Source organism: Treponema sp. J25 (assembly GCF_004343725.1).
GTDB lineage: Bacteria > Spirochaetota > Spirochaetia > Treponematales > Breznakiellaceae > J25.
The window spans coordinates 1-115343 of sequence record NZ_PTQW01000029.1 but is presented as its reverse complement, the minus strand read 5'-3'; the positions used below and the strand labels follow the sequence as shown (position 1 = coordinate 115343).

Genomic DNA, 115343 nt, shown 5'->3' with positions numbered 1-115343 from the left:
AGTGAAATGAGCGCCTCTGCGGTACTCACCAATACCGCTATCGGCCAAAAGCGGGGCCTATCTTCAGAACTGAATCGACCGGTTTTTGCCATCCTGAATCCGGAACTGAGTTTTACCCTTCCTCCCTATCAAATAGCCTGTGGTATTACGGACATCATGATGCATACCATGGAACGCTATTTTGTTCCCGAAGAAGATAACGAGACCAGCGAAGCACTGGCGGAAGCCCTGCTGCGAACGGTTATACGAAACGGAAGGATTGCCATGAAAGATCCCCGGAATTACCAGGCCATGAGCGAACTCATGTGGTGTGGCAGCCTTTCCCATAATTCGATTACGGGGCTGGGAAGTCGGGGGGATTGGGCGGTTCATCAACTGGGACATGAGTTGAGCGCCAGATACGATGTGGCCCATGGGGCAAGCCTTTCCACCATGTGGAAAGCCTGGGCCCTCTATGTGTATAAAAGCAATCCCCGGCGTTTTGCCCGTTATGCTCAGCATGTGTGGGGCCTGGGGGATGGGGGCGACGAGGAGCGCCTTGCCCTGGCGGGTATCGATGCGACGGTGGCCTATTTTAAGTCCCTGGGAATGCCCACCAATTTTAAAGAACTGGGGGTTCCTTCCTGGGATGAGGCGCTCTTTGAAGAACTCGCCTACCGATGTAGCTACGGGAAAACCCGGACCATAGGGCACTTTATGGTCCTCGATGTGGAAAAGATGCGGGATATTTACCGCCTGGCAAGCGAAGTGTAAAGACCAAAATCACGTATTACCTATTCTTTTGATTGTTCCCTAGAGAAGAGGGCGGACCATGTTGGGGGCCAGCAATACCATTGTGGGGGCCGGCGAGAAAGGCAAACTGCCCCCTTTAGAAGTAAAAGGATACATGAGGGGCCTTTTTCTAAAAGCCCTTACTCAGGAACCTTGATACACCGGGCTACATACATGGGTCCCAGGCCACCGCTGGTATCAGGGAGAATGTGTCGCCCAAATTCGGTTTCTTCCCCTTCGGGAAAATCGGGCTTTGCCAGATACAGACGGCTCCCATATTTCTGTATAAGCCGTCGGAACACCTCGTCATTTTCCTGGGGAGTAAGGGCGCAGGTGGCATACACCAGGCATCCCCCTGGTTTGAGCAGGAGAAAGGCCGATGACAGGAGCGCCCACTGACGCTGGCTCAGCATTCTCGGCCGGGCCGGCGACCATTGGGCAAGGGCCGCCGGATCTTTTATCACATGCCGTTCGCTGGAACAGGGGACATCTAAAAGAATCGCCCCAAAGCGTTCCCATTCGGTGCGACGGGCTCCAAGGGCGGCCGCATCAAAACCGGAGACGGTCACCTGTTCGCGAATGGCCGCGGGGAGATGGGTGTCCAGGACTTCCACAAGGCGGCGCCGCCGTTCCCGGGACAGCTCGTTAGAAAGCAGTCGTACCCCCTTTCCCATCCGGCTTGCGATCACCAGGCTCTTACCACCAGGGGCCGCACAGGCATCGAGGATTTCTCCCTCCGCAGGGAGCACGAGCGATTCGGCGGCAAGCACCGATGCCCGGTCCATCCAGTACGGCCGGGTAAGGTTGGTGGTATAGGCCCATCCAGGGCCTTCTGTCAAAAGGCTTTCCCGCAACGAGGGCCAGCGGTGCTGAAAAATATGCTGGTAGTAAGTTTCGAAGGCTTCGTTCATAGCTACGTGGTCAGTAAAAAGAAGATGATGCCCAGGTGAAAAAGCTCGGTGAGCTCTATGGCGGCCCCCAGGGCGTCCCCCGTGTATCCGCCGAGGTTCTTTTGGTAGAGATGGCCGACCCACCCGGCAACCGCAAAAGGAAGCGCCATAAAAAGTCCTCCATCCAGAAGCATTGGTATGGATGGCGCCGGTATTCCCCAGAGGATGCCCGCCACCAACAGGATGAGTCCCTCCGCACCCAGGTATCCTCCCAGGGCTCTCCAGAGAGAACCCCCTTGCACGAGCGCTCCCAGCCCTTCTTTCCGAGCGGGGCGAAAGAGGGCAGGCAGTACCGCCGCCGCGGTTCTGCTACTTATCGGAAAACTGAGAAAGAAAAAGTATCCCCAGGCACCCTTGGCGGAGAAGCCCTGTCCCCCTATCTTCTGAAAGAAGTATAGCTTTGTCACCAGATACAACACCCCCACCCATAACCCGTACACCCCTACCCGGGGGTCCTTGAGTATGGCCTCTCGTTTTTCTTTAGGAATAACCCCCAGAAAGGCGTCGGCCGTATCCAATAACCCATCAAAATGAAAAAGATTGAACAAGAGATAGTAGGGAATTAAAAAAACGAGGGCAAACAACATCGGATCGGGATTCCCCAATCGGGATAGCTGGAGGATCCCCGCCAGGGCCAGCGAAGGAATAAGTCCTACCAGGGGAAGGTAGACATCTACCCGTGACGCATCAAACTGGTACCATCGGGAAGGAATCGGAATGCGGGAAACCAGCGCAAGGGTGGACAGCATCTGATTCCAGGGGCGGATCTTACACTTCATGAATGTGCTCCTTGGCACAGAAATCGGTGCACCATTTTTTCCATACCCCGAGGCTCTGGGCTACCTCGGGCCACGAAAAAACTTCAAAATTGATAAGGGGCCGTTTCCCCGCGTGGGAAAATGATGGGTAACCACCAGGACCGTTTTCGATAGGAGAACTAAACCCCCTGTTCTGTGCTGGACTTGGGGGAAGGGGATCCTTCCTGGGAAAAAGAAAGGGCAGGAGGGGTGTAAACCAGGGGTCCCCTTCGTGTAAAGGATGGTGATCCGCTAATCGGTCGGGAGGAACAAGCCCCGGAGGAAGCGCCCGATGGAGATGTATTTCCTGAATTTGGTTCCCATAGATTGAAAGAAACATAGCCAGGTCTTCCCCGGCAAGTTGCAGGTGCCCCGTATCAAGACAGAGCCCCCAGCCGGGGAGTTTTTCTACCATCCCCTCAAGGCGACCAGGCTGGGTGTTTTCGATAATAAAGCGGTAGCCCCGCCGGCTCGTATACCGCTCTTCCCAGGTAAGGAGGCGCTGGGCCAGGGTTTCCTGTTCCTTTTCGCCCGCCGGGGGATGCACCACAAAATGTTCAACCAGGGGCGCCAGCTGTTCTATGAGCTTTTCATGATGGTCCTCAAGCCTCTCAGGGAGATGGGCGGTATACAGGAAGCGCTCCCGATACTGGAGAATTCTTTCCCAGTCGGCCTTGAGTTCTGCGGCCACCGTTTCATCGTATATGAAAAAGAGGAGCTCCACCGCCGCAATATCTGTTTTATCCGCTAGAAAGTCCAGGTTTTCGGCGTAGGTTCCCGGCATAACCCAGGATGGGGTGGCAAGGGGGTAGGGGGAACGCTGGCCTACCCGACGGTGAAAAGCGGCGGAGACAGAGGAAGGATGCTTCATTTTATCCTTACGGGAATCCCCGCTACCATGAGTTCCACCTGATCTACCTTCTGGGCAAGGAGGATATTGGTCTCCCCGAGAAGAAGGTTGTAGTGCCGGCTAAGGGTATCGGCGGGGATATTTCCCCAGCCGGTTTCATTGGTAACAATGATGCAATCGGGGGGTAAATGGGTAAGGAAGTCATCTCGAATCGAAAAAAAGTCCCCTTCCTTTTGGTAGTACAGGATATTGTTAATCCACAGGGGAATACAATCAATTATCACCGGTCCCGAACAGTGCTGGATGGCCCGGTTAATCCACAGGGGCTCTTCAATGGTAATGAACTCGTCCTTCCTCTGGGAATCTTTTCGTTCTTTTTTATGGCGGTCTATTCGGGTCCGCATTTCTTCGTCAAAGGCTTCAGCGGTGGCAAGAAAATACCGGGGAAAGGACCATAGGCTTTGCGCCACTTCCAGGGCCCGCCGACTCTTTCCCGATTTTACCCCGCCGGTGATAAGGAGTCGCATTTATTCCACGCTTTTACAGGAAACGATGTGCCGCATTTTGGTGATGGTCTCTTCAGACAGAACATGCTCCATCTTGCAAGCATCCCGTTCTGCAATATCCTCCGAGACCCCCACAATATCCTTTAGGAAGGACGTAAGAAAATAATGGCGTTCCCGAATTTCTTTTGCCCGCCGTTCCCCTTCCGGAGTAAGGATTACCCCTTTGTACCGCTTATGCTCCAGGTAGCCCTGCTCTTCCAGGTTTCTGAGGGCCGTAATCACCGAAGGTTTACTTACCCCAAGCCGCTGGGCAATATCGGTAACCCGCACGGCCCCTTCGTCGGAGAGGAAACTCACCATTTCAAGATAATCTTCCAAAGCCTGGGTCATGTCACGCCGTATTGTGAAAGATTCCCCCTTCTCTGTCAACTCCTTGGGGGTGTAAAGGGGCCGGTTTGTTCAATTCAGTTTTTGGTTCCAATCGTTTTTCCTGGCGGCCCTTCGGGGGGGCTTGGCGGAACGCCGCCTTTTCTGTATTTCCCCCTGGTCCTGTATCCATTCCTGAAGAATATACCAGAGCACCAGGATGCTGCCGGTGAAGGGAAACCAATCACCCAAAATACTGTAGAGGGTTGGGGCCTGAGGCTGATGAACGGGAACCACCGTGGCTAGATAGGCTTCCGTGAAAAGGGGGAGCTGACTCAGGATTCTTCCCTCCGCATCGATGACGGCGGTGACGCCACCATTGGTGGAACGCACCAGGGTACGTCGGTTTTCCACTGTTCGGAAACGGGCTGCCACCAGGTGTTGAATTTCGGCGGATACCGTTCTGGACCAGGAATCGTTGGTTATGTTGATGAGAAGGTCCGCCCCTTTTTTAAAAAAGTCCCGACACACATCGGCAAAGGCGTCTTCAAAACAGATGGGGACCCCAAAGCGAAGCGGCTGACCATGAAGGGTGGACACTTCCATTACCACCGTTTTGGTACCCATCACCCAGCCCCCTTCGAGGCCCACTACCTTTTGCATGAAATTGCGCATCCACTGATATTCCCAGAGAGGAATGGCTTCGGCGAAGGGAACAGGATGCTGCTTGGCATAGGAAAAACGGAGGTTCCCCATACGATCAATAAGGATAGCCGAGTTGGTCGCATCGTAGGTTTCCCAGTTCAGTACCTCTGGAGCGCCCGTCAGCAGGGGACGATCTACCTCTGCCAGAAGGGTAAGGAGGGGGCGTTCTGTTGGCTGTTGTTTATAAAAGGTACGGTATTCCCGGTAGGGCCGTCGGAGAACCGTTTCGGACCAGACGATGAGGTCCGGTTTTTCGTAGCCCGTGGGTTCTTTAAAAGCGGCCAGGCCCCCATCGGTTAACTCGATGGCTTTCCGGAGGGAGGGAAGTTCCCCATCGTTCCAGCTATCGGCGTTATGCTGGATTAACAGCATGGGAACCCGCTGTACGATAGGCGTTGGATGGACCAGGCGATAACTTCCGTACAGGGCATACCAACAAAATAGGATGCCCCAGAAGGCAAGGATGCGCCCCTGGTAAGAACGGAGGAAATTCCCCAGATACTTCCATACAGCGCCAAAATTGCCGGGAAAAGGTCTCGGGAGAGGAAGCTCCACAAAAAGGGCCGAAGCAAGGGCGTTGAGGAACGAAAGGCCGTATACCCCGAGGGTATCGGCAATCTGAATCATCCACAGAACGTCGTTCCAGCCATAGGCCACGAGTCCCCAGGGGTAACCTAAGAACCCGATGGATTTTCCCCATTCCCAGGTGGTCCAGAGGAAGGCCACAAGGAAAGGGCGGTAGGGAGAAGGTCGGATGAGCACAAAGCGGAGAAAACCCGCCACCAGCATATGGAGAAGGCCATAGGCCACGGTGGTGGAACCGATGGTCCACAGGGCAAAGTCCTTGAAAAAATACAACCAATAGCTTGAGGTCGCGTGGGATATACTCCCAAAAAGAAAGCCTAAAAAGGCGGCCTCCCGGTAGCTTTTGCTTTTTCTCAGGGCCATAAAATATGGCGCCAGGGCAATGAGAGAAAAGAGGGGCTGGCCAAAATGAAAGTATTCATTGGGAATCGAAAGGGTAAGGAGCAGGGCCGCACAAATAGTTAAGAGGATACGCATGTTTTGTATTGTATCAAAATATTTTTGATTGAATAATAGGCATTTTTCATTTATTATAAGAAAAAGTGGTATGTCCTGCACGGTAGGGGGTACCAAGTGTTATTCCGGGGGCAGAGGCTATGAAGGACATCGGTACCGTTCACATGACTGAATATGAAGGGGATATCGATTATAATGAGGGAATCGCTATTGCCCAGGCGCCAGGACGGATCCATCTCATGGGTGAACATGGGGAACGGGGGGCGGCGTTGTTGCTTTCTCTCTGCATTAATCGCTATGTTCGGGTCGCCATAAGCCTCAGAAAGGATACTTCCCTCCGTTTTTTCGCCGCCGATCTGGGGGAACGAAAACGGACTACCATGGTAAACCTGAAGTACAAACGGGAAGATCGGTGGGCAAATTTCATAAAGGTCGTTATTTTCGCATTCCACGAAGCGGGCTATCCCATTAAGGGCTTAAGCTGTACCTTAAGCGGGGACATTCCCCAACAGGTAGGGCTTGCCTCTTCCTCTGCCATAGAAATCGCTGCCGCCCTAGCGCTCCGCAGTCTCCTTGCCCCCGATATGGACGATGAGCGGCTTATCCAACTCCTGGAAGAAGCTCAGGCCGCCTTTTTTGGCAGAAACGATCACGCCATTGACTATCATATTTTGTTAAAAGCGAAGAAAGGCAATTTTGTGGTGGCCGATGAACTGCGGCGGACCATTCAGTATATTGCCTTTCCCGAAGATGGGTACCAACTGGTGTTGACCGACTCCCGGGTTCCTCGCTTTGGGGTGGAAGCGGAATTAAAGGATCGCCGCCATGACCTAAAGGTAGCCCTGGAACTCCTGTCTAAGAAAAAATCCGGTGCCAGCTTTCGGGATTTTGTAAAGGAAGATTTCATGGAGTTCATGGGGAACCTGCCGGAAGAACTGCGGCGGCGGTCCCTCCATGTGGTGCGGGAGGTGCGGCGGATTACCGAGATAGAAGAGGCCCTCAAGAAGTCCGATATGGTTGCCTTTGGGCGGGCCATTACCCATTCCCATGAAAGCCTGCGGGATCTCTACGAAGTGTCCTGCCCGGAGGTGGATTGGCTCGTAAAACGCTCCATTGAAATCGAAGGCGTGTTAGGGTCCCGGATGACCGGTCAAGGTTTTGGGGGCTGTATTTACACCTTTCTTAAGCCCCAGGCCCTGGAAGAATACGAGCGGCGTCTTGAGGATTATGAGCGGATTTTCGGTTTTAAACCGGTGATATATGTGGTAAAGGATAGTGAAGGGGCCCGCTTAGTGCATCGGGGGCCCCTGGAAATGGTAGGTGCGTAGAATGGGGGGGAGCTTACAAAACGCTATCCGATTGTATCGGGCCCGTCGTTTTGATGTGGCCCTGGAAGAATTGTTGCAACTCGATAGTCGCTCCTTTTCTGAGGAAGAAAAGGCGGAGCTTGCCTATTATTTGGGGCTCTGTTATACCAAGCTTGAGCAATTTGATGACGCCCTTCTGTACCTTGAGCAGGTAGTGACCAATGGGAAGGATCCCTTACGGATGTACCAGTGTCGTCTTGCCCTGGCATACGTATATGCCGTGACCGGGCGTTCTAAACTTGCGGAATTTGAACTCCAGCGTCTTATTTCCCAGGGATTTGAGTCGGTGCAGCTCTATGCCGCCCTGGCGTACACCTTCTATATGCAGAAACAGTACGAAGAGGCGATCGATTATTATTCCCGGGCCCTTGAACTGGATCGGGAAAATCCCACCGCCCTTAATGGGCTGGGCTATGTGTTAGCCGATACGGAAAAGGATGTTCGGCGAGCCCTGATACTCTGTAAGCGGGCGGTGGATAAAAAACCCCACAATCCTGCCTATCTCGATTCCCTCGGGTGGGCCCACTTTAAAAATGGGAATATCCCCGAAAGTAAAATCTGGATTCGGCGGGCCCTGGATCTGCTCCCGGACCATCCGGAGATTCAAGAACATATGCGTCGTATACTGAGGGCTGAATCGTGAAAAAAAAAGATCTCCGTTGCTGGTGGCTGTCTCTTATGGTGTGGCTCTGGACCCCCCTCCTGGGGGCCCAGGTTGACCGTAACGCCCTTATGGCCCGCCAGGAATTTCGTATAGGGATAGAAGCATTCTATCGTTATGGCTATAACGAGGCGATCCTTTCTTTTGAAAAGGCCCTTTCGTATAGGAATCAAGAACCCCTCATCCTGGAATGGTTAGGCCGGGCCTACTACCAGTCGGGCCTTGAAGACATTGCCCTCCAGCAGTGGCAGGAAGCCCGACGGCTGTATCCGGCGGGTTCCCCCCAGGCCCTCCTCTTAACTAGCCGTATCGAGACCGTCCGCAATCGCCGCATCCCCTTCTTTGCTCAGCAGGAGCAACCCCAGTATGTGGAAGCAGGTCGGTATCCCAACAAAAACAAGGATCTCCTGCTCTATCGCCAGCCCTCTTCGGTGCTTTCCACAGAGGATGGATCGGTGTGGGTGGTAGCCTATGGTTCGAATGAACTGGTGCGCATCGACGTGAATGGGGTCATTCGCTCCCGCATTCGGGGCCCCCTGAATGGGTTTGATCGGCCCTATGATATGGCCCGGGCCTCTGATGGAACCCTCTACGTTTCCGAGGCTCGGGGCGGACGAATATCGGTGCTGGATCCGCAGGGAAACTGGAAACGATACCTGGGATCTAAAGGGCGAGGGTCGGATCAATTTATTGGTCCCCAGGGACTGGCGTTGGATAGGAGCGACTATCTCTATGTGGTGGACTTTGGGAGTCAGCGTATTTCAAAGTGGGCCCCGGATGGTTCCTTTCTTTTTTCGTTTGGGGCCCGCCAGGGGGCGTTTCAGGGGCTTAAGGGGCCCACGGGTATTGCCGTCATCGGCGATCGGGTCTTTGTAAGTGATGGGCCTGGCCGCTGTATCCATGAGTTTGATCGGAATGGCAATTACCATGGCATTTTGATTGGGGAAGGTCTCGTGGCCCCCGAATCCCTTCGGGCTACCGCTGAGGGGCAGTTGCTCCTGGTGGATGCCCAGAAGGTGTACCTCATAGATCCCACCATGGGGGCGGTGCGGGAAATCGCATCCCTGGGCCGGGGGGCCGGAAAGGTTACCTGTGCCGATTATTCGGTAAATGGGAACCTCTTTGTCAGCCTTTTCGACAAAGAAGAAATAGCCCTGCTGGTGCCTATGGTGGATGTGGCCTCAGGGCTCTTTGTAGAAATCCAGCGGGTGGTTGCCGATAGCTTTCCCCGGGTTACGGTGGACATAAAGGTGCAGAACCGGAATCGCCGGCCCATAGTGGGGCTCAACGAACAGAACTTTTACCTTTATGAAGAGGGGAAGCCCGTGGCGCAGCAGGAGTTTCGGGGGGCTTCGTACCTGAACCAGGATACGGCCGTATCGGTCATTCTTGAGCGGTCACCAGCCATGAACCGCTTTACTTCCGATGTGGAGACGGCCCTCCGGGACATCAGAAAATCGGTGGATCGCCTCGTGTCGGTAATTTCCGCCGAAGAACAGCCCATCAAGGAATCCCTGAGTGGAGCCTGGAATCCCGAAGGCATTGCCCGGGGAAATAGGGCCCGCTATTCTCCCGCCTGGCGCTTTGATCGGGCCCTGCGACTCGCCGCAACGGACCTTTTGGGAGCAAGCCCCAAACGGGCGGTGCTCTTTGTAGGATCCGGTTCGGTGGGGGAGCGGGCCTTTGAGCAGTATAGTCTTTCGGCCCTGGCGGCCTATCTGGCTAACAATGGGGTGGCCTTCTATGCGATCCTGCCGGTACTGGGAAACGTGAACCCCGCACTGGAATATCTAGCCCAGGAAACGGGTGGGGCGGTCCTCTACCTGTATCGACCAGAGGGAATTGGCCCCATATTGCAGGACCTTCGAAGGCGACCAAGCGGTATCTATCAACTCCAGTACACATCCCGACTTCCTACTAATTTTGGGAACGCCTACCTGCCCCTGGAAGTAGAGGTGTACCTTCTCCAGCGATCGGGTCGGGATATACTTGGCTATTTTGCGCCCCTGGAGTAAGAGAAACCGGCAAGGCACTTCTTCTTCCCTCCCAGTACGCCGGTACGGGGCCCGCCGGTGGGTAAAATCAGAGGCCCCCGCAGAACCTGCCGGGATTCTCCAGGGGGACCCGTACTGGTAGGTGGCTCTTACGGTGAGGGACCCTCAGGTTTTTCCCTGTCTATGGCTGAATAAATCTATATAGTTGACGTTATATAATAATATTCATATATTTAAGATGAAACGAGTGGTCCCGAAGGATTACTCTTTCCTGCACCGAAGATGGTGGTGCCGCATCCCAGGGACGGAGGAAACAGAAATGTCTCTAAAACTTACAACAGCAGAATTTAAGGAAAAGGTATTTGATTATGAAAAAAATACCGAATGGGCCTATGCGGGGGATCTCCCGGCAATCGTGGACTTTTACGCCGATTGGTGTGGTCCCTGTAAGATGGTAAGCCCCATTCTTGATCAACTTTCCAAAGAATATGAAGGGAAAATTCACGTATACAAGGTGAATACCGACGAAGAGCAGGAACTGGCCAGTGTGTTCGGCATTCAGAGTATCCCCACCATTCTCTTTATCCCCAAGGAAGGCCAGCCTCAGGCGGCCATGGGAGCCCTGCCCAAGGCAACTCTGGAACGGGCAATCCAGGAAGTGCTCGGCGTCACAAAGGAAGCATAAAGGGCTTTCTTACCGATATCCCCCGGGGCTACAGGAAGGGCCGATAGAATGGCCTTCCCTGCCCGTGAGGTACCAAAACCAAAAGGTGCCTTTTCTAGGATGGATAGCCTAGTTTTTCTACTTTTTTGTTTCTTACCGCTTCTTCGATAAGCCCCTGCAGTTCACAGGCGGCGTACAGGTCCCGGGCCTCGTCGTAGGGGGCATGGATGATAGGATGCACAGGGCTAAAAAGCACACAGCAATCTTCATAGGGCAGAATAGAAACGTCGTAGGTCCCGATTTCGCGGGCTAAGCGGATCGTTTCTTCCTTATCGAGACCAATGAGGGGGCGTAACACCGGAAGGACCGTGGTACTTTCGGTGCAGCGGATGTTTTCGATGGTCTGACTTGCCACCTGGCTCAGGCTTTCACCCGTGACGAGGGCCCGGGCATCGATGGTACTGGCGAGCCGATCGGCGGCCTCCATCATGGCCATCCGGAGCAGTACCGTGGTCCACGCATCGGGGGCCCGTTCTTTTATGCGCAACTGTACCGCCGTGAAGGGTATCGTGAAAAGCCGCATCCCCAGGGTATAGCTTCCGAGAATTTCTGCCAGCCGAGCCACCTTTCGCTGGGCCTCTTCTGAGGTATAGGGATAGGCATGAAAATAGATGCTATCCAGTTTCATTCCCCGGCATGCCATGAGGTAGCCTGCCACCGGCGAATCGATGCCCCCGGAAAGGAGGAGCAATCCCCGCCCCGCCGAACCCACCGGGAGGCCCCGCCTTCCCTGATGGGTAAGGCTGTATACGTAGACCCGCTCCCGCACTTCAATATGGATAACTATCGGGGGGTTCTGTACCTGGACAGTAAGTTCAGGGAGAGCCTTCCTGATTTCTTCCCCCACGGCACAGACAATGCCATAGGAATCGAGGGGAAAACTCTTGTCGGAACGGCGGGCTTCGAGTTTGTAGGTCCGGTAGCCCTGGGATGCAAGGTCGCGGGCTTCTTCGACGGCCGTGGCAATGAGGGCTTCCATGTTTTTTTCGCAGAACCTGGCCCGGGCCCATCCCGCGATGCCAATGATGCGGTTCAGTACCCCTTCTACCGCCTTTTCTTGTTCTTCCGAACAGCGCACAAAGTAGCGACCTTCCGTAAGGTTGAGTGAAGCGCCGGTTCCCCGAAGCATGGTTACCATGTTTCGCTTGAGGATCCCTTCAAATTCTTTTCTATTGTTGCCTTTCAGGGTGAGTTCCCCTGGTTTGATAAGATACAGACCCATGATGTGATTTATCCTTTCTGAACGATAGTGGCAATGGCCGCCACGAGGGCCCGGATGTCCTCTTCGGTGGTGGTCCATCCCTGGGAAATTCTGATGCCCCGCCGGGCAAGCTCCTCCGGGACACCCATGGCCTTAAGGATGGGCCGGTCCTGGTGGGATGCAGAACAGGCTGAACCGGTGGAAACCGCAAAACCCCGGTCATTCAGGGCGCGCACCATGACCTCCCCTGGCAGGTTGGGAAAGGCCACCTGCAAAATGTAGGGAGAAAAACGGGGATCCTCAGGGGCTCGATCGGCGGGAATCAGGGTGGTTCCTGGAATACGGCTCAGTTCTTGTATGAGCAGGGCCATCCGGTGGACCGCCGCCTGGTATTCCTGGCCTACCACAGCGGGGGAAATCCTTTGTTCAAGACAGTGGGCCAGGGCCAGGGCTCCCCACACATTTTCGGTCCCCGGTCGTAGTCCCCCTTCCTGCTCTCCCCCCCGCAGCAGGCCTTCGATCTTTTTTCGGCAATACAAAAGACCGATGCCCCGGGGGCCGCCAAGTTTATGGGCGCTCATGGCCGCTGAATCGATGTCCGCTTCCTGCAGTGAAAAGGGGATCTTCCCCAGGGTTTGTACCAGGTCGCAGTGGATGTGGAGCGGCGGCCCCCCCCGCTGGGCCTGGTAGGCCCGCAGTTCCTTCACCAGGCGGGGAATATCATGGATGGCGCCGGTTTCGTTATTTACCCCCATGAGGCACACCAGGCGGGTGCGGGGAAACTTTTCCAGGCTTGCAAAAAGAGCCTCGGCGACAACCCGTCCATCCGATGCGACGGGGATGGTTCCCACCGGATGCTCTAGCCGCCGGAGGATTTCCGCGTTTTCCCGCACCGAGGGGTGCTCTGTGGCTCCGTAGAGAATCCCCGGTTTCCCCGGCCGGAGCAGCAGGGAATGAATTACCAGGGCGTTTGATTCGGTGCCGCCGGAGGTAAAAAAGAGGGTATGCTCGGGAACGCCCAGGATACGGGCACAGGTTTTGCGGGCCCCTTCGAGGGCTTCCCTGGCCTTCTTGCCCTCCTCGTGTAAAGAAGAAGGGTTTCCCCAGGGATATGCTCCTGGCCCATCAAACTGAATCGGTATGGCTGTGGCGGCCCAATCAAAATATATACGACGGGAAATGGTTTCATTCATCGGTGAACTCTCATGCACGCCTAATAGTACTCAGGCTGCCCCCCTTTGCCAAGGCCGAGGTTCGGGCATCGGCGGTCTCTTTGGGGGTATGCGGTATGCTTCTCTCGGGAAAGCCCAGGAAGGAGGGTGATGGTTACCCGCTGTCATTCGAGACTTTTTAGATTTTTTATATATATGAAAACTATATTGACGAAAAAAAGGGAACGTGAGATTATAGAATCATGAATCCCGAACAAGTGTGTCCTGAAAAGCTCATTCAAGAACTTTCCCGTAAACTAAAGGTATGCGGCCATCCGGTGCGGCTTAAACTGTTGTGCCTTATTTACCATCAGGGGGAACCCTGTGTCACTAACCTATGGACCTGTCTTGGGGAAAGCCAGCCGGTTATTAGCCAGCACCTGGCGGTTTTAAAAGAGCAGGGAATCGTAGATTCTACGGTTCAAGGGAACAAGCGAATTTACACGATAAAAGACGATTTCATCCGTGCTATCGTAGAACGGATTGTAGAGGTTCGAGAGGAAAAATCCGTCGAAGCCTCGGTATAAGGGTGGTCCCTTTGTTTTTTCTTGTTCAAGGATGTGTTCCCCTTCTGTTTTCAGGTAGAAGGGCCGGTGCTGTTTCTGTTTTCAGGTAAAAGAAGCGAATTGTTTCTGTGTGTATGCACAAGAAGGCCAGACTGCTTCTGTTTTGTCATTCCATGTAAATAGCTAACACCCTCCAAAAGGCAACATTTCGCTCTCCCTTGCAAATCTTTTCAAAAAATGGCATATATACTGTATATTTATACAATATGAGGGCCCCATCGTTTTCGTTAAGAAAAAAGAAGGGCCTTATACAGGAACATCCCATGATAGTGTGTAAATTTGGTGGAACCTCCGTTGGTTCGGTAGAGGCGATTCGTCAACTGGTGTCTATTTTGCAGGATCCCGACCATAAGGGCCGGGTTCGGGTGGTGGTGGTTTCGGCCTTTTCAAAGGTGACCGATACACTGATTGCTATTGCCCGTAAGGCTGAACAGGGGAATGGAACCTTTAAGGATGATGTGTCCCAGTTGTTCGAACGGCACCGGGAGGTTATCTATCGCTTATTGCCCGCAGAAACGCAGGGACCCACTGAAGGGGTCGTTCGCTCTTTAATTGAGGACCTTGAACGAATCCTTGAAGGGGTAGCCCGATTGGGGGAACTTTCGAACCGAACCCTGGATATGGTGATGAGCTTTGGGGAGCGGCTCAGTGCTTCTATTATTGCTCCCATTTGTACCGCCGCGGGAATGCCCGCGGATTATCTGGACGCCCGCCTTGTGATTCGTACCGATGACCGTTTTGGCAATGCCCGTTTTATTCCCGAGGAAACCTATCCGGCGATTCGGTCCCTCTTGCAGAACCGGCCCCATCTGCAAATCGCCACGGGTTTTATTGGGGCAACTCTGGATGGGAAGACCACTACCCTGGGACGAGGGGGATCGGATCTCTCGGCGGCTATTTTTGGGGCCGCCATTGGGGCCGAGGAAATAGAAATATGGACCGATGTGGATGGGATCCTTACCTCCGATCCCCGGTTGGTGCCCACGGCCTTCCGGATGGACTCCATCTCCTATGAGGAAGCCCTGGAACTTTCCCATTTTGGGGCCAAGGTTCTGCATCCCCCTACGGTACTGCCGGCCATGGAAAAGGGGATTCCGATTCGGATCCGGAACACCTTTAACCCTTCCTGTCCCGGAACCCTTATTGCCCGGGAGGTTCCCCCGAGCCCCTATCCGGTGCGGGGAATCAGTTCCTTGCGGGAGGTAGCCCTTATTCGGCTCGAAGGTACCGGTATGGTAGGGGTGGCGGGCTTTTCTGCCCGGCTCTTTAGCGCCCTTGCCCGGCGCCATATCAACGTGATTCTTATTACCCAGGCATCCAGTGAGTACTCCATTTGTTGTGCGGTGCTCCCTAAGGATGCCCCCGAAGCGGCGGCGGCCATTAAAGAAGAATTTGAAAGCGAGATTGCCCGCTCTGCCATTGAGCCTCCGGTCATCGAGCGGGACCTTTCTATCATAGCGGTGGTGGGGAGCCGCATGAAGAGCACCCCCGGCATTGCCGGAAAGGTCTTCCACGCCCTGGGACGCAACGGTGTAAACGTGGTGGCCATCGCCCAGGGATCGTCGGAGCTCAATATTTCGGCGGTTATTAGCCGGCAGGACGAAGCCAAGGCCCTTAACGCTATTCACGATGCCTTCTTCCTGGCGGGCCTTCGATCGGTAAACCTTTTCCTGGTGGGAACCGGTCTTATCGGGGGGACCCTCTTAGACCAACTGGCCCAGCAACAGGAAATTCTTGCGGATCGCTACAAGATCCGGATCAACCTGATTGGGGTGGCAAACTCGAAACACATGCTCTTTGATGCGGCGGGGATCGAACCCGCCCGTGCCCGGGAGGCACTCCTTTCTCAAGGGGAGCCGATGGACCTGGATGGGTTTATAAGTCGCATGCGGGCCTTTAATCTCCCCAATTCATGTTTCTGTGATTGTACCGCCGCTGATACGGTACCTTCCCGGTATCTGGATATCCTTAAATCCTCTATACCCATTGTGACGCCCAACAAACGGGCCAATTCTGGGCTCCTTTCCTATTATACGGCCCTTACCGAATACTCCCGGGAACGGGGTATCCCCTATCTGTACGAGACCACCGTCTGCGCGGGGCTCCCCGTTATTTCTACCCTTCACGACCTTTTCCTTTCGGGGGACCGCATTCGGCGCATCGAAGCGGTGGTGTCCGGGACCCTGAGTTATATTTTTAACAACTTTGATGGGTCAAAGCCCTTCTCTGGCCTTGTGTGGGAGGCAAAGCAGAAGGGGTATACCGAGCCGGATCCCCGGGATGACCTTAACGCCATGGATGCGGCCCGGAAGGTGCTCATCCTGGCCCGGGAATGTGGCATGCCCCTGGAGTTCGAGGCAATCCGGGTGGAACCGATTCTTCCGCCCTCATGTTTTACCGCCCCCACGGTAGAAGCCTTTTTTGAGGAACTCAAAAACCATGATCAGAGCTTTGAAGAACGGCGGCGCCGGGCGGCTCAGCAAGGAAAAGTACTTCGCTATGTGGCGGTTATCGAAGAGGGGAAGGCGGAGCTTCGGCTTCGGGAAGAAGGGGAGGGAAGCCCCTTCCGGTCCCTGGTGGATGCGGACAACATGGTGGTAATCACCACCGACCGGTATTCGGTGCTTCCGATGGTGATTAAGGGCCCCGGGGCCGGCGCCCAGGTGACGGCGGCGGGGGTCTTTGCGGACATCGTCCGGATTGCCCGAACCCTGGTATAGCCTTTTCCGAAAAAAGTGAAAAAGGGAACGCCGGGACTATGCATTGCTGGATTTCCCGGGGATACATCGATGTCGAGAGGGGGTGTCGCCTATGTTGAAAGAGGGCGTCGCCCCCGGCGCCATAGCTGATAAAAGGAGGGATACCTATCATGGCAATCGCAGAGCACATCAAAAAAGCCCAGGAGTCGGGATCCTGGATCCGCAAGATGTTCGAAGAAGGGGCGGCCCTTAAAAAACTATATGGCGCCGATAGGGTCTTTGATTTTTCCATTGGGAATCCTGATATTGAGCCCCCGCCGGCATTTCACGAGGCCCTGGTTGCGCTGGCCACGGAGGATGCCCCCGGGTCCCACGGCTACATGCCGAATGCGGGCTTCCCCGATGTGCGGGAAGCCATTGCCCGAAAGGTACAACGGGAACAGAAGGTGCCTGCCACGTCTTCCCATGTGGTGATGAGCGTGGGCGCCGCCGGGGGCCTGAACGTGGTATTCAAGGCGATTTTGAATCCCGGGGACGAGGTGATTGTGAGCCGCCCCTATTTTGTGGAGTACGGTTCCTATATTGCCAACCATGGGGGAAAGATGGTGCTGGTTCCCAGCACCACCGATTTCGATCTGGATGTGGAGGCCATTAGGCAGGCCCTGACGGAAAAAACCGCGGCGGTTCTTATCAATTCGCCCCATAATCCCACCGGGCGGGTGTATCCGGAGTCGACGATCCGTTCCCTGGCGGCCGTGCTGGAGGCCCACGGAAAATCCTGCGGTCGCTGGCCCTACCTGGTGGCCGATGAGCCCTATCGGGATATTGTCTATGGGGCTATCGAAGTGCCCCCGATCCTTTCGGCCTATCGGGAATCTATCGTGGTTACCAGTTACTCTAAGAGCCTTTCTCTCCCGGGAGAGCGGATTGGCTACATCGCGGTGAATCCCGCCATGGCCCAGGTGGAGGAGGTGGTGGGAGCCTTTGCCTATGCGACGCGGGTGCTGGGCTTTGTCAATGCACCGGCGTTGATGCAGCGGGTGGTGGCCCGCCTTACCGAAAGCCGGGTCGATGTGGGAATTTACGCCCGGCGCCGGGATGCCTTTACCGCTGTCCTTGAAAAGGCCCACATCCCCTATGTGCCGCCGGAAGGGGCTTTTTATCTGTTCTGTCAGGTGCCGCCCCGCACAAAGGAGACCCTGCCCGATGGAGCCGCGGCGGAACTCCCGCTGGATGTGCAGTTTGTCCAGCACCTGAAACAATACCGGATCCTCGCCGTGCCAGGGTCGGGCTTTGGCGCGCCAGGTTATATTCGCCTTGCCTACTGTGTGGATGAAAGTATCATTCGGCGTTCCGAAGAGGCCTTCCTCGTGGCAATGAAGGAGTGGTAAAACGCCGCCCCTGGTGTAAGCGGTCTGGTTGCCTCCTTTCTAAAAGAACATTTCTTCCTTTTATCCCTCCCTGTTCCCCTTGCAAGGACGTGGGAACCTTCTATACTAAACAGTAAGAGGGTTTGGTATGAAACTGCGTTCAAAATTTTCTCTGAGTATTCTGGCGGTACTGGTGGTTGGCTTTGGTATTTCTTTGTTAGTGAACGAGATAAATATTTCTGCCACCATGAGAAAGCAGATTACCGAAAAGATGAAGCTCATGGTGCAAAAATACATAGGGGACTTTAATTCTTACACGGAGCGGCAGATTGCCACGGCGCGGACCCTTGCCCGGATAGGGGGGATTGCCGCTGATGCGTTACGGGATAAAAAGGGGATAACTCCCCAAATGGTTATCGATATGCTCCTATCCCAGCTTGCCTTTCAGCCCCTGGCTGGCGGAGGTCTCTTTTATGATAAGGGGGTTATCCCGGGCTATGAGTTTTTTGCTCCCTATGGGGTATACAGGGATGGAAAATTTCAATTTGATGCTACCTACATGAACTATAACTATGTGATAGAAGATTGGTATACCGCCGCCTTACCGCTGAACCATGACCGCCAGAAGCCCCTTCCAAAGGAGTATATTGTTACCGAGCCCTATTTGTACCTATTACAGGGGCAAAAACTGGAGGATATACCGCCGGATAAGCGAACCAGCACCATCTATATCACCGTGGATTGTCCTATCATGGATAACACTAATCGTATTCTTGGGCTTGCCACGGCAGATTTAACCCTGGGATTTTTGGAAGAACTGCTAAAGGATGTAAAGATAACAGAAAACTCCGAGCTTTTTGTGCTGGACCCGGTGACTTCCCGGTACCTGTATGCTCAGAATCGGGATAGCATTTTTAAGCCCTATCGAAAGCTGGGGCCCCAGAATTCAGAAGAAGTGGTGGTGCTCCCCTGGATAGACCAGCTTCAGAAGGTATCGCCCGATGGAAGCGTTCTCATAGCAGAACATATCCGGGTAAATGGCAATGCTTCTACCATCTACTATGGGGCTACGAACCTGGGGTATCTTTTTACGTTTGTCGTACCTGACCGGGAAGCCTTCCGGGAGATGCATGGGGCCCTGATGCAGTTCCGCCTGGCCACCATTATGGTTTCGATGGTTATTCTTCTTGTATTGTTGGTTTTAATGAATAGCATTACGGTTCCCATTATTTCCATCATGGGACAGGCCCACACGGTGGCGGAGGGGAAACTCTGGAACCGGATCGATGAGAAAAACGCAAAAAGGACCGACGAAATAGGAGACCTGGCCCGATCGCTTCAGGGTATGACGGAGCAGCTTTCTCAGATGGTGGCTAAGGTCCGGGATGCATCCTATCAGATTGTTACCGCCAGCCAGGAGATGAGCCTGTCTGCCCAAAATCTTTCTGCGGGGGCCTCGGAGCAGGCGTCGGTGGGAGAAGAGGTGGCCTCTTCGGTGGAAGAGATGACCTCCAGCATTACCATGACCGCCGAAAATGCGCGACAAACGGAAAAAATTGCCCGGACGGCCGCCGAAGGGGCCCTCCAGAGCAAAGAGACCGTGCAGAATGCCATCGAGGTGATGCATCAGATTGCGGAAAAGATAGTGGTAATAGAAGAAATTGCCCGCCAAACCGACCTTTTGGCCCTGAATGCGGCAATTGAGGCGGCCCGGGCAGGGGAGCATGGGAAGGGCTTTGCGGTGGTGTCCCAGGAGGTGCGGAAGCTCGCTGAACGGAGTAAGAATGCGGCCAAGGAGATCATCGCCCTTTCCCAAAAGACCGTTTCTGTTTCGAGCGAAACAGGGAAGATCCTGGAAACCCTCGTGCCGGATATTCAAAAGACGGCGGCCCTGGTCCAGGAGATCAGCACCGCCGCGGCCGAACAAAGCGCGGGGATTGGGCAGATTAACCTTGCCATGTCCCAACTGGATCAGGTGATACAACAGAACGCGGCCCTGTCGGAAGAAATTGCCTCCACCGCAGAGGGTTTGGCTGATATGGCCCGGGAACTCCAGAGGATGATGGACTTTTTTCAGCTTAAAGCCTCATCATAGGGCCCCGGTAGTTTGTTAGAGGGCTGATACGGCGATGCCGGAGCCCTTCCGGCGGCGCCGCTGGGGCCCCTTGCCCATTTGGGGGGTAGCCAGTTTTTTCAAAAAGAAAAGTAGCCAGCCCTTCTCTCTTTGTGTTCTTTATTAAAGGGGAGCTACCCTTTCTCTCTTTCGAAAAGAAAAACGGGGGGCCTATCAGAGGCGGCGGCCCTTCGTTTTGAAAAAAATCCTTTTCCATAGTACAATTGGGAAGAAGAGGGAACGTCTACACAGGTGGCATGATGGGCAAACAAAGAAAAAAGAGGTCTTTCTGTATTCGATGGGGTATTCTGTTTTTTCTCATAACCGCAGGGGGGGCAGGGAGCCTCTGGGGGCAGTCTCCAACCCCTACCAAGACATGGGTTGCCGGCTCCAGTGGGACCTGGGGGACTGCAGCATACTGGAGCGGGGGGACCCTTCCTACCACTAGTGACGTGGTAGCCATAGATGGGACTTCGTCGGTTACCCTCGATGCGGACTATACGGTGAATAGTGTTGTCTTTAATCAAACTAACGCCAATACGGTAACCCTCTACTTAAACAACCATACTTTGAGCGTATCGGGGGGGAGTCTCAATTTTGGACAGAGTGCCGGAGCAACTACTCCGAGTAATGTGAATATTGTGGGGCCCGGTTCCATTGTGGTTACGGGCTATCTGGATGCGAATGAAAAGGCTATCAATACCATAAACTTATATAACGGGGCAACTATTTCTGTTTCGGGAACCTTCTGGGGTAACCAGAACGCAGGCACCTCGACCACCTTTAACGGCGATGGGAGTTGCTCCCTTTCGGTGGGAAGCATGTCGGGTTCGGGGTACAACATCATCTTTAATAACATGACTATTATAACGGGGGGCATTACGTACTATTCTCCCACTACCTCGGCACCCCCCGCCGCGGGAACTACTATTACCGTCACCGTAACGGGTACTTTCCCTAGCGGAACCCAGTTTCGGTACACCACTACCTATCGTAACACAAACGCTACCACCACCGAACAGTATGATGTCGCAGGGGTCTTAATTACAAGTTCCGTGGTGGCCACGAATTTCCCTACTACTTCAGGGGCAGGGACATTTTCGTTTACGATTCAATATCCTGGCACGGTAGATCCGGGAGATGGTCTTAATGTATCCCTTCTTGCTCCTTCGGGTGTGGTGCTGGGAACCATATCCTTTACCCAACCTGCAGCCACAACCTGGACTTGGGATGGGGATACGAGCACCGACTGGAGTGACAGCAATAACTGGGATGTGGGGACCGTTCCTACGTCTACCTCTGTAGTGGTTATTCCCGCAGGAACCACCTATAGCCCCGTGTTAACGGGGAATAGTGTAGCAGCCTCAGTAACAGTTAACGCTGGGGCAACCCTTGATCTTAACGGTTACAATCTCACGGGCCTTTCGAGCTTTACCAATAATGGAACGGTTCGTCTTAAAGGTACTGAAGGCGTAAGTGGAACCAAAGTAAATGTCAGCGGCAGTACGGTAGAGTACTATGGATCTGCTGCTAATCCGGTGTGGGGAGCGAGCTATCAGAACCTTGCGGTTTCTGGTGGCGGCTCTCTATCTCTTGCTAATGTAACTGCGACGGTGGCAGGGGACTGTACCATCGGTTCTGGTGCAAGCCTTACCATAGGTGCTTATAACCTTACCATAAACGGCACCTTCAGCAATGCGGGAACGATAATCCTGAGCGGTGCCGGCCGGCCGAACAAGAACGACACTACCCAGGGCACCGTGCGGTACACCGTTGCGGGCGGTACGATCACCGACTTTGGGGCGACCGACTACTATAACCTGGAATTGAATGGTGCGGGGGCGTTTACAGCGACGGATCCTCTCAGTGTTGTAAATAGCCTTACGGTGACCAACTCGAATGGGGTTACGTTTGACGATACGGTGAGCGCCGGATCGGTGGTGCTGACTGCGACGACGGGGACAATAGCATTTAACGGCAGTTTGACGGCGACGAGCTTAACGACGGCGGCTGCGGGGTACAACGTTGCGCTGAATGGCGGCGGGAGTATAACAAACGGGGTAACGTTTAATAATACGGGGACGCTGACGATAGGGAGTGGATTTACGTTTACCGGCGGGGTGACGGCGACGGCGCCGAGCCAGGTTAATCTTGCGGAGACCATAGCAACTGGTGGCGGGGCAGGGCAGAACATAAGCCTGGGGGACGCAGGTACGCCAGTGGTTCTGGTGGCGAACACGACCCTGAGCGCGGGATCGGGGAATATTACACTGGGCGGGGCTTTAAGCGGAGCCTATACGCTTGGTCTATCCGCTCCTGGGGGGGCTGTAACGATGGCCTCCACGGACGGAACCCCCACAGGTCTTACCAGTACCTCGGCTGCCTTCACAACCACCGGTTCGGTAACGGTAGTATCGGGGTCAGCCATATCCATCACAACGGACCAGATCGCCCTTGGGGGCACTCTGGGAAATGGCGGCGCAGGGGCGATTACCCTGCAGCCCGCCTCTGACACAACCACCATCGGGCTATACGATTCCGGGGGTACCTTCAACCTTACGGCGACGGAGTTGGGCTACCTTACCACAACCGGGACCGTCACCATCGGGCGAACTACCGGGACGGGGGCCATCATCATTGGCGGGTCGGGAGCTATCGATTTGAGTGCAAAGTCTTTCAATTTGGTGATAGAAGGAACCTCAAGTTCGGTCACCTTTGCGGCGTATACCCTTACCCTTGGTAGTGGCCAGACCCTTACGTTTTCCAACGGCGGGAATATTTCGGCTGCCGCAGGTGCCACCCACGTCAGTATCGGCGGTGCGGCGGGCACGGTGGCTTTCTCCCAGGTAGGAAACGTGGGGGCGAGCGGCGCAGCCCTGGCCACCAATGTGGGGGTTATCCGTGCCAGTGCGGCTGGTGATATTTATATAAGCGAAGCGAATGCGGTACAGCTCGGGGACGGTACTGGCGGAGTAACGACGAGCGGCGGGCTCATCGATATTGTTGCCGGCGGGGCCATCACCTTTGGAAATACGGTGACCACCACAGGGACAGGAACCTCGATAAGTTTGAATGCGACCGCAGGGGGGATCGCCGTCTCCCAGAACATTTTCGCGGCAAACAATTCCCAGATTACCCTTACGGCGGGCGGAGGCGGGAGCATTACCCGAACTGCCGGGACTGTGGGGGCGAGCGGAAGCACGAGTCTATTGGTGCTGAGTGCAGGGGGAGCGATCGGGGCTTCTGGGGCTGCCCTGGTGACCAATGTGGGAACGATCCGGGCCAGCGCGGGGGGGGACATTTATATAAGCGAAGCGAATGCGGTACAGCTCGGGGATACCAGCGGGCCGGTAACAACTTCGGGTGGGGTCATCAACATCACCGCGGCGGGGAACATTACCACCGGTATCTGGGCGAGCGGGGATATCATCTCCACGACCGGCGGAACTGGAAGCATCACGATTACCACCACCGCCGGCGGTACCATGAGCCTTTCTGATACGGTGGCAAGCGCCGAGGGGGGCCTCGTGACCCTGACCAACGCAGGGGCCCTTACTATCTCCGCTCCCATCACCGCCCGGGGCGGCTTTACCCAGAATGGAGCGGGGGCGGTAAGCTTGGCTGCCAACATTACTACCACGGGGGACGGGGTGAGTTTCCTTCGGGCCGTGACCCTCGGGGCTGGTGTCGCCATCGACACAACCAATGCCGGGGCTAATCCCGCCGGGGGGAACATCAATTTCCAGAACACTTTGAGTGGAGCTTATAATATAACCCTGGCCAGCGGTACAAGCGGTGCGATTACCGTCAGCGGGAATGTGGGCGCCACGCCTCTCACGCCTCTTGGGGTTCTTAGTATTACAAACTGTAACGGCGCAAGCTTTAACGGGAGTGTTAGTGCGGCCAGTTTTTCGATAAACGGGGTGAGTGCGGGGCAAACCGTGACGGTTGTGGGAGCCCTGAACCTGACAACTGGCCTTACCACGGCAGGTGGAAACTATAACATAGCCTTGAATGCTGGAGCGGTGGGGCAAACCTCCGTAATTGCCGGAACGACGACCTTTAACAACACGGGGACGCTGACCCTGGGGAACGACGCGGGTGACAGCATCACCTTTACCGGCGGGGTAACGGCGACGGCGCCGAGCCAGGTTAATCTTGCGGGGACCATTGCGACCGGCGGCGGAACGGGAGAGAACATAAGTCTTGGGGATACTGATACGTCGGTAGTTCTGGTGGCCAACACGACCCTCAATACCGAAACTTCCGGCACCGTAACTATAGGTACCACCGTAAGCATTCCTACAAATACCACCCTAGATCTCACTTCTTCTAATTTCAATGTTACTGAAATTGACTTTACAGATAATACGAGTATTTTCAGGCTTACCGGAAATCAAACAACCCACACGATTACAACGCTGGATACCAGCCAGGGTATTGTCGAATATTACGGTGCTGCGGGCACAATCTTTGCGACAGATTTCGGCTCTGCGCCGGGCAATAACTATCCCAGTCTCCGTATTGCTGCAGGATCGGGCACCAAAACCCTGGCGGGCGATATTGTTGTACACGGTAACTGGACGAATGCGGCAGGTTTTGCGGGTTTTAATAGCCAAGCAGGAACCGTTATCTTTACCGGCAGTGCCGAGATCGACAATACAATAGAAATCCGCGGATCCAACGAATGGTACATCTTTGAGTGTACTACGGCGGGGCTTAAAATATTGTTTGAAAACACCGCGAGCCCCACCATTCAGCGGATAAAGGCCGGAGGTGTTTTCCGGGTAAAGGGAGCTGCTGGCAGTGGCAATTCTATTACCCTCGAGCGGCTAAACAACACGGGCACTCCCGCCAATCCCCCTACAGGGACAGATGACCAGCATTTCTGGTTCTTTGAGCTTATTCCCGGTGCAACGCTGGATATGGAGTATGTAAAGGTCTATTACTCCAATGCCCGGAAGTATCCGGTTTCGATCCCTTCAACAGTAGACGCATATCCCTACAGTACCTACTATTGCTATAAATGGCTAAAGAATTGGTTTGCCATTTATAGTTATACCGAAGACTCGGACTATAACGGTAAGATCGACCGGCTCAGAGTAGAATGTGAAGGTTTTGTGGGCGATGATTTTTCGGGTTTCCAGGTGGAAGTAAAGAACAGAGATACCGGCGAAGCCTACCAGGTAACCGGGTACAGCAGGCCCGAAGTTGGCCCCAATTTCTATATATACCTCCAGGAAAAGCCCTACCTGGACGGAGGGGCGGTGCTGCTGTGGCGGGTAGTGCAGAACACAACCCTGGTGGACGGTAGTATGGGTGATAAATTTGTGGGCAACCTGGAAAGCAACAACTCAACCCTAAAAGATACTTCTGATGGGGATTTTGGAGACTGGATGATCACCATCGATACGGTCTGGCCGGTGGTGGGCTACACCCTGGCCCTGCCGGGTCAAAATCAGGTCTTTATCCACTTCTCTGAACCGGTGGTTACGAGTACGGGTGATATGCCCGGCGAATCAAATTTGGGATTGAATAGCGGTCTTACGGTTGTTTCAGGGAGCGGCAATGGCATCCGGGAAGCCCTGGGAGACGTGGCCACACCCCCAACTGCGTCAGACATTGCTGCGGGATCGATAAACCTCACTTTCACGGGAACTTTAAAAGATATGGGGCAGGAGCCTTATTGGGAAGCGCTATATTATAATCAGGTCATCGGTGCCCCTGACCCATCTTACCCGCCTTCTTCTGGCTATACCGCAACGCCTTCAACGTATAACCGTTCTGCAACCCGGCCGGCCTTTGACCTGCAGGGCGGTGCGGGAAAGACATCCCACCGGATCTCCGACGTCCTTATTTCGGTGCCCCCGGCCAGTGCGGCGGACGATCGTTACTTTGTCTGGCCCCTTTGGGCCCGGGACAGCGTGACCATCGAGGTTGCCGAGTCCCAGTACGAGACTGCCTTCCCCACGGGGAGCGACGCCGCAGGCCAGACCATTGGCCTCGTGCGGGACTTTACGGGAACCCAGTGGCTGCGGGACCAGGACATTACCATGCAGGTCCGGGTAAATCCTGACCTGTCGCCGACGAACCTCTCCCTCCATTTTGATGCAAGCGCGGCCTCCAGTTTCCGGGCCACCGCGGCCAATGGGCCGGTGGGCCTCTGGCTCCCGGTCTTTAACAACGGCGGACTTTCGGGGGCGGCCTTCTCCGGCATCGTTCCCTGGCCCAACGATAGCAGCCACGGGGGCGGCACAAGCCTTTATGCTGGCACTAAACAGGGGGCGGTTCTGCCAGCCAGTGCTCTCTGGAACTTTAATATTCCCGCTAGCGATCCCCGGGTGCGGAGCGTCTCTACCCTGGACTTCTTCTTTACCCTGGATAACGGCAGCATCACCGCCGATCCCCTCTATGTGGCCCGTCTCGATGTAGCGCCTGGGGCGGTGATCCCCGCCGACTGGTACCGCAGGGTGCGGCCATTCAGCTTTGATATCCACGATGTCACCAAGCAGCGGAGCAGCGCCACCATATTGAACAACGTCATCGATCCAACTAAGGGCGAGCGGGTGCGGCTTTCTTACCAGCTTACCAAGGCAGGACAGGTTACCATCCAGGTCTTTACCCTGGACGGGGACCTCGTGCAGGTCCTGTACCGGGGCTACCGCGAAGCTGGAGACTATACCGTAAGCTGGGACGGAAAGAACCGGGGCGGCCGGGTTGTTGCCCGGGGCATGTACTTTATCCGCATCGTAGGCCCCGACATCGACGAAATCCGCAAGGTCATGGTGGTAAAGGAATAGGTGCTCCCCCTGCGTTTTTCTTGCGTTCCCGCCTACTTTAGGGTACACTGGAGGAACCACCCCTGGCCCCGGAAAAGGGGCCGGGGGGATACCGCCGGGCCGCTCCGACAAAGGCGCCCCGCGGAGTCCTGTATTCGATTAAACCAACGAAAGGGGAACCCAATGAAAGGCATAGCTATCAATCTGAAAAGCCTGATGGGATGGAACCTGTCTATGCTGGCAGTTGCTGCGGCCCTGGGGCTTTCTCTTGTCTCCTGCGGCGCCTCTTCAGTTCCCGACCCCCAGGGGGCCTGGGTACCGCCGGGTTATCGGCTTGTGTGGCAGGACGAATTTAACTACAGCGGTGCCCCGGATAGCGAAAAGTGGGGCTATTCCACCGGAGGAAACGGATGGGGTAACGCGGAGGTGCAATTTTACACCGATAAGCGGACCAATTCCTATGTCGATAAGGGCCGCCTGGTCATTCGGGCCGTGAATGAGGGGGGCATGTGGACCAGCGCCCGCTTAAAAACCCAGTACAAGGCCGACTGGACCTACGGCTATATTGAGGTGCGGGCCAAACTTCCCCAGGGGGTGGGTACCTGGCCAGCCATCTGGATGCTCCCCTCCTTCGATACCTACGGAGGATGGCCCCGGTCCGGCGAGATCGATATCATGGAACACGTGGGATTTGATCCCGAGGTGGTCCATACCACGGTGCACACCCTGGCGTATAACCACAAGAACGGCACCCAGAAGAATCATCACGAAAAAATCCCCGGCGTTACCACGGGCTTCCATATCTATGCTATCGAGTGGACCCCCCAATTCATCCAGTGGTACATCGATGGGAAACCCTTCTTCCGCTTTGACAACGAAGGGAAAACCTTTGCCGAATGGCCCTTTGATATCCCCTTTTACCTTATCATGAATGTGGCCATCGGCGGTACCTGGGGTGGCCAGAAGGGCATCGATCCTAAGCTCAAAGAGGCTCGTATGGAAGTTGACTATGTGCGGGTCTATCAAAAATGAGTATCTTTTCTCTAAGGAGAGATACCTATGCTTGTACCTGCCATAGAAAACCGTCGGGCCTATCGGGCCATTAGTAGCGAGGCCCTTCCCGAAGGGGCCCTGGACGAAATTCTGCGGGCCGGGACCCTGGCCCCTTCCTGTTATAACAACCAGCCCTGGCACCTGGTGGTGGCCCAGGGGCAAACCCTACAGGCGGTGCACGAAGCCCTTTCAGAGGGAAACGCCTGGGCCCGGAAGGCTCCGGTTATCGTTGCCCTGGTTACCCGTCCCTGCGACGATTGTCGCCTGGACGATGGCCGGGACTATGCCCATTTCGATCTGGGCCTCTGCGCCATGAACATGATGATCCAGGCAACCCATCTGGGGCTGGTGGCCCATCCTATTGCGGGGTTTAATCCCAAAAAGGTCCGCAGCGCCCTGGGGATCCCTAAGGACTATGATGTGGTAAGCCTCCTGGTGATAGGGCAACGCGGAGACCCCGCACACCTCGAGGAATGGCAAAAAAAGGCCGAAACGGGCCCCCGGGACCGCAAAAGTCTTGACCAGGTGGTGCACTGGAATAAGTGGTAGGAAGGTGAGAGAGGAAGGGCGCCACATTCCCTCTGTGAATAGGGGAAGAAGGGGATCCTCCCTTTCTGTGGTGCCTTAAAAAGGGAAGGGCGCCGACATTCGGTTTATGTGCTTAGCCCCGGTTCGCAGGCGGGGCCCTCTCCAAGGGAGCGACAGAGGTTTACCATTTCGATAAGGGCGCAGGCCCCTTCAAAGCCCTTGTTGCCTGCCTTGGTTCCTGCCCGTTCCACCGCTTGTTCAATACTGTCGGTGGTAAGGACCGAAAAAATCACGGGTTTCCCCGTGGCAAGACCCACCTGGGCAATGCCTTTACTCACTTCGGCGGCCACGTAGTCAAAGTGGGGCGTACTGCCCCGGATAAGAGCCCCGAGGCACAGGATCCCGTCGATGGTAGGATCCCGGGCCAGAATCTGGGCAGCCAGGGGAATTTCAAAGGCCCCCGGAACCCGCACAAGTCGGATCTTTTCTTTTTCTGCCCCATGTCGAAGAAGACCGTCCAGGGCGCCCTCAATCAGGCGGGAAACGATAAAATCGTTAAACCGGGATGCCACGATAGCAAGCCGCATCTGGCGGGCGATAAGTGATCCTTCAATAATGGTGATGTCCATCCTGTTCTCCTTGCACGTTCCTATGGTTTGTTCCTCTTAGAGAGGAATCCGGTGTCCCATCTTGTGAATTTTTGTCTGAATATATCGATCGTTTAAGGCTGTTCGGGTTCCCAGAAGGGGAACCTGACCAACCACCTCGATGCCCCCTGCTTCGAGGGCCCCTACCTTGTGGGGATTATTGGTGAGGAGATCCACCCGGTGAATCCCGAAGTAACGAAGCATATGCACCGCCGCCCCATAATCCCGTTCGTCTCCCCTGAAGCCGAGGGCCACATTTGCCTCTACCGTGTCCAGTCCTCGATCCTGAAGTGCATAGGCCCGGATCTTGTTAATGAGCCCAATACCCCGGCCTTCCTGATCCAGGTACAGGATGATGCCCGAGCCTTTCTCCGTAATCCGGGCCATGGCCTGCTGCAATTGGGAGCCACAATCGCATCGAAGAGAACCAAGGGCATCGCCGGTGCAACAGGCTGAGTGAATTCGACAGAGAACCGGTTCCTGAAAGGGTCCGGTGCCGTACAAAAGGGCGAGGTGTTCCCTGTTTCCCGGCTGTTCCAGAAAACCAAAGAGTCGAAAGTCCCCGTATTTTGTGGGAAGCACCGTTTCTGCCAGAGGAATAAGATGCCGTTCTTGTTCTTGACGGTACTGGATGAGTTCTTCGATAGAAAGGATGCAAAGGCCATGACGGATGGCAAAGTCGGTAAGAGCATCACCTTTCAGCATGGTCCCATCGGGAGCAAGGATTTCACAGATGGCGGCCCCCAACGGGATTTCCCTCTCAATTGAAGTAGCCCCTGCGGGCCTATCTTTCTGTTCCCGGGCAAGGCGTACCATATCCAGGGCGGCCTCGGTGTGTCCTGGGCGTTCAAGCACACCCCCTGGCCGTCCTATCAGGGGAAACACATGGCCGGGACGCCGAAAGGCGTCTCCCCTGGCCTCTTTATCTACAAGACGCCGAATCGTTGTGGCCCGTTCAAAGGCACTAATGCCGGTTTTTGTTTCTTGGGCGTCCACGGAAACGGTAAAGGCCGTCCTGTGGGGATCCTCATTCCAGGCGACCATGGGGGCTAGCGAAAGCTCCCGGGCCCGTTCTGGAGTAAGGGGAACACAGATGAGTCCTCCCCCCTGGCGAATCATAAAATTAATGTGGGTTGGTGAAGCATATCGGGCATCGATGCACAGATCTGCCTCGTTTTCTCGATGTTCATCATCCACAATGATGAGCATCTCTCCCTTCCGGATGGCCGCCAGGGCCTTTTCAATATTCTTCATACAAAGCCTCCTCGTTCTGAACGGAATCTAAAAAGCCTCCCTTTCGAAGAAGTTCTGCAAAAGGGGATTTCGGGGTAAAAGGACGGCGGTTCTCCTTGCCTCCCCCGGCGGGCGGGCGAAGGAGTTGTTCCACATAGCGGGCCAGGATATCGCATTCCACATTGATTGGATCTCCCACGTTTCGGTGCTGGAATGTGGTGTTTTGCCACGTGTGGGGCACAAGGGAAATTTCTATCCTGAGGTTTTCTATGGCGGCCACCGTAAGACTGACCCCATCCAGAGCCACGGAACCCCGGGGCGCGAGATAGGGAGCAAGCTCTGGGGGTATTCGGATTGTTACAATATGGGCGATATCGTCGGTGTGGATTGCTTCGATCCAGCCCACACCATCAACATGGCCTGTGACAAAGTGTCCCCCGAGAAAAGAGCTCAGGCTAAGGGCTGGTTCGAGGTTTACCGCTGTCCCTGAAGAAAGGTTCGTAAGGGTCGTACGTTCCAGGGTTTTTCTCATTACCTGGGCTTCAAAAAAGCTCTTTTCCCGGCGGATAACGGTAAGGCATACACCGTTTACGGCTACGCTTTCCCCAACCGTAAGGGAGGAAAGTGTTTTTTGGCACCGAATCTGTAGTTGCAGAGAATGGGTGCCCCGATATACGTTCTGGATATATCCTATTTCCTTGATGATACCGGTGAACATGGGTCCCCCTCAATAATAATGTCTTCCCCACAGGGGGAAAGGGTGATGTTTGTTAGTCGGGAAAGCAGGGCTGAAAGAGGGCTTTTTGCGTAAAAGGGAACCGCTTTATTGGTAAGGCAAGGGATAGGAAACGGAGGGTTCCCTTCTGGTGGTACACCCCTTTCTGGATGGGGTAAGGAAGGGGCCGCTGGATCGGCTATACAAAAGGGCGCCACATACAGGCGGACCCTATCCACAATCCCTGCGGCAAGGGCGCTTGCGGCGATACGACTTCCCCCTTCAATGAGCAGGCTGGTGATACCCTCTTTTCCAAGGTGTAGTGCCAATTCCCTGAGATCAACCCGCTCAGGGCTGGTCCTGGGGTTTTTTGATTGCTTTGGAAAGCCATGGCTGTTCCCTGGCGTAGCTGGATGCGGTTCTGGAACATATTCCGGATCAGGTTGAGGTTTTGCCATTGGTGGCAGGGAAAGAACGCGGATACCCCGTTCCTGTAAGGCTTTTGCCTTAGGATCTTCAGGGGAAGCGCAGGTGGCCACGATGGTGGGAACCTGGGTGGCGCTTTGGACAATTCGGGAAGTCAGGGGGATCCGAAGCTGGCTATCTACAATCACCCGCAGGGGATTTTTCCCCGGATACAGCCGGGTGGTCAGCAGGGGGTCATCGGCGAGAACCGTTCCGATGCCGCAGAGAATCGCCTGGTAGTGGGCCCGAAGCCGGTGCACGTCGTGATGGGAGGTTTCGCCGCTGATCCAACGGGACCCGGTTTGTCGGGACGGTACAATGACTGAAAAAGATTGGGGCTCGCCCTTATCGTGGTGGGTACCATTCTGGTTGTTGGGAGGGATGGCTCTGGGGGGATCTCTATCCTCCGAAGGCCAGCCGATTTTCCCATCCAGCGAACAGGCCATCTTAAGGAGCCCGTAGGGACGCCCCTTTTCGTGGTAGGTAAAAAAGAAGGGGTTAAGGCGTCGGCATTGGTCTTTCATGACGCCCACCTGAAGGGGAATGTGAGCCTCCCTCAGGGCCTTGATCCCTTTGCCACAGACAAGAGGACAGGGATCTTCTGTTCCGATGACTACCTGTCCGATTCTTTCCTTGATGATCCGTTCGGTACATGGGGGTGTTTTCCCGTAGTGACAACAGGGTTCCAAGGTGACATAGAGGGTGGCCTGCGAAAGATCCCGGTAACCCCGCTGGTGGGCATCTTCGATGGCGGCAATCTCCGCGTGGGGGCCCCCATACCGGGCATGATACCCCGTGCCGATAACCTCACCCTGAAGGACAAGGACAGCCCCCACCAGGGGATTCGGATATGCGTCGGGGGCTCCCTTGCGGGCAAGCTCCAACGCCAGAGACATGTACCTGTGGTGCATAAAAAAACCCCGGAACCAAGCGGTCTCCAGGGCTTTATGTTGAATCGATGAATGGCGCTCGTGGGTTAAATAACAGCGGAGCGGCCACCGGTGTGGTGTTCCATACATCCAGATTCTTCTTCCATCCAGACTATTACTGTCGGCCTCGGAGTTTCACCGAATCCTGCGCAGAAAGGGACCACCGGTCCTGCTTTCCTTGCTCGCGGGCTATACCGCCGGTGGGGACTTGCACCCCGCCCTGAAGACTCTGTATGTTTTGAGAGTATCAGTATCCACCAGATCTGTCAATGCCGGGGCACAGATTTAAGAGAATTTCCATTCCTTCATTATTAACGATGATTTTCTACCGTTCCTCTACTAAATAACTTTTAATCTAAGATGATACTTCCAACCAATTTTCTATGTCTAAACCGGGGATATGAGCAAAATGGCGTGTATTGCCTGTTACCAAAATTCTGCCGGTAGCAACGGCAATAGCGGCTATTTGGAGATCCGCCGGAGCTATGGGTGTACCCTTTTGTTCAAGTTCGACCCGTAACCTCCCTGCGATACGGGCCGCAGTTTCATCAAAGGGAATAACCTGAATAGCAGGAAGCACGAGCTGTTCAAAGAGCATGATGAAATGTTGAGGAGCAGAACTACGATGGGCTCCATAATATACTTCGTATACAGTAATAGAGGAGATAGCCTGACTTTCAGGAGAAATTTTTTGTAGTCGCAGAAGAATATGTTGGGGTACTTTCCGTTTCATCAAAGCCGATATAAAATCGGTATCAAAAAGGTACTTCACGATGTATTTCCCCGTGGCGTTCCTTATAAACGGCTTCTACCAATTCTCCCAGTTCCTGAAAATTTTCCCAGGGAACAGTCGCAAGACCACCTTCCTGTTTCTCGGCGTTTTCCTGAAGAGGTACAATCATGGCTATTGGTTTTTCTCTTCGTTTAATGATGATCCGTTCTTTTTGTTGGGAACTTCGGGTCAGGTATTCTGAAAGACGGGCCTTTAATTCATGGACCGATACAAAAAAGTCTGCCATACGGATCCTCCCCATCATTAATATACTATCCTCGTTTTTATATTTTCCTTCGTTCTGTCCCTACTAGAATGGAAAGTTCAACACTACTTTTCTTTATTTCTTTATTTTGAGGCTGAAAATGAAAGGGACCACCGGTCCTGCTTTCCTTGCTCGCGGGCTATACCGCCGGTGGGGACTTGCACCCCGCCCTGAAGACTCTGTATGGTGTTAGCCTAACGGGGACTAGTTGTTTTGTCAATTCCTTGGGAGGCACAAAAGGTGATTCGGCAGATATCTATCCGCTTACCCCCCTTCAGACGGGGTTACCATCTTATCACCCATCTTATTGAACAGGGCCTCGAGCCCCTGATGCCCTTGCCTGAGGCGGGGCTCTTGCACCTCTTTATCCAGCACACCTCGGCGGCTCTGACCGTCAACGAAAATGCGGACCCCACCGTGCGGGGAGATTTTGAGACGATGATGAACCATCTTGTTCCCGATGGGTTTAGGGGGTTCCGCCATACCCTGGAGGGGGACGATGACATGAGTGCCCACATAAAGGCCTCTCTGTTGGGGCAGAGCCTTACCATCCCTATTCAAAATGGACGGCTTGCTCTAGGCACCTGGCAGGGGATTTACCTCTGCGAATTCCGTAACCATGGAGGGGCCCGCACTATTGTGGTCACCCTCTATGCCTAGGAGAAAGAGGTGGGAGAAGCGCGCCGGCGGAGGGGGCTGACTTTTCTGTGAGGGAAGGGAAGGGGTAAACATCTCCGTGCCCTTTTCAGAAATAGCTGACCGTGCTAGTATAAAACCATGACGATTCCATCAACGACCCTTGAACAGGAAGGCATCCGTGATGTCCTTCAGCGAATGGCCCTGGCGGCCCGGACTGCTCCCAAAGCCCGGGGAGTGGACGAAATCGTAACCCTTGCCCTCATGGGGGAAGAAAAGGATCGCCTGGCGGATGAGATGCAGCGGATCGGAGAAGAAAAGAACCTCGCCTTCTTTGTGCGGGATGCTAAAAACGTGCGGGCCGCCCAGGCGGTTCTGGTAATAGGTTTCCGGAATAAGACCCGGGGGGTTGCTAACTGTGGCAACTGCGGCTACCGGGATTGTGCGGAGAACCTCCAGCACCGGGGAGTCTGCGCCCTGGGGGTGGTTGATCTCGGCATTGCCCTAGGATCGGCTGTGTCGGTGGCTGCCAGTGCCCATGTAGATAACCGGATCATGTTTACGGTTGGAAAGGCCGTGCTTTCCCTTGGGCTTTTGCCAGAGGTGCACACCGCCTATGGGATTCCCCTCTCGGCCACGGGGAAAAGCCCCTTCTTCGATCGGGGATAAATAAAACATCGTGCCTATTGTTTCTCTTATGAAAAAAAAATCGATGGGGTGGAGCTACCGTCTCAACCGGGTCGCACGATACCTCCTGGGGCTCGCCCTGGTGGGGGGCCTTTCCCTGGTTCCTCTTCCCGCCCAGTCCTTCTGGATGATCGAAGTAGGGGATCCCCTCCTCGAAGAGTACCAGGGCCTTTTTCAAGAAGCGGGGGAGACGCTCCTTTCCCTGACCCCTCCTTTCAGCACCGAGGAACTTCGGCAGGCCCTGCAAGGGCTATCCACGGAAGGACGATCCGACGCCTGGCTTCGTCGCTATGACCGACTCATGGCGGCCCTCGAAAAGCCACTTCTGTACCAGGAAGGGTCCTTTGGTTTTTCGATGCGCCCCGAGGTGGCGGTGGAACTCCAGGGGCGGAGTAACGGGAATCTCCCCTGGATAAAGAAAGAAGCCGAAAGTCCCGCGGCCCTCACGGTGCCCCTGGATTTTTTCTTTGCCCAGCGACTGTATGCCCGGGGAGACCTTATCCTGCGCAACGATCCTTCTTTTTATGAGAACGGCGGGGCTCCCTGGTATACCAATCTTCCTCTGGACATTCAAAAATGGGATATGAACATGCCCCTGCGGGCCTATGTGGCCGCCGGTGATAGCTGGTGGAACCTCCAGCTGGGGCGGGACCGGCTTTCCTGGGGAAATGGCCAGACAGGGAACCTGGCCCTTTCGGATAGTCCCGATTACTATGATTTTGTTCGGTTTTCCCTTGTTAGCACCAATTTTAAATATTCATTTTTAATTACCCAGCTACCCCTGTCCTTACAGGGTACCCTGTACCCTGGGGCGGTGCCGTCGGGGGCGCTCGAGGAAACAACCCAGCGTTATTTATACCTGCACCGCTGGGATTTTCGGCTCTGGAAGCGCCTTTCAATCGGAATAACCGAGGGGGTCCTGGTGGGGAATAGCGCCCTTGAGCTTCGGTTCCTCAATCCCCTTTCGATTTTTCACTCCCTTTTTTCCTGGCGGGATTACGAAAAATGGAATGGCACGGGGGACCTGAACGGTTCCATTGTGTCCCTTGATTTTGAATGGAATTTGGGCAGAGGCCTTGTCCTGTATGGCCAGGGGGTGATGAACCAGTACACCACTCCCTATGAGGCGGAACACTGGCCAGATGAGGTAAGCCCCAACGGTTTTGGGTGGCTTGGGGGCCTTTCCTATGTCCGGAATATCCAGAGTTGGCAGGGCCGTTTCTTTATAGAAGGGGTCTACACGGACCCCTACCTCTATATGCTTTCCAGTCCCTTTGCCAGCTTTGTGTGGATGCGCCGCCTTTCGGAACTTACCACCAAGGAACTGCGGTATCGCTGGATTGGCTATGAGCGGGGGCGAGATGTGGTGGTGGGAGCCATCGGGGGCCACTTTAAAAAGGATCCCCTTTCGGTGGCGCTTCAGGCCCTTGTTGAAAGCCGGGGAGAACACGGCCTTACCTGGGATTGGCAGGAGGGAAGAGCCGCATACAAGGAGCAAAGCCCCTCGGGGGTGGCTCAGAACAGCCTTGTCTTCTCTGGACAGGTGGAATGGCAGGCAGCTCCTCGTCTTTCGATCGGTTTGTTTGGGGCGGTGCAACAGATTTTTTCCTTTAACCACGAAGAAGGAAACAACCAGTGGGGTATTGAAGGGGCCCTTACCCTTCGGTATGGCTGGTGAACAAGACAGGGAATGTTGGCGGGGCTTGTGTCCCTGCGGTCATACCTATAAAAACAAAGGAGTACTACAGGATGTACAAAAAATTGAGTCTTTCGATAGCCCTGGCGCTGTTCGCGGTAGGAATGCTAATGGCCCAGGTACCCCACGATCCAAACGATCAATTGTATCGGGATATGGATCGCTGGTTTACCCAGGGGTATATCACCACCTCACTTCCGCAAATTCGGCCCTATCCGGCCCAGTTCATCCTTGTTCTTCTTGATGAGGTAATAAGTCGCGGTGATGCGGAGGCCCAGAAAAGGGCCCTGCGGTATCGGTCTGCCCTTTCTGGGAAGGATCGACCCCTTCATGTGGGGCTTACTGGCACTCTGGTAGGCGAAAACGGTGATACCACAGTATATGGGGCCCCCACGGTGGATGGGGTGCTTGCCCTTGAATCCTGGCTTACCGCGTCCTATGACCTTAGGGTGTATGGGTCCCTTCGTAAGCCGGGGGAAGAACTCCGGGTTCCCGGTACCTATTCGCCCTATTCGGATTTTATCGAAGACTGGGCCAGCGTGGGTCCCTTTTTAATACTCCAGAACTGGACCAGTAGTCTCGCCCTTGGGACCGCTTCCGTATATATGCAGGCCGGGCTCAATCGGACCAGCTTTGGCCCCTTTTATGATACAAGCCCCGTGATAGGAAGTCAGGCCGGGCGGGCAGGCCACTTTAGCGTGGAATATCGAAAAGACACCTGGAACTTTGGAGCCCTCTTCATGGTTCTTACCGCCACCGATGACTTTGGAAATGGCCAGTTTTCAGATAAGTACCTCATGCTCCACACCTTTGACTTTAGACCTTTCTCCAATTTTGAGTGGGGTTTCTTTGAATCCGTCGTCTGGGGAGCGCGGCTAGAGCCCTTATACTTTATTCCCTTTAACCAGCTCTTTGCCTCCCAGTCTATGACAGGGTTTTCGGATAATTCTTTCTTTGGTTTCCATGTTCGCTGGCGCCCCCTCTCGGGGCTTCTGGTCCGTTCCCAGGTGTATGTCGATGATCTTAATTTCAATGACCTTGTGTCCTTTAAATTTGATACCAAGTATAAGCTCGCTGCCCAGGGGGGCCTGGACTATGTTCCTCAAAAGGGCTGGTTCCCCGAAGTACGCCTGGAATACACCGCGGTGATGCCCTACATGTACACCCATGAAAACAGTATTGCCCGCTATACCGATAATACACCCAACTACACTAACTATACCCACCGGGGCCGCAGTTTAGGCTCTGACCTGGAGCCCAACTCGGACAGGGTACGACTGGTCCTCAGTAAGCCCCTCTTGCCTGAACTCTCCGTAGCCCTTACCTCCTATTTTACTCGCCATGGGAATGCCTCCGAAGGAATCGCCGGCATGACGCAGGCCTACCATGATGGGACGATTTTTGATGATGGCCGCCTTGACGATGGGACCGCCACCTTCCACTATGAAACCCGCTTCCTTACCCAATCGGTGATCGATTACCGCCTTGCGGGGGGCCTCGGCCTTTCCTGGAGTCTTCCCACCGACTGGGGGGATCTGGCACTCCAGGCTGATTGCGTGGCCGAATATGGCTGGAACCGCAATCTGGAAAAGGGAAACAACGGATGGTCCCTCTATTGGAGTGTCACCGGGAGCTGGCGCTGGTAAGACTGGTACCAATGGTACGAAGAGGCGGTTCCCTTTTTTACCGGTATGTCCGCGGGGCCCTCTTCATCCAGTCTGGTCTGAACGCTTTCCCAGGGCTTCCACGGTGGGAAGGAAATAGTCGGTAGCCGTAAAAAGCCCCTGGAGGCTCACTTTCTGGGCGCCCTCGATATATATCGAGGCCCAGGAAGCTGGGCCTTTTCCCTGTTTTTCTGTAAAAGATAACGGCCCTGCTCCGTAAAGAGGCCCCTCTTCCTCGCCATACAGGGGAGATGGGAAGGGCCTTTCCTTTGGACCTTCCGTATCGGTATAAAAGAAAAATCGCAGTTCCCGGAGGATCCGCTTTTTTCTATCCTTTGGGGCAACCTCGAAAATCCGTTCCCCCCCCGGGCCTTTTCGTTCGGTGGTGGCGATCTTAAGGGAGGCAAGCCAGCGACGAAGGCGCTGAAGTTCCTTCTCCATGCTGGAAGCGGGCCAGCTAATCGTAAGTCGTTCTGGATAGTAGGCCTCGGGAGAAGGGTCTTCGCAAAGGGTCACGGGGTGATGTAAAAAGGCCGCGAGGGCCCTCTGAACGAGGGCCAGATCTTCATCGGAAATCCAGGGAGCTCCCTGGGGATTAGCACCGCTAATCCCGTATACGCCGATGACGGTCCATCCCGCACAGAGGGTTCCCAGGCGGTCCTCCCAGGGGCCCCGGCTCCAGAGGGCCTCTTCGATTCTAAAAAGCCGGCCTATCAGACCCGGCTCCCGTTGAAATACCGAAGACAGGAGGTGGGCCGACAGGTATTCCCGGTGGGTCCCCGCAAAAGAAGGGGGAAGCCGAACCATAAGATAGCGGGGGCGGCTTTTTCGTTTCTTTTTGATAAGCTGTTCCAGGAGGCTCCCATACTCACCGAGGGAGCCGTGGAACCGGTGTTCTATAAGAAGGTGTCGTTCTTCGTTATTACGGCAGGCGCCGCAGCCACCACAGGATGCGGATTCTCCCGGTAAGCGAAAACAGGCAAAAGGATAGAACGACGAAAGGGATTGGGGCGCTTCCCTCGCTCTTTGGGCAGGAAAACGGTGAAGCGCCCGCTGACTTGCCTCATAGGCCCGCCGGCGGGCCTCCGACGATACAGAAAGCTTGAGGTTTCTGTAAGGAGAAACGAGAGAGGGCCGAATGTGGGTTTCAAAACCACCCGGTTGTTCCAATGCCTCCCGATAGGTAAGGTACTGCTGTGCCAGGTCTTCCCAGGAGCCCCGGATACCCTTATCGTACAGGAGACCCCGTCGGGAACCTTCTTCCAGAAAATGGGCCACCTGGTGATTGCCTGCCACGATGAGTTGATCCAGCACATATTCATCCCATTCCATGGCGGTGCGGAATTCAAAACCCGTGGCACTTGTGATGGTTCCCATCCGGCGGGCAAGGGCTTCCATGTGGTCCCGGTCAAACAGGCAGGGTTCAAGGGCAAGGGGTGTCCAGGGCATGCGGACCAGAAAACCCGCAGAAAAAATCACCCGCGGTCGCCCACCGCTTTCTGGCCCGGGGCTTTCTTCTGAGATTTTTCGAATATATTCACAGAGGGCCTGGAATTCTGTGAAATCATCCTCCTCTTCGTGGCCTGACAAAATAAAAAATAATTTGATTTCCCGAACGCCCCTCTTCCACAATTCCCTGAAAAGACGTTTTAGTTGTTCCTCTGAGAGACCCTTGGCATAGTAATCCCGCATCCTTTGGGAGATTCCCTCGATTCCTAGCGTAAAAGATCGCTTTTCCCCGATAAGTTCATAGTCCAGCATCCCCGGTAGTTCTGCCAGAATATCTGCCCGCTGGCTCATCATGTTTACCCGGTCAAACACCTGGTGGAGTTCGTATAAAAGAGGAAACAGGTCTCCATGGGCGTTAAAATTGAAGGAATAGAGCTCTACGGTGGAGGCCCCCGTGTTGGTAGCCACCTGCCGGGCCTGCTCGCGCAGGATCGGCATGGGCACTTCCCGGTAGGGTTTTCGTTCCCAGCCTTCAAAGCAGAAGGTACAGAAGGAAGGACAGCCCCAGGAAATCTGGAGCCGCGCCGTATCGGCCCCCGGGTGGTTAAAAAGGGGATAGGCGGTTGGAAGGAAGGGGTTATCTTGTACTTTCACCCGGGCATACTGCACAGGCCGGGGTGAGGATTCTGCCTGAACAATAGGTTGATGGGGTGGTTCTGCTTGATCAGTGGTGTGGCCGGCGGCAACAACCTGGCTTTGTTCTTTTCTGTTCCCCGGAATATCTACCCCTACGACGGGGTCTTTTTGTCCCTCCGTTTTCCAAGGGGTGGCCACCCATAGGGCCGGAATAGCCTTTTCCAAAGCCTGGAGGGCCTCTGATGGAGGGCCTCCCGTTTGCCCGGCGAGGATACTAAAAAACTCTCGACCATAGGCTTCCGCCTCCCCGAAATACAGGGCATCTACAAAGGAATCGCCATCGGGATATATCAGCCCCTGGCTTGCCAGAATATTGGACCCCCCTACGATAATGAGAGGATAGGGATGAAGGGAAGAAGGGGGCTTTCCTTCCTTCTTTCTTATTGATGCCCGGAGGGGTATCCCCGATTTTCTGAGCATAAGCGGAAGGTTAAGGAGTTCCAATGCGTAGGAACAGGAACAGAGGAGATAATCAAAGGCTTCCCAGCCTTTCCCTGAAGCAAGCCCTTGTACCCAGGACTCACCCCTCTTTTCCATGGTTTGTCGTTCTTTATACGAGGGAAAGAAACAAAAATCCCCATAGGCCGTTTCGCCCAGCACCGATCGCATGAGGGAAAACAAAAACAGGTGGGTATTCGATTCTTCGAGATCCTCTAAGGGGGAGAGGCGTACAAAAAGAATGCGCACCGTGGCGCTTTCCCAGGAAGGATTGTTCCATCCCGGAAAGGCGGGGGAAATTCGTTGAGCCCTGACCCATGAAAAGGTGGTTCCGGTGGTTTCTATAGCGGCGTGATTTCCTGTCATGGCGTTAAGATTGCTGAGGGGATGGTGACTGAGGAGGTGCGATAAGGCGTCCCTGATACAGGACTTTGGGATATACCGTAAGGTGCAGTTTTTTCTCGAGCCGGGCAAGCTGTTCTAGTTCCCGCTCATCACCGATGGTGATCATGATGCCCCGCTTCCCCATCCGGCCTGTCCTTCCTGCCCGGTGGAGGTAGCCTTCGGTTGTGGGGGGCACATCGAGTTCGATTACAAACTTTATATTCGGAAAATCGAGTCCCCGGCTTGCTATGTCGGTACTTACCAGTACGAGGAGAGCGCCCTTTTTAAAATCATTGATGGCTTTTTTTCGATTCTGCTTAGGCATATCCGAAAAGAGCCCCCCCGCCGCAATATGATGATACTGTAACTGGGATACTACTCTCCCTATCTGATCAGGCCGCTCTACAAACACCAGGGCCTGCCGCTTTCCCCGGTGGGCGGGGTCGGTCACCCCCAGGGCATACAGCACCGAACGGAGGGTGCTGATTTTTTTTCGTTGTTCGCTGAACACCGCCCAATGATCGATAGAAGCGGGAAGCGTCCGGCCATCGTCAGGAAGCCGTTCCGGGGTATCGGATAGAGGGCGTGGGCTCTCTGATGATAGTCCCTCAATGGTAAGGTACTGCCAGCCTTCTCGCAGATAAGGTTTGAGGGCTTCTTGTACCCTGGGGGGAATGGTGGCCGAACAGGCTACGAGTTGCCGGGGAGAAGAACATCGGGCGAGTAGGGCCGTCGTATGATCCTTTTGATCCTTTGCAAAGAGCCGATCCACCTCATCAAGCACCACATATCGAATAGCAAGGGGCCTAATTTTCCCTAACTGCATGAGGTACAGGACCCGCTCAGGGGTACCCACTACGATACGGGGTCTCTCTTTTTTAAGGGTACTGATCTGGCGAATAATGTTGGCCCCACCGATACACAGAAGCGCCCTTAGGGGGCTGCCTTCGAGGAGCCAGGAAATTTCCTGCTTTATCTGGCTTGCAAGCTCCGCTGTTGGGGCCAGAATAAGCAACTGTACTCCCTCACTGGAGGAACTGCCAGGGGAGGAGTCTCCAGGGGATCCTTTCTCTAACTGAGAAAAATCATTCAGTCCATCTTCGAACAGGTTGCGAAGGAGGGGCAAAAGATAGGCGAGGGTCTTACCGCTTCCAGTAGGAGCCTGGAAGACCAGGTCGCTCCGCTGTCCTAAAAGCGGAATTACCCTTTCTTGCACCACCGTGGGGGTTGCTACGTGACGTTCCCCCAGACGTTCAAGGAAAAGCGGAGGAACCCCCAGATCATAAAAACCTGCCATATCTGTGCCGGGCCTATTAGTGTTTCCGATAGGTTTCGTATACTTCTATCATAGAGGTCACAAAGCGGTCTACCGAATAGTTACGGGAAATTTCCTCAGACCGCATACCCAGTTGCTTTTGGAGTCCCGGATTCTCCAGGATTACTACTGCCTTTTCCCAGAGCTCTTTGTCGTTTTCTACGGCAAAGCCGTTTTCTCCATTAAGCACCATGTCGATAATGCTGGGATCCGCCGCGGCTACCACGGGAAGCCCCGATGCCATGGCCTCGATAAAGGTGATGGGATGGACCTCGCTGTGGGATGCGCTCATGAAAAGCTGGGCTCCCTGATATACGAGCTTAATCTCATCGGGCCAGCGAAGATACCCGGTAAACACTACCCGGGGGCCAATTCCCAGTTCGTGGGTATAGGCTTCCAGATCTCGGCGGTCAGGACCATCCCCTACGATCATGAGTCGAGCCCTGGGGCGGCGGGCGGCAATTTCTTTAAAGTTAAGCAGCAGCGTATTAATGTTCTTTTCAGTGCCCAGTCGTCCTACAAAGACAATCACCTCTTCATCGTCTTCGATGCGGAACCGATGCCGCATATCCCGGGCAGCCTGTTCTGTTTCACCGGAGCGATCGTAGAATTTACTTAAATCGATCCCATTGGGGACGATACGAATGGGACGGTCAAACCCATGGCCTACCAGATAATCGTAGATCTTTCGAGAAGGGGCGATAACGCAATCCTGCGATCGGAGGACAAAGTTGATAAAATCGGGGAGCTTTTTTTTAAGAATCTGTTCGAGCATGGGCACGTAGTACAGATAATCTTCATAGTAGGTATGAAGGGTGTGAACCGAGGGGATCTTCAATTTTCGTCGCACCGCCCGGGCTGCCAGATACAAACTAAACTCCGAATGGCTATGGATGATATCCAGCTTACATTCCCGGGCCTTTTTTACCACCCGGGGATCGGTAAAAAAACCAATACGGTGCTGAGGTTCTGCGGGAAACTTAATAGAAGGGATGCGAAACACCCCTTCTTCTGGTTTTGCATCGGGATGTTGAACGGTAAACACAAAAACCTGGTGTCCCCGTTTTTCCAATTCTGTTTTTAAGGTTCGAACTACCGTGACTACCCCGTTCACCTGGGGGGGATAGGTGTCGGTGAATAAGCCAATTCGCATAGATACTCCTTTGTTTAGTATGCCATACTTTGTTTTTTTGGAGAAGGGGGAATTTCCTTCGGTCTAAAAGTTTAAACTTGTAAAAAATTTGTGGCAGGAAGACTAAAATTATGCTAAAATCTCTTCACTCTCTATTAAACTGAAAAGGCCGGAAACTGCAGTACGAGAGGGAGGCCCCCTGAAAATAACTTAGAAGTACTGAATAGGACCGGAGGAGGAACGGGGTATGTGGAGTGTGGTGTTATTAGTGGTGTTTTTTGTGATTATGACAGGGATAGGTCTGTGGGGCATGTTCAGAACCAAAACCCTGGGGGATTTTTTCCTTGGGGGGAGAACTCTTGGCCCCTGGTTATCGGCGATTGCCTATGGGACCAGTTACTTTTCGGCGGTATTGTTTATTGGCTTTGCAGGAAAACAGGGCTGGCTTTTTGGTCTGAATGCCCTCTGGATTGCCCTGGGAAACTGCCTTGTCGGCGCCTTAGGAGCCTGGCTTGTTCTGGGCCGCCGTACCCGTATCATGACCCAGAACCTGGATACCATGACCATGCCCGAATTCCTCCAGGAACGCTACGGGGCCCGGCACCTAAAGCCCCTTGCGGCGGCGATTATTTTCTTTTTTCTTTTGCCCTATTCGGCATCGGTGTTTAAAGGTTTAGGACACCTATTTGAAGCGGTCTTCCAAATTCCCTATGAAACGGCGTTGCTCTTGATGATTGGCTTTACTGGCGTATATCTCGTATTAGGCGGCTACTTTGCCATTGCCATGACCGATCTTATTCAAGGTATATTGATGTTTGGAGGCGCCCTTGCCATGGTATGGGTGGTGTATCAAAGGGCAGGGGGCTTTGTTGCGGGGATCGAGAAGGTAGGAAGACTGTATCAAGAACATGTTCCTGCTTCGCAACAACCCTCGGTAATTACGGTCCTTTCCCTGGTCTTTATGACTAGTTTTGGTCCCTGGGCGCTTCCCCAGATGGTGCAAAAATTCTATGCCATTAAAGATGGGAGCCAAATCCGGCGTGCCGCTACGGTAAGTACGGTTTTTTCGGCGGTTATTGGTTTTTCGGCGTACCTTGTGGGAATTGCGGCCCACCTCTACTTTAATCCCGAAACTCTTCCCCGGCTTGCCAAGGGAGGCATCAATTTCGATTCCATTGTCCCCACCCTCCTAGTACAAGTGTTGCCCGAGCTTTTACTGGCTATCATTCTCTTGCTTGTTCTTTCTGCGTCCATGTCCACCCTATCATCGCTAGTGCTGGTTTCTTCCTCATCGGTGGCTATCGACTTGTATCCCGGTCGGCTCGATGCTACCACTGGAAAGGATCGGTCCGTGGCCATGATGCGTTTCCTTTCCGCGATCTTTATCATTATTTCGTATTTTATTTCCCGTTATCAATTTGAATTCATTGTAACCCTCATGTCCCTTTCCTGGGGAGCCGTGGCAGGTTCGTTTATAGCTCCCTATATTTATGGTCTTTTCTGGAAAGGGGGAACCAAAGTAGCCGCCTACAGTGCCATGCTCAGTGGGCTTCTCACAGAAATAGGGCTCTTTTTTATGCTGGGACCAGCTCAGTCTCCTCTGGCAGCCAGTGGTGCCATGCTTGTCCCCCTCATCGTGTTTCCGATAGTTTCTTTAGTAAGTAAAAAGCCTGAAAATACGATTATAGAAGAGGCTTTTAAAGGTGTATAAAGGGTACGTATGACAGAGATGACACTCCTTGGTGATGAAGCGGTGGCCCTGGGGGCAATCCATGCGGGGCTTACCGCGGCGTACGGATATCCAGGAACTCCTTCCACGGAGATCATGGAATTTTTGCAAGAACGATATGCGGCGGGCCTGGGACCCCTGGCCCAGTGGTGTACCAACGAAAAGACGGCCCTGGAGGCGGCGTTAGGGGTCTCCTTCGCGGGACGGCGGAGCCTGGTGACCATGAAACACGTGGGACTCAATGTGGCATCCGATCCCTTTGTAAATGGGGCCCTTGTGGGAATCAAAGGGGGCCTTGTGATTGCAGTGGCCGATGACCCCGGGATGCACAGTTCCCAGAACGAACAGGATTCTCGCTTTTATGCCTCTTTTGCCCTGGTTCCCTGTATGGAACCCCGGAATCAGCAGGAAGCCTATGAGATGACCCGGGAAGCCTTTGAGGTATCCGAACGTTTTCATGTGCCGGTGTTACTTCGTCTGGTAACTCGGCTTTCCCATTCCCGGGCCCCTGTTTCCCCGCGGCAAGAACAGGCAGAAAATCCCCTGGAAAAAACCAATGACCGGTCTGAATGGTTGCTGCTTCCTGCCTTTGCCCGGAGGCGCTATCAGTCCTTGCTTGACCGGCAAGGGGCCCTGATCCAGTGGTCTGAAAGCCACCTGGTAAACCGGCTTATCACCGAAGGTCGGGATGTACGGCGGGTAGTGATCACCACAGGCCTCGGGGGAAACTATTTTGAAGAAAACCTCGAGGACTATCGAACCGTGTCCCAACTGCCGGTGCACCTTCACATTGGGGTATACCCATTACCGGTAGACCTTATTCGGCGGGCCTGCGAAAAGGCCGCGGACGTTCTGGTAATAGAAGAAGGCCAGCCCTTCCTTGAGCGGTATCTGCGGGGCTTGTTACCCCTTCCACTTCGTATTCGGGGTAAGCTGGATAACACATTACCCCCCACGGGAGAACTGGACCCCGATGTGGTCCGGGCTGCCCTTGGGCTTGCTCCCCGACCGGTGCTGCAGGTTTCAATTCCGCCGGTGCCAGGGCGGCCACCCCAGCTCTGTACTGGTTGTCCCCATGGGGATAGTTATGCCACCCTTCAAAAGGCCGTGGAAGGCCTCGAATCGGTGGCAATCACCGCCGATATTGGCTGTTATGCCCTGGGGGCCACACCTCCCTACAATGTGCCGGAAACGGTGGTTTGTATGGGGGCATCGGTGAACATGGCTAAAGGGGCGAGCGATGCGGGAATCAAGCACTGTATCGGGGTGATTGGGGATTCCACCTTCTTGCATTCCGGAATTACCCCCCTCATCGATGTGGTGGCCCATCAAACTCCTATGACCCTGGTGATATTGGATAATTCCATTGTTGCGATGACCGGCTGCCAGGATACCATGCTTCCTTCGGAACAACTGGTCTCCCTTATCCGAGGTATTGGTATAGATCCGGAACATCTCATTGTTCTGGAGACAAAACGGGCCCTGATTGAAGAAAATGCCCGCCGACTCCGAAAGGAAATCGAATATCCGGGACCTTCGGTAGTTATCTTTAAACGGGAGTGCCTTGAGGCACTTAAGAAACGGAAAAAACAGGAGGAGGCCCGGGCCCGGGGAATTCCTGCCTGTGATGAGCGAGCCCCAGGGCAATGAGACGAAATGTGATGGAGAAGGGTTCTATGAAACGAGATATTATTCTTGCAGGTGTAGGGGGGCAGGGGGTTCTTTCTATTGCGGCTATCATCGCCCGGGCCGCGGCAGCAGAGGGCCTTTCGGTCCGTCAATCGGAGGTGCATGGAATGGCCCAGCGAGGCGGGGCAGTCTTGGCCCACTTACGGTTTTCCGATGGGCCCATCTATTCAGACCTGGTTCCCCGGGGTGGGGCGGATCTTATCATCGCCACAGAACCGGTAGAAAGCCTGCGATACCTGGCCTATCTTTCTCCAGAGGGCGTCGTGGTAACCGCCGCAGAACCGCTGGTGAACATACCGAATTACCCCGAGATCGATGGTATTCTGTCGGCTATTCGTTCTTTACCCCACAGCCATGTGGTAGAAGCCCAGTCCCTTGCAAAGGAGGCAGGGCTTACCAAGGCCATAAATATGGTAATGGTTGGAGCGGCAAGCCCCTATCTCAATATCCCTATAGAAAACATCGAACACACTATCTGTGAGCTCTTTGCCACAAAAGAGCCTACCGTTATCGATGCAAACATTCGGGCCCTGCACCTGGGCAGAAAGGTGGTCATGCCATGAACTATCAGTACTGGGATAAGGAAATAGAAACACTCCCCCGGGAAGAACTGGAAAATCTACAGCTTACCCGATTGCGTAAGGTAATAGACCGAGCACGGACAACCCCCTTTTATAAGAAAATCCTGGACGAGGCGGGAATCAAGGGTGGTGCAGATATCAGGACCCTAGCGGATCTCCGCCATGTCCCCTTTACCACGAAGCAGGATCTCCGGGATGCCTTCCCCTATGGGATGCTTGCGGTTCCCCTGGAAGAGGTGGTCCGGCTCCACGCTTCAAGTGGTACTACCGGTACGCCCACGACCATCTACTTTACCCGGAAAGATATAGAGGTATGGGCCCATTACATGGCCCGCTGTATTTATGGAACGGGGTGTACGAGGCAGGATGTGTTTCAGAACATGATTACCTACGGCCTGTTTACCGGAGGACTCGGGTTCCACTATGGGGCAGAAGAGGTGGGAATGCTGGTAATCCCCGCAGGCCCAGGAAACACAAGCCGCCAATTCAAGATGATGAAGGATTTTAAGACCACCGTGGTTCATGCGACCCCCAGTTTTCTCCTGCACCTTCAATCAAAGATGCAGGAAGAGGGCCTTCGGTCAGAGGACCTCTTTTTACGCAAGGCCTTTGCGGGGGCCGAACCCTATTCGGAGGATACCCGACGACGGATCGAAGCAATGCTCCATGTCGATGTGTATAACTCCTATGGGCTTTCTGAGATGAATGGCCCCGGGGTAGCCTTTGAGTGTCAGCACAAGGATGGGATGCACCTCTGGGAGGATGGGTATATTGCCGAAATTGTCGATCCCGATACGCTTAAGCCGGTCCCCGATGGAGAGCAGGGGGAACTGGTCCTCACGATCCTGTGCCGGGAGGCGATGCCCATTCTTCGATACCGGACCCGGGATTTAACGGCCTTTTATACTGAACCCTGTCCCTGCGGCAGGACCCACCGGCGAATCCGTCGTATCACCGGGAGAACCGATGACATGCTCATCATCAACGGGGTTAACGTGTTCCCCAGTCAGATAGAAGAGGTGCTCATGGCAATCCCCGAGGTGGGCAACAATTATGTGATTGTGGTAGAAAAAGAAGGCGCCCTTGACCGGCTTACGGTGCAGACCGAGGTGGGTCCCCAGATCTTCATGGATGATGCCCGCCCCCTTAATGCCCTTAAGGAGCGGATTCAGCACCTTTTGCAAAACACCATCTTCATCAAACCCCGGGTGGAACTCCATGAGCCGGGAACCTTGCCCGTTTCTGAAGGAAAGGCAAAACGGGTTATTGATAAACGGCCGAAGGACGTATAAGTCGGAGGAGGAAGTATGATTTTTAATCCCGAATATGAAGCAATGGATCCGGAGGTTCGCCGGCAACTCCAGTTTGCCCGGCTTAAGAACCTGGTGGAAAAACTCTACCGGCAGGTTCCTTTTTATCGTAAAAAGATGGATGAAGCGGGAATCCAACCTCGTCATATTACCTGTCTTGAGGATATCAAAAAACTTCCCTTTACCACCAAGGATGACCTGCGGGAAACCTATCCCTATGGGCTCCTTGCCTGCCCTGAGGCGGAAATTGAGGAGATCCACATGTCCAGTGGTACCACGGGGTTACCGGTGGTGGATGCCTATACCCGGCGGGATGTGGAAAACTGGGAAGAGGCCATGGCCCGCACCCTGGCAGGGGCGGGGGCTACCCGAAACGATGTTATCCAGAATTGCTACGGCTATGGGCTTTTTACCGGGGGACTGGGCGTCCACTATGGAGCGAAACGGCTTGGTGCAAACATCATTCCCATGTCATCGGGGAATACCCAGAAACAACTCATGGTGATGCGGGATTTTGGCTCCACCATCCTTACCTGTACGCCCTCCTATGCGCTGTACATGGCCGAGGAGGCCGCTGAAACGGGCTATGACTTAAAGAAAATGAAGCTTCGGGCCGGTTGTTTTGGGGCAGAGCCCTGGAGCGAGAACATGCGTCGAGAAATCGAGGCAAAGTATGGCATCGATGCCTATGATATCTATGGCCTTACGGAAATTACCGGTCCTGGGGTTGCCTTCGAGTGCGAAGCAAAGGATGGGCTCCACATCAACGAGGATCTCTTTTATCCTGAAATCATCGATCCCGATACGGGAGAAGTCCTACCTGAAGGGGAAAAGGGAGAACTGGTGTTTACCACCCTGGTCAAGGAAGGAACCCCCTTGCTGCGTTATCGTACCCGGGATGTGACCTTTCTGCGCCGGGATCGTTGTGTGTGTGGTAGAACCACCATCAAGATGAACCGCCTCTTTGGTCGCACCGACGACATGCTTATCATCCGGGGGGTGAACGTCTTCCCGAGCCAGATAGAACATGCCCTTATCGAAATCGAGGGGACGGATCCCCACTACCTTATTATCGTTGATCGGGGCCCCTCTCACCTCGATGAGGTAGAACTGCAGGTGGAGGTAAAGAAGGAACTCTTTGGGGATGAAACTCGACAACTGGAAAACTTGCGTACTAAAATAGAAAATGTGATGAAATCCAAATTAGGTATCAGTCTTAAGGTAAAACTGGTGGAGCCAAAAACGATTGAGCGCTCTATTGGTAAGGCAAAACGGGTTATTGATAAACGGAAAATCTAAGGAGGCACTATGAAGATTAAACAAATTTCAGTTTTTTTGGAAAACACCGCGGGGCGCCTTGCGGAGGTGACGCGGGTACTCGCCCAGGCGAATATCAATATTCGGGCTATTTCCATTGCCGATACGGCCGATTTTGGAATTCTCAGGCTCATTGTGGATAAAAGCGAAGAGGCGGCGCAGCTGTTAAGCAAAGCGGGTTTTACGGCCCGACTGACCGATGTTCTGGCGGTGGAAATCCCCGATGTCCCCGGGAGTCTTGCCCGGGTTATGGAGATTTTCCGGGAAAACAAGGTAAACATCGAGTACCTCTATGCTTCCCTCGAAGGAGAAACGGGGAAGGCGGTAGTTATTTTCAAAGTAGAGGATATTGAACACGGCCTGGCCATCGTACAGCAACACGGGCTGGCGGTAGTGGAAAAGTTTTAAAATTATTTCTACAATAGGTTCCCATGAAAATCCTCATGATTTCAAGTGAGGCGGTCCCCTTTGCAAAAACGGGGGGACTCGCCGATGCGGTGTCTTCTTTGTCCTTAGCCCTGGCAGAGCGGGGGCACGATGTGCGAATCCTCTTACCCCGCTACTACTCGATTCCTCGGGAAAAACTGAAAATGATTCCCGGACCTTTGGGGGTTCCCATGGGGGGCCGGGAGGAGTGGTGTGCGGTTTACGAGGGAGAACTGACTACTCTGGGCGGGAAGGCACGGGTCCCGGTGTATTGTATCGACCACGAAGGATTTTTTGGAAGGGACGGCATTTATGGTACCTACAGCGAGCCTGATTTTCGGGATAATCCCTATCGGTTTGCCTTTTTCTCCCGCGCTGCCTTTCAGGTGTGCCGCAAACTCCACTGGATTCCCGACATCCTCCATGCCCACGATTGGCCAGCAGCCCTGGTGCCGGTCTATTTAAAATACCTTGAACGATTCCGGGATTTTGAGAAAACCTATTCGGTTTTTACTATCCATAATCTTGGTTATCAGGGAATTTATGGAAAAGATGCTTATCATTACTTTGGTCTTGATTGGTCATTGTTTTCGGCGGCGGGTTTTGAGGACTGGGACCGACTTAATCTTTTAAAAGCGGCCCTTACTTCGGCGGATAAGCTTACCACCGTCTCTCCTACCTATGCGGAAGAAACGAAGACCCCTGCCTATGGGTTTAGAATGGATGGGGTGTTGCGCGCCCGAGCGGCTGATTATGTAGGTATTCTTAATGGTATCGATACGACTATCTGGAATCCTCGAACCGATCCCTATATACCCCGTCCCTATTCGGCGGAGGATCTTTCAGGGAAGGCCCTTGCAAAGGAAACTCTTCAGAAAAACTTTGGGCTTCCCCAGGATCCTTCAGTACCCATTGTAGGAATGGTGGGTCGTCTTACGGACCAGAAGGGGATCGGAGAACTCTTTGGTCCCAATTACGGAGCCGCCTGGTCTATCTGTACTGAATTGCGGCTCCAGATGGTGGTGTTGGGCTCAGGAGAAAGGTGGTGCGAACAGGAACTGCGGTCCCTGGCAAGTCGGCTTCCAAATCTCAAGGTGATGATCGGCTATGATGAAAAGACAAGCCACCTTATCGAGGCGGGAAGCGACTTTTTCCTCATGCCCAGTCGCTATGAACCCTGTGGACTCAATCAGATGTATTCCCTGGTGTACGGAACCCCCCCGATTGTGCGGCGGACGGGGGGCCTTGCCGATTCGGTGGAAAACTACAACCAACAAACCGGCGAGGGGACCGGTTTTATGTTTGATGACCTTACCCCTCGGGCTATTTACGATACGGTTGGCTGGGCCATATGGGCATATTATAACCGGCCTGACCATATCACGGCCATGCGAAAACGGGGAATGCAGCAGGACTTTTCCTGGAACCGTTCTGCAAGTCGCTACGAAGCCCTGTACCAGGCCTTTTTTTCGTAAGGGTCTAAAATGTCGCGGAGCAGTTGAGCCGCCTTTGTTCCCCCCGTTTACCCCACCTCTTTATTGGCGGAGAGGAACCCCCTTATGGTTACAGGGTGCTGTTGCTGCTCCCTTTCTCCACATCCGGGGTCTCTGGGAAAGCCCCCTGTGGGGGACTGAAGCGCTTTTGATGCCCCAAGGAAAGGGATACCCCCTCTCCTTGAAGGGGAGCCCCCCTGAGGAGGAAAAGAATAGTGCTTTGGCTCCTGTAAAATGCATCTCCCCATTCAAGCGGAGGCCCCATGAAAGGAAGAGACCCCCTGAGGGGGAAAATGGCGGCGTTTTTGATGCCCCGAGAAGGTAAGGGGGCCCCCCACTAAAACGAAAGGCCCCGATGCTTATCGTTTTTCTGTTAAATCGGTGGGAACCAGGAGGAGGGGTGCTCCATCTTTTTGTTGGGTAAGCAGCGTACCGTTTCGGATTTCCACCGTCGCGTAGGGGTGTACCTCTGTCCGGGAACGGGCCTGCAGGGCCAGGTTCGTGTCAAACCTACCGAGGTAGGTCTTCCCTTCTGCTACTACCAGGGCATAGAGGTCCTTCCCGAATTTCCACAGCAAACTGGTGGCGCTGATGTCGTCTTTGCCCTGATCGATCATTTCCAGGGTGGTGGCATTGATGCGAACCAACCGGATTGCCCCGGTGCCCTGGGCCATCCCTGCAATGGCGTAGATTACGTTCTCTTCATAGAGGATGGTCCGGCCATTGATGGTGTTCAACGTAGAGGACCCCAGGATGGTGCGGGGATCATCCTGTTGCAGAAGAAGGAACCGGCCCAGGGGACTGTTTTGTTGTAACAGTTGGAACCCCAGGATACCCGTAGGACTTGGTTTTTTAGCTTCTTCTTGCTGAATCAGAACTTGTTGATCCCGGGCAATTTCTCGTCGATCCTCTTTAACTTCTTCCTTTTTTTGTTCCACTTCCTTTTCTAGGGCCGCAAGGGTTTCTTTCTGACGGGCCAGTTCCTGTTCCCGTTGGGCAAGGCTCGCTTCCTTTTCCTGCACTGCCTGTTTCTGTTCTGCCAGGGTCTGCTCTGAAGGAGAGGCTCCTGCCTGTCCCGCGGCAGCAGTACTTGCCGGGGCACCTTCCGGGGGTGTTTGGGGAGCGGCACTTCCTGCCGTAGCAGCTTGAGTCCCCTGAGGACCAGTCTGCCCTGCTTGTTGTTGCCCCATGGCCTGTTCTTGCTGGGCGATCCGGGCCTTCTCTGCCTCCAGTGCGGCCCGTTCTGCCGCAAGGCGTTGTTCTTCCTGTACGATGGCCTCCCGCTGCAGCGTTGCCTGTTGTTGGGCCTCCTGAATCTGCCGTTCCTTGAGATCCACCATGTCTTTCCGAGGCTCTACCCCCCGATCGCTTTCTTTGCGAAGCTGTTCGGTAACCCCCTTATCGGTGAGGGACGTGGTATCGATGGCCCTGAGGGACCCCGCCTCGCCTGTGGCAAGGGGAATGAGCATCTGGGTTTTCCCTGGCCAGTCATCGAAGCGGAGGGCAAGACCGGCCTTTCCTGGTTGCAAGCGGGAAGCAACCTCTGGCACGTAGCGGGATTGGAGATAGGCAATATCGCCCCGATACACCGCATTATAGAGGGTAATAAACGTAGCAAGCAGGGCCGCATCATTTTTATTGTATTCATAGGCTCCCTCAAGGTATCCTTGAAGGATAAGTCGTAAATTCCGTATGTGATCTACCCCTACATCGATCCCTAAAGAAAAAACATCCGCATTCAGCGTCCCGGGACTTGGCTGAGCCTTGAGTATATGGACCACATGGTATCGATTCATCGAACCTGCCTCTGTGGCTCCCGCTCGAATTGCCCGTCCAAGGGCGTAGCCGATAGCCCAGATATCGTCCCGGGTATCTATCCGTCCATGGGGGCCTTCGTAATTGATAAATATGATCTGGGCCGAACGGGCCTTTTCCAGCTCTTGTCGATCCACCGCTTCCTGAGCAAAAGCTGAGGGAATGAGATAAAAAAAGATTCCCCACCACAGAAGCCCTATGCAGCACGCCTTCTTCTGGAATCCAGAAGTATCTCCCATCGTTTTCTCCTTTACTTTTAGAGGGAAGGCCCTTCAAAGATTGCCGCTTTTTATATGCGGAATCCCTCTACTGGTTCTTCCCTGGTATCAGATGCTGTTCTTTCACTCCCAAAGGGTTCATCCCTTTTGTTTTTGCTCTTTTTTATTCCCTCTATTTTTTCATTTTATCATGTTTTTCTGGAGAACGCCATGGCTACTAAGATTTTATGATTCTTTTCGGAGATCCGCAAGATAGGTTTTTATGGTGTTTTGGAGTCCTGCCGAAAAAATCTGGTTAGAAAGTTGAACGAGGAGGTGCACCCCTTCCACACTGAGCGGGGGACCCGAAAACATGCAGAGTCGATAAATGGCGTTGGCGAGACTGGCCGCAAGTTGTTCGTTCCGATACAGGAATGGTCGGCTCAGAAGATAACGAAATGCACCCATGGCATATCCAAAAGGATCGGACCCAATAGAGCCAAGGGCGGTAAGGGCCTGGGCAATGACCAGATGTTCCGATTCTTTTTGGACTAACTGGGCAAGAAAGGGAATAAGTTCCCGGGAAGCGAAGGCCCCCAAAAGAGAAAGGGCCTGAATCCGAGAAGAAAGAAGAATTGGTTGCCATCCGGGAGGAACCTTCCCTTCTGCAATAAAACAAAGAATCTCATAATAGTCCCTTTCTTTTTCTCCTATGGATTGATTCTGCAGGGCATCCTGAATTTCCCTGAGTTGTGTTTGGATAGCCGCTTCTTCTGTGTCAAAGGGGTACATAAAGGGGCCTCCTCCACCGGAAACGACGGCAAATCCGTAGGAACCCTCTGGAAATGACCCATACAAAGAGGTTGTTCGTGATCGGACCCGTTCCTCTATTTTATAGGCATAGAGGATCCAATCGGTACCGCCGGCGTACAGAATCCCTTCGTCGCTAAAGGCGGGGAGAGAACTGGCTCCCTTCAGGGTAAGCTGCCATAGTCGCTGCCCGGTCGGGGTAAAGCCTACCGCCCCGACCCGACTCAGGTAGTAAACGCCCCGTTCATCAAAAAGAAGCCGGCTTTCCACCATTGTAGTTCGGGAGGGGGAGTCCTTTACGGCCGTTCCCCGCTGGTAAAAAGGAACAGCCCCTTCCCACAGAGTGGTATGGGACTTCAGGCTAAGGAGTACCAGTTTCCCGTTTTCAAGGAAAAGGGCAAGCTTCCCCTGCTGTTCCTTGGCATGGAGGGGTGGGGCGGGAAGGGCTGGCAAGGGGCCTTCCCGCTTTCCTCCCCTGATAATCTCCCCTGTTCCATTGTTGTAGTAGATACCCCCTCGCCAGGAGTCCTGTTCCACCGGAGGAAGGGAAAAAACAAGGCATGGGGAAGAATCACAGGTATATTGTTCAAGCCTCCCCAGCGCAGAAAGACGGATCAGGATAGCCCCTTCGGTCATCCCCAGAACACCCCCCTGGGAATCGGGGACCAACGCTTCCCGAAGGGGAAAAGGGAGTTTCCGTTCCCAGAGCTGAAAGCCCCCGGGTGTAAAACACAGGACCCTGTCCGGAAGGGGAATAAAAAGCCGGCCATCCCAGCCGAACTGGATGGGCCCCTGTAAAGGGGCGGCTAAACGGATGCTCCAGAGTTTTCTTCCCGCCCGATTAAGGGCTATTAAAAACCGTTCTTGGCTCATCACGTAGGTGCTCCCATCGGGGGCCCGGCTTACAAAGGGAAGGAGCTTCGAACGGGTATCAAAGGTCCACAGGGCTTTGCCGGTATAGCTAAAACAGCGGACGGTTCCGTCATCGCAGAGGATTACCACCGAGGAGGCCTGGCTGGTGGGTTCACCGATGATCTTTGCGCCCAGGGCCTCCCTCCAGGTGGGAGAAGTGGTAAACTCCTGGGCGTAGGAAGAAGGCAAAAATTCGAAAAAGACAAAAAGGGGAAGCAGAAAAAAACAGGCCCCCTGTAGTCCTCCATGTCGCCGTATATGCCCTCTCATTGATATTCCCTTAAAAAAACTGCAGAGCCCGCTCAATACACGGGGCCGTTCGCTGAAAGATATTCCTTCTCATCATTTTTTCCTTAAAAAGGCAAGACATTCCATATGGGCCGTTTGGGGATAAAAATCATAGAGGCTCAGTTGTTCAAGAGTATAGCCCCCTTCGGTAAGCTCTTTGCAGTCCCGGGCAAGGGTTGATCCTTCGCAGGATACGTAGACCAGAAAAGGAGACCCCTGGTAAGCAAGGTAGTTTCGCATGGCAGGAGATAAGCCCTGCCGGGGAGGATCTACCACCACAAGATCGTATCCCTGGGGTTCCCTTTTTTGAGAACTGGCCCAGGCTTCGTCCCGCATCATGAAGTACCGAATCCCCGAACCCTGGATATTCTTTTTTGCTAAAAAAAGGGATGCTTCGGTAGCTTCAAGGAGATCGAGTTCAGAAAAATATTCCCGGAGGAAGGCCCCAAAGGTGCCAACCCCACAATAGAGATCCGCCGCCCTATGTCGATGGGGAATATTCCTGGTTATTTCCATCAGTTCTTCAATTAAAAGTTCCAGGGTTGAAAGATTACTCTGAAAGAATACCCCCGCATCTACGTATAGGGGTTTCCCTTTCAAAATGATCTTTCCCTGGGGCTGTTTTCCTTCCTGAAAAAGGGCCGTATCCCAGGAAAAAACCGTGAATCGATTCTTGCCCTGCGGTGGGCGGAGTTCTTTTTTTTGCAGAGCCCTGCGGATAGGACTATGACAGATGGGGCAATCCGTCACAGGCACCACCCGTTCTTGATGAAAGGCCTTGAATCCAACGGGGCTTTGTTTTTCTCTTGGATCTGTGGCATGCAGTTGAATCCGATGGCGATATTCATAGGGTTCACTTGGAATAACCTTGATGGGGGGGATGGTTATGCCCTTCCCAATCCGTTGGAAGAGCTCAGTGAGGATCCCTTCCTTTATGGTAAGTTGGGCCTCATACTGAATATGTTGCAGAGAACAGCCCCCGCACTGGCCATACAGCGGGCAGGAGGGGGATATCCTCAGGGGTGATGGCTCAATAATTTCTTCAATCGTAGCCCGTCCAAAAGAGCTATGATGCTCCGTGATGCGGAGCGCCAGTTTATCCTGGGGTGCAGAAAAGGGAACAAAATAGGGTTTCCCCTCGTGTACCACAAGACCATCGCCGCCTGCCACAAGTCGTTCTACGGTTCCTTGAAAATAGTTATCCCTTGTTGACATACCTATCCAGTGGCACTATAGCATGATTGCCAGAATCGTGGTATAGGGATACAATAGAATACCATGCAGGAATCGAATTGTTATATCTCCATGGACGATGGATGTACGATTTTTGTTCGTCGATGGAAACCCGATGGAACTCCTAAGGCGGTTCTCCAGGTGGTGCATGGCATGGCGGAACATTCGGAGCGATATCGGGAATTTGCGGAGTTCCTTTGCAATCAAGGAATAGAAGTATGGGCCGATGATCACCGGGGGCATGGTGCTACGGCTCGTGCCATATCGGATCCTTCCCGCGGAGGACAACTCGGCCATTGTGCGGATCGAAATGGCTTTGCCCGGGTGGGGCAGGACCTGATCGCCATAAGTACACAGATAAAACAGGAATATCCCCAGCTTCCTCTTATCCTTTTTGGACATTCCTGGGGCTCCTTCCTTGCCCAGGCGTATATTGAAAAAGAGGGGGCACTTCTTTCGGGGTGTATTCTATCGGGAACCCGGGGCCCTGGAGGGCCGGTGATTTTTCTGGGGGCCTGTCTTGCTTCACTGGTGGCCTTTTTTAAGGGAGGGCGCAAATTTTCTCCCCTCTTATACTCCCTCTCTGATGGGGCTTATAATCTCCCCTTTCAGCCGGCCCGTACCAAATTTGATTGGCTTTCTCGGGATCCAGAACGGGTAGACGCCTATATCCAGGATCCCCTCTGCGGCTTCCCCTGTTCGGCCGCCTTTTATCGGGACCTTCTGTGGGGTCTCAGGACTATTCATACACCGAAGGCGATACAGAACATACCTTCAACATTGCCGATTTTAATCTTTGCCGGCGCTTCTGATCCGGTAGGAGAAATGGGGAAAAGCCCAACCCGGCTGGTTGATGCGTACAAACAGGCGGGAATTCAGGACCTGGAGTTTATCCTGTATCCGGAGGGACGACATGAAATGATCAATGAGCTCAATCGTACCGAAGTGTTTCATCATCTTCTTTCCTGGATTAATCGACATTTAGAAACGCGATAATATGTTTCGTTGAAACATCTTTATACCAACAACAACGGCTGAGGTTTCCTTGCGAATTCGCTATGCTACCACTCCCAGGGGAACACTGGAAAAACAAGCCCTGGTGTATACGAGGGAAGAACATCGGATCACCCTGAATTTGGTAGATCCCGATGCGGTAATGATTGTGACACGACTGAAATCCTTTCACTACGAGACCTATATTGTGGGAGGTGCCGTTCGGGACCTTCTCATCGGTAAAAAACCCAAGGACTTTGACATTGTTACCAATGCGACCCCTCATCAGATAAAACGGATTTTTAGAAACTCCCGCATTATTGGTAAACGGTTTCGGCTGGTCCACGTCTACGTAGGAAATAAAATTTTTGAAGTGGCCACCTTTCGTTCCATTAAGGATGGCCATACGGGAAACACCTACGGCACTATCGAAGAGGATGTTTTACGGCGGGATTTTACCCTGAATGCCCTTTTTTACGATCCTGTGGAAGAGGTGGTGCTTGATTTTGTCGGCGGGGTAGAGGACATTCGAAATCGCCGGCTGAAGGCAATTATCCCTCGGGAGGTTATTTTTAAGGATGATCCGGTCCGCATGATTCGGGCCGTAAAATACGCGGTCATGACAGGTTTTTCTATCCCCTGGTACCTGGCCTGGCAGATCCGTCGAGAAGCTCCCTTGCTCGATACGGTATCGCCTTCTCGGCGGACAGAAGAAATGTCCAAAATCGTAAGTTCCGGGTATGCCTATCCCATTGTAGAGGAGCTTTTTAAGTACGGATTGTATCGTTATTTACAACCCCGGGCGGCAGGGCTTTGTAAAAAAGATCGGCTTTTTAAGAAAGCCTATTTTGCTTCGTTACAAGCCCTGGATAAAAAGGTGCAGGAGGCCGGTACCGTTTCTATGGGGGACGCCCTGGTTTTTTTGATTCGTTCCTATGTGGAAATAACATCGCCCTGGGATAAAGAAAAAGAAAATCTGGAAGTGTACCGGGATACGTTCCGGGAGGTTCGCCAGTTTATCATGCCCCTTAATCCTCCCCGCCTTGCGCTGGAACAGGCCCTGCGACTGTTATTCCGGGAACGGGGCATCGTTGTTAAAAAACATCGCCTTCCGAAAAATAAAAAGGGGGCCCCCTCTTTCCCTGAGCTTTTTAAAGAGGAACAAGAAGGGGACCACCGGAGTACCCCTTCGCTCTCTGAACGCCCGAGAAGGAAAAAACGACGAAGAAAAGGAAAAAAGACCCCCCTCGCAGAGCATGCTCCTATTTAAGACGGGAAAGGATTTCGTCCACCTTTGTCTTATACCGCTGGGGTGCAGCCTCGGCGGCCTGAATAAGATAGGTCCGGGCCGCATCTTTTTTGTTCGCCGCCAGGGCATTAAGTCCCAGGGCGTAGTTTAGCAGGGCCTTGTCAGCGCCGTAATTCAATGCCGCCAGGTACTGCTGTTCTGCGAGATCATACAGTTTTTGTTCATACGCTAAGAGCCCCAGATAGTAATATGGGGCATAATGGTCCTGTTTAATTCGCAGACTTTCGTTGAAGGCCCGTTCGGCCTGGGCATAGTTCTTTTCATTGTAGGCCCGCCGCCCCTCTTCTATCAGCTCGGTAAAGGTTTTCCGGGAACCGAGGTAGGCAAGGAAATCCTGACTAAAGAGTTCCTTGTCAAACCAGGGACCCAGCCGCTTTTCAAGAAGAAGGCTGTTTGCTTTTCGATCCAGGGTGGGCGAAAGGAGAATAAAGGTTTCATACAATAGGCGGCGATACTCTTCGTTATCCGTATTCAGTAAAAAGGATACCAGCGCCCAGGCGGCTCCCTGCACCTTTGTTTGAGGAATGGTCGGCGTCACATCATGGAACAAGATGTCTGTGGGTACTGGAACTTCCTTTCCCCAACTCTTTATCGTGGGAAGCCAGGAGAGATTTTCTTCATAGGTAAACTCCCCCTTTTCCTGGTTGTACAAAAGACCGCTAAAATAGATGGCCATACCTTCCTGGAGCCATGTGGGGGGATTGGGGATGAAGGCCCGGAGGAATTGAATACAACTTTGATGGGCCATGATTTTCCCATAGGGAGTGGTTGGATAGCGCAGAACCAGTTCATTCAGTGCCGGGTCCCCATAGTGTAAGTAAACTGCCCCTTCTCGAATCTGACCAATCTTACTGGTCACATATTCGTTATATTCTTTTTCCGAAGTAAAAACTCGAAGGTTCAGCTTTTGAGAAAGACTCTCCGGTGAAAAATGAAAGAGCCGATTGTATAAGGTAAATCGCCCATCCATTTCCTGAAGGAGCGTTTTTACTTCTTCGGCAGATAGCCGGCTGCTGATGCGATAGTAGGTTCCTTCGGTGACAGGAATTGTTTCCTGAGCCCAGAGGTACGGGATTCCACCGAGCGCCATACAGTAAAAGAAAAGAAGCCACCCTTTCTTTAGACCGATACCCTTTTTCATATGTACCCCCTATTCTTTATTGGATTATTTTGTCTATTATAATATTGACTTCTTCAATAAGTATACCCGTATATCGTTCAATGTTATCAATAAGATATTGCTGGAGTTCGTGAATATTCCCTGCTAGCTGGGTCCCAAAGGGAACATCAATGGTGATGACAAGCCGGTATCCCTGGCCATCTTCTTTAACAAGAATTTTTTTTAGTCGTATCTGAGGATTGTATTCATCCACGCAATGGATAACCATCTGACTTAAGGCTGCTTCTGAGATTAATACCCGCCCTCGCCGGGAGTATTCTGGACGAACCACCGATTTTTCATGAATCCTGGTAGGACTGGTAATCGGAGGGATACGGGGGCGTTTCAAAAAAACCCGGATAGCATCGTAAAAAATGGCAGGATAATTCTTCTTTACCTCGATGGAAGGAACGGGGATGACGTGCTTACCTTCAATCTGACGGGAACGGATGGCCTTTTCTATTTCTTCTTTTGTAGCGATATCTTCAATCTTTATTATTTTCTGCGGTTGGGGCAGTTGCAGTCGGGCGGCAATTTTGTTTACCATTTTGATAGAGGTCCCAAGAATAAGGATCTTTTTGAATTTCTCTGTCTGAAGTTTCCGGGCTACCTCGTCTCTATGGGCCTTATCATCAAAGAGGGCTACCTTTACGGCTGCCAAAAAGGTTTTTTCCTTTTTTGCGGAATGGCCGGCGATAATACGATTGTCGCGAATAAGGAGTCCGTCATCAATAATGAAATCGATTCCGTATTTTTGAGCAACTAGTTTTGCCCTAAAGCTTTTGCCGGTCCCGCTTTCTCCTACCAGGGCGTATACCTTAATGCCCTTGAAGAACCAGAAAAACTCTCGTAAGAATTTCCACATCATGTTTACTATACTATCTCATAATGGGTTAAGAAAAGGATTTCTATCAAGCTGAAGGAGTACTTTTTCGCCAAATAAGCGGTGTATCTGGGTTTTAAAAAGGGGTGGAATGGGCGCCCGAAGGAATGGGGGATGGGGAATGGGAAGGTTATCGGGGAACTGAATTTCATAGGCATGCAGGAAAAATCCTCCTTTAAAGGGAGCGGCGCCATACTTTGCATCCCCCATGAGGGGGCGCCCATGAACGGCCGCTTGAGCGCGAATCTGATGGGTGCGGCCCGTTTCAATGGTAAGAGCCGCCAGGGTATAGCCCTGGGTTGTACTCAGGGGTACACACAAGGTCCGGGCCTCCTGGGCTTTACGCTGAGGCTGGTCTTCTCTAGCCCGCTGGGTGCGCCGTTCCTGTCGATTCCGAAGGAGTACGTCACACCAGGTTTCTGTTGTGGGGAGCACTCCCTCTAAAATTGCCAGGTACCACTTGGTAAGTCGCCGCTGTCGAAACGCCTCGGTAATAACCTGGGCTCCCCGGAGACTTTTAGAAAAAAGGAGAATCCCGCTGGTTCCCTGGTCAAGCCGATGGAGGGGGCCTGGCCGGAAGGAGAGGGATGGGGGAATGGTTTTGAGAATGAGGGGAACCATCCTGGTCTCGACGCTGCCTGGTCCATGCACGGGTATCCCCGCTGGTTTATAAATCGCCATAAAATCAGGGCATTCCCAGAGAATTTCTAGCGGGATAGACCCGGAGGGAACATTTGACTTTTGCCGGCCCCCCCCTGGTACAACCACCAGGGGAGGGCGTGCCAGGTCTATCTCGAGCTTCATCCCCGCTTGAACCCGGTCGCCTGCGAGGACCGCTTTTCCGTTAAGAAACACCTTTTTAGACCGTAACAGTCGGTGGATCGCTGAAAGGGGAAGATCCGGAAGGACCTTGCGGAGGATCCGGTCAATCCGGCGACCTTCGTCGTTGGGTTGAATAATAAACTCTTGTATCATCGTGAATGCCTCTTTTGGCTATGAGATCCTTGTATATACGCCACTGTCCTGGTAATCTATCATTTCTTTATTGCATCGCCCTTTGATGTAGCTCTGGAGGTATTCCCTATTTTACCCTATCCGTTGGATCGGGGTGGCTCAGGGAGTATCATCTCTGTTGATACAACACATTCTATACTAGAGAGACTTCTTGACAAAAGAGCCTATCTGGGCAATTGTTACCCAATGTCACGAATGGAAATGATGTATGTGCGGCAGTTCAGGCAGTTAGTGGTGCATCCGGTGTTTTTGGCTGCTATTACGAGCCTTATTCTTGCCCAGGTCCTGAAGGCTATTATCATTTTAATTACCCGTCCGCGGCGCTCTTTTAAAGAAGTGATGTATGCCCTCCTGTGGAAAACCGGTGGGATGCCATCGAGTCATTCGGCCTTAGTAAGTGCCCTGGCTACGTCGGTAGGATTTACCGAAGGTTTTGATAGTTCAATCTTTATCGTAAGTTTGTGCCTGGCCTTGATTGTGATTCGGGATGCCATGGGGGTTCGTCGTTCTGCGGGACTCCAGGCCCGCTCTCTTAATATGCTGGGTAAACACATAAATGATAGGTTTGGCATTGAGTACTACCCCGTGAAGGAAATCCAGGGCCATGCGCCGCTGGAGGTTCTGGTAGGGGCCCTTCTTGGCCTGTTAATTGCATCGGCGATTGTCTTATTGTAAGGGTTTTCTGTGAAAACTGACCCGCGTATGGTGGATCGGCCTATTTTCCCCTGGATACCCCTTGCTGTTTTTGTTGTGGGGCTGGGATGCATGGTGTTGCTTGGTCTTCTTACGTACCACAATGTTCCTGCAGGGGGCGTATATAAGCTGATTATAGCGGGAGACTATTCCGAAGAGACCCTTCGGGCACAATTCCCGATACTCCAAAAAGAAGAACTCATAGGTCTTTCTCGAGAGTGGGTCTATATCAATGCCATGGGGAGTGTCGAAGCGCTCCCTCTTGAACACTATCATGAACGGATTAGCCCCGAAGATCCCCGCTATGATAGGTATGTCGAACATCTGTGGTCCCTTTTTGTGATCCCGCAGACGGAAACCGGTGGTCCCTCGCGAGTATTTTATCTAAGAACCGATAGGATAGAGCATATTAAGAGAGAACTCCTTAAAGAGCAAAAGCAGATCCAGATTGTTCGTCTTGGGGGGAGTGCTGTACCGTCCTGGCTGTGGTGGATTTCCCCGCTTATCGGATTAGGGGCGGCCCTCTGGTTTATCATGAAATTACGGCTTCCCCCTCCCTTTTTTCTTGTGCTTCCGGTGTGTGTTTTTCTTTCCAGACGAGGGGTAGAGGGCCTTGCGGGAAGTATGGCTCTTTTAAGTCTCCTTGCCTCTGGTTATACTCCCCTGGAAGAGCTCTTTTTTCGACGTACCCCCTATCGTCGGGTATTTCAGTGGTTTCGGACCGAGTTCTGGCAGGCGGCCTATGCATTCCTGCTCTATGGGGGGGTAATGGTTTTTGCTTTTTCCTCCTGGCACTGGTTTGTTCTTGCCCTTCTGAGTTCTCTTTTACTTGTAATAAGTCTTTTCATGCTTCGTTCTTACTTCCAAAAACGTCCCGGGGCATTTTTTTCTCCTATTCCTATTCTTTCTGATAGTAAGAGGGTAGGGCAATGGAAAAGGGCCCTTATAGTGTATGGTATGGGGATCCCCCTCTTGGTGCTGGGCGAAGTGGGGCTAACCCCTCAGGCCCGTTTTGAGGATGTTGGAGAAGACCTTCGGCAATTGAAAGAGCAATACCAGGCGTATATAGAAAAACAGGCTAATTTTATGTATACCTCTCTTGCGGATCCAGATCGGGACTATCAGGTATTTGAAAAGAATCGGGATGGTTTTGCCGTGGCCCGGGGAAAACTTGCTCCGGATATCTCAGAATGGCAGCATCTGGAACTACCGCCTCTTGAGTCGTTTTTCTCTCAAGTACCGAGGATGAACGGCAAAGACCTGTCTTCTTCCTTTAAAATCCCTGTTTTGTTATTGTCTCTTTTCTGGTATTCTGTCATTATACAGGGGGGAACCCGTTGGGTAGTAAAAAAGAGAAAAAAAATAGCCTTGTATGAAAGACGGATTGCAGCATGAAGATATATTCGTTTAAAAAGGGAGGCCTCGTTCTTGAGGATCCCTCCACACCTCCGGCCACGGAGAGTATTGCCGCCTTTTTGCCTTCGATTGCGGTGGTCCCGCTTATTCAACATCCGGGAGAAGCGGCTGTGCCCCTGGTGTCGGTGGGAGATCGGGTAAGCGAAGGAATGCTCATAGGTCGAGGAAAGGGTCCTGGGTCTGCCCATATTCATGCCCCTATCCCGGGAAGGGTTATTCGTAAAGTTACCTGGACGTTGGCGGATGGGCGGCCGACGGAGGGGCTGGTTATTCGTCTCGAGGGGGCCTTTACTACCCTGGGGCACCGGAAGGAAAGGTATCAGTGGGAGACTATCTCCCCTGCGGACTTGCTGCGAACCTTTGCTGACAAGGGCCTTGTGGAAATGGAGGAACCGGGTAAACCCCTGTACGATATGGTTCGGGAAGCTACCGCCAGTCAGCAGCCGGTTATTGTGGTAGTGCGGATGGTCTTTGATGATCCCTGGCTTGTGGCTGATTATGTTCTTTGTAAGGAACATGTGGAAGAAATCATCGAAGGAGCCCGAATTCTCCGGAAAGCCACAAAGGGAAGTCACATTATTTTCACCATCTCTGAAGAAGAAACTGCCCTTGGCACTTTATTTGAACAGGCCGCCGCTCCCTATAAAGAATCGATTTCTGTGGTGTATGTAGGGGCCAGATATCCCCAGCGGAATAGGCGGGAACTTGAAATCGTTTTGAAACAGTATGAAAAAGTAAACAACGCCCCTTCCTCCTATCATTGTATTATTAATCCTGCTACGGCCTATGCGATTTACACGGGGGTTGTCCATAACATTCCCATTCTAGAACGGTATGTGGCGGTAGGGGGAGGAGCGGTAAAGAGCCCTCGCGTACTGAGACTTCGTCTGGGCACTACCATTGGGGATGCTATTGCCCAGTGCGGTGGTTTTGTTTCTCGCCCTGCCAGGATTGCCACTGGCTCTACCATGAAGGGTAAGTACGTGCAGGACCTGGATGAGCCCATTACCAAAACAACGGTCAGCGTGATTGCCCTTACGGAGGAACAAATCGGGGGAGAACAAACCTACGCCTGTATCAACTGCGGGGAATGTCGTCGTATTTGTCCGGTTGGACTCGACCCGGAGCGGTTATATAAATACGCTCTTCTCGAAAAGGATGAGGAGGCCCGGCGATATAATGTGGTAGACTGCCACGGTTGTGGCTGTTGTGAAGTAGTATGCCCTTCCCGGCTTCCTTTAAGCACGGTGATTCGAATTTCCATTAAGCGAGGCGCCGCAAAATGAACGTTTCCCATATCCACGTGGCTCGAAAACCCTTAATCCATATTACCCTGCCCACCTATAGTCGGATGTGGCTCGTTTCTATCGCGGCTTTGGGGGGGATTGTCCAGTCGGCGTTCACCGATGGTGGGTATTCCTTCTTGCTCGCCCTGGTTGCGGTGGCAACGGCGCTGGTGGTAGAGCTCTTAGTGGGAACCGTCCACGCAAAATATACCAGTATGGGAGATGGGAGTAGTATCGCTACAGCCCTCATACTAACCCTTATGATGCCCCATACGATACATCCTGCGGTACTCGTACTGGGAGTTCTTTTTGCCCTTCTGGTGGTTAAACAAAGCTTTGGGGGGTTAGGAGCAAATTGGTTCAATCCTGCCCTGGGGGGCTGGCTTTTTTCGTACCTTTCCTGGCCCCATCTGTTTCGGGATGCCCTTATACAATCTCATCTTGTAAAGATTCAGGAAGGAATAGGGAAAGGCATCCTGGATCCAGGCGGGTCGCCCCTGGCGGTGCTAAAGTATATGGGCTTTACGACGAGTTCTCTTGATGAGGGGATTGTTTCTTTCTTGAATCAAACTCTTTTTTCTCGTTTTGATGCAGAACTACCGCGGGGCTATATTGATCTACTCTTCTATACTGGTCCGGGGATTATTGCTGATCGGGGGGCTCTGGGACTTTTGTTAGGCACGATGCTCCTTCTGGCTTTTTCCGTAGTACGCTTCCTTGTTCCATTGGTGTATCTTGCTGTCTATCTTGTCCTGGTTCGTTTGTATGGGGCCCTTCCCTTTGGAGGAATTTTTGGAGGAGGGGATATGCTGTTTGCCCTTCTTTCCGGAGGTACTATCCTTGCTGCGTTTATCATTCTTTCTGAACCGGTGACCGGAACAAAATCTCTTATGGGGGCCCTCTCTGTGGCCTTTATATTAGGGATATTGAGTTTTGTGTTTACCTATCCGGGGGGCATTCTTTTTGGACCCCTGTATGCAATGGTAGTGGGAGTTGTTTTCATCCCCTGGGTACGGGAGATGGAAACTATTCTGTTGTATAAAAAAGCACGAAGGATTCCATAATGGATCATCACACACTGCGCCGTGACGTGGTTTTGCCTTTAGTAATAGGAGTGGTTTTTCTTATCCTCGGGGGACTTAGTTGGTACCTGCTCGCGCCTCTGAAAAATGCTTCTTTCAAGGAAGCGCTCCAGTATCTCTTGAAAGAAAGAGGGTACACCTATACGCTGGAAAAAGAAATACCCGGGCCGGGGATCTTTAAAACTTACCAGTTGAGTAAAAGTTCCCATATCCTTGTGGTATTTCCGGTGCTCTACCAGGGGCGGATTTATCTTTATGGAAAGGTGATAAACGGAGAAGGAACGTTTGTGGATACCTGTCTTCTTTTTTATCATGATACTGCTATGGCCCTTCCGCCAACGCGGCTTCTCTATGTCTACGAGAACAGAATACTGCATCATTTACGAAGATTGGGGGCTATACAATGAGCAGCCAGAATCGCCATTTAGATATGCATCCTTTTTGGGGATATGCCTCTCCCCTGTATTCCTTATGGGCTGTGGGTTTCCTTGTTTTTTCGAGTAGTTCCCTGGCGTATGGCATTATAGCTTTTCTTGATATTTTGGGAGTTTTTTTGGCCTCTTCGGTGGGCATACTCTCTTTTCTTTATTTATTTAACATAAAAGAGCGCGCTGCCTGGCAGATTCTTATGATACTTGTTCCTGCTTTTGTTCAGTATGTGTTTTTACTGGCCCTGTCGTTTATTTCTCCGATCTTGTATCTGGAAACCTTTTTCTTTTTGTTGATCGTACCCTTTCTCTTTTTATCTTCCGGTATTCCGATGTTGGACTTTTCCTTTCCCCAACGGGTTGTGGGACAGAGTATCATCAAGGCCCTCATCGTTGGTTTGTTGGGACTTGCCCTATCATGTATTCGCGAGCCCTTTGGGCATGGATCTCTTACGATCCCTACTCGATATGGGGCGGTGAATTTCCTTTCTTCTGAACAATCTGCGTCGATAGCTATCCAGCTTCTTGCCAGTACTGCGGGGCTTTTGATTTTGTTTGGTTATGTGGTAGCCCTCTATCGTTTCTTTAGAAGGGTATACCGTCATTACCTGGAACAAAAGGAAGGGGAGTGATGGAATATCTCATATATGGTCTTGTGAGCGCCCTCTTTTTTAATGGAATATTGTCCTGGGGAATGGGCTTTAGACTCTTCCGAGAGGCTACTGTGGCATCCTCTTTCCCTCGACCTTTTATACCGCTTCTCCTTGCCGGAGAATCCCTTGTTCTCTGGATCTTGTATACCTATCTTTTTGGATTTATAGACAGGGAATTTTTAATACTCTTTACTACGGTACCCCTCCTTGCGGGGATCCATGGGCTTTTCATCTTTATACATCGTAAAATTCTACCACCAACACAACTTCAGGAAGAAGAAAAAAATTCCTCCCTTTACAATGGATTTGATGGTCTCAGTCTTTTTTCGGCCCTCATCGTATTTTTGTTGGCCCCTACCTTTCTCCATGCGCTGGCTATGGTGGGGGGAATCGCCGGTGGTATCTATTGCCTCTTCATAGTTGTCAATGGTATAGTACGGCGCTTAGCGGTAGAGCGTTCTGTAGGAGCCCTACGGGGGGGCGCCCTGGTACTTCTCATTGGGGGCATCCTTTCTATGATTATGGGAGCTATAGGTTATTTTATTTTCCGGTAAAAAATACCTGGCAATACTATTTCCTATAGAAAAGGTAGAGCATCGCCTCTGGGGAGAGAAAGTTTTTACAGTGTTAACAAATGGTAGGCGCTTCTCTTAATAGAGTTTTTACAAAAACGCAAAAAAAACTTTTCAGACTGCGGAATATACGGTATTATGATAGAATACGAGGAACCAGGTGATCAAACCAGTATGAAAGAAGCTATAAAAGTTTTTGTCTGTTCCCATAATCATGTCCCTTATGGTGCTTCTCATGATATATATGAGAATAACTATATACAAAACATAAAACCCTTTATTACTGCCCTATATCGGTATCCTCGGGTTCCTGCCCTTTTGCATTACTCTGGACCTGTGTATGAATATCTTCTGCAGGAGCATGGGGAATTTTTTATGCTCCTCGAGGAACTGGTAAATCGAAAGCAGGTTGAAATTTTAGGGGGTGGGTACTATGAACCCATGTTTCCCCTTCTTTCCCTTACCGATAGGATTGGGCAGATAGAAAAACTGACCACCTTTATCCGTCAACACTTTGGAAAACGGCCCCGGGGCTGTTGGATTCCCCGTTCTATGTGGGAAGAAGACTTCCCGGCTTTTCTTAATACCTGTGGGATGGATTATACTATTTTGGACGAAGAAAATTTTAAGGCCGCCGGTGTTTCAGAGGGGGAGCTCTACTATCCGTACCTTACGGAAGATCAGGGAAAGGTCGTATGGGTTTATCCGGTAGCTTCTGTTCTCAGTAGTCAGTTTGAGCCTAAAAACTTCCGTGGCCAGGTGTCCAGAATCCTTACCAAAGGTGCCTTTTTGGAAATAAAAAAAGGAACCCCTCAGGAATTTAAGACCCTTGTGTTTCGTCCTGAATTGCGGGCCCAGGCTCTTCCTTCTGAACAGGACCGGGAATTGTTTTATGCCCAGTTGTTCGCAGAGCTTTCGGAGGAACATCAGGGGATCGAATGTACTCTACCCAATCGGTTGCAGCGGCTTGAACAGGGATTCCGAAAGGTTTATTTCCCCAGCACCCATGCACGGAAACGGCTCTTACAAAGTAAGGGGGCTAACTACCTCTATGGAAAAATAGTATATCTCCATACCCTTGTAAATCAATTGCGGGGAGATAAGTCTCGTAAAAAGAGTGCCCGGGAAGAATTATGGAAAGCCCAGGGGTGCGATAGTTTTTTTTCTGATGCGGTTAATCACGGACAGTGGGGGGTAAAACGTCAGGTCTATCGTTCTCTGTTAGAGGCTGAAAAGATAACCCGGGACAGGGGAGTTTTTCTCCCTTCGGTGGTACGAATGGATTTTGATTTTGATGGTCGAGATGAGTATCTTCTGCAAGGGACAGACCTGAATTGTTATATTCATCATCGTGGAGCCTCGGTGATAGAACTTGATTATATATCTCGATTAAAAAATTACGTGGAATTCTTTTCCGAAGGAGAACAAGAAGGGGGAGCTCTTTTTAAGGATGTGCTCTTTTCCCCGGAGCTTACCCTTTTTCATTACAAAGCCCAGGGACGGGAATGTAAAGGAAACATCAGATGGTGTGGAGAAGAGTGGTATGAGAATATCGAAATCGACAGGGTGCACCAATCGGTGGGATTGGTAAGTCCCCTCACCATTGATGATACCTATCCCTATGGGGAAATTAGAGTTTATAAAAAGTTTGAGCTTAAAAAAAACGCCCTTTGTGTACAGTACCGGTTAAAAAACACAGCCCTCAGTCCCAAACGGTTTAATTTTACTACCCAGATTCATCTTTCTTTCCTGGGGTGTGGCCTTAATAGATTCCCGGTGGAAGTTCTGCGAAACGGAAACAAAACCCCTGTTCTTGGGCACATGGAGCATCTAAAGGATGTAGAAGAAGTACTTATTCACGATTATAAGAATGATACCTTTATTACCTTGGGAGGCCCCCCTTCGTTTGACCTGTGGCTCATTCCCCATTGTCAGGATGAACAAGGGGAAGATACCTATTATTATGTTTCTTTCCTCCCTCTCCAGCAATTGATTCTGGCACCAGAAGAGGAAAAGGAGTTTTCTTTCTTCCTTAAGTTTAGTAATCAATCAACTTGACATGCACCATAGAAGCTCCCTATAGTAACTGAACCATGAAACGTCGTCTTATAACCTCCGCTTTACCCTATGTAAATAATGTGCCCCATCTGGGAAATCTTATTCAGGTTTTATCCGCCGATGTATTTGCCCGTTTCTGCCGATTACGGGGCTATGAAACCCTCTATATTTGCGGTACCGATGAGTATGGCACTGCTACGGAGACTAAAGCTTTAGAAGAAGGCATTAGCCCCCGCGAATTGTGTGATCGGTATCATAAACTGCATAAAGAAATTTATGCGTGGTTTAATATTTCCTTTGATAAATTCGGGAGAACCTCTACCCCTGTCCAGACGGAAGTAGTACAGGATATCTTTAAAAAACTCGACGCCCAGGGGTTCATCCTGGAACGCACCATTGAACAGCTCCATTGCGGTTCCTGTAATCGCTTTTTGGCGGATCGCTATGTGCGGGGGACCTGCCCCCACTGTGGGTATCCTGATGCCCGGGGAGATCAATGCGAACAGTGCGGGAAGCTCCTTGAGCCCACCGAATTAAAGGATCCCCGCTGTTCTACCTGTGGAGCCACCCCACTTCCTCGCAGTACCCGGCATCTGTATATTGATCTTCCGAAAATCAAGGATCGCCTTGAGGCCTGGATTGCCCGTGCTTCAGTAGAAGGATTCTGGGCGAACAATGCTATTCAGATGACCAATGCCTGGATTCGGGATGGCCTTAAAGAACGGGCCATCACCCGGGATCTTAAGTGGGGGATTCCTGTCCCCAAGCCAGGCTATGAAGACAAGGTTTTTTATGTCTGGTTTGATGCTCCTATTGGGTATATTTCTATCACTGGCACCTATGCGGAAGAACGGGGCTTAGACTGGCGGGCTTTCATAAAGGAATGGTGGAAAAACCCCGAGGAAGTAGAACTGTTCCAGTTTATTGGAAAGGATAACATTCCTTTCCATACGGTGATTTTCCCCTCCAGTCTCCTGGGAACGGGGGAAAAATGGACCCTCTTACACCATATGTCCAGCACGGAATACCTGAACTATGAAGGAGGAAAGTTCTCTAAATCGAAAGGAATAGGTGTATTTGGCACCGATGCCATGGAATCGGGTATTCCTGCGGATGTATGGCGTTTCTATATTTTTTATAATCGACCTGAAAAATCAGACACCCTCTTTACCTGGAAGGACTTTCAAGAGAAGGTAAACAGCGAACTTATTGGAAATTTGGGGAACCTGGTGAATCGGACCCTTTCCTTTGTGCATCGCTACTATGATGGCAAGATTCCTGAAGGTCCCCAGAACGAAGCATTCTGGAAGGTGGTCCGGGAATATGAAGGGCGAATCACCGAAAAGCTCGAACAGGCGGAACTCCGGGATGCCCTGCGGGAGATTTTTGAACTTTCATCCTTTGCAAACAAGGCTTTCCAGGATGGGGAGCCCTGGAAAAAACGAACCGAGGCCCCCGAACTTGCGGCGGGGCTTATCCGGGACCTTTCATATGTGGTGCGGGATTTGGCCATTCTGATTCATCCCTATCTGCCAGCAGCAGCAGAGCGGATCGCTACCTTTTTAGGAACTACCATCGGTAAAGGGGGCCTTTCCTGGCATCATCTCGGGAAATGTGAGGGGCTGAGCACTATCGAGCGGCCCGAAGTGCTCTTTAATCGCTTGGAAGATGCTCTTATCCAGGAACTGCGGGAACGCTACAACGGAAGCCAGAAGGAGCGGGAAGGGCGGTCTGACACGACCCAGAAATCGGAATCGGAAAAAGGAGCCCTTTCTGAGAATGGCCAGGAAAAGACCGCCTCTCGGGCGGGGAAATTTGCTTCCCGGGTTGATCTACGGGTCGCAAAAATCCTCAAGGTAGAACGGCATCCCAAGGCCGATAAACTGTATATCGAGACCCTGGACGTCGGGGGGGGAGAGCAGAGGGTTATTGTTTCCGGCCTTGTCCCCTATTACCGGGCGGAAGAACTGGAAGGAAAGCATATTATTCTGGTGTATAACCTTAAACCGGCGGTGTTGCGGGGAGTGGAAAGCCGGGGAATGCTTCTTGCGGCCTCTCGAAAGGATGCGGAGGGAAACAACCTGGTGGAAGTGCTGGAAGCTCCCTGGGCCGAACCCGGCACCCGTCTGGAGGTAGAGGGGTACCCTGCGGTGGCGACTCCTTCCGAAATCGATATTGATACCTTTTTTGCGATTCCTATCCGGGTAGTACAGGGTAAGGTAGCGGTAGAAGACGCTCCTCTGGTAGCGGCGGGCCGGAACCTTACCACTACTCGGGTGCTTGATGGCGAGGTGGGCTGATGCCCCCGGCAGAACATCAGTATATTCGACGCATTGTTCCCACCGATCTAGCCCGGTGCGATGGGGCCGAGTCTTTCCTGCAGTCCGGCTTCTGGGGGGCCTTTAAGGCCCGTTTTGGCTGGAATGCCCGTCCCTTTCTCATCGAATGGATGAATGGGACGGTAAAGCCCTTGTTGGTTATCCGGCGCCGTCTCTTTCGGGGCTTTTCGTTTGCCTATATCCCCTGGGGCCCAGAGGTTCCGGCAGAGGTTCTTCAAGATAGGTCTGACTATGGGAAGATTTTGCAAGAGCTGGCGGAACTTCTCCGGGAAGAACTACCCCATGAGACGGCCTTTGTCCGTTTTGATCCTCCCTGGTATGTGTCTGAGCATCCAGGAAATAAAGGGGCTTCCCGGGATGCCAGTGATGAATCTGAAGAGAATGCTACCGCTTCTTCTCGGATGCGAAGCAATGGCGCTCCTGAGAAACATTTTTTTTCTTTTCCTAAACCTTTTGTTCGTGCCGGAGCGGATGTCCAACCGCCGGATACGGTGCTCCTTTCCCTCGTTCCTGAGGAAGAAGCCCTCCTGGCGGCTATGAAAAGTAAATGGCGCTATAATATCCGCCTGGCAGAAAAAAAAGGTGTCCGGGTAGAACAAAAAGATGAAGAGGGCCTTCCTCTGTTTTATGAACTTCTTAAGGAAACGGCCCAGCGGGATGGAATAGCTATTCATGATATTGACTATTATCAAGCCCTCTTTCGTCATAAAAAAGAATATCGGGATGGCCAACTAGATCTCCGCTTGTACCTCGCCTATTATCAAGAGTTTTGTTTAGCGGGGATCATTGTCCTTTTCTGGAAAGGGACGGCAACCTATCTCTATGGGGCCTCATCCAATCAATATCGCAACTATATGGCTCCCTATGCGCTCCAATGGAAGGCTATCCGCGATGCCCGCGCCTCAGGGTGTACCACCTATGACTTCTTTGGAATTCCCCCTTCTGCGGACCCCCATCATCCTATGGCTGGTTTATACCTGTTTAAGACCGGTTTTGGAGGAGAGATTATTCATCGCCCGGGGAGCTGGGATTATCCGTACAAAAGGGGAATCGCCTTTTTATTTCGAAGGTTAGAAGGGCTCAGAAAAAACCTGCGGAGTGTAAAAAAAGTTCTACGTTATTTGAGGAGATCATGAATTTAGAAGTATTTATCCTCGGTTGTGGGGGAATGATGCCCCTTCCTCATCGATATCTTACATCCGTGTTGGTGCGACGAGAGGGGGACCTGTTCCTGTTTGATGGAGGAGAGGGTACCCAGGTTTCTTTACGTAAGCTCAATCTAAGATGGAAAAAAATTTCTGCCATCTTTGTGAGCCACACCCATGCAGACCATGTGACGGGATTGCCGGGAATTCTTATGCTGTCGAGTCAGGTAGACCGCAACGAACCCCTCTATATTTATGGGCCTCCGCGAATTGCAGAATACATTGAAACCAGTCGCCGGGTTCTGGATATGTATATCAATTATGAAATCATCGTTCAGGAAATTCTGGAACCCGGTATTGTGTATAGGGGTGAGGGGTTCCATGTGCGGGCCTTTCCTCTGCGTCATACTAAGCCCTGCGTGGGCTATGTGTTGGAAGAAGATCCCCGACCGGGGGTGTTTTATCCTGAGCGGGCTTTAGCATTAGGGGTTCCCCGGGGGCCCCTGTGGTCTCGGCTCCAAAATGGGGAGGCCGTCATGAATGAGGCGGGACGTCGAGTGGAACCTTCAGAAATTTTGGGTCCCCCCCGCCGGGGAAGAAAATTTTCCTTTGTGACAGACACCCTGTATTTCCCTGAAATTTCCCAGGAAGTAGGAAATTCGGATCTCTTTATTTGCGAAGGAATGTTTGAACGGGATCTCCTGGAAAGTGCCCTGGAAAAGAAACACATGACCGCCGAACAGGCGGCCCTGATTGCCCGGGATGCGGGGGGCGTAAAGAAGCTTGCCCTTATCCATTATAGTCCCCGCTATACCGAACAGAATTTGAAGAACCTTCTTGCAGAGGCTCAACGGATTTTCCCGGACACCGTATTAAGCCGGGACCGCATGGTGTTTCCCCTTTTATACGATGATGAAGAAGAGTAGACCCCTCTAGCGGATGGTTGATTGTTGGTATAGCCGATCCTGAGCGCGCCTGTGGGGTGGGGTACTTGTAACTTTTTTGTGGGGTAAGTATTTTTTCTTAAAAGGACTCGCACATAAAAAATAAATAGTCCAACATACACCCCAAAAAGGGGACAGGAGTTATCCCATGATAGAAGTACAGGATCTCACCAAACGGTATGGATCGGTAGAAGCGGTCCGTCGGGTGTCTTTTACGGTGGATACGGGTCAGATTGTGGGGCTCTTAGGTCCCAACGGCGCCGGGAAAACCACCATCATGAAGGTCCTTACGGGCTACCATTATCCCACCGAAGGGGATGCCCGGATTGACGGTTTTTCGGTGTTCGAAAACAGTCTGGAAGTAAAACGCCGTCTCGGTTATTTACCGGAGAATGCCCCGTTGTACACCGATCTTACTCCCCGGGAGTATCTACAATTTGTGGCAGAGGCCCGGCAACTACCCAAAGAAAAACGAAGGGCCCGCATCAATGAGGTTCTTGCAGCCTGTGGTATCGAAGCGGTTCAGAACCGGCCCATCGAAACCCTTTCTAAGGGATATCGACAGCGGGTAGGGCTGGCCCAGGCGATTCTCCACGATCCGCCCATTCTCATCCTTGATGAACCAACTACCGGTCTTGATCCAAACCAGATAATCGAAATTCGGAACTTAATTCGGGAACTGGGAAAAAGCAAAACCGTGATACTTTCTACCCATATTCTCCAGGAAGTAGAAGCGGTGTGTTCCCAGGTGCTTATTATTAACGAAGGCCGGATTGCGGCCCAGGGAACTACCGAAGAAATTGCGGCAACCCTGAAGGGAGGGAATTCCTGGATCCTTATCGTAAAGGGAATGAAAAAAGAAGAGCCTGGCCAGAAGATCCAGGGGCTTCCCGTTACGGTAAGCCTTTCCCATACGGAAAATCTCGCTGATGGAACGGTGCGTCTCCATATAGTAGAAGCAAGTGGGGCCCCGGGAACATCTCCGGACCCTCTACAACTGAGTGAAGCCCTCTTCGATTGGGCGGTAGGTCAGGGGCTTAAGATATTGGAGATGCAGCGCCAACGGCTTTCGTTGGAAGATATTTTTGTCCGACTCACCACGGAGGGTAAACAGAATGAAACGAAACGGTGAAACTATTCTGGCGCTCGCCCGAAAGGAAATTTTTTCTTCCCTTCAGAGCGTGAGCACCTATGGGGTTATACTGTTTTTTCTGCTTTTTAACAATATATCGTTTTTCTATATACAGAAGTATTTTTCTCTCAACACGGCGAGCCTGCGGAACTATTTTACCCAGTTTCCTTTGGTATTTTCCATGGTTATTCCCGCCCTTACGATGAAAAGTTGGGCTGAGGAACGGAAGGTGGGTACCGCGGAGCTTCTTTTAACGATGCCCTTCTCCGAGTGGGACCTGGTGCTTGCCAAATTTCTTTCGAGTTTTGTGCTCCTTCTTGTTCTCTTGCTGGGGACCCTCGGTATTCCCTTGACCATCATGCCCATGGGCAAATTTGATGTGGGGGTAATTATTACCGAATATATTGGGGCCCTGTTACTGGGATCCGCGGCGATTAGTATTGGTCTTTTGTGGAGTGCCCTTTCCAAGAACCAGATCGGCGCATATCTGGGTACCCTGGCGATTCTTTTTAGTATCACCCTCATTAATCAGGTAGCCACGGTGTTTCCCTTACCCGAAACGATGGCCAACGCTCTTAATTACCTTTCCCTTGCCTTTCATTATGAAGGATTTTCAAAGGGAATCCTGGATAGCCGGGACATTCTTTTTTTCGGTATCCTTACCTTCCTCATGCTTTTTATTAACACCCGGGTGATTTTGTATCGGAAATGGAGGTAGCCATGTCAAAAAGAGAACTGACCATCATCACCGTCCTGGTTATCGTCATAGGGATAATGGGTTTTCTGGTATCAGGGCGCCTGTATGTACGATGGGATATAACAAAAAATAAATCCTATACCCTTTCAAAGGTTTCCCGGGAATTGTATAAAGAAATCCCCGAACGGGTCACCATCACCTATTACATTTCAGATAAGTTGAAAGCCATCCATCCTATCCCCCAGGAAATCATTGATCTTTTGCGGGAATATGCCAACCATTCCCGGGGACGCATACGCCTGGTGGTCCAGGACCCCGTAAAGGCAGGTACGGCCGCGGTGGCGGAACAGTTAGGGGTTCAGCCTCAGCAAATTCAGACGGTGGAACAGGATCAGGCCAGCGTTGCCATGGTGTATACCGGTATCGTGGTGGAATACCTTGGAAAAACCGAGGTGATGCCGGTGGTGTTCAGCCTTGATACCCTGGAATATGACCTTACCAGCCGCATTCGAGCATTGGTTTCCCAGCAAGAACGAACCTTAGGGGTACTGATAGGGGACAGTGGAAAACTATGGAGCCGGGATTTTGGCCTGTTGGATAAGGCATTAACTGGCGCAGGCTACAAAATTCGTCAGGTATATCCAGGAGAAGAAATCCCCACCAATATAGTGGCCCTCTTTGTTATTGGTGGGGTAGAACAGCTTGAAGATTGGGACCTCTACCGTATCGATTATTACCTTCAGCAGGGGGGAAAGGTGCTTTTTGCGGTCGATGGGGTGATGGTGGATACCCAGACGGGGATGTACGCTACAGCCCGACAGGATAAGGGGCTCTTGGCGATGCTTTCCCATTATGGCGTTACGGTAGAAAAGGCGCTCCTTCTTGATAAGGCCTGCCTTACGATTCCTTATCAAATAAGGAGTTATACGGGGGCGGTACAGTTTAAACTGCTCCGCTATCCCCACTGGGTAACGATCCTTGCCGAAAATGGCAATAAGTCCCATCCGGTGACGGCTAATTTCCAGGGAATCGATCTGTACTGGCCAAGTCCTCTCACGCTCCAGGCTCCCTCGGGAATTATCGCTACGTCTCTTTGTTCTTCTTCCTCTGAGGCATGGAAAATGACCAAGGAGTTCACGGTTAACCCTGAAATGGACTATCTTTTTACCACCGAACAGGGGACAACGAAAGGACAATATACGGTGGCCGCCACTCTGGAAGGGACCTTCCCTTCGTATTTCAAAGGTAAACCAAAACCGGTTCGTTCAGGTTCTTCCCTTACGTTGCCTGACTTACCCGAAAACCCCAAGGCAGGTCGGGTCTTTGTAGTAGGAGATGAAGACCTGGGGTCTACGCTTGTCCAGTATACCCAGAGTGAACGAAACCTGGATTTCCTTATCCAGGCGGCCGATTGGCTGGGTAATGATCCGGAGATTCTTGCTATACGAACAAGGACCTCTCAGGTTGGTCGCCTCGATCGGATTACCGATCCGGTACAGCGAGCCGCAGTGGCCTTGCTGGCCCAACTCATCAATATTATTCTTATTCCCCTCGCTGTGGTGATAGTGGCGGTTATTAGAATTGTGGGGCGGAAAAGAAGAATGCGTGCTACCATGGAGGTGTCCCAATGACATTCCAGAAAAAGATATATCTTTTAAGCGGCCTTTTAGGCATATTGGTGCTGGTATATGGGCTTTCGTTCTTTCTGGATGCCAGTCGGATTGAAGAAACCCAATCTCAGTTCTCATTGGTAGATCCGAGGGCCCTTACTTCTCTTACGAAGATACACATCACCCGTTCCTCTGAGAATCCCCTTACCATTGTAAAACGAGGTCAGGACTGGTTTGTCCAACTCAGCGAACAGGATGAATTCCCTGCAAAAAAAGGAAGGATAGATGATTTTTTGGCGTTGCTTTCTAAAAAGGCGAGCTATCCTGTCCGGGCTCGTACGAAGGATGCCCATGAAAAGTTAGGCCTTACGCAAGAAAAAGGGAAAAAGCTAGTTCTTGCTGGCGAAAAGGGAACTCTGGCGGAATTCACTTTTGGCGATAAGGATGTGTCTGGCCAGGAAGTGTACTTCCGGATCGGTCAAAAGGACGAGGTTCGTTCCGGAAGCGATGCCATTATCTCATATCTCGAAAGTGGGCTTCCCAGTTGGTATGATCTTCGTTTCTTTCCTCAGGAAGGAAAGCTGGCCCTTACCGCGGACCTGGTGCAACGCATCCGTATAGAAGAAAAAGGAAAGGCCCCCCTCACCCTGAGCCGCAAAGAAAAAAACGAATGGGATGCTCAGGAGGGAGCTAGTCGTTTTGATGCGGATCCTCAGAAAGTAGCATCGTACCTACAGACCGTCATTTCTGCAGAGGGGGAAACCTTTATTCCCAGCGCTGAAAGGTCCGAAAAACAGGGAACAGAAAAAGCGACGATTAGCCTCGAACTGGGAGATGGCCGGAAAAAACGGATTGTGATTTATGAAACAAAGGATAACAAGTTTACGGGTACCTCTTCCGACACATCATATCTCTATAGCCTTGCTCAATGGACCGTAGAACGGCTTCTTCAAAAGGGAGAGGACTTTAAGAAAAACGATTCCCAGACCAAACCATAGAAGTGTTGTGAAGATATAGGAAAAGTGTTCAAAAAAAGGGGCCGCCGGAGTGTGGTACGTGCCCCTTGGTCTTGAGAAGACCAAGGGGAAAAGGTGTAACTCGCCAGAGTGTGGTCCCTTGTGGCCTTTAAAACCCGGCGGGGGAAGATGCGGATGGCTTTTTATGTCTCTTCCTGCTTTTTTAGATAGGCCCGATATTTATCAGGATCGCTCTTAAAAGCCACGATAGGGTGGCTTTTTTCTTGTCTTGCCTTGCGGAGGGCCTCTTCTGCTTCTCTGCGTAAACGGGAAGCTTCTACGAGGCGACCAGAACGGGAGGTAATCCCGATGGCAACCCCTATATGACGGGTATCAGGATCCTTATACAATTTTGTATAGAACTCATCGGCCATTTTAAAGGCATGATCGAGATCGATGTTGGGGAGAATCACCGAAAACCCCTCTTTTCCCCATTCGAACACCATATCCCGGAAGGTAAAGAATCCTACTATTTTTTCTGCTAAAAGAGGAAGGTCCTGTTCATGTACTTCCGGTGCTTCGATGATAAGAAGGGCGAGGTCTTGATCAAAAGAGGCACTGCGATGGAGTTCCGCCGCAAGCCGTTCTTCTAAATGGGATTCCCAGCTAACCCCCGTGTGGGGGGTATAGAGCAAAGGTTCGGTTCCCTGTGTTTTGTTTGCCGCTGATTGAGAGGCTCCTTCGGTTTCCTGGATAGGAGTGTCCTCTTCAGATATATCAAGGCGGGGGATTTCAAAAAGATCTTCCGTTTCAGGATTGGATAGGGGAGAGGAAAGAGTATCCTCAACGGGGACCGCAGCGCCCGTCGATCTTTCTTGATCTTTCGCAGCATATTGACCTTCTGTCTTCTGGGCAAAGGAAAGATTCTTTTCAAGGATATAGGACAGGATAGCAAGCAGTAAGGTCGCGCTAATCACAATCAGCGATGAGAGAAGAATTTGGTGTATAAAAGTCCAGTCCAGGTATTCACCCTGAGCTGATAGAACAACGTTTCTTACCCCTTCAACCCGCAATGGTGCAGAAAGAGGACGGGGCATAAAGGGAAAGGATGAGGCAACAAAGGTAGGCCCCTTGACCCAGTCGATATATCCCCCTTCTTTTTCATAGGCAAATTCCACGCCGCTGGGGCCAGTTATAAGGACTGCCTTTAAAATCTGGGAAGAGGCAAGAAAATCCCGGATAGTTTCCTGAAAAGGTTCGGACAGAAAACCATAGACCGCGGCCCCACTGGTTTTTGCGGCTAGGTCTAAGAATTCCGCTTCTCCTTTGCGGGTCCGTTCTTGAATATCTTGAAAAATCTTGATTCCACCAAAAGTAAGCGCAAGGACATACATCAACGTGCAGAAAAGAAGGATAAAAAAAGATTTATTGATATGCATGGTGTGTATTATATACGTTTTTCTTGATTCGTGCTAGAATAATTATACTTTTCCTCATCAACCCCACTGAGGAGGGTGTGTAAAAATGACGAAATCTATTCGTAAGCGGGGCCTTCCGCCGGGGTGGTACCCCGATACCAGAGAAGCTATCCAGACCTTTGTGGAAGAACAACGACAAAAAAACCCTCCATCATTTTCCTGTGGGGCCGTGGTAGTACCCCATGCGGGCTGGTATTTTTCGGGGAGCCTCGCCCTCCATGGCCTTGAGCTTCTTTCTAAAGAATGCAAGACCCTCGTCGTAATAGGGGGACACCTTTCTTCGCGGGATACGCCGCGAATTATGAGCCGCGATGGGGTAGAAACACCCCTTGGTGTGTTACCGGTAGATGGGGAGTTTACCCAAAAAATCCAGCAACTTATTTCTTGGATAGAAGATGAAGAGGTGGATAATACGGTGGAAGTGCAGCTCCCCATGATTCACTATCTTTTCCCCGCTGTCCAAATAGTATGGCTACGCTTGCCCCCTTCGCTTGAATCATACAGGATAGGTAAGACCATAGCCCGGATTGCCCGGGAACTGGGGTATCCCTGTGGGGTGGTTGGTTCTACCGACCTTACCCACTATGGGCCCAATTATGGCTTTGTTCCCCAGGGGGTGGGAAAGGCTGCCCTCGGTTGGGTTAAAGAGGTAAATGACAAGATGCTCCTCGACGCTATTCAGCGCCGGGATCCTGAGGAAATCCTGAAGCGGGCCCATCAAGACTATTCGGCCTGTTCCATCGGAGCGGTGTTGGGGACCCTCGGTTTCGCCGATGAGGCAGGATATACCCGCGTTCACCTCATTGAGTACGCTACCAGCGCCGATAGGTATCCGTCCTATTCTTTTGTAGGGTACGGCGTCGTGGGCTTTTCTTCTCCGTAAAGGACTTCTTACAGAAATTGTTCTATCTCTGTAAGGGCCCTGGTTACGACCATTTCAAAGAGCTCCCACAGAGAAAGTTCCTTCTGACGATGGCGAAGTGCAGCGGCAAGGGGCGCCAGGGTCATGAGAATCCCCAGTTCTTCTCCTGAACGCTGGGCGAGGTATTTCCCGAAGGGAATTCCTTTCGGAGAGGGAAGGCGTCGTATTTTCTCGCTATACTCGGAAAGGAAGTCCCTCGCCGACAGGGCCTGTCTTCCGGGCCCAAAAACAGAAAGGGTATTCGAAGTTACCGGTGATGATAAAGAAGGCAGCGTCAACGGGGAACCGTCACCCTCGGACGCGGTAATAGGAACAGAAAGGTGCTGGGCAAGCCTTTCCAGCCTTAGACGATAGGTCGTAAGGGGTTTTGTTTCGTATCGCCAGCCTCGGCTATCTACTTTTTTTTCAAGGCTTGGACTCCTAAAGAGAAAGGCCGACAGGATGCTTTCCAGAGGAGCAAGCCTCGATTGTTTTTCCTGAAAAACGTCGTACACATAGGTTCCCCGGGCATAGGTTTTTCCTTCGGGATAGGAAAAATCAGCGCCATATAACCGTATGCTGCGAGCTCCAAGCTGTTCGGCAAGGGATACCGCGGCGTAGGTTACGTTTCCCCCTGAGGTGTCGACTACGGGAAAGGATCGCCACCATTGCACAAGGTAACGGGTTAAAGGATGTCCCCCGGCAAAAAAATAGGTGTGCCTGCTTCTCTGTACCACCGAGGGGGGGCTTGCGAGATCTGCAAAAAGAAAAACCCTGTCGGGGATCCCCTTTAGAAAGTGATGATAACTTATGTGCTGGCAATCGATGGAGACCACCCCATCGGGAACAATGTTGGATAGGAGCAGGGCGGAGAGAGAAGTATCTGTAGCAAGGAGAAAAAAATCCCTTCGATTTTTTTTTAGAGAGGTCAGGTGTTTTTCCAGCGAAGGACCTGCCGCAGTGATAGCTACATTTCGAACGGGAGGAAGGGGAGTAGTTTCCGGGGATGAAAAGAGCATGTTTCTGATAATGTTAGAGAACCACCGTTTCCCAAAAAGGGCCTGAACCGAAAAATCTTCGCCCACCTGTTCAAGCCCTTCGCTGATCCACCGCTGGAGTTCCGAAAAGAGTGTTTCTTCGCTTTGATAACGATTTCGAAGGCTGAGGATGTTGAGATTCCCCCAGAAGACAGGAGCGTATTTGGAAATCAGGTATTCCTGCACCTCTTTTTTGTCTGGGTCGATGAGGAGGTCTACCCGGGGATCGGTTAAAATAGGAACATAGTCTATATGAGAGAACAACTCGGCAATACCATCAATATGAAAATCAATAATCGTAATATGATGAATCGTGGACCGGCTAATGGCAGAGCGAAGGGCATAGCCTCCCCCAAGACCGAGAAAGATAAGAGAACCCTCTCTTCCTGAAAAACTTGTTTCGATAAGCCGCTCACCCTCCCGATCTGGGTCGATGAGTGAATGGAGAGGAACTGGTTTTTCTTTATGAAGGGCCCAGAGGGGAACGGGGGATCCATTACGGGCCCGTTCAAATATATACATCCCTTTCTGTGGATTAGCCCGGCTCAATCGTTGGCAGAGGAGGGGGTTTTTTGCCGAAAGGGCGAGCATGTTCCGTTCAAAGATGTTTCGGTCATTCATAGTATTTTCCTATTAATTGGAGGAGCTCTTTAATAAGTATATGGGGCCTTTCATCCTGAGGAAGCCCCAGTAGTTTTTGCAACTCCCTTTGAACGTATGTTCCCGTTGAGCCATCGTGGATAATCATATCAAAGATAGCGAGTATTTCTTTACTAGAAGAAGGGGGCTTCCAGGGAACGCGATACCAGCGGGTAGGAGAGGTAGCAGTTCCTTCTACCTGGGTTACACTGGGAAGATGAGTAAGGTGGGAAGGGCTCTGCGAACCAAAATAATTTAGCCGGGCCGGATACTGAACCAGATGTTCCCTGAACCAGGAAGCGTATACCTGGAAGGCCTCTCCCTGTTGTAACATTTTTGTCCGTTCCCATTGGGAACTATAGTAGGGCTGGCAGCGATTCTGGTTTATTTCCAACAACCTGTCCAGACTATAGGGGCGGGCATGGCTTTGCATGTCCCGGAACCCCATGTCGAAGCCCGTAATGTAGAGGGAGCCTCTGGTTAGCTCCAGGGCAACATCAAGGGCGGTGGCGCTTACGGTTCCCCGTTGAGGAAGATGAAGAAAGGGAAGGTTAAGGACCCGTAGAAACTGCCCCTGCCAGAGAGATCCATCGGTACAGAGGAGCCAGGGCCGCTCACTGAGGGGGGTGGGAACCTGGGCTCCCAGGTAGATACAGAGGGGACAGGCGGTAGACCGCCTTACTTCGAACCCGTGGTAACGGGCCCAGAAACCTCCGTCGGTGGTAAGAACCAGGGAAGGATATAGCCGATGGGCGGTGAGAGCGGCGGTCGCAGAAGAAACCGAAAGGAGGCCGCAATTGCCTTCTGTAAGGGCCTTCTGGATGAGGGGCACCGTGTCTTCCAGGGAAGGTCCTGCGCCACAAATAATAAGTGGTTGATCTCCCTGCTCAAACCAGAGGGGGACGGTGAGCTGCCGTAGGTTAATAAGAAAATTTCTTAACCATCGTTTTCCGAAGTTCTGAACGGTTCGGGTGTTAGCCTCTTCCTGGTGTATAAAATTAAGGATAGTTTGTTTAATTGTTCGATACGACGATCCATAGGCTTTTTCCGCCGGGGGCCACTCAATAAGACGTAGGGTGCTTCCTTCCGGGATATGGTGTTCTAAAAAAGAAAACAGTCCTTCTTCTTGACGGGGGGACCACGCCGGATACACGGAGCTGTAAGGATCGTGCTCTTTGCAAAAGGGGCTTACATGGATGATGATGATGGAGGGATTTGCTTTTTCTTCGATAAGGGCTTGTATCAGGTACCCAAGGCCTGGTTCGAGGACGATAAGAATTTCATTACCCGTATGTGCAGGAAGGTGGAGCGAATGAAGAAACCTGAAGGCCTCTTTTACTGGATCATACAGAGAATGAAGGCACTGTCCGTTTACTACCAGGCTGAGAGCGCCTCCTCGAGTAGGGCGAAGCTCTTCGGTCATGAGAGGGCGCTCAGAGCCTCCTGTCTGGATGTCACTCGAACAGGCCCCTCCAGCGGATGCTGCAGTATCCGTTCCAGGTGATGGTGTATCAGGCTCCCATCAAGGTTGCCCTCACAAATCAAAGCCCAGGAGTCTTCGGTAAGGGGTACCATCATGCCCAAGGAGGAGGTCACTTCTCTTGTTTGTTGGGCTTGGCTTTCTGTAAGTTCTTTTATTTTAAAAAAATAAAAACCATTACTATTGGGAATATCTTGAGGAAATAACTGATCAATTAGAGGAAGGAGCGAATTATCTTCTCCTTTTTGTTGGTTTTGTTTATTTCCTTCTGAGAATTCCCCTGCTGAATTTTCTGAAAAAGTTTTTCTTACAAAAGAAATAAATTTTTCAGCTATCCGGGGGAGAATATTCCCCAGGGATTCTAGATACAGGATATCGTTTTGTTCGGTTCCAATACAAAAAAAGATAATCCTTTGTTCCCACGTGCCCAGGCTATATCCCCATAAGGCGGCGTTGGCAAGATCCGTATCTAATCCCCATTCATGTCCTCTACCAAGAACGATGAAAGAGTTCCCTGAGATAAGATGTTCCTTATGCTGAGAAATTTTTTTCGTAAAGGATTCGGATAATTCTCCAATACCTGCAGAGGTAAGGATATGCACCGCTTCTTTTTCTGGATCCCATACTCCTACCACCGCAAAAAGAAAGGGAGTATAGGTCTTCAAAAGAGAAAGAACCGTATAGAGATCTTCCTTTTTTTCTCCAAGGCGCTCTATCCGGACAACTAACTGTTCTGCGATCGGATCACGTAAAACCCCTTCCTCACTCGTGATTTTTTGGATCCGTTGCAAGAGTCCCATTACACTAATCCCAGTTCTTCGAAGAGTTTCTTATAGGTCACAAAATATTCAGATCGGGCAAACTCTTCTATCTTTTCTTCGGGCAAAGACTCAAGCAACTGGTCCATATAGGAAAGGACTGCCTTGATTTCTTCGGTTAAATCCGGGGGAAGGTTGGTTGTCACCGAAGGAGCACCAGACGTGGTGGCGGAAGTGACCGTTTCTCTGGGGCTTTCTTGTTCTTCTATTTCGGGTTCTGAAATTTCTGTTTCCGTAAGAATGTCTTCTTCTATCTCAAGATTTTCGAGTTCAGGAAGGGGCTGTGCTTCTTCTATTGTTGAAAGAGATGAGCTAGCGGTAGATGGCTCTTCTTCTGAGGCTACCACAAAATTTTCAGGTACCACCTCTGCAAAGGATTCTTCTGATACAGGAATTTCTGAGCCAAGTTCTTCTAGATCAAACGAATTTGCTTCATCCAGGATTTCATCATGAAGTTTTATTTCCTGTAGATTTTCCTCTTCTACCAATTCTTCGGGGGCTGCAAACTCATCAACTACGGAAGCCTCTTTTTCACCTTCTTCTAACTCCAGTTTAATCGACTCGATAGCCGGCTCTTCCAAAGGAGGTTCTTCTAGAACGATATCCCCCATTTCTATGTCTGGGAGGGATTCTTCAAAGAGGGGCTCACTGGAGACCAGATCTTCTTCTAAGTAACTCGTGTCTTCCGGCGGGCTGCTTAATGGGGTAACCCCCTCTTCCATGAGATTTTTGATTTCATCGTCGGTTACTAATTCTTCGCTTTCTATTTTTTCAAAGGCGGAAGGTTCTGAAAGGGAAGACCCTGAGAAGGGTTCTTCTCCGATGCCCGTTGTTTCTGTATTTTCTTCTTTAAGGTTTTCTTTTTCTTCAAAGAGAACCTCTTGGGATTGTTCGGTTTCCTCAAGAAGATCGCTTTCTGGTATACCGCTGCCTGTTTCTTCGGTAAACTCGGCGGTATTCAATATGTTATCTAATTCATCACCGGTAAGGGCAATCTTTTCGTCCTCTTCTTCTTCAAAGAAACCCCGGGGCCCTGGCTCCTTTTCTTTTTCTTCATGATGGGATTCAGAGGACCCTTTAAAATGGGAGAGCTCTTCTTTCAGGGTGGCAAGTTCGTTTTTTATGGAAGCTATTTCCTCAGCTATTTTCATCAGCAATTGGGTCGAAAGATCCGATCCTTCACCTTTACTGGATACCTCTTCTGCTCTTTGTACTAGGCCGCTTGCTTCATGCTCTTTTGGGAGTTCTTCTGAGAAAATTCCCTTGTGTTTCTCCTCTGTATCTCCTTTTGCAGCCGCAGAAGGAACTTCTGGTGTGGCGGAGGGAAGAACGGGTTCTTCCTTCTCTGAGCTTTCTTCCTTTTGCAAATCGCTCAGTAAATCATCAAAGTCGGAAACGGTTTCTAATTGGAGGTCCGCAGTAGTATCCGAAACCACGGGGGAAGCAAGGGATGACACCGAATCAATGCTTACGGTTTCAACACCCTCGGTTTCGTCGGTGAATTCCAGATCAATATTGAGAGGCTCTTCTTCTACGGTCGGGCTTGCAGGAATCCCCGTTTCTGAGTCTTCTCCCAGGAAATCTTCCATCGATAATTCGGTAAAATCTGATGTATTTTCTTCAGCAACCATCAAGGATTCATCCGTCGTATCTTGTTTTTCATCACTGGTAACTTCTTCAAAAGACACATTTTCTTCTATATCCATATCGGGGAGGGGTTCTAATACTCTCTGGATTTGTTCTGCTTCTTTAGTTTCAGAAGGGGGAACTTCTTTTTCCCGGGATACGGGTGGCTCAGAGGATGGGAACCCCTCGATTTCTTCTACCTCAAAGGAAAGGCCTTCTATTTCAGGGAGTTCGGATTCTTTCTGAGCTTCGCTTACGTTTTGTTCTCGAGATCCCTCTTCTGCCAGTTCAGGGAAGGGTTCATTTACATCAATATCAAGATCGGGGAGATCTTCTATGTCGGGAATAGATGGTTCAAAAACATCCAAAGACTCGTGTTCAGAAAGGGAACTGCCCCCCTTCTTGATAGATTCTACGTCTTCTTCTAGCTGGCCTTCGTCGTTTGGCCCGGTACCAGATAATGTTTTCATGTCTTCTATGTCCTTTGGTTCGCTTTTAATCCACACACCATATTCATCTAGCTCATCTATAGAACCGATAGTACTCCGTTCCTCGAATATTGAAGGATCCTTGTTCGTTGCCATTCCCCACTCCCATACCGTTGTAAGGATACAGATTCGGGGCCGTATCCTCATCGTTCCCTATCTGGCGCATTTTGCCACATAGGCCTTCCTTCCTAATATCGACACTTTTTATAAAAACTATTGAGTAAAACAACAGTCTTTTGTTTTTTCTACCTACTAAATTCTATCCTATGGGCTTTAGTGTTGTCAATGGAAAATAAAATACTTCATGAAAAGCCCTTCTTTTCCGTTAATATAGACATAATGATGCAACGTTTGTGTATGCCTATCCTCATGGCCATATGGATTACCATCGGTTTCTATACGGGGCTCTCGTATTTCTGGGGTCCCAGTGGGGAAAGAGCCATGAAGTATCTTTTAGAACAAAAAAAGAACCTAGAAAAGAACTTAGAGGAACTGTCTGCACAGGGAACTATTTTGCAGCAACAGGTCCTTTCCCTGTTATATGATCCAGAAACCCTCCAAGAATATGCACGGAACCTTGGCTATGGCAAGCCTAACGAAAAATTCATTCGTATTCAGGGGAAAGGCCCCTTACAAGGAGAATCATATCCGATCGGTGCTCTTATTCAGATAAAAACACCAGTCACTCTTTCTCATGAACAAATTCTTCTCTTTTCGTGCGGGGCGGGCTTTTTTTCTTTCATTGTTCTTTTGTTTTTCTCTTGGGGGTTCTCAAAAAGAAAGACTTACCACTACTAATTATTGGGAGCCCTGATTTTTTCTATCGGCCGATTTTTGTCCATTCCGCTTCCCGAACTGATCCGTGGATAACTTCTATAATGGTTTCTCCTTCATAACGAACTGCGGTGGCTCGCTTAATACCCTTCAGTTTACCCCCTTCATAGATGGTAAATTCCCATTCCATGGGACGGGCAATGTCTACCAATTGCTGGGCTACTTTATAGGGCACGGGATGGTAGAAACGATCCTGGTTTGGGGAACTTTGCCAGATCTTAACTCCCTGGGGCTGTATAGAATAGGAAAGTTCCATCTTTGCCCCCGAGGTTAAAATAGCCTGACCTTTTCCCCCACTGAATAAACGGACCATTTCGATACCCCGATCTCCCCACCAGGATCCAATTAACAGTTCTTCGGTGATAGGTTCTTTTGTTTCACTTCCCGAAGGGGAGGCTTTTTTCTCGATCCATACGAGTTGTTCGAGTAAGGGAGAAAGATGGGAGAGTAATTCCTCAAAGGTGGCATATCGGCCAGAAACAGTGATCTTTTGACCATCGGAAAGTTTGATCCGTTCTAAAGTAAGAATCACTTTATTCCCCAGCTTTCCCACCGAACCGGTAATAATATACTGGGCAGAAAAGAGACTTTCTAACTGGGAACGATCCGAAGGGGAATCCAATGATTCCCCTTGAGTTTTTGGTACCTCTCCTGTTTCTCCTGGAAGCGCGAGAGTGAATTGCCCCTCCTGGATCACATAGGCGGCGATAAGTTTCTCCAGGGTTTTTGTTTCTTCCTGATATTCGGTGACCGCAGAAAAGGGAAGAATAACCATGATGGGCTTTGATGCATTTTCCTGCGCAAAAAGCATGAGGCCTCCCACTATCCATACAAAAAGAGGAAGTATTCGGCCTTTCATGTTAGCCCCCTTTGTGGCGGAATTCCCGCTCCATTTCTCGCTTTACGTCCCGTTCTCGGATATCTGCCCGCTTATCTACCGCTTTTTTCCCTTTACATACCCCTAATTCTACCTTAACTTTCCCATTTTTCAAGTAAAAAGAGAGCGGAATAAGGGTGTACCCCTTTTCTTCTACCCGTCGCTGGAGACGCTTTATCTCATCTCTGTGAAGGAGGAGCTTTTTTTTTCGATTGGGATCATGGTTGAACACCGAGGAATAGGGGTTTTCGGCGATCGTACAGTTCCGTAGCCATACCTCTCCATTTTCTATCTCAGCCCACGCGTCGGGAAAGGATATTTTCCCTTCCCGTACCGATTTTATTTCGCTTCCTACCAGAACAATCCCGCACTCATAGGTTTCGTCTATCGTGTAATCATGGCGGGCCTTCCGATTTATAGCGACTATTTTTACCCCTTCCTGCATTGCTTATTCCTTCTGTTTTTTCTGCTTTCCAGCATTTCCATATTAACGGGAGGGCTCATTTCCCCGGGGTACGGCGATAACCGGCCGGAATCCCACAAAAAAGCTGGACGTCCGAGGGGGAAGGGACCCTCTCGTTTCTATCTGGACAGTACCTGTCTTGTTTACCCACGATCCTCCTCGTACGGGCCGTTCGGGAGATCCCAGGAGGTACAGGGCCTTCTCAGAAACCGAAAGATATTCATGGGGGACAAAGGGATTACCACACCATTCCCACAGGCCCCCTTCCATGTTTTGGAGGGTCTTGTATATCCTGTTCCATCGGGCTGCATATTCCCATTCTTCTTCTGTGGGAAGCCGTACCACGAGGGGAGATCCTCCTCTTTCCCGAAGGGATGAGGGAAGTTTCGTGGTTAACCAACTGCAGAAGGCCTCTGCCCCATACCAGGAAATCCCTGGGGCTACTCCCTCGGGGTATCCCGAAAATTCCGGTGACTCAAGGTATGCTTCCCCAACCAGGCCTTGTTGTATAAGGGTTTCCCGCTGTCCTACTGCCCAGCGGGGATTTTCTTTTATAAACTGCTCCCACCTTTCTCGGGAGATTTCCTTTTCCGCAATCCAGAACTCCTGTAAAGATGACCGATAGGGGAAGGTGCTCGTAAAGATAGCTTCTCCCGCCGGTATAAGGAAAAAGCGAATCCCTTCTATGGTAAGCGTTCTTGTGGAAGAAGAAAAAGAAAGGGCCCCTTTTTTTTCTGCAAGTTCGGTGCCTTTTTCGCTTACCCTCCGGTACCAGGAAGAATCCAGCACGAATGGGGCCGTTTCTTTCGGCAGTACCGACGCAAGCCATATGGCTGTTTCGGGGTGCCCGTCCAGAAACGTGAGAATCTGGCGGATTGCCGCGATGGCTGAAAGAGGGGAAGGCGCAAGCCCCCCCGTACTGAGCAGGGCCGATGCTCGACCCAGATCCCGTAGCGATACGCCGTTGGTTACAAAGGGCACACAGGCTTCAAGGATCGAGAGGGAAGATACAAAAGAAGGACCATCCTTTTCGAGGGTCCCCCTGCGATACGCCGCTTCCGAAAGCACCATGGGAATTTGATACGTAGCGGTTGGTTCGCCGGTAAAGGTCCACTCCGTAAACCGTTGGGCGGCCTCAAGCATGATGTCGTTCTGGTTACCCTTCGTAAGGGTATAGTGTTTATCTCGATAATCAGGAAAAAGAAGGGTAGCGAATTTTCGTCCCTTTATGGTGATGCTGTCTTCCTGGGAGGAAAAACCGGGTGAAACCAGGGTAAGGGTGTGGGTTCCGTCTTTTACCCAGATAGTACAGGGAGTGGTTCCCTGATATACCCCATCGATACGAACCGCTATTCCCCAGGGCTCTGAAGAAAGGCGAAGATAGGCTCCGGGATGACGAAACCCCGGATACACAAGAAGAAAAAAGAGAACTACCAGTAATCCCAGGCCATATACTGCAGGAATATACTGTTTGGGGGGAATCCCCAGGATAGGTTTTAAATGAACTTCATCTTCTGGTAAAACGATGAGGGGCTTTTTAAGTTTATTCAACATGGATGAATTATAGAAAGGCCTCAAGACCTTGTCAACGTTTCCTATTCATGGTAGTTTTTTGATATGCAAGAAAAAAAATCCTTTTCAGAACGGCTTTTGCTTTTTACCGAGATGGTGTTGACCCGGCGGCGGGCAAAGCGGCGTATCCAGAAAGAGATTCAGCGAGCCAAGAATCCCATTGTGGATTGGATCGAAGCCTTTCTCTGGGCTGCGGGGGTGGTCCTTCTCTTAAATCAATATTTATTTCAGGCCTATCAGATTCCGTCGGGATCTATGATTGATACCCTCCTTATTGGGGATCGTATATTTGTCAATAAATTGATTTATGGCCCAGAGCTTTTGCCGGGCTTTGTGAAATTACCCAGTCCTATCAAACCGCAGCGAAACGAGGTTATCATATTCGAAAATCCTTCGTATATTTCCCGGGGACCGGTTTTTGATGTGGTACAGCGGGTTCTGTACATGCTTACTTTTTCGCTCGTGGATATTGACCGGGATGAACAGGGAAATCCGAAGCCCCACTTCTTGATAAAACGGGCCGTAGGTATGGCCGGCGATACCCTTCGGATGGAAGGGGGGGAAATGAAAATCCTTTTTCCTGGAGAAACCCAGTGGATTGAAGAGCGGCAGTATATTAAACAAAACGGCATGGAGCACCCTATCAATCGACTCATGGATGTGACCGCCTATCCAGCCCTCTATGCGGCGGGCTATGCAATGGCCTATTCGGATCTTGGTCTGGGAGTCCCTACTTCCCTTGTTCAAAAGATGCAGGCCCTGAGAAGTCTCCAGTATGTGGATTATCTTGCCCGTGAACAGGCCCGGCTTGAGGTGCTCCGGAGCGCCTTCCCTCAGGATCAAAGATATGGGGCCCTTGCTAATCAGTATACTATGGGCTGGTATGTGCCGGAGGGGCGGATTTTCCCGATGGGAGATAATCGGGATAATTCCCGGGATGCCCGATATTTTGGGCCCGTGCGTTTACAAAAGGTTCTCGGGAAAGGGGCCTTTAAATACTGGCCCCTCTCGCGGATTGGAATTATTCGATAAAGGTGTAGTATGGGCATTCTGTATAAAAAATGGCAGCAATATTCCTATGTGGCCCGGAAAAATCAGCGCCGACGTTTCATAACGGTGGTGGTGGTCCTCCTGTCATTTTTTATTTTTTACCTGGTGCTCCATTCCTTTGTTGTTTTTTCAGTGGAAGTAGGTTCTGCTTCGATGATGCCGGCCCTGGAAAAGGGGGATCGGTGCCTGGTGCTTCCCATTGCCCTGTTTCCGAAAGAGGTGGATCATTCGTGGTTCCCTATTCATCGGGGGGACCTGGTGGTGTTGGAAAAACAGTGGGGACAAAAGAACCCCTCCTGGTTCATCAAGCTCTATGGGGACCTGGTGAGTTTTTTTACAGCCCAGCGGATAGATCCTTTAGCTTCCTATCGGAGTAGAATGATAAAACGGGTTATAGCCCTCCCCGGCGATAAAATAGTAATGGAGGACTACCTCTTTAAAGTTCAACCGGCGGGAAAAACCTACAGTCTTACCGAATTTGAACTCTCCCAGGATTCCTATACCCTTACGCTTCCTGAAAAGAATCCCCTATGGGACAGGAGTCTTCCATATTCCGGAAACATGGAAGAACTCACGGTCCCGGCGGGGACAATTTTCGTTGCCTCCGACGATAGATCCTCCATTCAGGATTCCCGAAGCTGGGGGACCATTCCAATCACGGCGATATCGGGGCGGCTCGTTTTTCGGTATTGGCCTATTGCTCGTTTTGGCCTGTTACCGTGAGTACTGCTAATTCCTAACCATTATGGAAGCCTCTGTATACCTCCATATCCCCTTTTGCACCCAAAAATGCGATTACTGTGATTTTTATTCGGTGCCGCTGGCTTATTGGGGAACATATGAGGGATTTTGCAGGACCCTCCTTAAGGAACTCCGCCAAAATATAGAGGAATTTTCAATAGATCGGGTTCCTACCCTGTATATTGGGGGAGGGACACCCTCCCTATTGGGGGCCCGGCAGCTAGAAACGCTCCTCGTGTCGCTGCAGCACCTGTTACCTACCTGGCCGGAAGAATGTACGTTAGAGGCCAACCCCGAGTCTCTTGACGCATCGATTCTCCAGGTTTGCAAGGATTCTGGCATTACCCGATTAAGCCTCGGCATCCAGACCCTTACCGATCAAAGCCGGCAGGCGGTGCATCGGCTAGGTTCTGCCTATCAATGTCTTTCCTCTTTGGAACAGGCCCTGTACTTTTATCCAGAGGGGCTTTCGATAGATCTCATGACGGGGCTGCCTTTCCAGACCGTGGACACCCTTGTTTCAGACTTGGAAACCCTCGCTCCCTATCCTATCGCTCATGTTTCCCTGTATGCCCTGACGGTAGAAGAGGGGACTCCGCTGGCTCAACGTCTTGCCGCGAGGGAACAGATGCTTCCCGGTGCAGAGTATCAGGAAGAACTCTGGCTTGCAGGACGGGATTGGCTTGTTTCCCATGGCTTTGATCAGTATGAGGTTTCCAACTTTGCCCGATCCGGTGCTATCTGCAAACACAACATGCGGTACTGGCAGATGCAAAGCTGGATTGGCTGTGGCCCTTCGGCGTCTACTACGATGATTGACGAAAAAAGGGGAAGAGCCCTTCGTCGCACCGTGGCAGAGGATGTGGCTGGGTATTGTGCCAGGGGACCCCGGTATCGGGAAGAACCCATTGATCGGGAGACATTGCAGAAAGAATGCCTTATGATGGGCTTTAGAACCATCCAGGGACCGGACCCGAAGCTTTTTGAGCAACGTTTCGGGCTTTCTGTTGAAGCGGCTATCCCCCGGACCCTTGAAATTTGGCGACGCCGGGGCTTGTGCGAAAAGCATCGGCCGGCTCTTACCCCTCAAGGACTCAGGTATGCAAATACTTTTATTGTGGAATGTTTTCAGGAACTGGAAAAAGGAAGGTAGCCTATGGCCGCGTTCCTGCGGAACTCGTAAAAGGGCCCTCTTTATCAGAGGGGCCTCGTCGTTCCAGCCGTTGACCAGCCGTTAAAAGGACTGCCGCCGTTCCAGGGGCACCCCTTAAAAGGCTCCTTTTTGCTGCAGGAAAGGTCAGGGGCGCCCGTTAAAGGGCCCCCCAGGATTGGGGGGCCCTTTTTTTATGGGAAGGGCCAGGGGCTCTTTTTTAAGAAACCAGGTAGGAAGAGAGCCGCCGATAGGTTTGATTCACCCGGTCTTTTTTAAGCAGGTCCACTTCTTCCGAAAGTTCATCGATAAGGGACTCGAGGCTTGCAATGCTTTCGTTGATAGCCGTATGGAAGCCCCGGGAACAACGGAACCAATAGGTTCCCTGGCCGTCCGTAAACAGACTGATGAAGCCCAGATCAGTCTTTCCCGGTTTCCAGAGAGCCGTGGTCCCCGCCAGGGGAACAACCTCGAGGAGGGCGTCAAGGTCGGTGGCCAGCGAGTAATTTCGTTTTCGGGGCCACTCGCGATGTAACGCCTCTTCGAGATCCAGGTGGGGGAGCAGGGAAAGAATAAAAGAAAGTTTTTCTCCCGCCAGAATGGTGTACCGTTCTTGGTAGCGCACCAGCCCCCGCAAATCCCGGTAGAGGGCCGCGGTTTCAAGGTTAAGCTCTGAAAGATGGGGTGCCAGCCGTTCCCAGGTAAGAATAACGGTTTTAGCTCCCTTGATTTTTTCAATCTCAAAAATTTCTCCCAGAATTTTGATCCGATTGGTGAAGTCCCGTTCTTCTTTAGCCTTCTTCTTCGTCGCTGCGGCGGTTTTACGAACCAGCTTGTCGTACAGTTCAGGGCTGATGCGATGGAGGGCCGCCGGCGAAAGGGGTGACACCGACATGGCGTAGGTACGGGTGGTGCGAACGATTTCTCCTGCCACAATATACTGGGGATCCTGGCGGAACATCACCGAACCGGGATGAATCGAGATTCGATCCGCCGTAAGACTCCGGTAACTTTCCCGGCCTTCCCGGACACAGACAAATTGAATCAGTCCCCGGCCTACCGCGCAGAGGTAATCTTCCACCGGCCCGCCCGATAAAATCGGTATCCCCATATCAGATACAATGAGCTCCAGTTGTTCCTTTACGTTTACGATTTCTACCATGGTTTTTTCGTCCAGGTAGTTCTTGTCGCAGAATTTAGCCTTGTTTTTTGCTTCCTTAAAGGCCCGGAACAATTTAAGATAAGAGACAAAATCTCCGGCGGGGTCCCGGAAACTATGGTGGGCCCGCCGAGCATCCATCTCTTCTCCCGGGGGGAGCACATAGGGACTCTGGGTGGTCAGAAAGGCCGCCGCAATGAGGGTTTCTTCCAGCACCTGGGGATACTGGCGGATTGCTTCCACAATCATCCGGGAATGGCGAGGGGGCAGGGGAAACTGGGCCATCATCTTGCCGATATCGGAAAGGCTGTTATCGGGGGCAAGAGCATCCAGAAGGTTTAAGGTTTCGATGGCCCCAAGGAGTCCTTCCCGATTGGGGGGAGATATAAAATCGAATTCCTCAAAATTAGTAATCCCCAATTCGGCCATGCGGAGCACTACTTCAGATAGGTCGGTCCGGTATATTTCTTCCGTGGTAAAAAGGGGCCGGTTATCGTAATCCTTGCGGGTATAGAGCCGGTAACAGGTTCCCGGTTGGGTCCGACCTGCCCGACCTTTTCGCTGGTTACAGGATGCTTTTGATATGGGAACTTCGATAAGGCTCGATGTAAAAGTCCGGGGATTGTAGTAATTCAGCTTTGCGAGCCCCGAATCGATGACGGTGGTAATGCCATCGATGGTCACCGAGGTTTCTGCAATATTCGTAGCCACGACCACCTTGGTTTTCCCCCAGGGTGCTTTATCAAAGACCCGTTCCTGTTCATCCTTGCCCAGACGTCCATACAGCGGAAGCACGTGGAGGGCCCGCCCTACGGGGCTTGTTTCAAGCCGTTCGATACAGTCCTTAATGGCCTTTTCGCCAGGAAGGAACACCAGAATATCCCCTTCCCGTCGTTCGCTGACTATCCGATCCACAATGTGGACGATCTTCTCGAGGAGGGCCGCTTCGGCGGCGTCGCTGGCGGTGGTGGTGGTTCCTCCCGGTGGCGGATCATACACTACCGTGACGGGGTAGGTCATGGCATCGATTTTTACGATAGGACATTCCCCAAAGTATTCGGAGAATACCTGGGCATTGATGGTGGCAGAGGATATGATCACCTTGAATTCGGGCCGAACCTCCAGAACCCGCTTAAGGAGCCCCAAAATAAAATCAATATTAAGGCTCCGCTCGTGGGCCTCGTCTACAATAAGCACCCCATATTTAGAAAGATAGGGATCAAGCTTCATTTCCTGGAGCAGAATCCCATCGGTCATGATTTTTATTACCGTCTCTGGGCTTGTTTTATCTTCAAACCGCATCTTATAGCCCACAAGGCCAGGGATCTTCGTTCCCATCTGGCGGGCAATGAATTCGCTAACCGATACGGCGGCAATACGCCGGGGCTGGGTAACCCCGATAATGCCATATTTCCCGTACCCCGCCTCGTACAGGATAACCGGCATCTGGGTAGTCTTTCCGGAACCGGTGGGGCTTTCTACAACGATAACCTGATTGGTAGCAAGGCCTTCAAGAATTCGATCTTTGTGTTGATAGACCGGAAGTTCTGTATATATCATACTGTAGATAGTATACTATTTTAAAAGGCTGCGCAAAGGAGGTGAAAATTATGAAAATGTGTCGGTGTGGGAGGGGGAGAAATTTCGGCCCCCTGGGCATAGGCCTCGCACTTTTCTTTCTGGTGGGTTCTCTTACGGCTCAGGAATTTAAACGGGATCTCTTTCTGGCCAAAACCCGAATGAATGGGGAAGACGTGAAACAACTCCAGAATAAGTTGCTTACCCTGGGTTTTAAAGAAGTGGACAGCGCCGATGGCTGGTTTGGACCGAATACCGATAAGGCTGTCCGGGCGTACCAGGAATTTGTTGGCTGTGTTCCCGATGGAAGGGTTACCAAAAAGGTATGGGCCATCCTTTTTTCAAAGGATCCCCGAGCGAAGGATATTGAAGGGGCTATAGGGGCCGCCCGGCGTATTACCCTGGAAGGCCTTGCCCGGGAAGAACGATCCTTAGAGGATGTCTCCACCGAAGGGGGCACATTGGTCCGCTATACCAGAAATTCCCGTCCTGTCTATACGGAGGTGGAAATTTTGGGGGAAATGGGCAAGGTAATGTATAAAATATACCAGGTTCCTTCAGGGCAGGTTATTGTGGAGGATCGCTATGCCTACCCTGAACCTTTTGCGGCGGACCGGGCACAACGGTCGGTGCAAACCCATTATCTGATGAAAAACCTGTCTCTTACTCTTACGGAAGGAACCATGGTTCCCTTTGATATGGCCTCCTCGGGGATCGACCCGCAGTGGCTGCAATAGGGGCTATTCTATTCCCCCTATTTCTATGGTAAGCGGTTCGAAGCGGACAGACGTGGGATCCTCAAGCCCCTTGTACATATTTATGATGAAAAAGGGATACCGATCCCCTTGCGAAAGATAGGCGTTATCCCGGGAAAGGACAATGATTTCCTTGCCCCGGAGTTCGCTAGCCCCCTTGCCGTAGAGGGGGGTAATCCGTAAAAAGTGGATTCTTTTTTCTCCTCGATTCGTAATAGTGATGGTGCTTTTAACGTAGTGGGTATCTTTAAACGAATGGATCTGCTGGGACCGAAGGGTAATCTCAAGGGCTGTCCCCTCGGGCGGGGATGCTATCCAGCGAATGGGTACGGCGGTCCCCACCGAGGCCTGGCTCCGGGGGGCCCCATCGATTTTTTCTAGTTCCAGGGTTACCTGGGCAATAGGGGGTGGGGATTGTTTTTCGTAGACTAATAGATTGATGGGTAGTACATCCCCTGGTTCAAGGGGCGCATTGGGAGGACTTAACACCTTTTTTGACCCCTTAAAAAGGAGATTCCCTTTGGTGTCATACCAGGAGTGGGTGAGGGTGATTTCATATATTTCTTTTTGATGAGCCTGCAGGGTTCCCTTGATATTCAGTGAAAAGGCCGGTTCCGTGCTCCCATACCGATACAGGGTGCTTGATTGGAGATGAAAACTGAGGCCCTGGTCTTCCGAGAAAAGAACTCGGAGGGGAATCGTTTGTTCAGGATTCGGTTGAACGATGGGTGGGGTCCCTTGGTTTGTTGAAACGGGACCTTCCGCCGGTATCTGTAGGGCCGCAGACGGGGGAGTTACAGATTTGATATTTTGCAGAACAATGAAGGTCACCGTGAGGGCTACACCTATAACTCCTAGAAATGTTCCAATCCGTATAGCCTTCCGAAAACTCCCCTGGATATACCGCATCTGTTCATACACGGTGGAGTAGCTTGGTTGGAGTTCGGTGGCCTTTTTATACCAGAAAAGGGCCTTTCGGTAGGATAGAAAGGGGAAGAAACTCCTTTCTCCCTGGGTTTTGTAAATGGTTCCCAGTAAAGCGCAGATTTCCGCATCCCAGGGGAGAATGTCGTGGGCTTCCTGGGCACAGGTCAGGGCTTCTCTGTAAAATCCGGAGCGTAACAGTTCCTGGGCCCTGATGTGGCAGGATGCGGCATACTGATATATCTCTTGTAAGTCCTGTCTTGTAATTCCTAATTCCCGGGCAACCGCTTCAAAGTCCTCTTTTTTTACCTCATCCTTTCCCTTTATCCGGTGAATCTGGGCGATGTACTTTTGAAGCTGTTCATTATCCATGGAGACCTTCCTCGGTTTAAAAAGGGGTATACCTTAATGCTACCATAGGGCTCTGGAATTACAAGGTGCTACATTCAAAAATTACAGGAAAGCTTTAAAAAAAGGTCCGCTAGGCAGTATACTATTCTGTGCATGGGTTATTCATTAAAAAGGAGGTGAATCGGATATGAATGTTCAACAGTTACTTGGGGCCTTTCTTGTTATTATTGCCGTTTTGATAGGGATTCTTACCTATCAAGGATCTCAGATAGAAGCCTTCCATACGAAGGGCCAACCGGTGACGGCAAAGATACTCCAGAAGTATACCCTGGAACGTTCAAAACTCTGGGGAAATCCAGCGGTGTCTCGCTATTCCCGCATGTTACAGCGAGAGTATTATTTTGATGTAACTCTGAATACCGCTCTACCACCATCGGATAAAGCCTTCCAATTTGTCAGTGCCCCTCTTGTGGTAAGCCCTGAATTGGGATCTACCCTCACTAAGGACTCCACCATCGAGGTTTTGTATCTTGCGGAGAATCCTACGGAAACGGTGATAGCTCGGGAAGATTTTTTAGCAGGTCGCCATAGCCTGGATGGGACAACAAAGAAACGGTATGCCGAAGAGGCCAAGGTCAGCCGGGCCCAGGTACGAAAAATCCTGGAAAATGGAAAGGTGGAAATTTATTTTTCCGCTTCCAATGTTTCGGCCGCTATTTCCCCGGTTAAACTACCCATGCCGGTCGATGGGTCTATGTATAAAGCGTACGAAGTAGGAGATACCATCGATGTGGTGTACCTTCCAGGTAATGAGGACCGGGCTATCTCCGGAGAAATGCTGAAAAGCCTTATATATCTACCTACCTGGCTTGGAGTGCTGGCGACGGTAGTGGTGGCATGCCTCGGGGTATGGCTCCTCTTTCTCAAAAAATAGTAAGTTCCTTGAAGGCTATGGTAATTTAACAGACATGGTACCCCCTGGAATTAAGCAGCCCATTGAGCAAGTTCAGCTTTGTACTGAACCAGCAGATTGTCAAGTATCAGTGGTGGGAATACGAGTACGTCTGCGGGTACAGCAGGATAGGTCTCACGCATGAGGTGAAGAGGAGTCCCGCCTTTGTACGTGTTTACCCGTTTCTCATTAAACCAGCGTTGATAGGCCGCGGCTTTACTGAGAAACTCGTGGAGCGAGGAAAACGTTTCTGCGGCATACAGTTCTTCCTCAATCCAGCGATGAGAACTCTCCACATCGCTCTGAAACGTTTGGACTTTACCCGAAAAAGTAGACAGCATATTAAGCGCTTTTGTTACCTACCTCCATCGGGGGAACATACCCCAGATGAGAGTGTAGCCTAATACGGTTATAATAGCTCTCCACGTATTCGAATACAAGGAGGTGCACCTCCTTCATGGACCTACCTCCATCTAGGCCCGCAACCTCCCTTTTCAAGGTTTTAAAAAAGCTCTCACTAACTGCATTATCCCAGCAGTTTCCTTTGCGACTCATACTGAACTCTATGGTTGGAAGGACCCGCTTAGCCGTATCCTGGAAATCATGGCTACAGTATTGGACCCCGCGGTCGGAATGAAATATCAGAGATCCCTGCGGATGCCGCTGCATAATGGCCATCATGAAGGCTTGTACGACAAGGGTGCTGGTCATATCAGGCCGAATCGAATACCCCACCACTTTACGGTCATAGAGGTCTATGATTACACAGAGATACATCCACCCCGTTGTGCTCGGAATGTAGGTTATGTCACTAACCCAATAGGCGTTAGGAACTGCTACATTGAACTTCCGATTAAGTAGATTGGGGGCTACTGGTAAGGTATGCCGGGAGTTAGTAGTTCGCACGAATTTCTTCTTGGGCCTACAATTAAGCTTATTGCAACGCATAATGCGGGCCACTCGGTTGTGTCCTACATGAAATCCCTGTCGTTGTAATTCCCGGTGCATCCGCGGTACGCCATAACGGCCCTTATGGAGCTTTTGGATAGAGCGGATTTTCTCAAGAAGCAGACTGTCTTCTTGTGCTCTCTTGGATGCCGTCTTATGCGTCCATTTATAGTACCCTGATCGACTTACCCCTAACACCCTTGCCATCTTCTCCACGGGCCATCCGCCTTTATCTAGGCCATTGGTATTCATAAAGCAATAGATCATCTTTTGGGGCCCTGTAGGGAAAAGATGGCTACTGCTTTTTTTAGTATTTCGTTGGCCTCCCGCAGTTCAGCGTTCTCCTTTTGTAATCGCGCCATCTCAGCATCCCGGGGTACGCCATGACCGCTGAAAGCTCGTTTCCCAGAACCTTCCCCCCTGGCCTCTCGTTGCCACCTATTAAGAAGGCTCGGCAATATCCCCAGTTCCCTGGCTACTTCTGCACCGCTCCTACCCGAGGACTCAAGAAGGGCTAATGCATCCCTTTTGAACTCCTCCTGGTATACCCTCCGTTCGTTTCCCATACAGTACTCCTTACTCAAATCTAAGAAAGTCTTAACTTCATGTCCACTTTTCTAGGGTAGGTCCAGTTTTTGCTCCGGGAGGAATACGATGATGGGTGGCGTGCCAACACCGCTCCACCACCTTCGTGAAGATCGTCACCTTAGTGCTGTTCCAGGGGGCGGTAAACTCGGTCCCGTTGTCTGTTTGTACTACCGAGCCTTCTAGACGAATGCCATAGCCTTGAAAATGTCGATACAGCGCCAGGAGAAAGAGTGCCGCATTGGTTACACTCTTTTCTCGCCCATAGGCAATAAATATCGCTCCCGTACGTACGCAGCGGGCAGTAAACTGGTACCGTGGTAGCTGGTGCCGTCGATATTCCTCGTACAGTTCAGGAATATCATCCAGGTACTTTATGTCTATCTGCAGTTTCTCAAAGGCCTTGAGTCGCCGTTTTACCTCCCGCAGATCCCGTTTCTTTTCCGCCACCTTCCGTTGCGGCCGCCACAGTCCCTCTTCCCGCAGCAACTTGAGTACCGTAGGAACACTCACCGGAAGGGCAAGGTCCCGTCGCAGCCGCGATGCGCTCTTCCGTTTACCTGTTTCTTGCAACCTTCGAACCTCCTGGTACAGTTTAAACCGGATCCAGGGCTTCGTAGCATCCGGGCTCGTATGGGGTCGCCGACTCAGTTCTACAAGTCCCGACTTCTTATCTGCTTCGTATCGCCGCACCCACTTTCTCACCGTCTTCACCGTCGTCCCATACTCTCGAGCGGTGGGCTTAATACCATACTTTAAAGCGGCTTCTACAAGCTCAAGCCTTGCTGCATACCGGTCTTTACTTATCTGGATAAACTCGTAATACTTCTTCTCGTACATTGGTACCCTCCTGTTTAAGAGTGTTTTGTTTACCCTATTCTATCCCTATCCGTTGGATCGGGGTAGGCCCAGGGGGGTACCATGTCTGTTTAAAGAACAGTTCCTTGAAGGCTACCTCTTTCATTTTTTGCAGTATATGCTATTCTATATGGTACTGGAGGAAACAGTTAATGGCGAAAGCAACGAAACAGAAGTATGTCTATTTCTTTGGAGAAGGGAAGGCCGAAGGGGATGCGAAGATGAAGGACATCCTGGGTGGCAAGGGGGCAAACCTGGCGGAGATGACGAACCTGGGTATCCCCGTTCCACCGGGCTTTACCATTTCCACCGAAGTATGTGCGGCCTACTACGAAAACAACCGGCAATATCCTGCGGGGCTCGAAGAAGAAGTACTGGAGAATCTCAGAAAACTAGAAAAATTGATGGGAAAGAAACTAGGGGATGCGGAGGATCCCCTGTTGGTTTCGGTCCGTTCTGGGGCGGCCGTTTCCATGCCAGGGATGATGGACACCATTCTGAATCTGGGCATGAACGATAAGGCGGTGCTTGGCCTTGCAAAGAAAACCAACAATCCCCGTTTCGCCTGGGATGCCTATCGGCGCTTTATCCAGATGTATGGGGATATCGTGATGGGCATCCCCCACGACGAGTTTGAAGAAGCCCTGGCGGCTATGAAAAAGGCTAAGGGCGTGGAACTTGATACGGGACTCGATGCTCAGGACCTGGAACGGTTGGTTGGTGAATACAAGAAAATTTATAAAAAACATACCAAAAAGGACTTTCCTCAGGATCCCATGGACCAGCTCTGGGGAGCCATCAATGCGGTGTTTGGTTCCTGGATGAACGAGCGGGCTATCAAATACCGGGAACTGAACAATATTAAAGGGCTTAAGGGAACGGCGGTAAACGTCCAGTCCATGGTGTTTGGAAATTTCGGTGATGATTCAGGTACGGGGGTCTGCTTTAGCCGCGATCCTTCCACGGGCAAGAATGAGTTCTATGGTGAATTCTTGATGAACGCTCAGGGCGAGGATGTGGTGGCCGGCATCAGGACCCCTGAAAAAATTGCTACCCTGGCAAAACGAAACAAACAGGTCTACGAACAGCTTGTGGCCATTAAGGATCGCCTCGAAAAGCATTTCCGGGATATGCAGGACATGGAGTTTACGGTCCAGCAGGGGGTGCTCTACATTCTCCAGACCCGGAACGGGAAGCGGACTGGCCAGGCGGCGGTTAAGATTGCCTACGACATGGTTCAGGAAGGGCTTATCGATAAAAACACCGCCATCTTGCGGGTAACCCCCGAACATCTGGACCAGCTTCTGCACCCCATGATTGATCCCAAGGCCCTGAAGGGAGTTAAACCCTTAACCAAGGGCTTAAATGCTTCTCCGGGTGCCGCCTGTGGTCGGATCGTGTTTACCGCCAAGGATGCGGAACTCTGGGCAGAAAAGGGAGAAAAGGTTCTCCTGGTACGTAAAGAGACCAGCCCCGAAGATATCGGAGGCATGGTGGTCTCTGAAGGAATCCTCACCAGTACCGGAGGGATGACAAGCCATGCGGCGGTCGTGGCCCGCGGAATGGGAACCCCCTGTGTGGCCGGCGCCAAGGGTGTTTCGGTACAGGGGAAAAAGGTGGTTATCGGCGAAAAAACCTTTAAAGAAGGGGATTGGATTACCATCGATGGTTCCACGGGAGATGTCTACGATGGCCAGCTTCCCCTTATGACCCCGAAATTCTCCAAAGAAATCGAGACCTTCCTTTCCTGGTGCGACGAAGTGTGCGCTGCTTCGGTCCGGGGAACTATCAAAGGCTTTACGGTGCGGACCAATGCGGACCTTCCCGAAGATGCCAAGCGGGCCTTTGATTTTGGTGCCCAGGGAGTGGGGTTGTGCCGAACCGAACACATGTTCTTTGATAAGGAAAAGCTTATCCACTTCCGGGCGATGATCGTGGCAGACAGCGAAGAAGAACGCAAAGAGGCCCTCAAAAAGATTCTCCCCCTTCAGAAGAAGGATTTCTTTGGCATCTTTAAAGCCATGGAAGGTCGACCGGTTACCATCCGTCTTTTGGATCCGCCCCTCCATGAATTTGTTCCCAAAACAAAGGAAGAGGTGGCGGAACTGGCGGAACAATTGGGCGTAAAACCCAAGGACCTGCAGCCTAAAATAGATCGACTCCACGAGGCAAACCCCATGTTGGGACACCGGGGGTGTCGACTCGCGGTAACCTATCCCGAAATCTATGACATGCAGGTGGAGGCCATTGCCCTGGCGGCGGTGGATTGTGTGAAGAAAAACATCCCCGTAAACCCGGAAATCATGATTCCCATCGTCTGTGATGAACAGGAATTGGCCCTGCTGCGGCCCCGGGCGGAGGCGATCATTAAGAAGGTCCTCGAAAAAGCCAAGGTGCAGGTGGAATTTAAGATCGGTACCATGATCGAAGTTCCCCGGGCTGCCCTATTGGCCGATAAAATTGCCGCATACGCGGATTTCTTTAGTTTCGGTACCAATGACCTGACGCAAATGACCTTTGCCTTTAGCCGGGACGATGCGGCGTCGTTCCTGCCGGCCTATGAGAAACTGGGACTCCTGGAGGTGGATCCCTTTAAGTCGGTGGACGAAGAAGGGGTGGGACTCCTCATGGATATGGCCACGACGAAGGGACGAAGCACTAAACCGGACCTGAAGGTGGGCATCTGTGGGGAACAGGGAGGAGATCCCGCCACCATCGATTTCTGTTATCGGACAGGATTGAACTATGTTTCCTGTTCTCCCTTCCGCGTTCCGATTGCTCGACTTGCCGCGGCCCAGGCGGTGATTCGGAACAGTAAGAAATAGCACATTGCCACAACAGCAGAAAGGAATGGATTCCTGTCTGCGGTACTTGAAGTGAGTAAGGGGGGCCGGGTGTTTACCACGGTCCCCCTTTTTTTTATACTACCCCTATGAAACGAAGCGTATTAGTTTTAGGCAGCCTTTTTGCGGTTGCGGGTTTTCTCTTTTCCCAGGAGCGGATAACCCTCTATGGTATCAAGGGTCCCTCGGGGATTGGCATGATTCGACTTTTTGAATCTCCCCCTCAGGTGGCGGGATGGCAAATTTCACTAGAAGCCCTGGCCCAGGCAGACCTCATGGCGGCGAAATTTGCCAGTGGGGAAGCAAAACTGGGAATCCTTCCCCCCAATGTGGCGGCGAAATTATACGCCGCTGGCCGGCCTATTCAGGTGCTCGCCGTCGTAGGGGAGGGGATGCTGAGCCTTATCACCGCCGATCCAGCTATCCGTGGCATTGGGGATCTGCGGGGCAAAACCGTGGAAGTGGCGGGGCAGGGGGCAACCCCCGATTTTGTATTCCGCCGTATCCTAAGTTATTATGGCTTAACTCCCGGTAAGGATGTGCAACTTGGGTATGCCCTGGCCTATCCAGAAATTGCCCAGTCCCTCAAGGCGGGAAAAATACAGACCGCCCTGCTTCCCGAACCCTTTGCCACCATGGCCTTAAGCGGAAGCCCCCACCTGCGGGTGGTGGGAAATATCCAGGATGAATGGAATCGGGCGACGGCGGCCGATGCTACCACCGGGGCCAGCGAAGAGGGGGGAGTGCAGAAGACCCCGGCCGCTGGAGGAAGCCAAAGCGGCGGTGTTTCCGCTGGAGCCCCTAGCTATCCGATGACGGTCTTTGTGGTGGACCGAACCTTTGCGGCCGCCAACCCGAGGGTAGTAAGGGCTATTGCCGAGGCCTATCGGGCATCGATTCAGTGGGTGGTGCAGAATCCGGTGGAAGCAGGAAGACTGGTACAAAAACATGAATTGGGGCTTACGGCCGCCGTCGCTACCGCGGCGATTCCCCGGTCGGCGTACGTGTTTATTCCTGCCCGGGAAGCCCGTCCTGCCCTGGAACGCCTCTTTGCGGCTTTTCTCGAATATGCCCCCCAATCAATTGGAGGGAAATTACCGGGAGATGATTTCTACGGCACCTTCTAGGAATAAGGGGCGGCGCTGGGTTCCTCTGTGGTATGGAGGAGGCATCCTTTTTATTGGGACCCTCTGGCTTTTTGCCGCCCGAATGACAAAAAGTTCGCTTATCCTGCCGGGGCCGGGGGAGACAGTAGGGGCCCTTATCTCCTTAGTCCAGCATCCCCGCTTTCTCCCTGCCCTGGGAGCTTCCCTGGGGCGGGTGGGACTGGCCTTACTCATCGTTTTTCCCCTATCCCTTATGGTGGGTATCCCGGCGGCCCTATCCAAACCCTTTGGGGCCTTTTTTAAGCCCCTCTTTACCCTGATTGGGGCAACACCGGTGCTTTCGATTATTTTGATTGCCTTTCTCTGGTTTGGACAGGAACGAACCCCCGTGTTTGCGGCGGTACTCATGGTGTTTCCGGTGCTCACTGCCAATGTGATTGCGGGCATTCAACAGCTCGATCAGGGCCTTAAAGAGGTGGTTCAGGTGTACCGCCTATCCCCTCTTCGTTCGTTCAGGGCCTTTATTTTCCCCAGTATTGTTCCCTACCTCTTGGGGGGCCTCCAGAGCGGCTTGTCCCTATGCTGGAAAGTGGTGGTAGCCTCAGAGGTGCTTCTCCAGCCCCGATATGGGCTTGGAACGGGCATGCAACAGGCAAAGGCCATGCTTGAAACGCCGGACCTCTTTGCCTGGACCGTGGTTACCGTTGCTCTTGCGGGCTTTATGGAAGCATGCCTCTATTGGATACGGCGCTATGAAACTCAGTATAGATAATTTGAATTTCTCTTATACCGAACAGCCCCTTTTTAAGGATTTTTCCCTCTTTCTGGATGATGATTCACGGATAGTGGCCCTCCTTGGACCCTCGGGCTGTGGAAAGACAACGCTCCTCCACCTTATCGCAGGTTTACTGGCCGGACAGATACCCCCTCCAGAATCCAGGTTTGTGGAAGCAGGAACGAGCAAAGAGGGGCCTTCTTTCCCCATGGGAGGGACTATCACCTTTGAATCAGGGCCTATCGCTACCGTGTCCTATGTGTTCCAGCAGGACCGGCTTTTCCCTTGGTATACGGTGTATGAGAATGTTATGCTGGTAGTACAGGACCTTTTGCCCCCCTCGGAAGCGGCCCAACGGACCCGGAGGATGCTTGAACTTGGAGAGCTATGGGAATATCGTCATCGCTATCCCCGCCATCTTTCCGGTGGTCAGCGGCAGCGGGTAGCCCTTGCCCGGGCCTTTGCGTACCCTGCTCCCTTAATCTTGATGGATGAGCCCTTTCAGAGCCTTGACATACCCCTGCGTATTCAACTGATGCGGTGCATTCAACTGCTTCAAAGGGAAGATCCCCGGCATATCATCATGGTTACCCACGATCCGCGGGAAGCCATATTCCTCTCGGACCGCATTATTGTCCTTACCGAACCGCCGGTCCAGGTGGCCCTGGATATCCCCAATGGTCTCAGCGCCGAAGAACGCTCCTATCAACATCCCGCTTCCGCTGAGTTAGAAGCCCGTTTGTACCAGGCCCTGTCGGAGTTGCCTCCTCGGTACGGCCCTTTTTAAAATCCCCGACATTCCATAGCCGCCGATCGTTCGGACCCTTCCTGGAAAAGCCGTTCCAGAATGATGGGTAAAATAACCAGAAGTTCCCCTATGCCTCGTTTACCTCCCCGGGCAACGTAGGCGGCCTCTGTTTCTTGCCAGAGTTCAAAGATTCGGGGAATAAAGGCAAGCACCATGGCCAGGGCGAGGGAAATCCACCTTCTTCGGCTGGGGAAAAAACGCCCTTCCATGGTTTCGAGCACCTGCCGCATTTCCCAGAGGGGCGTGGTAGTGTATACCATGGCGGCGCCAAGATAGGCGGTTAGCACCCCTATGACGAGGGGAAGCCCCTCAACCAGGGCTGGGTAGGAGATCTCCAGGGGGAAAGGCTGCGCATTATTGTCTTGCAACCGAAGGCTCTGAACAAAAAGAATGATCCCCAGGGTAAAAAAAAGTCCCCTGGTTCCTGCAAAAAGGTCCCGAAGCTTGAGCCGAGAGCCGCAGACCAACAGTAAGAGAACTGCATCGATACCACCGAGGAACAGCAAGTCCCGCCGCAGGGAAAGTACCGAAAGCACAAGGAGCCCCGCCAGTTTCCATCCTGCCTGTATCCTGTATAAAAATCCCCTGCCGGGGATAAACATAAAAGCGCTCCGAACATCCATAGTACCCCTCCCGATAGATCCGCCAGGAAGATCAGCCGAGCCAGGTACAGTCCGCGATAGTGCGGTAGGTATGCCGGGGATCCCGGATGCCCCAGCGGGGATCAATCTGATCCAGGACCTCTGCGGGCTTCCCGTCGGTTTGCACCTTTCCCTGATAGATCACCACGAGGCGTTCCGCATGGGCCAGTACCTTTTCCAACTCGTGGGTACAGATGATAAGGGTTTTTCCCTCCGAACGAAGGGCTACGATGGTTTCCAGCACCTGGACCACCCCCGGGTAATCGAGGTTGGCAAAGGGCTCATCCATGATGATAGTATGACACCCCATGGCAAGGATTCCCGCAATGGCAAGGCGCCGTTTTTCTCCCCCCGAAAGGTACCGTGGGGGGACATCCCTTTTCCCCAGGAGCCCCAGCTTTTCAAGGGCCTCCGTCACTCGACGTTCTTCGTCTTTTCCGGTATATCCCAGGTTTTTAGGTCCAAACCGCACATCTTCCCATACGGTTTCGCCCAGTATCTGGGCGTCCGCATCCTGAAACACAAAGCCCACTTCCTGGCGAAGCTGTTTTTGAATACGAGAAGAAGCTCCTTTACCCGAGAGGGGCTTCCCCTGGTAATAGACTGCCCCTTCGGTGGGCTCTAGAAGCCCCACGAGGTGTTTCATAAGGATAGTTTTCCCTGACCCATTTGCTCCGGCCAGCACTGTGCAGGTACCTTGAAAAATACTGAGGTTGATATCCGACAGAACCCGAAAGCCTCCCGGGAACACCTTCCCCAGGTGGCGAATCTCGAACAGAGGGGCTTCCATGAAACGCTCCGGTTTTACGCCGATTGGTAGAGATCTCCCACGGTGCTACGGACCCGAAGACTCACCAGGGCAGCCACTATTCCTTTAAGGATGTCTCCAATGATAAAGGGAAGAAAGCCGGTAGCAAAGGTTTTTGTCCAGTTCCCTTCATACACCATGTTAAGCCGTAAAAGCCCCGGGACATAAATCACAAGGATCGCAACCCCTGTGGCGATGGCGAGCCTCCACAGGGGTGTTTTTTTGCCCGCCTGAGGGGTTCCGGCGATTAATCCCCCAACGATGGCCGCAAGAAGATACCCAAGCAGATAGCCCCCGGTGGGGCCAAGAATGATAGCCATTCCCCCTTTAGCCCCCGCAAAAACAGGAGCCCCCAGGGCTCCTATGACAAGGTACAGGGCTACTGCTATCCCACCCCAGAGGGGGCCCAGAAGGAGCCCCGCCAGAATAGCAAACATGTTCTGCAGTACAATAGGAACCGGCGACATGGGAACGGGAATACTGATAAAGGTTCCTACCGCAATCAGGGCGGCGCAGAGGGCCGCCAGGGTGATGCCCACCAGTTTAGATCGTCCCGTGGATGCCGACGGCACTTTCGTTTCGTCCATAGAATCCTCCCTCTTGTTTTGTTTGTTTATAGTACCGCAGAAAGCGCAACAACAGATTTCTGCGGGAATGGAACCTTCCGGTAAGCTGATAGCAGGAAATTTCTTCTGGTCCTACGAAGGGTTCGTTCACATGGACCCCTACCCCCAGAGAAAACCACGTGATGTGATCAAGCTCGGCAAAAAATTCCCAGAAAAGGCCCGCCAGCTTTTTCCCCTGCACCATAAGATGATGGGGTGCTGGCACCGCTGGCTCAATCCCCATTTCATCGAAGATGGCCTTTTGGAGCGCCTCCGATGCTTCCTGTATAAGGTGATGATACAACGAAACCGGCAGCGCTGGCCATTCTAAAAGGGTACAAAAAAGACCTCCCGCTCCGGCGTGCCAGGACCCAGGATCCTGGGCCTTGCTCGCCGTTTGGGTTTCTGCCACGATGATGGCCGGGCCAGGAATCCTGCGGGCCGCCAGTTCCCGGGCCCGATTCATGGTACTGTCGGTCTCTTTATAATAGATGACCTCTTCTTCCAGTTCTTCGAATTCCCAGGGATAGAGAAAATCTTCCATTGCATATGAGGCTGCATGAAAGGGCTCCCCTTTGCTATTCGTCACAAGCCGATAGCCTTCTTTGCCGCAACTTTCGATAGCGTAGCCTGCTTCCCGCAAAGCTTCGGCGGCCTTCCATACCGCCACCCGGGAACAACCGGCCAGAGAAGCAATGGTCTCGCCGGATACCACCGATCCCCGGGCCTCTCGCAATAGTTTCAGAACCCAGGCTTTGGTGGAAAGCTTTGTTTTTATACCGGCAGCATAGGCCTGTGCGGATATACCTTCTGTATGATACGGGTGACCCATGACTGGATTTTCTGCCCCTTTGCTGTTAACCATCTTAATTTAATGGTTAACATAAAACACAAAAAATGTCCAGAGGAAGATGACTTTTTTAGCGATTTTTTATGGATGTAATACGGGGATCCTGTCTCTGGCAAAGACCTCACATGTATTCTTTATGCTTCTGTACCCTTTATTCGGTGGCTATACGCGTAATGGAGCAGTACAAAAAAAAGAATCACTATGCCGTACGCCGCAATCACCAGGGGAACCCGAAAAGCCTTTCCTATGGTAAGCGAAAGGGCGATACACAGCCCGCTTACGAATTGCAAGCCATACAAAATTCCATCCACCTGAAGGGCAGTACACCCCAGGGCCATGAGTTTGTGGTGGGTATGTTCCCGGTCGGGCTCATAAATACCCCGTTTATCCCGGACCCTTCGCCAGATAGCCGCAAAGGTATCCAGAATGGGAATCAAGGTGAGCCCCGCCGCATAGGGTGGAGAGATGGGAGAAATTCCCCATTGGACAGTATCCCAGATGGGAAGGAGGGCGATAAAAAAACCGAGGAACTGGCTCCCCGTATCCCCCATAAAGATTTTTGCCCGGGGGGCGGGAAAATTAAAACAGAGGAATCCCCCAATAGCCCCTATGAGGAGGAGCGAAAACTGCCAGGCCTGCACATTTTTCATCATCAGGTAAATGACGGCATACCATACTAGAATAATGACCGAGATGCCCCCCGCAAGGCCATCAACCCCATCGATAAGGTTAATGGCATTGATGATACCGATAATCCATATAAAGGTAAGAGGATAGGAAAGCCAGCCAAATTGAAAAACAAGCCCAATTTCAGGAAACGAAAGTCGCTGAAATCTATATCCTGCCAGCACCACCAACAGGGCGGCCATCGCCTGAACAAGGAATTTATACCTGGCCCGCAGGGGTTTAAAATCATCCCAGACGCCAAATATTAAAATAAGGAGCATCGCCGCAAGGACAAGAAAGAAAGAAAGATCCTGAGTCCTATCTTTCCAGAACCCACTTAAAAGAAGGATGCACACCATTCCTACATAGGCTGTTATAAATCCCACCCCTCCCAGCCGGGGAATCTGCCCTTCGTGGATCTTCCGTTCGTCGTGGTGATCGAACCACCCCTTTTTATGGGAAAGCCGCAGTATACACCAGACAAAACACCAAGAAAGCCCAAAGGTTGCCAGCGTAAGTATCACCATAAACCCCATCGGTTCCTCACCTTATATTTTTTGATTGAGTATATCGCAGAAAGAAGAGCCCCACAATATATTTATAAGAATTTACATGCTCATAACAAAGTACGTAGTCTTCTAGGACGTTTATGATCCTAGAAATGCAATGATGGCTAGCCACCAGTATCCTAAACAATAATGTTCAATATCTGAACGAAATTCATCGGGAACCATTGAAAAACCCGGAAGGTGATGGTACACTACAAAAGAAGATGTATAATCCTCTGAGCCTGTTTCGGCGGCCAGCGGGGTTTTTATATGAGGGGCAAAAACGCTCCTGGACGATCCAGGATGCTGCAGGGCCCTGAAAGGCCCTGGGGCTGGGTCTTGTCCTTTTCATTTCTCCTCTGGAGCCTAAGAGGTTTGGCTGTGTTTTTTTTCTCTAAAAAAAAGGTGTTTGTATGGTAGATCCGGTTTCCGTGGCAGAACGGATTAAAAAAGAAAATCAGCGGGAAGCTCAGGATCTTGCACAACGGCGTCAACATGCCCAGAATCTTGGAAAGTATATGGCCAGACAAATACTACAGCGATATCCTGAGGTACGCCGCGTATGGGGTTTTGGTTCTACCTATGAGACCTGGCGGTCCTATCGATCAACAAGCGATATTGATCTGGCCCTCGAGGGGGGCGATATTCTTGAAATATTCCGTATTACCGAGGGATGTGAAATACCGATAGATCTGGTTTCTCTCGAAGATTGTCCTCCCTCTATGGCCGCGGCAATTCGCTCCCATGGGGTTATTCTTGCAGAGGTTCCCTGTGATTAGTAGAACAAGTATTGAATTACTCATAAGTGAATTAGAAAATGACTTTGATTATATAACTCAAAATGTAAAGTTATATGAAAAGGCCCTTGCCAGGGTTCAGAGTTCTTTTTGGAACGATGAGCTTGATCTTATGGTTCTGGGTAGCTGCCTGCATGCTTTGTATAATGCCTTTGAAGCTTATTTTTTTCGAATTGCAAAATTTTTTGAAAATTCAATTGATAAGTCTATGTGGTATCGAGATTTGTTAGATCGAATGGCATTGGAGATAAGAGGGGTTCGTCCTGCGCTTATTTCTGATAGAGAATTGTTTGAAAAGATAGACGAATTGAGGAGGTTTAGGCACCTTTTCCGTAATTTATATAAAACAAAACTTCATCCTGAAAAGTTAAAAATAGTAAGTGATGCCGCTCAAAACATTGATGCGGTCTTTGCTGTCATGCATACCAACTTTGTAGGGTGGCTCAGAGCGCTTACCCAGGCATTAGAGTAGTGGTTTTAAATAATCATGATGCAAAGCGATAGGGGATCTGATACGCCGTCTCTGTTAAAAATTATCACCAAAGCATGGAATGCCTGCACCTGGGGAGATACTCGAGAAACACCGGAGACATGGCTTGCCATTGTGCAGGGTAATGATATACAGCAGAAAAAACGATTATTCAATAAATTATTCTTTGAATTAGTGGGGTATGATATTATTACCCAGCTCTTTGATAAAGATTTTATTAAATCCTGTCTTGAAACCATGAACAGACCCCTTCCTCGACCTCATCTTGAGAAACGCCGAAAGGTCTGGCGTTATTTGTTTTTAGATATTCGAGAACCAATCAAAGAATTAGATTGGGTTATACGATACGGTGATGGGACTGTTTAATTATCAGGGTATATACCAACTGCAAGACACTATTCTGGAGATAGTTTTTGCAGAACCTTCAGGATTGTATCTCACAGGGGGTACTGCACTCAGCCGCTTTTATTTACAACATCGCTATAGTGATGATCTCGATTTTTTTTACAGTGATCCGGCCCAGTTTCCTGATGTGTTTCGTACTATATATAGAACCCTGGTAAAGCGTTATCCTTCGTTGCAGATCCCTGTTGATGCTCGAGACTTTAAACGTGTAATCATCACGGAGGGGAGTTATTCGCTAAAATTAGATTTTGTTGCTGACAGAATCCCCCGTATTGGGATACCCGTGTATTCGGGCCCTATAAGAATCGATACGGTGCGTAATATATTAAGCAACAAGATATGCGCCTTATTAAATAGGGATGAGCCCAAAGATGTGGCTGATATACTATGGATTGCGATGAAACGCCAGTTCAACTGGTCCGATATTATAGCCGATGCCCAAAAAAAAGATATTTTCTTACTTGAAGATATACTCCTAAGGTTAAAAACCTTTCCGATTACCTTGTTAGAAACGGTGCCATTTATTATAGAAAAACCTCTCGCCGTATACAAGGATGCCCTGGAATGTGTATATACTGATATAGCTTTGCAAACAGATAATTCATTGGGTAAGACAGTCAATGCGGCTATATTAGAATAAAGAAGACCATGATAGATATCGAAACGGTAAAGGCGCTTATCGTCGAGCGGCTTAAGCCGCTTAATCCCTATAAGGTTATCCTCTTTGGCAGTTATGCCTACGGCACTCCCAACGAAGAAAGCGATATCGATCTGTACGTTGTTACCAATGATGATTTTATTCCCCAGAATTGGAAACAAAAAAGCGAGATTTATCTAAAATACTCCCAGGCTATACGGGATTTGCAAAAGATTATTGCTGTTGATCTGATAGTACATACCAAAAAGATGTATGAGAAACTCATCGATTTAGATGGTAGTTTTTATAGATACTCTCTTAAAAAGGGTATAGAGCTGTGAGTGTGGCAAAGGAATGGCTTAAAGCTGCACAGGATGATTTGATTTTGCTCGAGGATATCAAAAATAATAACCATATTACTAATTTGATAGCCTTCCATTCCCAACAGGCCATAGAAAAGTCTCTTAAGGCTCTTTTAGAGTATCAACATAAAAAAGTTCCCAGGACCCATAAACTTCAACAACTAGTGGATGTACGCGCTCTGCCATAATAGTTG

The 115343-nt window shown here is 51.6% G+C and carries 99 protein-coding genes and 1 riboswitch (1 of these 100 running past the window's edge); of the genes, 57 read left to right on the top strand and 42 right to left on the bottom strand.

Annotation, left to right across the window (positions count from 1 at the left end):
• Positions 1–753 carry the 3' portion of an iron-containing alcohol dehydrogenase gene (locus tag C5O22_RS09425; protein WP_132781217.1) on the top strand. 435 nt of this gene lie to the left of the window's left edge, so the window shows 753 of its 1188 coding nt (coding positions 436–1188); its start codon lies beyond the left edge, outside the window; its stop codon occupies positions 751–753.
• A 158-nt stretch (positions 754–911) separates the two neighbouring features.
• Here the strand turns inward: C5O22_RS09425 and C5O22_RS09420 are convergent, their stop codons facing one another.
• The 6 genes from C5O22_RS09420 to lnt form a co-directional block, all read right to left on the bottom strand.
• Positions 912–1682, bottom strand: coding sequence for an RsmB/NOP family class I SAM-dependent RNA methyltransferase (locus tag C5O22_RS09420; protein WP_132781215.1), 771 nt, complete (start codon positions 1680–1682; stop codon positions 912–914).
• Between the two features lie 2 nt (positions 1683–1684).
• Entirely contained in the window at positions 1685–2500 is an 816-nt protein-coding gene (locus C5O22_RS09415) for an adenosylcobinamide-GDP ribazoletransferase (protein WP_132781213.1), read from the bottom strand.
• Positions 2490–3389: a TIM barrel protein gene (locus C5O22_RS09410; RefSeq protein ID WP_132781211.1), complete on the bottom strand. Its 900-nt coding sequence runs from the start codon at positions 3387–3389 to the stop codon at positions 2490–2492. Before C5O22_RS09410 ends, C5O22_RS09415 begins: the two co-directional genes overlap by 11 nt.
• The gene (locus C5O22_RS09405; RefSeq protein ID WP_132781209.1) at positions 3386–3895 is read right to left on the bottom strand and encodes a bifunctional adenosylcobinamide kinase/adenosylcobinamide-phosphate guanylyltransferase; all 510 of its coding nucleotides are present in this window, start codon (positions 3893–3895) and stop codon (positions 3386–3388) included. The genes C5O22_RS09410 and C5O22_RS09405 overlap by 4 nt, the downstream gene beginning before the upstream one ends.
• Positions 3896–4264 (bottom strand): metal-dependent transcriptional regulator, encoded by a 369-nt coding sequence (locus C5O22_RS09400; RefSeq protein ID WP_132781207.1) that lies wholly within the window; start codon positions 4262–4264, stop codon positions 3896–3898. It abuts the gene before it with no gap.
• Between the two features lie 69 nt (positions 4265–4333).
• Complete coding sequence (gene lnt / locus C5O22_RS09395; protein WP_132781206.1) at positions 4334–6007, bottom strand: apolipoprotein N-acyltransferase; 1674 nt, start codon at positions 6005–6007, stop codon at positions 4334–4336.
• 119 nt (positions 6008–6126) lie between these two features.
• Here lnt and C5O22_RS09390 point away from each other — a divergent pair, with 119 nt between their 5' ends.
• The 4 genes from C5O22_RS09390 to trxA all read left to right on the top strand — a co-directional run bounded on the left by C5O22_RS09390 (position 6127) and on the right by trxA (position 10693).
• Positions 6127–7314 carry a galactokinase gene (locus C5O22_RS09390; protein ID WP_132781204.1) on the top strand — a complete coding sequence of 396 codons (1188 nt, stop codon included), beginning with the start codon at positions 6127–6129 and terminating at the stop codon, positions 7312–7314.
• A 1-nt stretch (position 7315) separates the two neighbouring features.
• Positions 7316–7996: a tetratricopeptide repeat protein gene (locus C5O22_RS09385; protein ID WP_132781202.1), complete on the top strand. Its 681-nt coding sequence runs from the start codon at positions 7316–7318 to the stop codon at positions 7994–7996.
• On the top strand, positions 7993–10029 hold the full coding sequence (locus tag C5O22_RS09380; RefSeq protein ID WP_132781200.1) for an NHL repeat-containing protein: 2037 nt from the start codon (positions 7993–7995) through the stop codon (positions 10027–10029). Before C5O22_RS09385 ends, C5O22_RS09380 begins: the two co-directional genes overlap by 4 nt.
• A gap of 298 nt (positions 10030–10327) precedes the next feature.
• Positions 10328–10693, top strand: coding sequence for a thioredoxin (gene trxA / locus C5O22_RS09375; protein WP_132781226.1), 366 nt, complete (start codon positions 10328–10330; stop codon positions 10691–10693).
• Positions 10694–10787: 94 nt separating this feature from the next.
• On the opposite strand, the gene thiI is transcribed toward trxA, so the two are convergent.
• Positions 10788–11954 carry a tRNA uracil 4-sulfurtransferase ThiI gene (gene thiI / locus C5O22_RS09370; RefSeq protein WP_132781198.1) on the bottom strand — a complete coding sequence of 389 codons (1167 nt, stop codon included), beginning with the start codon at positions 11952–11954 and terminating at the stop codon, positions 10788–10790.
• A gap of 8 nt (positions 11955–11962) precedes the next feature.
• Entirely contained in the window at positions 11963–13126 is a 1164-nt protein-coding gene (locus C5O22_RS09365; protein ID WP_132781196.1) for a cysteine desulfurase family protein, read from the bottom strand.
• Positions 13127–13347: 221 nt separating this feature from the next.
• On the opposite strand from C5O22_RS09365, the gene C5O22_RS09360 reads away from it, so the two are divergent.
• From C5O22_RS09360 to C5O22_RS09330, 7 genes are all read left to right on the top strand, one after another.
• On the top strand, positions 13348–13671 hold the full coding sequence (locus C5O22_RS09360; protein ID WP_132781194.1) for an ArsR/SmtB family transcription factor: 324 nt from the start codon (positions 13348–13350) through the stop codon (positions 13669–13671).
• Positions 13672–13973: 302 nt separating this feature from the next.
• The gene (gene thrA / locus C5O22_RS09355; protein ID WP_132781192.1) at positions 13974–16430 is read left to right on the top strand and encodes a bifunctional aspartate kinase/homoserine dehydrogenase I; all 2457 of its coding nucleotides are present in this window, start codon (positions 13974–13976) and stop codon (positions 16428–16430) included.
• 149 nt (positions 16431–16579) lie between these two features.
• Positions 16580–17800 carry a pyridoxal phosphate-dependent aminotransferase gene (locus tag C5O22_RS09350; RefSeq protein WP_132781190.1) on the top strand — a complete coding sequence of 407 codons (1221 nt, stop codon included), beginning with the start codon at positions 16580–16582 and terminating at the stop codon, positions 17798–17800.
• A 127-nt stretch (positions 17801–17927) separates the two neighbouring features.
• Complete coding sequence (locus C5O22_RS09345; protein ID WP_132781189.1) at positions 17928–19874, top strand: methyl-accepting chemotaxis protein; 1947 nt, start codon at positions 17928–17930, stop codon at positions 19872–19874.
• A gap of 275 nt (positions 19875–20149) precedes the next feature.
• Positions 20150–26692: a FlgD immunoglobulin-like domain containing protein gene (locus tag C5O22_RS09340; protein WP_132781187.1), complete on the top strand. Its 6543-nt coding sequence runs from the start codon at positions 20150–20152 to the stop codon at positions 26690–26692.
• A gap of 162 nt (positions 26693–26854) precedes the next feature.
• A complete protein-coding gene (locus tag C5O22_RS09335) occupies positions 26855–27703 on the top strand; it encodes a glycoside hydrolase family 16 protein (protein ID WP_243692919.1) in 849 nt (282 codons plus the stop codon).
• 27 nt (positions 27704–27730) lie between these two features.
• On the top strand, positions 27731–28273 hold the full coding sequence (locus tag C5O22_RS09330) for a nitroreductase family protein (protein ID WP_132781185.1): 543 nt from the start codon (positions 27731–27733) through the stop codon (positions 28271–28273).
• Between the two features lie 104 nt (positions 28274–28377).
• Here C5O22_RS09330 and ribH read toward each other — a convergent pair whose 3' ends face one another.
• The 6 genes from ribH to C5O22_RS09300 all read right to left on the bottom strand — a co-directional run bounded on the left by ribH (position 28378) and on the right by C5O22_RS09300 (position 33260).
• Positions 28378–28881: a 6,7-dimethyl-8-ribityllumazine synthase gene (gene ribH, locus C5O22_RS09325; protein ID WP_132781183.1), complete on the bottom strand. Its 504-nt coding sequence runs from the start codon at positions 28879–28881 to the stop codon at positions 28378–28380.
• 36 nt (positions 28882–28917) lie between these two features.
• Positions 28918–30153, bottom strand: coding sequence for a GTP cyclohydrolase II (gene ribA, locus C5O22_RS09320; RefSeq protein WP_132781181.1), 1236 nt, complete (start codon positions 30151–30153; stop codon positions 28918–28920).
• A complete protein-coding gene (locus C5O22_RS09315; protein ID WP_132781180.1) occupies positions 30140–30850 on the bottom strand; it encodes a riboflavin synthase in 711 nt (236 codons plus the stop codon). The genes ribA and C5O22_RS09315 overlap by 14 nt, the downstream gene beginning before the upstream one ends.
• Positions 30823–32223, bottom strand: a complete 1401-nt coding sequence (gene ribD, locus C5O22_RS13520) for a bifunctional diaminohydroxyphosphoribosylaminopyrimidine deaminase/5-amino-6-(5-phosphoribosylamino)uracil reductase RibD (protein ID WP_165910480.1) — start codon at positions 32221–32223, stop codon at positions 30823–30825. The genes C5O22_RS09315 and ribD overlap by 28 nt, the downstream gene beginning before the upstream one ends.
• Positions 32224–32332: 109 nt before the next feature.
• Positions 32333–32473, bottom strand: a riboswitch (FMN riboswitch).
• A gap of 123 nt (positions 32474–32596) precedes the next feature.
• The gene (locus tag C5O22_RS09305; protein ID WP_132781178.1) at positions 32597–32974 is read right to left on the bottom strand and encodes a PIN domain-containing protein; all 378 of its coding nucleotides are present in this window, start codon (positions 32972–32974) and stop codon (positions 32597–32599) included.
• A gap of 22 nt (positions 32975–32996) precedes the next feature.
• The gene (locus tag C5O22_RS09300; protein WP_165910479.1) at positions 32997–33260 is read right to left on the bottom strand and encodes a type II toxin-antitoxin system Phd/YefM family antitoxin; all 264 of its coding nucleotides are present in this window, start codon (positions 33258–33260) and stop codon (positions 32997–32999) included.
• Between the two features lie 258 nt (positions 33261–33518).
• Here C5O22_RS09300 and C5O22_RS09295 point away from each other — a divergent pair, with 258 nt between their 5' ends.
• The 4 genes from C5O22_RS09295 (at position 33519) to C5O22_RS09280 (ending at position 37943) form a co-directional block, all read left to right on the top strand.
• The gene (locus C5O22_RS09295; protein ID WP_132781174.1) at positions 33519–33938 is read left to right on the top strand and encodes a secondary thiamine-phosphate synthase enzyme YjbQ; all 420 of its coding nucleotides are present in this window, start codon (positions 33519–33521) and stop codon (positions 33936–33938) included.
• A gap of 117 nt (positions 33939–34055) precedes the next feature.
• On the top strand, positions 34056–34583 hold the full coding sequence (locus C5O22_RS09290; protein ID WP_132781172.1) for a ferredoxin domain-containing protein: 528 nt from the start codon (positions 34056–34058) through the stop codon (positions 34581–34583).
• Positions 34584–34611: 28 nt separating this feature from the next.
• Positions 34612–36279 (top strand): capsule assembly Wzi family protein, encoded by a 1668-nt coding sequence (locus C5O22_RS09285; protein ID WP_132781170.1) that lies wholly within the window; start codon positions 34612–34614, stop codon positions 36277–36279.
• 71 nt (positions 36280–36350) lie between these two features.
• Complete coding sequence (locus C5O22_RS09280) at positions 36351–37943, top strand: capsule assembly Wzi family protein (protein WP_132781169.1); 1593 nt, start codon at positions 36351–36353, stop codon at positions 37941–37943.
• Positions 37944–38006: 63 nt separating this feature from the next.
• On the opposite strand, the gene C5O22_RS09275 is transcribed toward C5O22_RS09280, so the two are convergent.
• From C5O22_RS09275 to C5O22_RS09265, 3 genes are read right to left on the bottom strand one after another with little or no spacing between them, the layout of a single operon-like run.
• The gene (locus C5O22_RS09275; protein WP_132781167.1) at positions 38007–40910 is read right to left on the bottom strand and encodes a radical SAM protein; all 2904 of its coding nucleotides are present in this window, start codon (positions 40908–40910) and stop codon (positions 38007–38009) included.
• 4 nt (positions 40911–40914) lie between these two features.
• Positions 40915–42225, bottom strand: a complete 1311-nt coding sequence (locus C5O22_RS09270; RefSeq protein WP_132781165.1) for a DEAD/DEAH box helicase — start codon at positions 42223–42225, stop codon at positions 40915–40917.
• A gap of 16 nt (positions 42226–42241) precedes the next feature.
• Positions 42242–43396, bottom strand: a complete 1155-nt coding sequence (locus C5O22_RS09265) for a glycosyltransferase family 4 protein (protein ID WP_132781163.1) — start codon at positions 43394–43396, stop codon at positions 42242–42244.
• A gap of 226 nt (positions 43397–43622) precedes the next feature.
• Here C5O22_RS09265 and C5O22_RS09260 point away from each other — a divergent pair, with 226 nt between their 5' ends.
• The 7 genes from C5O22_RS09260 to glgA are packed head-to-tail and all read left to right on the top strand — an operon-like array spanning position 43623 to position 51902.
• Positions 43623–45086 (top strand): sodium:solute symporter family protein, encoded by a 1464-nt coding sequence (locus C5O22_RS09260; protein ID WP_132781161.1) that lies wholly within the window; start codon positions 43623–43625, stop codon positions 45084–45086.
• Positions 45087–45095: 9 nt separating this feature from the next.
• Complete coding sequence (locus C5O22_RS09255) at positions 45096–46754, top strand: thiamine pyrophosphate-dependent enzyme (protein WP_132781159.1); 1659 nt, start codon at positions 45096–45098, stop codon at positions 46752–46754.
• Positions 46755–46780: 26 nt separating this feature from the next.
• Positions 46781–47356: an indolepyruvate oxidoreductase subunit beta gene (locus tag C5O22_RS09250; protein WP_132781157.1), complete on the top strand. Its 576-nt coding sequence runs from the start codon at positions 46781–46783 to the stop codon at positions 47354–47356.
• On the top strand, positions 47353–48666 hold the full coding sequence (locus tag C5O22_RS09245) for a phenylacetate--CoA ligase family protein (RefSeq protein ID WP_132781155.1): 1314 nt from the start codon (positions 47353–47355) through the stop codon (positions 48664–48666). The genes C5O22_RS09250 and C5O22_RS09245 overlap by 4 nt, the downstream gene beginning before the upstream one ends.
• A 15-nt stretch (positions 48667–48681) precedes the next feature.
• Positions 48682–49983 carry a phenylacetate--CoA ligase family protein gene (locus C5O22_RS09240; RefSeq protein WP_132781153.1) on the top strand — a complete coding sequence of 434 codons (1302 nt, stop codon included), beginning with the start codon at positions 48682–48684 and terminating at the stop codon, positions 49981–49983.
• 9 nt (positions 49984–49992) lie between these two features.
• The gene (locus tag C5O22_RS09235) at positions 49993–50409 is read left to right on the top strand and encodes an ACT domain-containing protein (RefSeq protein ID WP_132781151.1); all 417 of its coding nucleotides are present in this window, start codon (positions 49993–49995) and stop codon (positions 50407–50409) included.
• 23 nt (positions 50410–50432) lie between these two features.
• Positions 50433–51902 carry a glycogen synthase GlgA gene (gene glgA, locus C5O22_RS09230; RefSeq protein ID WP_132781149.1) on the top strand — a complete coding sequence of 490 codons (1470 nt, stop codon included), beginning with the start codon at positions 50433–50435 and terminating at the stop codon, positions 51900–51902.
• Between the two features lie 377 nt (positions 51903–52279).
• Here the strand turns inward: glgA and C5O22_RS09225 are convergent, their stop codons facing one another.
• From C5O22_RS09225 to C5O22_RS09215, 3 genes are all read right to left on the bottom strand, one after another.
• Positions 52280–53974, bottom strand: a complete 1695-nt coding sequence (locus C5O22_RS09225) for a P83/100 family protein (RefSeq protein ID WP_132781147.1) — start codon at positions 53972–53974, stop codon at positions 52280–52282.
• A 204-nt stretch (positions 53975–54178) separates the two neighbouring features.
• On the bottom strand, positions 54179–55924 hold the full coding sequence (locus tag C5O22_RS09220; protein ID WP_132781145.1) for an outer membrane protein assembly factor BamB family protein: 1746 nt from the start codon (positions 55922–55924) through the stop codon (positions 54179–54181).
• 72 nt (positions 55925–55996) lie between these two features.
• Entirely contained in the window at positions 55997–57157 is a 1161-nt protein-coding gene (locus C5O22_RS09215; protein ID WP_132781144.1) for a class I SAM-dependent RNA methyltransferase, read from the bottom strand.
• A gap of 63 nt (positions 57158–57220) precedes the next feature.
• On the opposite strand from C5O22_RS09215, the gene C5O22_RS09210 reads away from it, so the two are divergent.
• On the top strand, positions 57221–58171 hold the full coding sequence (locus tag C5O22_RS09210) for an alpha/beta hydrolase (RefSeq protein ID WP_132781142.1): 951 nt from the start codon (positions 57221–57223) through the stop codon (positions 58169–58171).
• Positions 58172–58220: 49 nt separating this feature from the next.
• Entirely contained in the window at positions 58221–59438 is a 1218-nt protein-coding gene (pcnB, locus tag C5O22_RS09205) for a polynucleotide adenylyltransferase PcnB (RefSeq protein WP_132781140.1), read from the top strand.
• Here the strand turns inward: pcnB and C5O22_RS09200 are convergent.
• The 3 genes from C5O22_RS09200 to C5O22_RS09190 are packed head-to-tail and all read right to left on the bottom strand — an operon-like array spanning position 59431 to position 62494.
• Positions 59431–60618, bottom strand: coding sequence for a tetratricopeptide repeat protein (locus C5O22_RS09200; protein ID WP_132781138.1), 1188 nt, complete (start codon positions 60616–60618; stop codon positions 59431–59433). The genes pcnB and C5O22_RS09200 overlap by 8 nt on opposite strands.
• 16 nt (positions 60619–60634) lie before the next feature.
• A complete protein-coding gene (locus tag C5O22_RS09195) occupies positions 60635–61504 on the bottom strand; it encodes a hypothetical protein (RefSeq protein WP_486389497.1) in 870 nt (289 codons plus the stop codon).
• A gap of 15 nt (positions 61505–61519) precedes the next feature.
• Complete coding sequence (locus C5O22_RS09190) at positions 61520–62494, bottom strand: RluA family pseudouridine synthase (RefSeq protein WP_132781135.1); 975 nt, start codon at positions 62492–62494, stop codon at positions 61520–61522.
• A gap of 225 nt (positions 62495–62719) precedes the next feature.
• Between C5O22_RS09190 and C5O22_RS09185 the strand changes: the two genes are divergently transcribed.
• The 15 genes from C5O22_RS09185 to C5O22_RS09115 all read left to right on the top strand — a co-directional run bounded on the left by C5O22_RS09185 (position 62720) and on the right by C5O22_RS09115 (position 79586).
• Entirely contained in the window at positions 62720–63208 is a 489-nt protein-coding gene (locus C5O22_RS09185; protein ID WP_132781133.1) for a divergent PAP2 family protein, read from the top strand.
• A gap of 9 nt (positions 63209–63217) precedes the next feature.
• Positions 63218–64621, top strand: coding sequence for a hypothetical protein (locus C5O22_RS09180; RefSeq protein ID WP_132781131.1), 1404 nt, complete (start codon positions 63218–63220; stop codon positions 64619–64621).
• Positions 64618–65928, top strand: coding sequence for an RnfABCDGE type electron transport complex subunit C (locus C5O22_RS09175; RefSeq protein ID WP_132781130.1), 1311 nt, complete (start codon positions 64618–64620; stop codon positions 65926–65928). The genes C5O22_RS09180 and C5O22_RS09175 overlap by 4 nt, the downstream gene beginning before the upstream one ends.
• On the top strand, positions 65925–66992 hold the full coding sequence (locus tag C5O22_RS09170; RefSeq protein ID WP_132781128.1) for an RnfABCDGE type electron transport complex subunit D: 1068 nt from the start codon (positions 65925–65927) through the stop codon (positions 66990–66992). Before C5O22_RS09175 ends, C5O22_RS09170 begins: the two co-directional genes overlap by 4 nt.
• Positions 66992–67417, top strand: coding sequence for a hypothetical protein (locus tag C5O22_RS09165; protein WP_132781127.1), 426 nt, complete (start codon positions 66992–66994; stop codon positions 67415–67417). Before C5O22_RS09170 ends, C5O22_RS09165 begins: the two co-directional genes overlap by 1 nt.
• Positions 67414–68070 (top strand): hypothetical protein, encoded by a 657-nt coding sequence (locus tag C5O22_RS09160; protein ID WP_132781126.1) that lies wholly within the window; start codon positions 67414–67416, stop codon positions 68068–68070. Before C5O22_RS09165 ends, C5O22_RS09160 begins: the two co-directional genes overlap by 4 nt.
• Positions 68070–68645, top strand: coding sequence for a hypothetical protein (locus tag C5O22_RS09155; RefSeq protein ID WP_132781124.1), 576 nt, complete (start codon positions 68070–68072; stop codon positions 68643–68645). The genes C5O22_RS09160 and C5O22_RS09155 overlap by 1 nt, the downstream gene beginning before the upstream one ends.
• 192 nt (positions 68646–68837) lie before the next feature.
• Complete coding sequence (locus C5O22_RS09150; RefSeq protein WP_165910478.1) at positions 68838–70721, top strand: glycoside hydrolase family 38 N-terminal domain-containing protein; 1884 nt, start codon at positions 68838–68840, stop codon at positions 70719–70721.
• Between the two features lie 35 nt (positions 70722–70756).
• Complete coding sequence (gene metG / locus C5O22_RS09145; RefSeq protein ID WP_132781121.1) at positions 70757–73021, top strand: methionine--tRNA ligase; 2265 nt, start codon at positions 70757–70759, stop codon at positions 73019–73021.
• Positions 73021–74196 (top strand): lipid II:glycine glycyltransferase FemX, encoded by a 1176-nt coding sequence (locus tag C5O22_RS09140; protein WP_132781120.1) that lies wholly within the window; start codon positions 73021–73023, stop codon positions 74194–74196. Before metG ends, C5O22_RS09140 begins: the two co-directional genes overlap by 1 nt.
• Positions 74193–75131 carry a ribonuclease Z gene (locus tag C5O22_RS09135; RefSeq protein WP_132781118.1) on the top strand — a complete coding sequence of 313 codons (939 nt, stop codon included), beginning with the start codon at positions 74193–74195 and terminating at the stop codon, positions 75129–75131. Before C5O22_RS09140 ends, C5O22_RS09135 begins: the two co-directional genes overlap by 4 nt.
• A gap of 166 nt (positions 75132–75297) precedes the next feature.
• On the top strand, positions 75298–76281 hold the full coding sequence (locus C5O22_RS09130; protein ID WP_132781117.1) for an ABC transporter ATP-binding protein: 984 nt from the start codon (positions 75298–75300) through the stop codon (positions 76279–76281).
• A complete protein-coding gene (locus C5O22_RS09125) occupies positions 76265–76999 on the top strand; it encodes an ABC transporter permease (protein WP_132781115.1) in 735 nt (244 codons plus the stop codon). The genes C5O22_RS09130 and C5O22_RS09125 overlap by 17 nt, the downstream gene beginning before the upstream one ends.
• 2 nt (positions 77000–77001) lie before the next feature.
• The gene (locus tag C5O22_RS09120) at positions 77002–78609 is read left to right on the top strand and encodes a GldG family protein (RefSeq protein ID WP_132781114.1); all 1608 of its coding nucleotides are present in this window, start codon (positions 77002–77004) and stop codon (positions 78607–78609) included.
• A complete protein-coding gene (locus C5O22_RS09115) occupies positions 78606–79586 on the top strand; it encodes a DUF4340 domain-containing protein (RefSeq protein ID WP_132781112.1) in 981 nt (326 codons plus the stop codon). Before C5O22_RS09120 ends, C5O22_RS09115 begins: the two co-directional genes overlap by 4 nt.
• Before the next feature lie 161 nt (positions 79587–79747).
• On the opposite strand, the gene C5O22_RS09110 is transcribed toward C5O22_RS09115, so the two are convergent.
• A complete protein-coding gene (locus C5O22_RS09110; protein ID WP_132781111.1) occupies positions 79748–80983 on the bottom strand; it encodes a nucleotidyl cyclase domain-containing protein in 1236 nt (411 codons plus the stop codon).
• Positions 80984–81068: 85 nt separating this feature from the next.
• Here C5O22_RS09110 and amrB point away from each other — a divergent pair, with 85 nt between their 5' ends.
• Positions 81069–81905, top strand: a complete 837-nt coding sequence (gene amrB / locus C5O22_RS09105; protein ID WP_132781110.1) for an AmmeMemoRadiSam system protein B — start codon at positions 81069–81071, stop codon at positions 81903–81905.
• An 8-nt stretch (positions 81906–81913) separates the two neighbouring features.
• On the opposite strand, the gene C5O22_RS09100 is transcribed toward amrB, so the two are convergent.
• The 4 genes from C5O22_RS09100 to C5O22_RS09085 are packed head-to-tail and all read right to left on the bottom strand — an operon-like array spanning position 81914 to position 88107.
• Positions 81914–83581, bottom strand: coding sequence for a motility associated factor glycosyltransferase family protein (locus C5O22_RS09100; protein WP_132781108.1), 1668 nt, complete (start codon positions 83579–83581; stop codon positions 81914–81916).
• Positions 83574–85022 (bottom strand): 6-hydroxymethylpterin diphosphokinase MptE-like protein, encoded by a 1449-nt coding sequence (locus C5O22_RS09095; RefSeq protein ID WP_132781106.1) that lies wholly within the window; start codon positions 85020–85022, stop codon positions 83574–83576. Before C5O22_RS09095 ends, C5O22_RS09100 begins: the two co-directional genes overlap by 8 nt.
• Positions 85019–85870: a hypothetical protein gene (locus C5O22_RS09090; protein ID WP_132781105.1), complete on the bottom strand. Its 852-nt coding sequence runs from the start codon at positions 85868–85870 to the stop codon at positions 85019–85021. The genes C5O22_RS09095 and C5O22_RS09090 overlap by 4 nt, the downstream gene beginning before the upstream one ends.
• A gap of 8 nt (positions 85871–85878) precedes the next feature.
• Positions 85879–88107 (bottom strand): hypothetical protein, encoded by a 2229-nt coding sequence (locus C5O22_RS09085; protein WP_132781104.1) that lies wholly within the window; start codon positions 88105–88107, stop codon positions 85879–85881.
• Between the two features lie 243 nt (positions 88108–88350).
• Between C5O22_RS09085 and C5O22_RS09080 the strand changes: the two genes are divergently transcribed.
• Complete coding sequence (locus tag C5O22_RS09080) at positions 88351–88809, top strand: FtsB family cell division protein (RefSeq protein ID WP_165910477.1); 459 nt, start codon at positions 88351–88353, stop codon at positions 88807–88809.
• 22 nt (positions 88810–88831) lie between these two features.
• Here the strand turns inward: C5O22_RS09080 and C5O22_RS09075 are convergent, their stop codons facing one another.
• Genes C5O22_RS09075 through C5O22_RS09065 form a run of 3 tightly spaced genes read right to left on the bottom strand, consistent with a single transcriptional unit; the run spans position 88832 to position 91739 of the window.
• A complete protein-coding gene (locus C5O22_RS09075) occupies positions 88832–89704 on the bottom strand; it encodes a TP0183 family DNA metabolism protein (protein WP_132781100.1) in 873 nt (290 codons plus the stop codon).
• 1 nt (position 89705) lies between these two features.
• Positions 89706–90167: an SsrA-binding protein SmpB gene (gene smpB / locus C5O22_RS09070; RefSeq protein WP_132781098.1), complete on the bottom strand. Its 462-nt coding sequence runs from the start codon at positions 90165–90167 to the stop codon at positions 89706–89708.
• Positions 90168–90209: 42 nt separating this feature from the next.
• Positions 90210–91739, bottom strand: coding sequence for an SUMF1/EgtB/PvdO family nonheme iron enzyme (locus C5O22_RS09065; protein ID WP_132781096.1), 1530 nt, complete (start codon positions 91737–91739; stop codon positions 90210–90212).
• A 63-nt stretch (positions 91740–91802) separates the two neighbouring features.
• On the opposite strand from C5O22_RS09065, the gene lepB (C5O22_RS09060) reads away from it, so the two are divergent.
• Genes lepB (C5O22_RS09060) through hemW form a run of 3 tightly spaced genes read left to right on the top strand, consistent with a single transcriptional unit; the run spans position 91803 to position 94701 of the window.
• On the top strand, positions 91803–92789 hold the full coding sequence (gene lepB, locus C5O22_RS09060; RefSeq protein ID WP_207895371.1) for a signal peptidase I: 987 nt from the start codon (positions 91803–91805) through the stop codon (positions 92787–92789).
• A gap of 9 nt (positions 92790–92798) precedes the next feature.
• Positions 92799–93530, top strand: coding sequence for a signal peptidase I (gene lepB, locus C5O22_RS09055; protein WP_132781094.1), 732 nt, complete (start codon positions 92799–92801; stop codon positions 93528–93530).
• A 22-nt stretch (positions 93531–93552) separates the two neighbouring features.
• Positions 93553–94701 carry a radical SAM family heme chaperone HemW gene (gene hemW, locus C5O22_RS09050; RefSeq protein ID WP_132781092.1) on the top strand — a complete coding sequence of 383 codons (1149 nt, stop codon included), beginning with the start codon at positions 93553–93555 and terminating at the stop codon, positions 94699–94701.
• 217 nt (positions 94702–94918) lie between these two features.
• On the opposite strand, the gene C5O22_RS09045 is transcribed toward hemW, so the two are convergent.
• Positions 94919–97417: a helicase-related protein gene (locus tag C5O22_RS09045; RefSeq protein WP_132781090.1), complete on the bottom strand. Its 2499-nt coding sequence runs from the start codon at positions 97415–97417 to the stop codon at positions 94919–94921.
• Positions 97418–97467: 50 nt separating this feature from the next.
• Between C5O22_RS09045 and C5O22_RS09040 the strand changes: the two genes are divergently transcribed.
• Positions 97468–98172, top strand: coding sequence for a peptidoglycan-binding domain-containing protein (locus C5O22_RS09040; protein WP_132781089.1), 705 nt, complete (start codon positions 97468–97470; stop codon positions 98170–98172).
• 3 nt (positions 98173–98175) lie between these two features.
• On the opposite strand, the gene C5O22_RS09035 is transcribed toward C5O22_RS09040, so the two are convergent.
• Complete coding sequence (locus C5O22_RS09035) at positions 98176–99486, bottom strand: tetratricopeptide repeat protein (protein WP_132781087.1); 1311 nt, start codon at positions 99484–99486, stop codon at positions 98176–98178.
• A 166-nt stretch (positions 99487–99652) separates the two neighbouring features.
• Between C5O22_RS09035 and C5O22_RS09030 the strand changes: the two genes are divergently transcribed.
• Entirely contained in the window at positions 99653–100399 is a 747-nt protein-coding gene (locus C5O22_RS09030) for a hypothetical protein (RefSeq protein ID WP_132781086.1), read from the top strand.
• Positions 100400–100449: 50 nt separating this feature from the next.
• Here the strand turns inward: C5O22_RS09030 and C5O22_RS09025 are convergent, their stop codons facing one another.
• The 4 genes from C5O22_RS09025 to C5O22_RS09010 are packed head-to-tail and all read right to left on the bottom strand — an operon-like array spanning position 100450 to position 102790.
• A complete protein-coding gene (locus C5O22_RS09025; RefSeq protein WP_165910476.1) occupies positions 100450–100713 on the bottom strand; it encodes an IS3 family transposase in 264 nt (87 codons plus the stop codon).
• Positions 100714–100759: 46 nt separating this feature from the next.
• On the bottom strand, positions 100760–101617 hold the full coding sequence (locus tag C5O22_RS09020) for an IS3 family transposase (RefSeq protein WP_279432196.1): 858 nt from the start codon (positions 101615–101617) through the stop codon (positions 100760–100762).
• Positions 101618–101628: 11 nt separating this feature from the next.
• Complete coding sequence (locus C5O22_RS09015) at positions 101629–101931, bottom strand: transposase (RefSeq protein ID WP_132781081.1); 303 nt, start codon at positions 101929–101931, stop codon at positions 101629–101631.
• A 37-nt stretch (positions 101932–101968) separates the two neighbouring features.
• On the bottom strand, positions 101969–102790 hold the full coding sequence (locus C5O22_RS09010; RefSeq protein WP_132781079.1) for a helix-turn-helix domain-containing protein: 822 nt from the start codon (positions 102788–102790) through the stop codon (positions 101969–101971).
• 170 nt (positions 102791–102960) lie between these two features.
• On the opposite strand from C5O22_RS09010, the gene ppdK reads away from it, so the two are divergent.
• The 4 genes from ppdK (at position 102961) to C5O22_RS08990 (ending at position 108319) form a co-directional block, all read left to right on the top strand.
• Positions 102961–105633: a pyruvate, phosphate dikinase gene (ppdK, locus tag C5O22_RS09005; protein WP_132781078.1), complete on the top strand. Its 2673-nt coding sequence runs from the start codon at positions 102961–102963 to the stop codon at positions 105631–105633.
• Between the two features lie 107 nt (positions 105634–105740).
• Positions 105741–106778 (top strand): ABC transporter substrate-binding protein, encoded by a 1038-nt coding sequence (locus C5O22_RS09000; RefSeq protein WP_132781076.1) that lies wholly within the window; start codon positions 105741–105743, stop codon positions 106776–106778.
• Entirely contained in the window at positions 106756–107529 is a 774-nt protein-coding gene (locus C5O22_RS08995; RefSeq protein WP_165910474.1) for an ABC transporter permease, read from the top strand. Before C5O22_RS09000 ends, C5O22_RS08995 begins: the two co-directional genes overlap by 23 nt.
• Positions 107510–108319: an ABC transporter ATP-binding protein gene (locus C5O22_RS08990; protein WP_132781073.1), complete on the top strand. Its 810-nt coding sequence runs from the start codon at positions 107510–107512 to the stop codon at positions 108317–108319. The genes C5O22_RS08995 and C5O22_RS08990 overlap by 20 nt, the downstream gene beginning before the upstream one ends.
• On the opposite strand, the gene C5O22_RS08985 is transcribed toward C5O22_RS08990, so the two are convergent.
• The 5 genes from C5O22_RS08985 to C5O22_RS08965 form a co-directional block, all read right to left on the bottom strand.
• Entirely contained in the window at positions 108316–108963 is a 648-nt protein-coding gene (locus tag C5O22_RS08985) for a CbiQ family ECF transporter T component (protein ID WP_132781071.1), read from the bottom strand. The genes C5O22_RS08990 and C5O22_RS08985 overlap by 4 nt on opposite strands.
• Positions 108964–108994: 31 nt before the next feature.
• Positions 108995–109771, bottom strand: a complete 777-nt coding sequence (locus C5O22_RS08980; RefSeq protein WP_132781070.1) for an energy-coupling factor ABC transporter ATP-binding protein — start codon at positions 109769–109771, stop codon at positions 108995–108997.
• Positions 109772–109785: 14 nt separating this feature from the next.
• Positions 109786–110376, bottom strand: a complete 591-nt coding sequence (locus tag C5O22_RS08975; RefSeq protein ID WP_132781068.1) for a biotin transporter BioY — start codon at positions 110374–110376, stop codon at positions 109786–109788.
• Positions 110333–111226: a biotin operon repressor gene (locus C5O22_RS08970; protein WP_165910473.1), complete on the bottom strand. Its 894-nt coding sequence runs from the start codon at positions 111224–111226 to the stop codon at positions 110333–110335. Before C5O22_RS08970 ends, C5O22_RS08975 begins: the two co-directional genes overlap by 44 nt.
• 152 nt (positions 111227–111378) lie before the next feature.
• A complete protein-coding gene (locus C5O22_RS08965; RefSeq protein WP_165910472.1) occupies positions 111379–112437 on the bottom strand; it encodes an MraY family glycosyltransferase in 1059 nt (352 codons plus the stop codon).
• 434 nt (positions 112438–112871) lie between these two features.
• Between C5O22_RS08965 and C5O22_RS08960 the strand changes: the two genes are divergently transcribed.
• The 6 genes from C5O22_RS08960 to C5O22_RS08935 are packed head-to-tail and all read left to right on the top strand — an operon-like array spanning position 112872 to position 115337.
• Positions 112872–113237: a nucleotidyltransferase domain-containing protein gene (locus tag C5O22_RS08960; RefSeq protein WP_132781063.1), complete on the top strand. Its 366-nt coding sequence runs from the start codon at positions 112872–112874 to the stop codon at positions 113235–113237.
• Positions 113230–113727, top strand: a complete 498-nt coding sequence (locus C5O22_RS08955; protein WP_132781061.1) for a ribonuclease toxin HepT-like protein — start codon at positions 113230–113232, stop codon at positions 113725–113727. Before C5O22_RS08960 ends, C5O22_RS08955 begins: the two co-directional genes overlap by 8 nt.
• A gap of 15 nt (positions 113728–113742) precedes the next feature.
• Positions 113743–114111 (top strand): hypothetical protein, encoded by a 369-nt coding sequence (locus C5O22_RS08950; protein WP_132781059.1) that lies wholly within the window; start codon positions 113743–113745, stop codon positions 114109–114111.
• Positions 114098–114790, top strand: a complete 693-nt coding sequence (locus C5O22_RS08945; RefSeq protein WP_132781057.1) for a nucleotidyl transferase AbiEii/AbiGii toxin family protein — start codon at positions 114098–114100, stop codon at positions 114788–114790. Before C5O22_RS08950 ends, C5O22_RS08945 begins: the two co-directional genes overlap by 14 nt.
• A gap of 8 nt (positions 114791–114798) precedes the next feature.
• Positions 114799–115128: a nucleotidyltransferase domain-containing protein gene (locus tag C5O22_RS08940; protein ID WP_132781055.1), complete on the top strand. Its 330-nt coding sequence runs from the start codon at positions 114799–114801 to the stop codon at positions 115126–115128.
• Positions 115125–115337 (top strand): HEPN domain-containing protein, encoded by a 213-nt coding sequence (locus C5O22_RS08935; RefSeq protein WP_132781053.1) that lies wholly within the window; start codon positions 115125–115127, stop codon positions 115335–115337. Before C5O22_RS08940 ends, C5O22_RS08935 begins: the two co-directional genes overlap by 4 nt.
• Positions 115338–115343 lie beyond the last annotated feature (6 nt).

Bases quoted from the DNA above. Each gene is read 5' to 3' on its own strand.
- C5O22_RS08985 (WP_132781071.1), bottom strand. From the start codon at position 108,963: ATGGATGTTCGGAGCGCTTTTATGTTTATCCCCGGCAGGGGATTTTTA.
- C5O22_RS09200 (WP_132781138.1), bottom strand. From the start codon at position 60,618: ATGAAAAAGGGTATCGGTCTAAAGAAAGGGTGGCTTCTTTTCTTTTAC.
- C5O22_RS09020 (WP_279432196.1), bottom strand. From the start codon at position 101,617: ATGAATACCAATGGCCTAGATAAAGGCGGATGGCCCGTGGAGAAGATG.
- C5O22_RS09250 (WP_132781157.1), top strand. From the start codon at position 46,781: ATGAAACGAGATATTATTCTTGCAGGTGTAGGGGGGCAGGGGGTTCTT.
- ribH (WP_132781183.1), bottom strand. From the start codon at position 28,881: ATGGACATCACCATTATTGAAGGATCACTTATCGCCCGCCAGATGCGG.
- C5O22_RS09150 (WP_165910478.1), top strand. From the start codon at position 68,838: ATGAAAGAAGCTATAAAAGTTTTTGTCTGTTCCCATAATCATGTCCCT.
- C5O22_RS09135 (WP_132781118.1), top strand. From the start codon at position 74,193: ATGAATTTAGAAGTATTTATCCTCGGTTGTGGGGGAATGATGCCCCTT.
- C5O22_RS09330 (WP_132781185.1), top strand. From the start codon at position 27,731: ATGCTTGTACCTGCCATAGAAAACCGTCGGGCCTATCGGGCCATTAGT.
- C5O22_RS08980 (WP_132781070.1), bottom strand. From the start codon at position 109,771: ATGGAAGCCCCTCTGTTCGAGATTCGCCACCTGGGGAAGGTGTTCCCG.
- C5O22_RS09195 (WP_486389497.1), bottom strand. From the start codon at position 61,504: ATGATGTGGAAATTCTTACGAGAGTTTTTCTGGTTCTTCAAGGGCATT.
- C5O22_RS09185 (WP_132781133.1), top strand. From the start codon at position 62,720: ATGTCACGAATGGAAATGATGTATGTGCGGCAGTTCAGGCAGTTAGTG.
- C5O22_RS09075 (WP_132781100.1), bottom strand. From the start codon at position 89,704: ATGAAAGGCCGAATACTTCCTCTTTTTGTATGGATAGTGGGAGGCCTC.
- C5O22_RS09345 (WP_132781189.1), top strand. From the start codon at position 17,928: ATGAAACTGCGTTCAAAATTTTCTCTGAGTATTCTGGCGGTACTGGTG.
- C5O22_RS09305 (WP_132781178.1), bottom strand. From the start codon at position 32,974: ATGAAACGGAAAGTACCCCAACATATTCTTCTGCGACTACAAAAAATT.
- C5O22_RS09385 (WP_132781202.1), top strand. From the start codon at position 7,316: ATGGGGGGGAGCTTACAAAACGCTATCCGATTGTATCGGGCCCGTCGT.
- C5O22_RS09085 (WP_132781104.1), bottom strand. From the start codon at position 88,107: ATGGCAACGAACAAGGATCCTTCAATATTCGAGGAACGGAGTACTATC.
- C5O22_RS09400 (WP_132781207.1), bottom strand. From the start codon at position 4,264: ATGACCCAGGCTTTGGAAGATTATCTTGAAATGGTGAGTTTCCTCTCC.
- C5O22_RS09030 (WP_132781086.1), top strand. From the start codon at position 99,653: ATGAATGTTCAACAGTTACTTGGGGCCTTTCTTGTTATTATTGCCGTT.
- C5O22_RS09065 (WP_132781096.1), bottom strand. From the start codon at position 91,739: ATGTTGAATAAACTTAAAAAGCCCCTCATCGTTTTACCAGAAGATGAA.
- C5O22_RS08950 (WP_132781059.1), top strand. From the start codon at position 113,743: ATGATGCAAAGCGATAGGGGATCTGATACGCCGTCTCTGTTAAAAATT.
- C5O22_RS09015 (WP_132781081.1), bottom strand. From the start codon at position 101,931: ATGGGAAACGAACGGAGGGTATACCAGGAGGAGTTCAAAAGGGATGCA.
- C5O22_RS09110 (WP_132781111.1), bottom strand. From the start codon at position 80,983: ATGCATATCAATAAATCTTTTTTTATCCTTCTTTTCTGCACGTTGATG.
- C5O22_RS09165 (WP_132781127.1), top strand. From the start codon at position 66,992: ATGGATCATCACACACTGCGCCGTGACGTGGTTTTGCCTTTAGTAATA.
- C5O22_RS08970 (WP_165910473.1), bottom strand. From the start codon at position 111,226: ATGGGTCACCCGTATCATACAGAAGGTATATCCGCACAGGCCTATGCT.
- glgA (WP_132781149.1), top strand. From the start codon at position 50,433: ATGAAAATCCTCATGATTTCAAGTGAGGCGGTCCCCTTTGCAAAAACG.
- C5O22_RS09095 (WP_132781106.1), bottom strand. From the start codon at position 85,022: ATGACCGAAGAGCTTCGCCCTACTCGAGGAGGCGCTCTCAGCCTGGTA.
- C5O22_RS09275 (WP_132781167.1), bottom strand. From the start codon at position 40,910: ATGACAGGAAATCACGCCGCTATAGAAACCACCGGAACCACCTTTTCA.
- C5O22_RS09045 (WP_132781090.1), bottom strand. From the start codon at position 97,417: ATGATATATACAGAACTTCCGGTCTATCAACACAAAGATCGAATTCTT.
- C5O22_RS09140 (WP_132781120.1), top strand. From the start codon at position 73,021: ATGCCCCCGGCAGAACATCAGTATATTCGACGCATTGTTCCCACCGAT.
- C5O22_RS09245 (WP_132781155.1), top strand. From the start codon at position 47,353: ATGAACTATCAGTACTGGGATAAGGAAATAGAAACACTCCCCCGGGAA.
- C5O22_RS09390 (WP_132781204.1), top strand. From the start codon at position 6,127: ATGAAGGACATCGGTACCGTTCACATGACTGAATATGAAGGGGATATC.
- C5O22_RS09290 (WP_132781172.1), top strand. From the start codon at position 34,056: ATGACGATTCCATCAACGACCCTTGAACAGGAAGGCATCCGTGATGTC.
- lepB (WP_132781094.1), top strand. From the start codon at position 92,799: ATGGGCATTCTGTATAAAAAATGGCAGCAATATTCCTATGTGGCCCGG.
- C5O22_RS09410 (WP_132781211.1), bottom strand. From the start codon at position 3,389: ATGAAGCATCCTTCCTCTGTCTCCGCCGCTTTTCACCGTCGGGTAGGC.
- C5O22_RS09235 (WP_132781151.1), top strand. From the start codon at position 49,993: ATGAAGATTAAACAAATTTCAGTTTTTTTGGAAAACACCGCGGGGCGC.
- ribD (WP_165910480.1), bottom strand. From the start codon at position 32,223: ATGCACCACAGGTACATGTCTCTGGCGTTGGAGCTTGCCCGCAAGGGA.
- amrB (WP_132781110.1), top strand. From the start codon at position 81,069: ATGACGAAATCTATTCGTAAGCGGGGCCTTCCGCCGGGGTGGTACCCC.
- C5O22_RS09160 (WP_132781126.1), top strand. From the start codon at position 67,414: ATGAGCAGCCAGAATCGCCATTTAGATATGCATCCTTTTTGGGGATAT.
- ribA (WP_132781181.1), bottom strand. From the start codon at position 30,153: ATGAAGAATATTGAAAAGGCCCTGGCGGCCATCCGGAAGGGAGAGATG.
- C5O22_RS08965 (WP_165910472.1), bottom strand. From the start codon at position 112,437: ATGGTGATACTTACGCTGGCAACCTTTGGGCTTTCTTGGTGTTTTGTC.
- C5O22_RS09120 (WP_132781114.1), top strand. From the start codon at position 77,002: ATGTCAAAAAGAGAACTGACCATCATCACCGTCCTGGTTATCGTCATA.
- C5O22_RS09360 (WP_132781194.1), top strand. From the start codon at position 13,348: ATGAATCCCGAACAAGTGTGTCCTGAAAAGCTCATTCAAGAACTTTCC.
- lnt (WP_132781206.1), bottom strand. From the start codon at position 6,007: ATGCGTATCCTCTTAACTATTTGTGCGGCCCTGCTCCTTACCCTTTCG.
- C5O22_RS09315 (WP_132781180.1), bottom strand. From the start codon at position 30,850: ATGTTCACCGGTATCATCAAGGAAATAGGATATATCCAGAACGTATAT.
- C5O22_RS09000 (WP_132781076.1), top strand. From the start codon at position 105,741: ATGAAACGAAGCGTATTAGTTTTAGGCAGCCTTTTTGCGGTTGCGGGT.
- lepB (WP_207895371.1), top strand. From the start codon at position 91,803: ATGCAAGAAAAAAAATCCTTTTCAGAACGGCTTTTGCTTTTTACCGAG.
- C5O22_RS09210 (WP_132781142.1), top strand. From the start codon at position 57,221: ATGCAGGAATCGAATTGTTATATCTCCATGGACGATGGATGTACGATT.
- C5O22_RS09270 (WP_132781165.1), bottom strand. From the start codon at position 42,225: ATGGCAGGTTTTTATGATCTGGGGGTTCCTCCGCTTTTCCTTGAACGT.
- C5O22_RS09115 (WP_132781112.1), top strand. From the start codon at position 78,606: ATGACATTCCAGAAAAAGATATATCTTTTAAGCGGCCTTTTAGGCATA.
- C5O22_RS09035 (WP_132781087.1), bottom strand. From the start codon at position 99,486: ATGGATAATGAACAGCTTCAAAAGTACATCGCCCAGATTCACCGGATA.
- C5O22_RS09170 (WP_132781128.1), top strand. From the start codon at position 65,925: ATGAACGTTTCCCATATCCACGTGGCTCGAAAACCCTTAATCCATATT.
- C5O22_RS09340 (WP_132781187.1), top strand. From the start codon at position 20,150: ATGATGGGCAAACAAAGAAAAAAGAGGTCTTTCTGTATTCGATGGGGT.
- C5O22_RS09335 (WP_243692919.1), top strand. From the start codon at position 26,855: ATGAAAGGCATAGCTATCAATCTGAAAAGCCTGATGGGATGGAACCTG.
- C5O22_RS08960 (WP_132781063.1), top strand. From the start codon at position 112,872: ATGGTAGATCCGGTTTCCGTGGCAGAACGGATTAAAAAAGAAAATCAG.
- C5O22_RS09215 (WP_132781144.1), bottom strand. From the start codon at position 57,157: ATGTCAACAAGGGATAACTATTTTCAAGGAACCGTAGAACGACTTGTG.
- C5O22_RS09010 (WP_132781079.1), bottom strand. From the start codon at position 102,790: ATGTACGAGAAGAAGTATTACGAGTTTATCCAGATAAGTAAAGACCGG.
- C5O22_RS09265 (WP_132781163.1), bottom strand. From the start codon at position 43,396: ATGCGAATTGGCTTATTCACCGACACCTATCCCCCCCAGGTGAACGGG.
- C5O22_RS09100 (WP_132781108.1), bottom strand. From the start codon at position 83,581: ATGAATGACCGAAACATCTTTGAACGGAACATGCTCGCCCTTTCGGCA.
- thrA (WP_132781192.1), top strand. From the start codon at position 13,974: ATGATAGTGTGTAAATTTGGTGGAACCTCCGTTGGTTCGGTAGAGGCG.
- smpB (WP_132781098.1), bottom strand. From the start codon at position 90,167: ATGCAGGAAGGGGTAAAAATAGTCGCTATAAATCGGAAGGCCCGCCAT.
- C5O22_RS09190 (WP_132781135.1), bottom strand. From the start codon at position 62,494: ATGATACAAGAGTTTATTATTCAACCCAACGACGAAGGTCGCCGGATT.
- C5O22_RS09225 (WP_132781147.1), bottom strand. From the start codon at position 53,974: ATGGGAGATACTTCTGGATTCCAGAAGAAGGCGTGCTGCATAGGGCTT.
- C5O22_RS08975 (WP_132781068.1), bottom strand. From the start codon at position 110,376: ATGGACGAAACGAAAGTGCCGTCGGCATCCACGGGACGATCTAAACTG.
- C5O22_RS09240 (WP_132781153.1), top strand. From the start codon at position 48,682: ATGATTTTTAATCCCGAATATGAAGCAATGGATCCGGAGGTTCGCCGG.
- C5O22_RS08945 (WP_132781057.1), top strand. From the start codon at position 114,098: ATGGGACTGTTTAATTATCAGGGTATATACCAACTGCAAGACACTATT.
- trxA (WP_132781226.1), top strand. From the start codon at position 10,328: ATGTCTCTAAAACTTACAACAGCAGAATTTAAGGAAAAGGTATTTGAT.
- C5O22_RS09260 (WP_132781161.1), top strand. From the start codon at position 43,623: ATGTGGAGTGTGGTGTTATTAGTGGTGTTTTTTGTGATTATGACAGGG.
- C5O22_RS09220 (WP_132781145.1), bottom strand. From the start codon at position 55,924: ATGAGAGGGCATATACGGCGACATGGAGGACTACAGGGGGCCTGTTTT.
- C5O22_RS09175 (WP_132781130.1), top strand. From the start codon at position 64,618: ATGAAGATATATTCGTTTAAAAAGGGAGGCCTCGTTCTTGAGGATCCC.
- C5O22_RS09285 (WP_132781170.1), top strand. From the start codon at position 34,612: ATGAAAAAAAAATCGATGGGGTGGAGCTACCGTCTCAACCGGGTCGCA.
- C5O22_RS09040 (WP_132781089.1), top strand. From the start codon at position 97,468: ATGAAAATGTGTCGGTGTGGGAGGGGGAGAAATTTCGGCCCCCTGGGC.
- C5O22_RS09300 (WP_165910479.1), bottom strand. From the start codon at position 33,260: ATGGCAGACTTTTTTGTATCGGTCCATGAATTAAAGGCCCGTCTTTCA.
- C5O22_RS09350 (WP_132781190.1), top strand. From the start codon at position 16,580: ATGGCAATCGCAGAGCACATCAAAAAAGCCCAGGAGTCGGGATCCTGG.
- C5O22_RS09365 (WP_132781196.1), bottom strand. From the start codon at position 13,126: ATGAATGAAACCATTTCCCGTCGTATATATTTTGATTGGGCCGCCACA.
- C5O22_RS09080 (WP_165910477.1), top strand. From the start codon at position 88,351: ATGATGCAACGTTTGTGTATGCCTATCCTCATGGCCATATGGATTACC.
- hemW (WP_132781092.1), top strand. From the start codon at position 93,553: ATGGAAGCCTCTGTATACCTCCATATCCCCTTTTGCACCCAAAAATGC.
- thiI (WP_132781198.1), bottom strand. From the start codon at position 11,954: ATGGGTCTGTATCTTATCAAACCAGGGGAACTCACCCTGAAAGGCAAC.
- C5O22_RS09420 (WP_132781215.1), bottom strand. From the start codon at position 1,682: ATGAACGAAGCCTTCGAAACTTACTACCAGCATATTTTTCAGCACCGC.
- C5O22_RS09405 (WP_132781209.1), bottom strand. From the start codon at position 3,895: ATGCGACTCCTTATCACCGGCGGGGTAAAATCGGGAAAGAGTCGGCGG.
- C5O22_RS08990 (WP_132781073.1), top strand. From the start codon at position 107,510: ATGAAACTCAGTATAGATAATTTGAATTTCTCTTATACCGAACAGCCC.
- C5O22_RS09125 (WP_132781115.1), top strand. From the start codon at position 76,265: ATGAAACGAAACGGTGAAACTATTCTGGCGCTCGCCCGAAAGGAAATT.
- C5O22_RS09130 (WP_132781117.1), top strand. From the start codon at position 75,298: ATGATAGAAGTACAGGATCTCACCAAACGGTATGGATCGGTAGAAGCG.
- C5O22_RS09280 (WP_132781169.1), top strand. From the start codon at position 36,351: ATGTACAAAAAATTGAGTCTTTCGATAGCCCTGGCGCTGTTCGCGGTA.
- C5O22_RS09255 (WP_132781159.1), top strand. From the start codon at position 45,096: ATGACAGAGATGACACTCCTTGGTGATGAAGCGGTGGCCCTGGGGGCA.
- C5O22_RS08940 (WP_132781055.1), top strand. From the start codon at position 114,799: ATGATAGATATCGAAACGGTAAAGGCGCTTATCGTCGAGCGGCTTAAG.
- C5O22_RS09155 (WP_132781124.1), top strand. From the start codon at position 68,070: ATGGAATATCTCATATATGGTCTTGTGAGCGCCCTCTTTTTTAATGGA.
- metG (WP_132781121.1), top strand. From the start codon at position 70,757: ATGAAACGTCGTCTTATAACCTCCGCTTTACCCTATGTAAATAATGTG.
- ppdK (WP_132781078.1), top strand. From the start codon at position 102,961: ATGGCGAAAGCAACGAAACAGAAGTATGTCTATTTCTTTGGAGAAGGG.
- C5O22_RS08995 (WP_165910474.1), top strand. From the start codon at position 106,756: ATGATTTCTACGGCACCTTCTAGGAATAAGGGGCGGCGCTGGGTTCCT.
- C5O22_RS09415 (WP_132781213.1), bottom strand. From the start codon at position 2,500: ATGAAGTGTAAGATCCGCCCCTGGAATCAGATGCTGTCCACCCTTGCG.